118 protein-coding genes and 3 tRNA genes (2 of these 121 cut by a window edge) are annotated in these 112,981 nt (G+C 66.8%); 35 read left to right on the top strand and 86 right to left on the bottom strand.

The window, feature by feature from the left end:
* From ROP_RS20005 to ROP_RS40515, 8 genes are all read right to left on the bottom strand, one after another.
* Positions 1-63, bottom strand: partial view of a hypothetical protein gene (locus tag ROP_RS20005; RefSeq protein ID WP_043825029.1) — the 5' end (the start) only. 876 nt of this gene lie to the left of the window's left edge; only the first 63 of its 939 coding nucleotides appear in the window; it begins with the start codon at positions 61-63; the stop codon falls past the left edge of the window.
* A gap of 58 nt (positions 64-121) precedes the next feature.
* Positions 122-604 carry a hypothetical protein gene (locus ROP_RS20000; protein WP_012691228.1) on the bottom strand — a complete coding sequence of 161 codons (483 nt, stop codon included), beginning with the start codon at positions 602-604 and terminating at the stop codon, positions 122-124.
* Positions 597-947 (bottom strand): hypothetical protein, encoded by a 351-nt coding sequence (locus tag ROP_RS19995; protein WP_012691227.1) that lies wholly within the window; start codon positions 945-947, stop codon positions 597-599. Before ROP_RS19995 ends, ROP_RS20000 begins: the two co-directional genes overlap by 8 nt.
* Positions 947-1,249, bottom strand: coding sequence for a hypothetical protein (locus ROP_RS19990; RefSeq protein WP_043825027.1), 303 nt, complete (start codon positions 1,247-1,249; stop codon positions 947-949). The genes ROP_RS19995 and ROP_RS19990 overlap by 1 nt, the downstream gene beginning before the upstream one ends.
* 20 nt (positions 1,250-1,269) lie before the next feature.
* Positions 1,270-1,584 carry a hypothetical protein gene (locus tag ROP_RS42695; protein ID WP_148222499.1) on the bottom strand — a complete coding sequence of 105 codons (315 nt, stop codon included), beginning with the start codon at positions 1,582-1,584 and terminating at the stop codon, positions 1,270-1,272.
* A 198-nt stretch (positions 1,585-1,782) separates the two neighbouring features.
* On the bottom strand, positions 1,783-2,922 hold the full coding sequence (locus tag ROP_RS19980) for a P22 phage major capsid protein family protein (protein ID WP_012691224.1): 1,140 nt from the start codon (positions 2,920-2,922) through the stop codon (positions 1,783-1,785).
* Positions 2,923-2,987: 65 nt separating this feature from the next.
* The gene (locus tag ROP_RS44845) at positions 2,988-3,707 is read right to left on the bottom strand and encodes a hypothetical protein (RefSeq protein ID WP_148222498.1); all 720 of its coding nucleotides are present in this window, start codon (positions 3,705-3,707) and stop codon (positions 2,988-2,990) included.
* Positions 3,708-3,787: 80 nt separating this feature from the next.
* The gene (locus tag ROP_RS40515; protein WP_012691222.1) at positions 3,788-4,714 is read right to left on the bottom strand and encodes a hypothetical protein; all 927 of its coding nucleotides are present in this window, start codon (positions 4,712-4,714) and stop codon (positions 3,788-3,790) included.
* Between the two features lie 112 nt (positions 4,715-4,826).
* Here ROP_RS40515 and ROP_RS19965 point away from each other — a divergent pair, with 112 nt between their 5' ends.
* On the top strand, positions 4,827-6,149 hold the full coding sequence (locus tag ROP_RS19965) for a hypothetical protein (RefSeq protein ID WP_012691221.1): 1,323 nt from the start codon (positions 4,827-4,829) through the stop codon (positions 6,147-6,149).
* Here the strand turns inward: ROP_RS19965 and ROP_RS19960 are convergent.
* The 21 genes from ROP_RS19960 to ROP_RS19860 form a co-directional block, all read right to left on the bottom strand.
* Positions 6,066-8,450 (bottom strand): right-handed parallel beta-helix repeat-containing protein, encoded by a 2,385-nt coding sequence (locus ROP_RS19960; protein ID WP_043825025.1) that lies wholly within the window; start codon positions 8,448-8,450, stop codon positions 6,066-6,068. The two genes, ROP_RS19965 and ROP_RS19960, sit on opposite strands and share 84 nt — an antisense overlap.
* Positions 8,435-8,719, bottom strand: coding sequence for a hypothetical protein (locus ROP_RS19955; RefSeq protein ID WP_012691219.1), 285 nt, complete (start codon positions 8,717-8,719; stop codon positions 8,435-8,437). The genes ROP_RS19960 and ROP_RS19955 overlap by 16 nt, the downstream gene beginning before the upstream one ends.
* The gene (locus tag ROP_RS19950) at positions 8,709-9,935 is read right to left on the bottom strand and encodes a phage portal protein (protein ID WP_331458002.1); all 1,227 of its coding nucleotides are present in this window, start codon (positions 9,933-9,935) and stop codon (positions 8,709-8,711) included. The genes ROP_RS19955 and ROP_RS19950 overlap by 11 nt, the downstream gene beginning before the upstream one ends.
* A 112-nt stretch (positions 9,936-10,047) precedes the next feature.
* Positions 10,048-11,502: a hypothetical protein gene (locus ROP_RS19945; protein ID WP_063721423.1), complete on the bottom strand. Its 1,455-nt coding sequence runs from the start codon at positions 11,500-11,502 to the stop codon at positions 10,048-10,050.
* Positions 11,438-11,854 carry a hypothetical protein gene (locus tag ROP_RS40510; protein WP_012691216.1) on the bottom strand — a complete coding sequence of 139 codons (417 nt, stop codon included), beginning with the start codon at positions 11,852-11,854 and terminating at the stop codon, positions 11,438-11,440. The genes ROP_RS19945 and ROP_RS40510 overlap by 65 nt, the downstream gene beginning before the upstream one ends.
* Positions 11,851-12,132, bottom strand: a complete 282-nt coding sequence (locus tag ROP_RS43225; protein ID WP_158306514.1) for a hypothetical protein — start codon at positions 12,130-12,132, stop codon at positions 11,851-11,853. Before ROP_RS43225 ends, ROP_RS40510 begins: the two co-directional genes overlap by 4 nt.
* 189 nt (positions 12,133-12,321) lie before the next feature.
* The gene (locus ROP_RS45290; RefSeq protein WP_012691215.1) at positions 12,322-12,627 is read right to left on the bottom strand and encodes an HNH endonuclease; all 306 of its coding nucleotides are present in this window, start codon (positions 12,625-12,627) and stop codon (positions 12,322-12,324) included.
* A 696-nt stretch (positions 12,628-13,323) separates the two neighbouring features.
* Positions 13,324-13,524, bottom strand: a complete 201-nt coding sequence (locus tag ROP_RS19920; RefSeq protein ID WP_012691214.1) for a hypothetical protein — start codon at positions 13,522-13,524, stop codon at positions 13,324-13,326.
* Positions 13,521-14,273, bottom strand: coding sequence for a hypothetical protein (locus tag ROP_RS19915; RefSeq protein WP_043825022.1), 753 nt, complete (start codon positions 14,271-14,273; stop codon positions 13,521-13,523). The genes ROP_RS19920 and ROP_RS19915 overlap by 4 nt, the downstream gene beginning before the upstream one ends.
* Before the next feature lie 47 nt (positions 14,274-14,320).
* Entirely contained in the window at positions 14,321-15,154 is an 834-nt protein-coding gene (locus tag ROP_RS19910) for a hypothetical protein (RefSeq protein ID WP_012691212.1), read from the bottom strand.
* A 2-nt stretch (positions 15,155-15,156) separates the two neighbouring features.
* Entirely contained in the window at positions 15,157-15,525 is a 369-nt protein-coding gene (locus tag ROP_RS19905) for a hypothetical protein (protein ID WP_012691211.1), read from the bottom strand.
* A gap of 14 nt (positions 15,526-15,539) precedes the next feature.
* On the bottom strand, positions 15,540-15,881 hold the full coding sequence (locus ROP_RS40505; protein WP_012691210.1) for a hypothetical protein: 342 nt from the start codon (positions 15,879-15,881) through the stop codon (positions 15,540-15,542).
* Positions 15,881-16,090, bottom strand: coding sequence for a hypothetical protein (locus ROP_RS19900; RefSeq protein ID WP_012691209.1), 210 nt, complete (start codon positions 16,088-16,090; stop codon positions 15,881-15,883). The genes ROP_RS40505 and ROP_RS19900 overlap by 1 nt, the downstream gene beginning before the upstream one ends.
* 372 nt (positions 16,091-16,462) lie before the next feature.
* Entirely contained in the window at positions 16,463-19,174 is a 2,712-nt protein-coding gene (locus tag ROP_RS40500; RefSeq protein WP_148222497.1) for a bifunctional DNA primase/polymerase, read from the bottom strand.
* 5 nt (positions 19,175-19,179) lie between these two features.
* The gene (locus tag ROP_RS19885) at positions 19,180-19,497 is read right to left on the bottom strand and encodes a hypothetical protein (protein WP_012691207.1); all 318 of its coding nucleotides are present in this window, start codon (positions 19,495-19,497) and stop codon (positions 19,180-19,182) included.
* Positions 19,494-19,709 (bottom strand): hypothetical protein, encoded by a 216-nt coding sequence (locus ROP_RS19880; protein WP_012691206.1) that lies wholly within the window; start codon positions 19,707-19,709, stop codon positions 19,494-19,496. The genes ROP_RS19885 and ROP_RS19880 overlap by 4 nt, the downstream gene beginning before the upstream one ends.
* Positions 19,706-19,903, bottom strand: coding sequence for a hypothetical protein (locus tag ROP_RS19875; protein ID WP_012691205.1), 198 nt, complete (start codon positions 19,901-19,903; stop codon positions 19,706-19,708). The genes ROP_RS19880 and ROP_RS19875 overlap by 4 nt, the downstream gene beginning before the upstream one ends.
* Before the next feature lie 4 nt (positions 19,904-19,907).
* The gene (locus ROP_RS43220; protein WP_012691204.1) at positions 19,908-20,075 is read right to left on the bottom strand and encodes a hypothetical protein; all 168 of its coding nucleotides are present in this window, start codon (positions 20,073-20,075) and stop codon (positions 19,908-19,910) included.
* A gap of 83 nt (positions 20,076-20,158) precedes the next feature.
* The gene (locus ROP_RS40495) at positions 20,159-20,953 is read right to left on the bottom strand and encodes a hypothetical protein (RefSeq protein ID WP_012691203.1); all 795 of its coding nucleotides are present in this window, start codon (positions 20,951-20,953) and stop codon (positions 20,159-20,161) included.
* A 71-nt stretch (positions 20,954-21,024) separates the two neighbouring features.
* On the bottom strand, positions 21,025-21,312 hold the full coding sequence (locus tag ROP_RS19865) for a hypothetical protein (RefSeq protein WP_012691202.1): 288 nt from the start codon (positions 21,310-21,312) through the stop codon (positions 21,025-21,027).
* Positions 21,309-22,076, bottom strand: coding sequence for a hypothetical protein (locus ROP_RS19860; RefSeq protein ID WP_043825015.1), 768 nt, complete (start codon positions 22,074-22,076; stop codon positions 21,309-21,311). Before ROP_RS19860 ends, ROP_RS19865 begins: the two co-directional genes overlap by 4 nt.
* Here ROP_RS19860 and ROP_RS43215 point away from each other — a divergent pair.
* Entirely contained in the window at positions 22,075-22,218 is a 144-nt protein-coding gene (locus ROP_RS43215; protein WP_158306513.1) for a hypothetical protein, read from the top strand. The two genes, ROP_RS19860 and ROP_RS43215, sit on opposite strands and share 2 nt — an antisense overlap.
* 5 nt (positions 22,219-22,223) lie before the next feature.
* Here ROP_RS43215 and ROP_RS19855 read toward each other — a convergent pair whose 3' ends face one another.
* The 10 genes from ROP_RS19855 to ROP_RS45285 form a co-directional block, all read right to left on the bottom strand.
* Positions 22,224-22,802, bottom strand: coding sequence for a hypothetical protein (locus ROP_RS19855; protein WP_012691200.1), 579 nt, complete (start codon positions 22,800-22,802; stop codon positions 22,224-22,226).
* Positions 22,799-23,089: a hypothetical protein gene (locus ROP_RS19850; RefSeq protein WP_012691199.1), complete on the bottom strand. Its 291-nt coding sequence runs from the start codon at positions 23,087-23,089 to the stop codon at positions 22,799-22,801. The genes ROP_RS19855 and ROP_RS19850 overlap by 4 nt, the downstream gene beginning before the upstream one ends.
* Positions 23,086-23,373, bottom strand: coding sequence for a hypothetical protein (locus ROP_RS19845; protein ID WP_012691198.1), 288 nt, complete (start codon positions 23,371-23,373; stop codon positions 23,086-23,088). Before ROP_RS19845 ends, ROP_RS19850 begins: the two co-directional genes overlap by 4 nt.
* 38 nt (positions 23,374-23,411) lie before the next feature.
* A complete protein-coding gene (locus ROP_RS40490) occupies positions 23,412-24,134 on the bottom strand; it encodes a WhiB family transcriptional regulator (RefSeq protein WP_012691197.1) in 723 nt (240 codons plus the stop codon).
* 257 nt (positions 24,135-24,391) lie between these two features.
* Positions 24,392-24,628, bottom strand: coding sequence for a hypothetical protein (locus tag ROP_RS19835; RefSeq protein ID WP_012691195.1), 237 nt, complete (start codon positions 24,626-24,628; stop codon positions 24,392-24,394).
* Positions 24,621-24,809, bottom strand: coding sequence for a hypothetical protein (locus ROP_RS19830; protein WP_012691194.1), 189 nt, complete (start codon positions 24,807-24,809; stop codon positions 24,621-24,623). Before ROP_RS19830 ends, ROP_RS19835 begins: the two co-directional genes overlap by 8 nt.
* Positions 24,799-25,110 carry a hypothetical protein gene (locus tag ROP_RS19825; RefSeq protein WP_012691193.1) on the bottom strand — a complete coding sequence of 104 codons (312 nt, stop codon included), beginning with the start codon at positions 25,108-25,110 and terminating at the stop codon, positions 24,799-24,801. The genes ROP_RS19830 and ROP_RS19825 overlap by 11 nt, the downstream gene beginning before the upstream one ends.
* A 119-nt stretch (positions 25,111-25,229) precedes the next feature.
* A complete protein-coding gene (locus ROP_RS19820) occupies positions 25,230-25,775 on the bottom strand; it encodes a hypothetical protein (protein ID WP_012691192.1) in 546 nt (181 codons plus the stop codon).
* Positions 25,772-26,572 (bottom strand): phage antirepressor, encoded by an 801-nt coding sequence (locus ROP_RS40485; protein WP_012691191.1) that lies wholly within the window; start codon positions 26,570-26,572, stop codon positions 25,772-25,774. The genes ROP_RS19820 and ROP_RS40485 overlap by 4 nt, the downstream gene beginning before the upstream one ends.
* Before the next feature lie 68 nt (positions 26,573-26,640).
* Positions 26,641-26,871, bottom strand: coding sequence for a helix-turn-helix domain-containing protein (locus tag ROP_RS45285; RefSeq protein ID WP_080512504.1), 231 nt, complete (start codon positions 26,869-26,871; stop codon positions 26,641-26,643).
* Positions 26,872-27,005: 134 nt separating this feature from the next.
* Between ROP_RS45285 and ROP_RS41365 the strand changes: the two genes are divergently transcribed.
* The gene (locus ROP_RS41365) at positions 27,006-27,326 is read left to right on the top strand and encodes a helix-turn-helix domain-containing protein (RefSeq protein ID WP_012691189.1); all 321 of its coding nucleotides are present in this window, start codon (positions 27,006-27,008) and stop codon (positions 27,324-27,326) included.
* Here the strand turns inward: ROP_RS41365 and ROP_RS19810 are convergent.
* From ROP_RS19810 to ROP_RS19800, 3 genes are all read right to left on the bottom strand, one after another.
* Positions 27,289-27,364: transfer RNA gene (locus ROP_RS19810), tRNA-Arg, on the bottom strand. The genes ROP_RS41365 and ROP_RS19810 overlap by 38 nt on opposite strands.
* Positions 27,365-27,409: 45 nt before the next feature.
* Positions 27,410-27,501: transfer RNA gene (locus ROP_RS19805), tRNA-Ser, on the bottom strand.
* A 99-nt stretch (positions 27,502-27,600) separates the two neighbouring features.
* Complete coding sequence (locus ROP_RS19800; protein ID WP_012691188.1) at positions 27,601-28,323, bottom strand: dienelactone hydrolase family protein; 723 nt, start codon at positions 28,321-28,323, stop codon at positions 27,601-27,603.
* Positions 28,324-28,384: 61 nt separating this feature from the next.
* Between ROP_RS19800 and hisC the strand changes: the two genes are divergently transcribed.
* Positions 28,385-29,461, top strand: coding sequence for a histidinol-phosphate transaminase (hisC, locus tag ROP_RS19795; RefSeq protein WP_012691187.1), 1,077 nt, complete (start codon positions 28,385-28,387; stop codon positions 29,459-29,461).
* 6 nt (positions 29,462-29,467) lie between these two features.
* On the opposite strand, the gene ROP_RS19790 is transcribed toward hisC, so the two are convergent.
* Together ROP_RS19790 and ROP_RS19785 are read right to left on the bottom strand one after the other, a co-directional pair.
* The gene (locus tag ROP_RS19790) at positions 29,468-30,469 is read right to left on the bottom strand and encodes an alpha/beta hydrolase (RefSeq protein ID WP_012691186.1); all 1,002 of its coding nucleotides are present in this window, start codon (positions 30,467-30,469) and stop codon (positions 29,468-29,470) included.
* Positions 30,470-30,614: 145 nt separating this feature from the next.
* A complete protein-coding gene (locus ROP_RS19785) occupies positions 30,615-31,247 on the bottom strand; it encodes a maleylpyruvate isomerase family mycothiol-dependent enzyme (protein ID WP_012691185.1) in 633 nt (210 codons plus the stop codon).
* A gap of 95 nt (positions 31,248-31,342) precedes the next feature.
* Here ROP_RS19785 and ROP_RS45280 point away from each other — a divergent pair, with 95 nt between their 5' ends.
* From ROP_RS45280 to ROP_RS19765, 4 genes are read left to right on the top strand one after another with little or no spacing between them, the layout of a single operon-like run.
* Entirely contained in the window at positions 31,343-31,657 is a 315-nt protein-coding gene (locus ROP_RS45280; protein ID WP_012691184.1) for an ArsR/SmtB family transcription factor, read from the top strand.
* Positions 31,657-32,640: a TIGR03086 family metal-binding protein gene (locus tag ROP_RS19775; RefSeq protein ID WP_012691183.1), complete on the top strand. Its 984-nt coding sequence runs from the start codon at positions 31,657-31,659 to the stop codon at positions 32,638-32,640. Before ROP_RS45280 ends, ROP_RS19775 begins: the two co-directional genes overlap by 1 nt.
* Before the next feature lie 24 nt (positions 32,641-32,664).
* Entirely contained in the window at positions 32,665-33,456 is a 792-nt protein-coding gene (locus ROP_RS19770) for a VOC family protein (protein WP_012691182.1), read from the top strand.
* Positions 33,457-33,458: 2 nt separating this feature from the next.
* Positions 33,459-33,821, top strand: a complete 363-nt coding sequence (locus tag ROP_RS19765) for a TfoX/Sxy family protein (RefSeq protein WP_012691181.1) — start codon at positions 33,459-33,461, stop codon at positions 33,819-33,821.
* A 16-nt stretch (positions 33,822-33,837) separates the two neighbouring features.
* Here the strand turns inward: ROP_RS19765 and ROP_RS19760 are convergent, their stop codons facing one another.
* The 12 genes from ROP_RS19760 to ROP_RS19700 form a co-directional block, all read right to left on the bottom strand.
* Positions 33,838-34,056, bottom strand: a complete 219-nt coding sequence (locus ROP_RS19760) for a hypothetical protein (RefSeq protein WP_148222495.1) — start codon at positions 34,054-34,056, stop codon at positions 33,838-33,840.
* Between the two features lie 440 nt (positions 34,057-34,496).
* Positions 34,497-35,123: an NYN domain-containing protein gene (locus tag ROP_RS19755; RefSeq protein WP_012691179.1), complete on the bottom strand. Its 627-nt coding sequence runs from the start codon at positions 35,121-35,123 to the stop codon at positions 34,497-34,499.
* A gap of 748 nt (positions 35,124-35,871) precedes the next feature.
* The gene (locus ROP_RS19750) at positions 35,872-36,711 is read right to left on the bottom strand and encodes a phage major capsid protein (RefSeq protein ID WP_012691178.1); all 840 of its coding nucleotides are present in this window, start codon (positions 36,709-36,711) and stop codon (positions 35,872-35,874) included.
* Between the two features lie 161 nt (positions 36,712-36,872).
* Entirely contained in the window at positions 36,873-37,091 is a 219-nt protein-coding gene (locus ROP_RS19745; RefSeq protein ID WP_012691177.1) for a hypothetical protein, read from the bottom strand.
* A gap of 380 nt (positions 37,092-37,471) precedes the next feature.
* The gene (locus tag ROP_RS19735) at positions 37,472-37,717 is read right to left on the bottom strand and encodes a hypothetical protein (protein WP_012691175.1); all 246 of its coding nucleotides are present in this window, start codon (positions 37,715-37,717) and stop codon (positions 37,472-37,474) included.
* The gene (locus tag ROP_RS19730) at positions 37,714-37,968 is read right to left on the bottom strand and encodes a hypothetical protein (RefSeq protein ID WP_012691174.1); all 255 of its coding nucleotides are present in this window, start codon (positions 37,966-37,968) and stop codon (positions 37,714-37,716) included. Before ROP_RS19730 ends, ROP_RS19735 begins: the two co-directional genes overlap by 4 nt.
* Positions 37,965-38,177: a hypothetical protein gene (locus tag ROP_RS19725; protein ID WP_012691173.1), complete on the bottom strand. Its 213-nt coding sequence runs from the start codon at positions 38,175-38,177 to the stop codon at positions 37,965-37,967. The genes ROP_RS19730 and ROP_RS19725 overlap by 4 nt, the downstream gene beginning before the upstream one ends.
* Positions 38,174-40,174: an AAA family ATPase gene (locus ROP_RS41360; protein ID WP_012691172.1), complete on the bottom strand. Its 2,001-nt coding sequence runs from the start codon at positions 40,172-40,174 to the stop codon at positions 38,174-38,176. Before ROP_RS41360 ends, ROP_RS19725 begins: the two co-directional genes overlap by 4 nt.
* Positions 40,171-40,485 carry a hypothetical protein gene (locus ROP_RS19715; protein ID WP_148222494.1) on the bottom strand — a complete coding sequence of 105 codons (315 nt, stop codon included), beginning with the start codon at positions 40,483-40,485 and terminating at the stop codon, positions 40,171-40,173. The genes ROP_RS41360 and ROP_RS19715 overlap by 4 nt, the downstream gene beginning before the upstream one ends.
* A 210-nt stretch (positions 40,486-40,695) precedes the next feature.
* Positions 40,696-40,953, bottom strand: coding sequence for a hypothetical protein (locus ROP_RS19710; RefSeq protein ID WP_012691170.1), 258 nt, complete (start codon positions 40,951-40,953; stop codon positions 40,696-40,698).
* Entirely contained in the window at positions 40,953-41,213 is a 261-nt protein-coding gene (locus ROP_RS19705) for a hypothetical protein (protein ID WP_012691169.1), read from the bottom strand. Before ROP_RS19705 ends, ROP_RS19710 begins: the two co-directional genes overlap by 1 nt.
* Positions 41,214-41,432 (bottom strand): helix-turn-helix transcriptional regulator, encoded by a 219-nt coding sequence (locus ROP_RS19700; RefSeq protein WP_012691168.1) that lies wholly within the window; start codon positions 41,430-41,432, stop codon positions 41,214-41,216.
* A 105-nt stretch (positions 41,433-41,537) separates the two neighbouring features.
* On the opposite strand from ROP_RS19700, the gene ROP_RS42690 reads away from it, so the two are divergent.
* Together ROP_RS42690 and ROP_RS19690 are read left to right on the top strand one after the other, a co-directional pair.
* Positions 41,538-42,140: a helix-turn-helix domain-containing protein gene (locus tag ROP_RS42690; RefSeq protein WP_148222493.1), complete on the top strand. Its 603-nt coding sequence runs from the start codon at positions 41,538-41,540 to the stop codon at positions 42,138-42,140.
* Positions 42,124-43,230: a tyrosine-type recombinase/integrase gene (locus tag ROP_RS19690; protein ID WP_012691167.1), complete on the top strand. Its 1,107-nt coding sequence runs from the start codon at positions 42,124-42,126 to the stop codon at positions 43,228-43,230. The genes ROP_RS42690 and ROP_RS19690 overlap by 17 nt, the downstream gene beginning before the upstream one ends.
* A gap of 73 nt (positions 43,231-43,303) precedes the next feature.
* On the opposite strand, the gene ROP_RS19685 is transcribed toward ROP_RS19690, so the two are convergent.
* Together ROP_RS19685 and ROP_RS19680 are read right to left on the bottom strand one after the other, a co-directional pair.
* Positions 43,304-43,390: transfer RNA gene (locus tag ROP_RS19685), tRNA-Ser, on the bottom strand.
* 42 nt (positions 43,391-43,432) lie between these two features.
* Positions 43,433-43,915 carry a MarR family winged helix-turn-helix transcriptional regulator gene (locus ROP_RS19680; RefSeq protein ID WP_012691166.1) on the bottom strand — a complete coding sequence of 161 codons (483 nt, stop codon included), beginning with the start codon at positions 43,913-43,915 and terminating at the stop codon, positions 43,433-43,435.
* Positions 43,916-44,037: 122 nt separating this feature from the next.
* On the opposite strand from ROP_RS19680, the gene ROP_RS19675 reads away from it, so the two are divergent.
* Entirely contained in the window at positions 44,038-45,033 is a 996-nt protein-coding gene (locus ROP_RS19675) for an NAD(P)H-quinone oxidoreductase (protein WP_012691165.1), read from the top strand.
* A gap of 121 nt (positions 45,034-45,154) precedes the next feature.
* Here ROP_RS19675 and ROP_RS19670 read toward each other — a convergent pair whose 3' ends face one another.
* On the bottom strand, positions 45,155-46,357 hold the full coding sequence (locus tag ROP_RS19670; protein WP_012691164.1) for a cysteine desulfurase-like protein: 1,203 nt from the start codon (positions 46,355-46,357) through the stop codon (positions 45,155-45,157).
* 132 nt (positions 46,358-46,489) lie between these two features.
* Here ROP_RS19670 and ROP_RS19665 point away from each other — a divergent pair, with 132 nt between their 5' ends.
* The 6 genes from ROP_RS19665 to ROP_RS19640 all read left to right on the top strand — a co-directional run bounded on the left by ROP_RS19665 (position 46,490) and on the right by ROP_RS19640 (position 51,988).
* A complete protein-coding gene (locus tag ROP_RS19665; protein ID WP_012691163.1) occupies positions 46,490-47,074 on the top strand; it encodes a bacterial proteasome activator family protein in 585 nt (194 codons plus the stop codon).
* 48 nt (positions 47,075-47,122) lie between these two features.
* A complete protein-coding gene (locus tag ROP_RS19660; protein ID WP_012691162.1) occupies positions 47,123-47,995 on the top strand; it encodes a galactan export ABC transporter permease subunit Wzm/RfbD in 873 nt (290 codons plus the stop codon).
* A 12-nt stretch (positions 47,996-48,007) separates the two neighbouring features.
* Positions 48,008-48,904 carry a galactan export ABC transporter ATP-binding subunit Wzt/RfbE gene (locus ROP_RS19655; RefSeq protein ID WP_012691161.1) on the top strand — a complete coding sequence of 299 codons (897 nt, stop codon included), beginning with the start codon at positions 48,008-48,010 and terminating at the stop codon, positions 48,902-48,904.
* The gene (locus tag ROP_RS19650; protein ID WP_012691160.1) at positions 48,901-49,812 is read left to right on the top strand and encodes a galactofuranosyltransferase GlfT1; all 912 of its coding nucleotides are present in this window, start codon (positions 48,901-48,903) and stop codon (positions 49,810-49,812) included. The genes ROP_RS19655 and ROP_RS19650 overlap by 4 nt, the downstream gene beginning before the upstream one ends.
* Before the next feature lie 153 nt (positions 49,813-49,965).
* Entirely contained in the window at positions 49,966-51,048 is a 1,083-nt protein-coding gene (rsgA, locus tag ROP_RS19645) for a ribosome small subunit-dependent GTPase A (RefSeq protein WP_012691159.1), read from the top strand.
* Positions 51,049-51,112: 64 nt separating this feature from the next.
* Entirely contained in the window at positions 51,113-51,988 is an 876-nt protein-coding gene (locus ROP_RS19640) for a class I SAM-dependent methyltransferase (RefSeq protein WP_012691158.1), read from the top strand.
* Here ROP_RS19640 and ROP_RS19635 read toward each other — a convergent pair.
* The 3 genes from ROP_RS19635 to ROP_RS19625 all read right to left on the bottom strand — a co-directional run bounded on the left by ROP_RS19635 (position 51,960) and on the right by ROP_RS19625 (position 56,245).
* A complete protein-coding gene (locus ROP_RS19635; RefSeq protein WP_012691157.1) occupies positions 51,960-53,474 on the bottom strand; it encodes a glycosyltransferase family 39 protein in 1,515 nt (504 codons plus the stop codon). The two genes, ROP_RS19640 and ROP_RS19635, sit on opposite strands and share 29 nt — an antisense overlap.
* Positions 53,471-55,360, bottom strand: a complete 1,890-nt coding sequence (locus ROP_RS19630; RefSeq protein ID WP_043825008.1) for a glycosyltransferase — start codon at positions 55,358-55,360, stop codon at positions 53,471-53,473. Before ROP_RS19630 ends, ROP_RS19635 begins: the two co-directional genes overlap by 4 nt.
* Positions 55,361-55,441: 81 nt before the next feature.
* Entirely contained in the window at positions 55,442-56,245 is an 804-nt protein-coding gene (locus tag ROP_RS19625; protein WP_012691155.1) for a glycosyltransferase, read from the bottom strand.
* 148 nt (positions 56,246-56,393) lie between these two features.
* On the opposite strand from ROP_RS19625, the gene ROP_RS19620 reads away from it, so the two are divergent.
* On the top strand, positions 56,394-58,511 hold the full coding sequence (locus ROP_RS19620; RefSeq protein ID WP_419789315.1) for a hypothetical protein: 2,118 nt from the start codon (positions 56,394-56,396) through the stop codon (positions 58,509-58,511).
* On the opposite strand, the gene ROP_RS19615 is transcribed toward ROP_RS19620, so the two are convergent.
* Complete coding sequence (locus tag ROP_RS19615; protein WP_012691153.1) at positions 58,483-59,334, bottom strand: SGNH/GDSL hydrolase family protein; 852 nt, start codon at positions 59,332-59,334, stop codon at positions 58,483-58,485. The two genes, ROP_RS19620 and ROP_RS19615, sit on opposite strands and share 29 nt — an antisense overlap.
* A 61-nt stretch (positions 59,335-59,395) precedes the next feature.
* Complete coding sequence (locus ROP_RS19610; protein WP_043825005.1) at positions 59,396-60,019, bottom strand: helix-turn-helix domain-containing protein; 624 nt, start codon at positions 60,017-60,019, stop codon at positions 59,396-59,398.
* 86 nt (positions 60,020-60,105) lie between these two features.
* On the opposite strand from ROP_RS19610, the gene ROP_RS19605 reads away from it, so the two are divergent.
* Positions 60,106-61,065: an NAD(P)/FAD-dependent oxidoreductase gene (locus ROP_RS19605; protein WP_012691151.1), complete on the top strand. Its 960-nt coding sequence runs from the start codon at positions 60,106-60,108 to the stop codon at positions 61,063-61,065.
* Here ROP_RS19605 and ROP_RS19600 read toward each other — a convergent pair.
* Both ROP_RS19600 and ROP_RS19595 read right to left on the bottom strand, forming a co-directional pair.
* Entirely contained in the window at positions 61,055-62,014 is a 960-nt protein-coding gene (locus tag ROP_RS19600) for a Gfo/Idh/MocA family protein (RefSeq protein WP_012691150.1), read from the bottom strand. The two genes, ROP_RS19605 and ROP_RS19600, sit on opposite strands and share 11 nt — an antisense overlap.
* Positions 62,014-63,114, bottom strand: a complete 1,101-nt coding sequence (locus ROP_RS19595; RefSeq protein WP_012691149.1) for a DegT/DnrJ/EryC1/StrS family aminotransferase — start codon at positions 63,112-63,114, stop codon at positions 62,014-62,016. Before ROP_RS19595 ends, ROP_RS19600 begins: the two co-directional genes overlap by 1 nt.
* 105 nt (positions 63,115-63,219) lie before the next feature.
* Here ROP_RS19595 and ROP_RS19590 point away from each other — a divergent pair, with 105 nt between their 5' ends.
* The 3 genes from ROP_RS19590 (at position 63,220) to ROP_RS19580 (ending at position 65,803) form a co-directional block, all read left to right on the top strand.
* On the top strand, positions 63,220-63,939 hold the full coding sequence (locus tag ROP_RS19590) for an acyl-ACP--UDP-N- acetylglucosamine O-acyltransferase (RefSeq protein ID WP_043825003.1): 720 nt from the start codon (positions 63,220-63,222) through the stop codon (positions 63,937-63,939).
* Between the two features lie 69 nt (positions 63,940-64,008).
* Positions 64,009-65,001: a lysylphosphatidylglycerol synthase transmembrane domain-containing protein gene (locus ROP_RS19585; protein WP_043826690.1), complete on the top strand. Its 993-nt coding sequence runs from the start codon at positions 64,009-64,011 to the stop codon at positions 64,999-65,001.
* Between the two features lie 10 nt (positions 65,002-65,011).
* Positions 65,012-65,803 carry a class I SAM-dependent methyltransferase gene (locus ROP_RS19580; RefSeq protein WP_012691146.1) on the top strand — a complete coding sequence of 264 codons (792 nt, stop codon included), beginning with the start codon at positions 65,012-65,014 and terminating at the stop codon, positions 65,801-65,803.
* On the opposite strand, the gene rfbB is transcribed toward ROP_RS19580, so the two are convergent.
* Entirely contained in the window at positions 65,793-66,797 is a 1,005-nt protein-coding gene (gene rfbB, locus ROP_RS19575; RefSeq protein ID WP_012691145.1) for a dTDP-glucose 4,6-dehydratase, read from the bottom strand. The two genes, ROP_RS19580 and rfbB, sit on opposite strands and share 11 nt — an antisense overlap.
* 63 nt (positions 66,798-66,860) lie before the next feature.
* On the opposite strand from rfbB, the gene rfbA reads away from it, so the two are divergent.
* From rfbA to ROP_RS19555, 4 genes are all read left to right on the top strand, one after another.
* Positions 66,861-67,736: a glucose-1-phosphate thymidylyltransferase RfbA gene (gene rfbA / locus ROP_RS19570; protein ID WP_012691144.1), complete on the top strand. Its 876-nt coding sequence runs from the start codon at positions 66,861-66,863 to the stop codon at positions 67,734-67,736.
* A 1-nt stretch (position 67,737) separates the two neighbouring features.
* Entirely contained in the window at positions 67,738-68,319 is a 582-nt protein-coding gene (locus ROP_RS19565; RefSeq protein WP_012691143.1) for a dTDP-4-dehydrorhamnose 3,5-epimerase family protein, read from the top strand.
* A gap of 95 nt (positions 68,320-68,414) precedes the next feature.
* Positions 68,415-68,822, top strand: coding sequence for a pyridoxamine 5'-phosphate oxidase family protein (locus ROP_RS19560; RefSeq protein WP_012691142.1), 408 nt, complete (start codon positions 68,415-68,417; stop codon positions 68,820-68,822).
* A 27-nt stretch (positions 68,823-68,849) separates the two neighbouring features.
* Positions 68,850-69,926 carry a S1C family serine protease gene (locus tag ROP_RS19555; protein ID WP_012691141.1) on the top strand — a complete coding sequence of 359 codons (1,077 nt, stop codon included), beginning with the start codon at positions 68,850-68,852 and terminating at the stop codon, positions 69,924-69,926.
* Here ROP_RS19555 and ROP_RS19550 read toward each other — a convergent pair whose 3' ends face one another.
* The 3 genes from ROP_RS19550 to ROP_RS19540 all read right to left on the bottom strand — a co-directional run bounded on the left by ROP_RS19550 (position 69,927) and on the right by ROP_RS19540 (position 72,674).
* Positions 69,927-70,964, bottom strand: a complete 1,038-nt coding sequence (locus tag ROP_RS19550; RefSeq protein ID WP_012691140.1) for an alpha/beta hydrolase — start codon at positions 70,962-70,964, stop codon at positions 69,927-69,929. It lies immediately after the preceding gene.
* A gap of 167 nt (positions 70,965-71,131) precedes the next feature.
* Complete coding sequence (locus tag ROP_RS19545; RefSeq protein ID WP_043825001.1) at positions 71,132-72,073, bottom strand: PIN domain-containing protein; 942 nt, start codon at positions 72,071-72,073, stop codon at positions 71,132-71,134.
* 124 nt (positions 72,074-72,197) lie between these two features.
* The gene (locus ROP_RS19540; RefSeq protein ID WP_269454452.1) at positions 72,198-72,674 is read right to left on the bottom strand and encodes a GtrA family protein; all 477 of its coding nucleotides are present in this window, start codon (positions 72,672-72,674) and stop codon (positions 72,198-72,200) included.
* A gap of 80 nt (positions 72,675-72,754) precedes the next feature.
* Here ROP_RS19540 and ROP_RS19535 point away from each other — a divergent pair, with 80 nt between their 5' ends.
* The 4 genes from ROP_RS19535 to ROP_RS19520 all read left to right on the top strand — a co-directional run bounded on the left by ROP_RS19535 (position 72,755) and on the right by ROP_RS19520 (position 77,241).
* Positions 72,755-74,188 (top strand): FAD-binding oxidoreductase, encoded by a 1,434-nt coding sequence (locus tag ROP_RS19535; protein WP_012691137.1) that lies wholly within the window; start codon positions 72,755-72,757, stop codon positions 74,186-74,188.
* Entirely contained in the window at positions 74,188-74,949 is a 762-nt protein-coding gene (locus ROP_RS19530; protein WP_012691136.1) for a decaprenylphospho-beta-D-erythro-pentofuranosid-2-ulose 2-reductase, read from the top strand. Before ROP_RS19535 ends, ROP_RS19530 begins: the two co-directional genes overlap by 1 nt.
* Before the next feature lie 11 nt (positions 74,950-74,960).
* A complete protein-coding gene (locus ROP_RS19525; protein ID WP_012691135.1) occupies positions 74,961-76,853 on the top strand; it encodes a galactan 5-O-arabinofuranosyltransferase in 1,893 nt (630 codons plus the stop codon).
* A gap of 112 nt (positions 76,854-76,965) precedes the next feature.
* On the top strand, positions 76,966-77,241 hold the full coding sequence (locus tag ROP_RS19520) for a hypothetical protein (RefSeq protein WP_012691134.1): 276 nt from the start codon (positions 76,966-76,968) through the stop codon (positions 77,239-77,241).
* Here ROP_RS19520 and ROP_RS19515 read toward each other — a convergent pair.
* Entirely contained in the window at positions 77,238-77,939 is a 702-nt protein-coding gene (locus ROP_RS19515; RefSeq protein ID WP_012691133.1) for an MspA family porin, read from the bottom strand. The genes ROP_RS19520 and ROP_RS19515 overlap by 4 nt on opposite strands.
* Before the next feature lie 214 nt (positions 77,940-78,153).
* Here ROP_RS19515 and ROP_RS19510 point away from each other — a divergent pair, with 214 nt between their 5' ends.
* The 4 genes from ROP_RS19510 (at position 78,154) to ROP_RS19495 (ending at position 87,826) form a co-directional block, all read left to right on the top strand.
* Entirely contained in the window at positions 78,154-79,938 is a 1,785-nt protein-coding gene (locus tag ROP_RS19510) for a glycosyl transferase (protein ID WP_012691132.1), read from the top strand.
* Positions 79,939-79,993: 55 nt separating this feature from the next.
* Positions 79,994-83,227, top strand: a complete 3,234-nt coding sequence (locus ROP_RS19505) for an arabinosyltransferase domain-containing protein (RefSeq protein WP_012691131.1) — start codon at positions 79,994-79,996, stop codon at positions 83,225-83,227.
* Positions 83,228-83,293: 66 nt separating this feature from the next.
* Positions 83,294-86,617, top strand: coding sequence for an arabinosyltransferase domain-containing protein (locus ROP_RS19500; RefSeq protein ID WP_012691130.1), 3,324 nt, complete (start codon positions 83,294-83,296; stop codon positions 86,615-86,617).
* A gap of 234 nt (positions 86,618-86,851) precedes the next feature.
* On the top strand, positions 86,852-87,826 hold the full coding sequence (locus ROP_RS19495) for a hypothetical protein (RefSeq protein ID WP_043826688.1): 975 nt from the start codon (positions 86,852-86,854) through the stop codon (positions 87,824-87,826).
* Between the two features lie 77 nt (positions 87,827-87,903).
* Here the strand turns inward: ROP_RS19495 and ROP_RS19490 are convergent, their stop codons facing one another.
* From ROP_RS19490 to glf, 14 genes are all read right to left on the bottom strand, one after another.
* Entirely contained in the window at positions 87,904-89,448 is a 1,545-nt protein-coding gene (locus tag ROP_RS19490; RefSeq protein WP_012691128.1) for an acyl-CoA carboxylase subunit beta, read from the bottom strand.
* Positions 89,445-94,433, bottom strand: coding sequence for a polyketide synthase Pks13 (pks13, locus tag ROP_RS19485; RefSeq protein WP_012691127.1), 4,989 nt, complete (start codon positions 94,431-94,433; stop codon positions 89,445-89,447). The genes ROP_RS19490 and pks13 overlap by 4 nt, the downstream gene beginning before the upstream one ends.
* Before the next feature lie 70 nt (positions 94,434-94,503).
* On the bottom strand, positions 94,504-96,399 hold the full coding sequence (fadD32, locus tag ROP_RS19480) for a long-chain-fatty-acid--AMP ligase FadD32 (RefSeq protein WP_012691126.1): 1,896 nt from the start codon (positions 96,397-96,399) through the stop codon (positions 94,504-94,506).
* 186 nt (positions 96,400-96,585) lie between these two features.
* Positions 96,586-97,575 carry an LLM class F420-dependent oxidoreductase gene (locus ROP_RS19475; RefSeq protein WP_009477140.1) on the bottom strand — a complete coding sequence of 330 codons (990 nt, stop codon included), beginning with the start codon at positions 97,573-97,575 and terminating at the stop codon, positions 96,586-96,588.
* 192 nt (positions 97,576-97,767) lie between these two features.
* Entirely contained in the window at positions 97,768-98,748 is a 981-nt protein-coding gene (locus ROP_RS19470; protein WP_012691125.1) for a cutinase family protein, read from the bottom strand.
* A gap of 6 nt (positions 98,749-98,754) precedes the next feature.
* Positions 98,755-99,330, bottom strand: coding sequence for a DUF732 domain-containing protein (locus ROP_RS19465; protein ID WP_012691124.1), 576 nt, complete (start codon positions 99,328-99,330; stop codon positions 98,755-98,757).
* A 126-nt stretch (positions 99,331-99,456) separates the two neighbouring features.
* Positions 99,457-101,343, bottom strand: coding sequence for an alpha/beta hydrolase-fold protein (locus ROP_RS19460; RefSeq protein ID WP_043826687.1), 1,887 nt, complete (start codon positions 101,341-101,343; stop codon positions 99,457-99,459).
* A 131-nt stretch (positions 101,344-101,474) separates the two neighbouring features.
* Positions 101,475-102,470, bottom strand: a complete 996-nt coding sequence (locus ROP_RS19455) for an alpha/beta hydrolase (protein WP_012691122.1) — start codon at positions 102,468-102,470, stop codon at positions 101,475-101,477.
* Positions 102,471-102,764: 294 nt separating this feature from the next.
* Positions 102,765-103,775, bottom strand: a complete 1,011-nt coding sequence (locus tag ROP_RS19450; protein WP_012691121.1) for an alpha/beta hydrolase — start codon at positions 103,773-103,775, stop codon at positions 102,765-102,767.
* 338 nt (positions 103,776-104,113) lie between these two features.
* Positions 104,114-106,033, bottom strand: coding sequence for a flagellar motor control protein ZomB (zomB, locus tag ROP_RS19445; RefSeq protein ID WP_012691120.1), 1,920 nt, complete (start codon positions 106,031-106,033; stop codon positions 104,114-104,116).
* Between the two features lies 1 nt (position 106,034).
* Positions 106,035-106,940, bottom strand: a complete 906-nt coding sequence (locus tag ROP_RS19440; RefSeq protein ID WP_012691119.1) for a decaprenyl-phosphate phosphoribosyltransferase — start codon at positions 106,938-106,940, stop codon at positions 106,035-106,037.
* Positions 106,937-107,455, bottom strand: coding sequence for a phosphatase PAP2 family protein (locus ROP_RS19435; RefSeq protein WP_012691118.1), 519 nt, complete (start codon positions 107,453-107,455; stop codon positions 106,937-106,939). Before ROP_RS19435 ends, ROP_RS19440 begins: the two co-directional genes overlap by 4 nt.
* Complete coding sequence (locus tag ROP_RS19430; protein ID WP_012691117.1) at positions 107,436-109,352, bottom strand: glycosyltransferase; 1,917 nt, start codon at positions 109,350-109,352, stop codon at positions 107,436-107,438. Before ROP_RS19430 ends, ROP_RS19435 begins: the two co-directional genes overlap by 20 nt.
* Positions 109,349-110,566, bottom strand: a complete 1,218-nt coding sequence (gene glf / locus ROP_RS19425; protein ID WP_012691116.1) for a UDP-galactopyranose mutase — start codon at positions 110,564-110,566, stop codon at positions 109,349-109,351. The genes ROP_RS19430 and glf overlap by 4 nt, the downstream gene beginning before the upstream one ends.
* Positions 110,567-110,713: 147 nt before the next feature.
* Between glf and ROP_RS19420 the strand changes: the two genes are divergently transcribed.
* A complete protein-coding gene (locus ROP_RS19420) occupies positions 110,714-111,829 on the top strand; it encodes a glycosyltransferase (RefSeq protein ID WP_012691115.1) in 1,116 nt (371 codons plus the stop codon).
* Here the strand turns inward: ROP_RS19420 and ROP_RS19415 are convergent.
* Positions 111,826-112,981: the 3' portion of a SpoIID/LytB domain-containing protein gene (locus ROP_RS19415; protein WP_043824996.1), read on the bottom strand. Its footprint extends 425 nt past the window's final position; 1,156 of the gene's 1,581 nt are visible here — the last part of the coding sequence; its start codon lies off the right edge, out of view; its stop codon occupies positions 111,826-111,828. The genes ROP_RS19420 and ROP_RS19415 overlap by 4 nt on opposite strands.

Below are 112,981 nucleotides of genomic sequence, written 5' to 3'. Positions count from 1 at the left end.
GAGATCTCCGGGGATGACGACAAGGTCATCATTCTTGTCCTTCAGTGACAGAATGGAACTCATGTTCACTGTCCTTTCGTGAGTGCGCCCGATTGGGCATTACCGCAGCTTCGGGCGAAGCTCACGGAGTCTTCAGTACCCGTTCGTAGTCGGGCAGACCGCGCGGATACCGGGTCACGACCTCGAATGTTGCAGGCACTAAACGAAAGTCGGGGTTCAGTTCGGGTATCTGCTGCGGCCCGATCATTTCGTTGCAGCTGTGGATGTGCGTCTTGGTGACACCGTCTTCGCGCAGCACAGTGCCGCCGCGCTTATACGCGCGCAGAATCTCGCGGCAGAACCCGAGGACCGCCCACGACTCTTCACGGCTGCGACCGATGACACCCAACTGCACCTGCGCGGCGTCCATCATCTGGTCGTAGTCGAGCGACCCGCCCTGCCGGTACACCCGCACGATCGGCAGCACATCGCCGTAGTTGTCGGGCAACCAGGTGCATGCGGTGCCCTGCGGGGTGATGTCGTCAAGGTGCGGTTGCAGCAGATCCATCACCAACAGTTCGGCATCTTCGAAACTGCCCTGATACCAGTCCGGGAAATCAACCACCGCTGATCGCCCCCAACATATTCAGGACCGTGTTCAGATCGTCGGCTGCCTGCTGCTTTCCTGCGCGGCCGGCTTCGGTGGATCCGGGGTGGATGCCGCGACCGAATTCGTGCGGCAGCACCGCAGGCGATTCGACGATCAGCCGCCCGTACCAGCGATCCATGCGCCGGCCACCGATGAACGTTTCGACGCGTGCACCGCGGGCAGTACGACCGGTGCGCTTCGCGACGATGCCCTGATAGATCGCCTGCCCGATCTCCGCGCGCTCGCGCACCAGGGAACGCATCTTCTGCGACTTCAGGAACTGTCCGATGCCGGCATGGTCGACGCTGACGTTTTCCATCAGATCACCGCCTTGACGTTCACCGTGACGCCTGGTTCCCACCCGCTGAACGGGTTCCGCACCCGTGCGGGCTTGCCGTCGACCCGGTAGAAGTCGCCGTCGGGAAGTTCGACACGATCCGATGCGAGGATGTCGGCACCAGCGGGGCACGACAGGCGCACCGACGACAGCACCGTTTCACGTCCGTCGGTGTCTTCGGTCGTCGACGGCCATTCGATGCCGACGTTCTCGATGTCGTGCGAGTGCTCGAAATCGCCACCGTCACCCGTGCGGGTGCGGGGGGGTCGACGCCAGATCTTCACTGTCTCACCGTGAGCAAACATCAGTAGGGCCTACTTCCCCGATAGTGATCCCCGTACTGGTTGTAGTAATCGGATTCGCCGTACACCGGGAACGGGTCGTAATGCCCTTCGACGGGCACATACCCTGTGCCCTCGAGATCGTCGCCCCGTGTCGTCTCCAACGTCCACAACCCGCCGCGCTTCGACGTGCGGTGCCTGCGCAGGATCAGCAGTTCCCCGGCGGTGAATATCTGTGTCGCAAGCTGATCGGGCAGGCGAACACTGAATCCGCCTGCCTGCTGCCACACATACATGTCGGGGTTGTTGAACGTGCGCTGCGCGACCCGAAGGCACACCGCCACCACGTCGGCAGGGACCGAACCAGTGGCCCAGTCCCTGCCGCACTCTGAAACGATGAACGCCGAAGTGTCCTCGAGAATCGCTGAAGCGCGGGTTTCGTTGGCACCAGAGAACGAATCTTTCCCGACCCTGTTTGCCAGTTGCGTTGTGCTCGCGAATGCAGTCATCTGTCAGACCCTTCAGTGTTCGTCGGATCAGCTGACCGTGACAGCGACGGTGTCGGTGTGACCCTGGTAGGTGACGGTGATCGTCGACGTACCCGTCGCGACGGCGGTGATCAGACCCGATGCGCTGACGGTCGCCTTCGCGGGGGTACCCGACACGAAGGTCGCGTTCCGTGCGGGCACGGTGTCGCCGCCGTCGTCCTTGACGGTGATCTGCTGCGTTGCGCCCGGGGCCAGGGTGACCGTTGCCGGGGTGACATCGACGGTCGCGGACTTCAGCTGAAGCCGGACACCACGCACGAACCGATCGGAATCCTGCGCCTCGAGCACGTGCCCGAACCCTGCGTACGTGTCGACCAGGCTGCGGTCGGTGGTGGACACGAAGTCGTAGTCACGCAGCCACCGCATCGCGAGACCGTTGTACGACTGCGATGCACCGTACGGGGCACCGTCCGGAACGACAGGGGCGCGTGTGACCATGGTGAACGCGGTCTTGTGGAACGCGTACCCCTCGTCGTCGTCGAGGCTGTTCGACACGATCACGTCGAAGCCGGCGATGCGGCCGACGAACGCCTCACGCAGAGCAGCGTCGCTACCCGACTGGTCGGCGTGCACGAACTGCGGATCCTTCAGGATCGCCGCTTCGATACCGGAACCGACGACCAGCACGCGCTGACCGAACGGCACGTTCTCGTCGTTCAGCGCCTTACGCGCGTCGACGAAGCTGTCGTGCGTCTTCGCCGGGTCGACGACGATCGTGAAGGTGTACGGGGCGGAACGGAATTCGTTCGCAACCGCATCTTCCATACCCTCAGCCACAGCACGCACCTGCGGTGCGAGGATCTGCACACCGAAGTTGGCGATGTCGAGGGTCAACTCCTCGTCGGTGGTGGGCACCGCCGAGTAGATATCGGTCGTCAGGGTGACGTCGATCTTCTGCTCGGTCAGGGTGTCCATGATGATGTTGCGAGCGTTGCCCGTGGCGCGAAGCTCACGGGTGCGCGCGGTCAGCCGGCCAGGCACCCGAATGCTGATGGTGTCGTCCTTCGCACCAGCGAAGTCGCCGAACCCGTTCAGCCAGATCAGACGGGGCAGGATCAGTTCGCGCTCGAGCATGCCGAGGGTGAGGGCAGCGAACTGCTCTGCCTTCACGAATTCATTTACGGCCATGATGATTCCTTTCGATTGATGAACCCCGAAATGTCACGGCCGACATGCTCGAGGGTGTGGAACGGTCAGCTGCGGGGGATCATCGCAGCGAGTTTCTTCGGGTCGGTTTCGACAGGTTCGTCGTCGGGTGTGCCGCCGCCACGCAGGTTTTCGCGTGGACGACCCCGCTGAACCGCGGGACCCTTGCGCTGTTCCTGTTCCTGACCGCCCTGCTTCGTGCCGAAGGCTTCGGCGAAGTCGGCAGCGTCAGCTTCCAGTTCTTCCCGCGTCTTGCCTTCGAGCTTCTTCGCGTACTTCAGGGGAATGCCGGCCGCTTCGGCGACAGACTTCTTCAGGTCCAGGAAATCGCGCTGTTCACGATCGGCGCGCATCTCCTTCACCTCGTCAGCGAGCCGCTGCATTTCGGTGCGGGTGTCACCCGCCGCCGCAGCCTGCGCCTTCAGCTGGTCGTAGTCGCTGTACTTGTCACGTTCCCGCGCAAGACGTTCGTTCACGACCCGATCCAGATCTGCCTGCGTGAAGGTGCGTTCGCCCGCGCCACCGTTGTCACCGCCGCCCGAACCGCCTGCCACTGCGCCGCCACCGCCGCCGCCTGCACCCTTCAGTGCCTGGGGTCCGTTGTCGTTGCTGTTGCCGCCCTCGCCGCCGTCCCCGGTGCCAACACCGCCAGGGCCTGCGCCGACCAGAAACCGAAGATTCCCGTACTTCCCGCTCATCGCGTGTTCCTTCTTCCCGTATTCGCCCGTCGGCATTGACCGGTCACTTTGGATGCGCTGACCGTTCACGCATATCCCTGCAAAGCAGGTGCACCCCCACCAGGGATCGAACCTGCTGGCGCGCCAGTTACGCTGTGGGGGTTGACAAGTCAGAACTTGCCGGACTTCAACCGCTTGATCGTTTCCATGTGCCACCGCACCTGCGGCGACGACGGATCCAACAAATGCTCGAACAGCAGGTCACGAAGCGACGCTTCGAGTTCGGGCACGAACCCGCGCGGGTCACCGAGTTCGTCGAGCGGGTTCGGTGGTGGCGTGCGATCCTCGTACGCCTGCCGGAACGCCTTCAGCGCGTCAGCACCCGACTTGTTCTTCGTCGAGTCCTTCCACATCTCGTTCCACACCTTCTCCTGCTCCGACGGCTTCCAAGGGCTGTACAGCGCCTGAATGGTGCAGCCGCACCCGTCGTGCACCTTCGCGGTGCCGTCGCCCGTGAACCGCGGATCCGACCTGTCGAACGACGTGCCCTTGTACACCGGCCCCCTGGTGACGAGCATCGCGCAGAAGAAGCATGGTTCCCCGTCGGTCACCCTGATCCAGCCCGAAGCCTTCTCGTCGAGCCGAACCGCCCGGGCGACTGTCTGCCGGCCGCCGTCCGCGACGATCTTCTGCGCGACCCTGGTCGATGCTGCTTCCCCGGCCAGCATCGCTTCGGGTTCCCGCACCGACACGCGCGACTTCTTCTTCACCGTCCCCGGGCCCGTCGCCAGCAGTGACACCGCAACCCGGGGTCGGTCAATCTCCGTCGGCACCAAATCGCGTGCAGGTGTCGCGGTCGGCAACTCGATCGCACGCAGGTCCCGCACGTACCGGGCAGCCAACGCTTCCGACTCCTGGTTGCGGCGCTCAACGATCGGCAGCGCAGCCTGCACCCACCGTGTCTGTGTGCGATCCAGGTCCTGGTAGTCGAGCAGCGGCCACACCGCATGCAGGTCGGTGACCGTTTCCTGCACGATGCGCTGCTGCTGGACGCTGAACCACTTCGACAGCCAGCGGCCGAACCTGCTTCGTGCCATGCCGAACCACCCCCATTCACGTGCGTTGCAGGGGCATAGTGAGCAATTCTGGGCGGGGTGACGGTGTCATTCGATCGGCCTACCTGAGCGGGCCGAACGGTCGTATTGGAGAATGCTGCCCATGGTGAATACACAGGTCGGCACAGCGGTGCGCCGGAATCATGATCTCTGGTTTGTGCTGATCGTCGCCTGCATGGCGGTACCTGTCATGGCGAAGGGTTCGGTCACTGCACTGATCGGCGTGTTCGTCCTTCTGATCTGGGCCATCCTGACGACCGCACTCAAACTGCCCATGCTTCGCAACATGTGGATCGTGGCGCTCGCGTGGGCCGTTGGGCAGACGTTGAGCAACTACGACCACGGCCAGTACTTCATCACGTTCCTGATGTACGTCGGCCTCACCATCGCAATACTCGCGTCAGGCCTGTACTGGATTCATGAGACGGTCAAGATGTCCGTTGCCTCCATCTCCATCGCAGTCGGCCTGGGATGGTTGCTGCTCAAGCTTGCAACCGGCGTCCTCGACACCATCAATCCGTGGAAGTACGGGCTATCCACGCCGGTCGCCATCATCGTGATCGCGCTCGCATACCACAAGCAGGCGTCCCGCAAGACGATCGCCTTCCTATTCGTCGCGCTCGCCATCACGTCACGGATCTACGACAATCGAATCCAGACGGCACTCTTCGCGGTTGCCGCGATTGCCGTGCTGTTCGTGACCGACGACCCGGAACGACAGCGAACCCGGGCAAAGAAGACACTCGCCACCCTCGGCGCGATCGTCGCGTTCCTCTATCTCGCATACCCCGCCGCAGCAGACGAAGGAGTCTTCGGTGAGCGGGCCATGATCCAGCAGCAACGAGACGACCAGAACGACGCCAACTTCCTGGTGTCGATCCGCAAAGAACTGCCCATGACCGCATACTTGGCTGCACAAAACCCCGTGTTGGGTATCGGCTCGTATGCAAAGATCACCCGCCAGGAGTCGGCCGAAGCGATCCGCTTCGTTGAGGGGTTCACCGGGCCGATCTCCTACTCCGAGCGCGTCTACTTGACGGGCGGACTCGATGACCGGGCCGGGTACAAGGCTCACACCGAAGCCGTCAGCGCCGTCCTGTTCGCAGGATTCCTCGCGGCCCCGTTCTGGATCTGGTTGATGATCCAGAACGGGAAAGCGATGCTGTCGATTGCCCGCGGGCGTGCCGTACTTCCCGGACTGATGTTCTACATGATTGGCCTCGTGACGTGGGACCTACTGTTCTCCCCGATGAATAGCAACACGCACCTGACGACCGGGTTTCTGCTGTTCCTCATCGCGGTGAGCGTCAAGAAATTCAGCGCCGAGAAGCCGTCAGGCGGTACTGGAGAGGACGAGCTGAGCCAAGGGGCCAAGGTACTTCACAGTGACCGTGCCGCGAGCGGACGTCGCGCCTGACGCCGCATTAAGCCTGGCTTTGATGTAGATGGCACCCGGCACGTCGGTCGTGTTCCATTCAAAGTCGACTGCCACACCAGCGCTGGAGTCGCTATCCAGAACAGTCGCCGTCACCGAACCGCCAGTGGGCCGAACCAGCAGCCGCTTCGTTGTTACGACGAATGGACCCGGAGAGACCCCGCCCGAGGTGAATCCCGACAGCGTCGCTTGAACGACACCGCCGATACCGGAGGTCGGGGTGAAGCCGATCAGCGTGGAGTACGAGGCGCCCAACACGGGCAGGGCGTTGGTGTACTCGGTCTCGACCGTTCCCATAGGCGTGTTGCCGAGGTTTCCGATGCTCTGGTCGCGGAGGATGACGCCACGGCCATTCTGCCGACCGATCGTATATCTCGAGCAGTTCTGGTCAACGAATACTCCGGGAGCTGTGTTGATCAGGTTCGGCTCGATCAAGAACCTTGTGCAGTTCTTGAAGTAGATCGCACTGAGGGACACGCCACCCTCGATGTGGTTGCCGCCCACGAGCACGTTGCTGACATTCTCGAAGTAGCAGGCAGTGTGCGAACCGTTGAGGATGAGGTTGTCCTTCACCTCGATACGGTCAAGCGCATTAGCGGTGGTCGCAACCACGTAGACCGGGTCTGCGCACACGTCCGCCCCGAACTCATTGTCGCTGATGATGATGTTCGAGAGGGTTCCTGTGCCGCCCGCCGCCTGAGTGAATGAGACGCCCCTACTCGTGACGTTCTCGATGCTCGAACCGGTCACGAAGATATCCGATGTAGCGATCCCATCCGCGACCACGCAATCCAAGCCGATACCGAACCGGCCAGCATACTTCCGGTTTCCGTTCACCTTCGAGTTGGAGACACGGAGGCCACCGCCCGATATCCATCGGATCGCAGCAAGCGGATTGCGCGGAGTCGATACGACGGAGAACGTCACTCCCAAGATGACCTGGTCGCCCGTGTCCGGCTCTGCCGCGTTGCTGAATGTTAATCCGTATCGGACGGGGTCGAGGATGTGCGAGCTGGTGAAGGTGGGATAGGTGTTCGATTCCACTGCCACGCAATCGTAGAAGCCGCTCACCAGAGCCCTGTTCAGGTGTCCGTAATGGGCTCCTGCGTAGCGGATGCCCACGCCCGCGGTGGGTCCACCGTGCAGGTTCACCAAGGCGATGTCCTCGATGACGGTTCCTGCCGCCGAGATACTCAGACCGTCCGCCGTGGGCGAGAGTGAGACCAGGCGCGATGCCGGCGCAGATCCGGGCGGTTTGCTCCCACTCCCCGCGCCCCACAGCTTCACTGAACTGGCGAGCGTCAGCGCCGAGATCAGGTACGACGCACTCGGGAAGTAGATCAACCGTTGACCGGCGGCATCGATAGCAGCCTGGATCGCGGCGGTGTCGTCCGTTCCGTATCGCAGCGTCACCGTGTTGACAGCCCTTGTCGCCGCCACGGACAGTGTGGCCTGCGTGCCGGAACTCACCGCCGAAATCACTGCAATCAGCGGCGGTCCACTCAGGTCCACTGTGGGCGGGACGGGTGCGAACGCGCCAGAGGCCGGAACGCTGGAGCCGATGTCAGTGAATGCTGCACCGATCGTGGTGTCGAGATAGGTCTCGGTACCAGCAGCAGACGAGCGGTAGATCCGGTAAGAGATTGCACCGGCAACCGCACTCCACGACAAAGCCACTGAGCCAGTTGCCCCGGTCGTGACCGCCGATACCTCAGCGCTCGGCAAGGCGACACCGTAAACCGACTGCGGGCAAACCTTGTAGTAATACGTGCCAGCCGCAAGAGTGCCCCCGGTGGTCGAGGGGGTCGCAGTGACCGTGCCGATTGAGGGAAGAACGCTGCCTGCTCCCGCGCCGGGTACGAGGATCGACTTCCCGACATCTGCGGACGTGAACACGGGCGTGCCGCTCCCCGACAAGGTAGCCGAGCCCGCGGAGATTGAGCCGTAGTTCCGGCTGACGAAGTCACCCTTAGCGCCGAAGTCCTTGACGTTGAGCATCAACTCGGACTTGCCAACTGCCCGTGCGGACCCGTCCGGCTTGATCGCATCGTGGGCCGACTGCGATGCCTTCGCGGCCACATCTGCAACCACAGACTGCGGGGCATAAGTGGCATTACCGACAGCAGTCACCCGCGCATCCACGTCATCGACGGACAACGGTGTCACAGGAAGAATCGCCGGCGGACGGTTCACCGGCAGCCAACCCAACGCGACGAACGTAGCCAGTTCCGACCGGTTGATCCTCTGTTCGACACCATCCTTCGAGATCACGAGTTCCGCCATGACGCACCTTCCCTTGAGTCGACCACCGTCACACCGTCGACACCCGGGCCACCTTCGACCGGGGTACCGTCGTCGTGCCGCAGCAGCACATCAGCTGCGATCGCGTCACCGCCGCACTCGTCCCACGCGTCTGTCGACCACACCGTCAGGCACTCCCCCGACAGCCGATCGACCACCGCAACCGACGTGTCAACGCTGATCTCGTCACCACTGATCGGGCACCTGAACGCCTGCCGCCGCAGTCGGGCGACGATGCTGTCACGCTGCATTCCCGCCGCCCCCTACCGTGTCGAGCGATGCCAGATACATGGTCAGCGGGTCGGCATCCAGGATCATCTGCGACCACTCCTGAATGTCGTCCTTCGTGACGTTCGGGATCTTCGCCCACAAGGCCGGCGCAGGAATCTTCAGCTGCGTCGCACCCTTCCCGAGTGCGTCCATAGCCTGCGACAGCGACCTGATTTCCAGGTCCTGCCAAGTGACCCGCGCACCGAAGTCCTGCGCTGCATCATCGTCATTTCGGAACTGCGCATCCAGGCGCAGTGCCTGCGAATGCGACTTCGCGAACGACATCTGCCGTTCGAAGATCTTCTGCGTGAACGGTGCCCGGGCGGCGGTGATCGCTTCAGCCGACAGGTTCACCATCTGACCTGTCAGGTTGTGCGTCGGGGTCTGCGTCACCGCAGCCATGGTTTCGATGTCCGCTGTTGCAGCCTTCAGGAACCCTTCCATCGACGTTTCGTCGAGGGTCCCGAACTTCGTGTCCGGGTCTTCCGCAACCAGGAAATCCTGCTGCCGCAACCGCAGCTTCTTCAGGTTCGCCTCTTCCTCATTCGAAGCGAAATCGGCCATACCGGAAGCGGTTCGAACCTTCCAACTGTTGAAATGCTGCACCATCAGACGGTCATAGACTGTCTTGTTGATGCGGGCGGCCATGTCGATACCCGGCTCGACTTCACCGATGCAGTTGCCGTCCAGGTCCAGGATGTTGGTGTACCGCACGACCGGGCACACCCCAGCTTCGTGCCCCTTCGCGTCGATGAACCGCAGGTTGTCTTCGTCGCCGTGCAGTTCGTAGATGCATTCGTCGTCGTACAGTTTCACCCGCTTGCCCTGCACGTCGACCGCATACACAGGCCAATCATCTTCTGCGGGATCCTCATACGCGGCGAACATGCGGAACGGGGACTTACCCCGCATCACCGACAGCGCGTTGCCGTCGGCATCAGTACCCGGCAGGACCACGTTGAACGCATACCCGTACTGAATCGCCGCCCGGTGAATCGCGGACTGCCGCAACGGGAAATCGTTCGCGTTCCACGTCTTCCACGGGCCTTCGGTCAGTTCCTTGCCCTGCGGGGAACGGTACCCGTCGACGAACAGCGCCTGCGTCATCGTCGTCGTCACCAGCATCAGCCACGGGGTGCGCGACAGCTTCAGCAGTGCACGCAGTTCCCGGGTCGCACCGCGCGGCGCATCGGGCATGTTCTGCGACCACGACGACCAACGCTTGATCACTTCGAGTCGCTGGCATTCGAGCCTGCGGAACCGCAACAACTTCTGCGCTTCGTCGATCGCCTGCTGTGCGCTTAGCATGTCACCACACCTTCCCTGTTCGCTGCTTGGGCTGTTTTCCCGACAGCGTCATGAACGCGTAGGCAGCATTTGAAATCGCCTCGAGCGGGGTGATATCGACCGAAGTGTCGACCCGACCCCAACCCCACGACGAACCGATGTTGCGCTTCGTGGCACCAGCAACAGCCGCATTCAAAGCGGGCTGATTCCCTGTGTGCCGCAACCTATCTGCGTGCGTCTCGTCATAGACCAGACCAGCAGCAGCACACACTTCCCGTGCCGACATCATCACCGTGACCGCCTCAGCCTCACGGAACTTCGGCATCAGACCACCCGCCGGCGTCGACGGATCCAACCCGATACCCATCGCATCCGACCCCCGGTACGCCGACATCGCCATGTCGTACAACCAATCGGTGCCCGTCCGTGTCTCGAGCAGTTCCACATGCAACAGCCCGTCAGCGTTCCTGCCGGCCACCGCCAACGACACCTGCGTGCGATCCAAAGACACCGCCAACCCCAACGCAACCTGGTTGCCGTCGGGGACCGTCGACATCACATCGCCGCAGTCCTTCCACAACACCGCACCGATCGGCGCATCCCGCCGGCCAACATCAGCGATACCCAACCGTTCACGGGCAAAGTCGCCGTCGGTCATCGCTTCGCGTTCGGACTCGATGAACTCGTCGTCGATGCGGATCCCGTACCCGGGGTTCGCCAAACGCCACGCTTCGTGATCGTCCAGGTCAGCATCATCAGGTGCCGACCATTCGAAGTACGCCAGCCGGCGGCCGCCCTGCCGACCACGTTCCTGCACACGCCGCAACACAGCGCTGTGCGGCAGCGGGGCCGACGACGTGTACCAAAGCTGCGGGTTGTCCCGCGCCGACATCGTCGGCATCAGCGCGGCCAGCGCCTCATCAGGCAGTTCGTACGCTTCGTCGAGGATGTTCAGATCCCCGGAGAAACCGCGGCCCGACCCCTTCGACCGGGCGACGAACTTCAGACGGGCACCGACCGACCGACCCTTCTTCGGGTGCAGTTCGACCGACACATCTTCGTTGCTGAAGCGGAACTGCTTCGTCAGATCGTTCAGTTCCGGTGTCTGCTCGATCAGCTGCTTGATCCGCAGATACGCTTCCTTGGCTGTCTTGAATTCGTGCGCGCTGTGCAGCAGCGTCTGTTCCCCGATCAGGAACAGCCCGGCCAGTTCACGCGCTTCGATGACCGCGCCTTTACCGTTCTGCCGGGGAACCAGCAGCGCGACTTCGAACGACGACCACTTCGAATCCTTGCGCCGACCCAACGACTGGATCAGGACATGCTGCTGCCATTCGTCCAAATCCAAACCGGCAGCGGCGGATAGGTCGCACGCGTCTTCACCGAGTGTGGTGAAGAACGGGGGGAAGTTCTCAAGTCGCGGTTTCTGCGAGCCTAGCTGCGGCTTCTCGAGCAGCAGCCCGTTCGGCGAGTTCATTGATCAATCCCCCGCCCTTCTGCTGCCGGGGGGTGTCCAACTTGCCGACGCCCAATGTCTTCAGGATCTGGTTCAAAGCCAGCTGCTGTTGCCGCGCTTCGGACAGCGCGTTGTCGACGATCACGTCGATGCCGCTGCCGTCTTCCTTCGCTTCGAACGTGATCCATTCCTTCGAGCGGCCGCGCAGAATGCCGTTCATGCGCTCGAGGCGGTCCGCGATGCGGCACGCTTCAGCGGCCAGCACGGCGGTCGCGGCGTCGAGTTCGTACGTGTCGGTCAGCGCCTGCCACATCGCCTTGCCGCGGGCGAGTAGGCCGGCCGGCTCGAGCAGCTTCGGGGACAGGTCAGTCATCGCTGCTCGCCGTGTCGATCGTGGTGGATCGCGCCCGGGCAGCGCTTGCTACCGCACTCCGGGCACAGCCACATGCGCCACTCGCCGCCGACCGCAGTCAGGCACTCGCCGCACGGGCAGCCCGGATACAGGTCCGCAGGGTACCTCGGTGTGGGGCCGCCGCGCCGTAAACGTTTCCCCGCGCGCTCGGCACGGCGATCCGCCCACCGGCCGGCCAACACCGCACCGACGCCGACCAACCCGCCGACCACCAGGGCGGCGATCTCAAATGCGTTCACAGCAACCACCACCCGTCAAGTTCATTGAATTGATGCAGTTCAGGGGTTGACTTCGCCCCTGCGATGTGCTGGGGAGAGAGCGGGCGCTTTGGCGGTTGGTGTACCGCTGTGGCGGCGTGGGGGGCACCCCCCACCCTTGGGGGTTTGCACCCTGGTCGGACCTGTGTGTCACCGTGTTCGCCTGCGTGTTCAGGCGAACCAGTTGCGACTGTGCCTGACCTTGGGGAGTGCGTGGGCGTTGGTGCCGTTGCCTCGCCGACTGTTGCACCCGAGGTGGGCCGGCCGCAGGTTGGTGGGGTCGAGCAGCTTGGGGTCGTTGGCTTCGAGCCGGCTGACTGGTTCGACGTGGTCGACGCTGAACGACTTGGGGTCTGGCCATGCAACGTCGGGGTCGATGATGTCGCCGCAGATCCAGCAGATGTTGCTAGTCCTGCGAACCCGTTCGCGTGCCCTTCGATATGGTCTGCCTTCTCTGCCCCGTCCACGTGGTGGCATAGGTCGCTACCTTCCACTGGTCCAGTTGCCTGTCGAGCAGGACTGACAGCCTGCGTTCGACCATGAGGTCTGTGTCTAACCCGGTGTGTTCGGCGTGTTCACGTGCGGCGCGTACTCGCGTCAGGGTTTCGGTGATGCGTGCTTCGATGGGGGTCACGGCATTGACCCCTTACCCCACACACGCCCCCGCAGTGTTGTTGGCGCCGGGGTTGTTTCGTAGTGGTGGTGTACGTGGTTGTGTTGCACGGTCACTGGTGCTGCTGTGGTGGTGTCTGCCTGGTCAGTGCCGAGTGCTGCCATGCCGAGTCGTATGAGTACGTGGCCGGTGATGTGTACGACTGCGGTGATGGGGTCGACCATGGCGCACCTGCTTCACTGGTTGGGTGGGGGTTGTGGGTAGTGGTGCGCAGCGTGCGGCTCACCGCTTGCAGTTCGGGTCGTGCCCGTCGGTGGTCGTACTGGCCACGTCGGGTTGTCAGCTTCGGGTACAGGAGTCTTGCAGTTGACCCGTTGACGCACCGCTACCTACAGATATGGGCGTACGCACCGACACACAGCCCGTGATGCTTGTGCGTCGGTGCGTTCGCGGTGTGGCTGATGCGCTGCCAGCCCTTGTCGGTGATGGACCAGTGAGAACATCACCGTATCGGGGGCGCTGAAATCTGCCTACGGCTCGCAGCCTAGGTCCGATCGGTTTCAGTTCCTGGTTCGTTGTGCTCGGGTGTCATGCTGCCGCTTGGCTTCGGTCCATCCGTCCAGCCAGAGTCTCTGTTCGAACGATCCGTCGTGATGATCGTGACACCAGACGCCTTTGCCGTCCCAGAAGGCAGCCTTGCCCTGGTCGTAGATCAGTTCGTATGCCTGTTCGTCGTCGGCTTCCTGCTGTGTCTCATTCATGCTGCCGTGCTCCGCTCGATGCTGTGCGCGAGGTACTTGTCGAGGATGTCGCCCAACCTGAAGACGTTGTCGCCGCGGCGGTTCTGTCCCCGGATCAGTGAGGGGTCGCGCGATGCCCATACACGGATCCTGGTTGCCCGGACTTTGATGCCGTACAACTCCCCCAACGCTGCTTCGAGTTGCGCGGCTGTGTACAGGACTGCGCGCATGCGTTGCTGGTTGGTTCGCCGGCGGGTGTCTACGTCGGTGAGTGCGGTGCATGCGGGGCAGGTGACGGTGACTTGGTCGCCGGTGGCGTATAGGTCGCGGGTGCAGAATCCGCCGTCGTCGGGGTACATGGCCATGCAGGGGCCGAGGTATCGGCGGGTGTGGATGTCGACGGCGCGCAGGGTGAGTTCGGTGAGGGTGACGAGTTCGTCGTATGCGTCGTCGGCGTCTTCGAGTCGTGCGATGAGTAGTACGGATCGGGACAGCCAGCGTGCGCGTAGTGCGTCGTCGGCGGTGAGTAGTTGCCGCATTTCGGTGGGGTTCATGGCGGCCCGGAATGTCCAGTATTCGAGGGTGTGGGTCATGATCCAGGCGACTTCGGATGCTTCGGCGTTGAAGACTAGGGGTTTTTCGCCTGTTGGTGCACCGCCGCCCTGGTTGTCGTCGGGTCGTTTGTCTTGGCGGGTGACGGTGATTTGTAGGTCGGTGGCGAGTTCGGCTGTGAGGTTCAGTTTGTCGCGGAGCACTTTGACGCAGTGCATGCAGATCAGGTAGGGAGCGTATGCGATTGCGTTGCAGCATAGGCACTTCACAGCATGCTCCCATCGCAACGGTGAAGGGCGTAGGGGTTGATCACCTGCGAGCAGCGCCAGCACAGTTCGGATGGGATACGCGGTTGCGGCGGGGGGGTGTTCGTCCATGCCGATGCGTCGATCATGGGGTCGTCGGGCAGCTGCCACATTGATGCCTGTGCTTCGCGCGCCTGCCGCATCTGATCGAGGATCGCTGACGCTGTCTGTGACAGGGGTCGATCGATGAACTGTCGGGGTACCGCCGTCTTCGCTGCGAGGTCGCGTGACAACTGCCGCATGTGCGCCATGGTGCCTTCGCGTTCGGTCGGTCGGCGCAATCCCGTCCTGTGTGTCTTGTGGAGGATGACTGGTCGGTCACCGGGCAGCCAGCGTCTGACGATCACCGGCGGGTAGTCGGCGGCGATTGTCAGGGTGGGGTTGATGGTGATCCGGTGCCCTTTGTCGTCGCCCTTCGCGGACAGTGACCAGCGCGCGTTGGGGTCGACTTCGAGCCTGATCGGCACCCCTGTGTCGATCAGTCCGTCGTGAATGGTGCCGATGGACTTCGGTCGCTGGTACGCCAACGACGGGCAGTCGTTGTGGTGGTCGCCGGCGGGGGCGATGCAGTATTCACTGTTCGCGCAGGCGGGTCGGATCGTGCGGCCGATGCGGGTGTGTTCGCACAGCACGTCGGTGGCACCGCAGACGGTGCAGGGGTCGTCGACGACGGGGTCAATGATGACGGCGGGTTCGTCGAGTTCGCTCGAGCCTGGTTCGCAGGGGCAGTCGCGGCCGCAGCCGGTGCAGTATCGGTCGATTGCGCGCTGTCCCGGTGGGGTCAGGTGTGTCATGTTCATCGTTCCTGCGTCTGTCCGGTGATGAGCGCGACCAGGTCCCGCACGGTCATGTGCACCCACTGGTCGAGGGGGTCTGTGGTTCCGCGCCGTTTCGCGACGACGACACCGGCCAGTGCGTCATCGTTCCCGGCTTCCAGTTGCGCTTCACGTGTCCATTGGGGCAGGGACGTGGTGGCGCAGTCCTTGCATTCGATTACGAGGCGCTGGCCGTGAATGCGAACGCCTGCGATGTCGCCCCGGTCCTTCGCCCCGGTTTTGACGCGGCGGTCGATGCGGTCGTCGCCGAGTGCCAGGGCGAGTCCGTCTGCGATGAGTCGTTCGAAGCGCGAGCCTGCTGCTTTTGCTGATGCTCGGTTGCGTGCCATGTGGTGTCCTTCGGTCAGTACGGGCAGGTGTCTTGGGGGGTGTGGCGGTCGCGGGTGTTGCGCTGCTCTTCGGGTGGTGGGGGTTGGCAGTGGTGGGTTCGGTGGATGGTGCCGTGGTGGGGGTTGGGGTTGTTGGCGATGCTGACGGTGTTGCGTCGGTAGAGGTGGTCGTTGACGCGGTGGTAGGTGCGTGCCCCGGTGAGTAGCGCGGCGAGTTCTCCGAGTTGCGCGAGCGGTATGGGGTCCAGCGCGAGGTCGAAGCACTGGTGCAGCGCTGTCCAGATGTCGGTGCCGCATCGCCGGCAACGCGTTTTCTTGGGTGCGGTTTCTTGGAGGTGCGCGGGCCAGCGCGACATCAGTCGTCGGTCCAGGCGGCGCAGCACGGGCCGACTTCGACGAAGTGGGTGCGGCGGTAGGTCTCGCAGTTCATGTCGACCCGGTGGGAGCTACAGCACGGGGTGTGGGTGGTTGCGGTGGCGCGTTGCTGCTGTGCGTCTTCGCAGACGGCGATCAACCGGTCGCGCACTTCGCCCCACTTGGCGGGTCGCTTCTGGTGTTCGGGCATGGCAGTGGTGTCCCTTCGGTCTGGGGCTTCGTGCCTGTGTGGACATCGGTGTGGACATTTCGGGGTGGTGTGGACATCTGTGGACATGTCCACACCCCGGTTCGGTGTGGAAACTCGCACAGGGGGAAGTCAATATAGTTAGTTTATCTATTCATCTTTTTAACCAGCAGTAATGCTTATTGGGGATTATTTTCGTTTTAGGGGACCCTTACCGAATTGACCCATTTTTCGCGGTTCGGCATGTCCACACGTACACAGATGTCCACACTTCGCGGCTGCTCCCACTTTTGGTACGCCCGTACCACCTGTGTACTTCTGTCCACACATGTCCACACCCCGCCTGCTGCTGTGGACATGTGTGGACATTTGTCCTCACTCCGTCGGGGGCAGTGACTGATTGGGCAACCGCAGCACCCCCGCTTCGAGCACCACCACCCCCGCCGCAACCTGAATCTGCATCGCTTCTTCGACGTAGTCCCTGTCCCTCGAGGCGATGCGCCGGTACGCGTACCCGGGGGTCTCGGGTCCGTACTTTTCGAGGTTCGCCACGATCCGCCGGCCGATGCGCTGAACCCGTTCCGACCCGGCCGCGTCGTCGGACTCCGCGCGTCGCATCCCGTCGAGCCGACCCATCGCCCGCGCTGCTTCCACTTCCGCCTGCGACAGCGTCGTCGACACCGATGCGCGGGTGCGGTCGGACATGTCCATCAGGATTCCCGTCAGCGTCCAGTCGTTGTCGTTCACGTCGGTCCGCCCGTCGAGCAGTGCCAGCGCCACAGCAGCTTTCTCCCGCACGAACAGCGCGTGCCCGTCCAACGCATCCCCGTGCCCCTGCGAGCGCCGCACGTGGGCGTCGAGCACGGTGTCTTCGACGACTGCGGGAACGGCGATGCTGCGCGCGTACGACCCCCACACGGTGCCGCCTTCGGGGATTTTCAGTGGCGGCGGTTCGGTGGGTCGAACCCTGCTGATGTCGGGGTCGTTGGTGGGCAGCCACAGGAACCGCTGCGGTGTGCCGCCGCCCGCATCGGACAGCAACGCGCCGGCCCGTTCGGGCTGCACCCCGAGGCTGACGGTCAGTCGGTAGTTGTGTTTCCCGACCAGCAGCCGTTTCGATGCGTCGGCGTAGGAGAACCCGATTTCTTCCCCACTGAACGCGTTGCGCAGTTTCGGCATGATCGTGGATCCGGTGCGCCCCCCGATCGATGCGAGGGTGTCGACTTCTGCGATGGACAGCATCGCCCCGTTGCGGACCCGTTCGATGTCGTCGGGGTTCTTCCCCACCCTGCGGATGAACAGGTGCGCCAACCCTTCCCCGGATCCTTCGGGTGCGATGTAGCAATCACACGGCAGTGCGTCAGCTGCGCAGGATTCGCTGGTGCCTTTGCCGCCGCCGCTGTTGCCGACCAGGGCGACGAAGAAGTTCAGGGAACCCCGCCCCCCGATGATCGGTGGCAGGGTGATCCAGGGCGGGATGGTGGTCAGCGCGCGGCACATGATGACCCCGAGCACGGACCAGGGGGAGCACATGCGGGCCGCCGCCCACGTCTTCACCGCGGCGAGGGATGGGCGGGTGGTCCAGAACCAGTCGCAGTCCGCTTTCCATGCGGCGTCATCCCCGTCGGTCGAGGGTGCCGCAGGCGCAGACCCTGCTTCTGCTGAAGTCGTGTAGGTGCCCGTGGATGGTGCGTTTGTCGTCGCAGCGGCAGCAGCGGTCGGTGACTGCGCAGAAGGTGATGCCGATGCTGTTGCTGTGTTCGTGCCAGCAGCAGGGGTGACAGGACATTCAGCAGACACCCCCGCAGTCGGTGCACCGGTCGCCGATGTGTTCGCCGTCGAAGATGATGCGCCGTCGGTTGCGGTCGGGGTGGGCGCATCGGGGGTTGGGTCGGGGTGCGCACTGTTCCTGGTGTCCGCAGGCGAGGCAGCCGCGCCCGATGATGCTGCCGTCGGTGGGGTCGTGGATGTCGAACCAGGCGTGGAACCCCCCGGTGTGGGGTTCGGTGCAACGGGTGCCGTCGTCGGGTCGTGCGGTGCCGCACCCGCAGCATCCAGTGCCGTGCCAGCAGTGCTCGTGGAGCATGTGGTGTCCTTCGGTGTCGGTGCCAGACCGGCCAGCACCTCGAGTGAGATCGTGGGGGTGGCGGCGATCAAGGCGTGCCCGCGGGTGCCGGTGACCATGCGGTCGAATTCGTTGCGTGCGTCGTCGATGCTGTGCCGGCTGCCGTCCTGGATGACGACGAACGCGAACGCTTCCCGCAAGGTTTGCAGCGCGGCCGGCACCCCTGCGCATTCCTGCTCGGCGAGGCGGAGCAGCGCGAGCACGTGTTGGTTGGTGGTGTCATGCCTGCTGCCTGCCCCGGCTTGCAGGTCTGCGAGTGCGTGCCCGAGTCGGTCGGTGACGCGCAGATCCATTTGCCCACCGGGCATGTCCCGCAGTGCTGCTTGTACGTCGACGGGTTGCAGGGTGTCAACGATCGGTGCCTCGAGGGCGGTCAACCAGCGGTCGGGAAGGGTGGGCAGTTCGTGGGGTTCGGGGACCACCGTTTCGGGTGCATCAGTCCCGTCGGGCATCACCCACCTGTAGGTGCTCGAGGTGAGGGGGTGCACCGAGGGGGCGACGATCGCATAGCGGTGGAAGTACTGCACGATCTCGATGTCTTTGGTGCCGTCGAGTTCGATGATGGTGCGCAGCGCGGTGCCTTCGGGGATGGTGAAGAACCGGATGCCGCTGACACCGTCGTTCCGGGATGTGCTGATCCAGGTGTCGGGCAACGGTCCCCACAACTCGAGCGCCCGGGCGAACGTGACCGCGCCCTGCTTCTTGTCATAGGCGTCGACATCGATGCCGATGATGTTCTTCGGCATGCGCAGTGCGATGTTCGATGCGGGTTTGTCTTCGGTCCACGCCATGAGGTCGGCGTATGACGGGTACACCCCTTCGTACCCTGTGTAGCCCTCGGGGATAGGCCATTTCGTGCCGGGTCGTTTGGTGGGGAGCACACCGCGCCACCCTGCGTTCCACAGTTCGGTCGCACCGTCGGCGTACGGGGATGCTCTCGGTGTGTCGTCGGGTTCGGGCATCACGGTCAGTTCTCCTGTGCCGCGATGATCGCGTCTTCGTAGTCGTACCCCGCGGTGCGCACTGCCTTGCGTGCGTCGGCGTAGTTCTCGCCGTACTGGATCGTCGTCATGATGAACGTGATGACGCACAGGATTCCGGCGACGATGATCACCCCGCTGAATCCGACGTGCACCCACCAGGTCAGCGCTATCCCGGCGATGGTGGCGGCGAACAGCCCGGTGGTCGTGACGGCGTACGCGGTGAATAGGTTCTTCTCCACCTGCTGCTTTTCGCGAGCCTGGTCGAGTGCCCGCAGCGCTTTCAGTTCTTTCGTGGTGGTCACAGCGCGTCCATCCAATCCTGGTCGATGTCAGCGAATTCGCCGACGACGGTGATCGCGATCGACTGCCCGGTCAACCAGATCACGGTGCAGGGGTCACCGTTGTGGGGAATACCTTCGACGATCGCGGTGATGTGTCCGGGGTTCAAGCTGATCTGAAACGGTCCTTCGGCGGGTACGGTGTTGCCGATCTTCACCACGGTCAATGTCTTCACTTGATTTCCAACCCCTCCACTGCCTCGTTGAACGCCCGCACTGCGGGGGCGATCGCTTCGGCGACCCGCTCGAACGCGGCCTTGATTTCCGTCATGCCCCGCTTCAGTGACTGCGTCGCCACGTACCAGCGCACGTCGGGCAGACCGAGCAGTGCGCGCTGCTCGTCGTATGTCATTGCTTCCCAACTGTTCACGGTGTTAGTTCTCCTGTGCGTCGGTGTCGGGGATCAGCCAGGTGAGGGTGATCCCCTTCGATGTGCGGGTGCTGTCTGCGAGGATCGCGTCCGGGTGCGGTCGCTCGATGTCGAACTCCATGCCGTACTGGTCGGCGGCGGGGATGCGTTCGATCGAAACCTTGTGGTGCATGTGCTGCCCTTCTGATGTTGTTGCCGGGGGAAGTCGTTCACCCCCCTGCACCGGCAGTGGTGCCGGTGCAGGAGAGTCAGCGGCTACTGCTGCGCGTTGTTCTGCTGCATGTTCTGCAACAGTGCGAGCGCTTCGGGCGGCAGGTTGGAGGTGTCGAACCCGGCGGCCGGGTTCGGTGCCTGCTGCTGGGACGGCGGCTGGATGGGAGCCTGCTGCTGCTGGACCGGGGGTGCCTGCTGCTGCGGGGGCAGCTGGTATCCGCTGTTACCGGGTGCACCCTGTCCGCCGTATCCCTGCGGGATCTGCTGCGCCTGCGGGTACTGCTGCGGGGGTGCCTGCTGGTACCCGCCGCCCCCTGCCGGCCACTGCTGCTGAACGACCCCACCCTGCGCGAACTGCTGCGGCTGGAACCCCTGCGCGATCTGGTCGCCGGCGGCCGACAGGAACTGCGCCTGCGGGTTCGGCTTCACGTACTCCGCCGAATACAGCTTCGTCGGGTTCAGCCGCGGGTTCTTCGCGTTCGGTTCTTCCCCCGTGAACGTGAAGTACAGTTCCCCACCCTGCTCCACCTTGTTCGCACCCACCGCCTTCAGCGCGGCCGCCAGCGCGTACTGCTGCTTCCCGCGGACGTAGAAGCGGCGCTGCCCGTCATCATCGGGGTTGGCGGGGTCACGCAGATCGGTCTGGACGGTGACGATCATCTGCATGCGCGGCGACCCGTCCTTCCACGTCAACGGTTCGTCGGTGTCGAAGTCCGTCTGCTGCTTGATTTCGGGGTCCATCGAGACGACACCGCCGCGGCGGGTGCCGATCGGGTCGTCCTTCTGGAATGCTGCCGGGACGCTGCCGCCGAACAGGAATGATGCCTGGTCCGTCATGTTGCTGTGCTCCTTTGTTGCTGTGCTGCTTGGGTTTTCCTGATCCGGCACGTGCCGGGAGTCTATGAATGTCACGCCTTGCCGCGATCTGATCCGACAAGCACCAGGGTTCCCTGCTTGTCGAGCATCGACCGGACGTAGTCAAGGGCTTCGGGGAGTACCGCCACGTAGCACCCGAGTCGTGCCGCCAGCCATTCGGTGACGCTGTTTGTTGCCGCCGTCGACAGCACCAGGTCGGCTCTTACTGGGTCGTCAGACCTGTCACTGAACACGTCGATGGTGGTGCCCCGTGCTTCGAATTCATCGGTGATGATCTTCACGATCCGGGGCGTTGAGCTATGCAGTGCAATGCGTTTCACGACTTTGCGTTCCCTTCACACTGGTTGTAGGTAGTCGGGTTCGGGTGAAACCACGGGCAGAATGTGCAGTCATCACCCGGCGTGGGCGCGATCATCCGGAACCGGTCCGGGTGCTGGTCCAATCTGAGTTCGTCGCAGATTTCGACGATGCTGTTCATGCGCCGTTCAGCTGTGACCGGGATCTGCGGGTCATAGGGTTCGGACCACAGGTGCGCGTTCGACAACATCCCACCGCGGGGCAGGAAACAGATCGCCACCCGCTTCACGTCGAACCCGAGGTTGGCGTACCCGCGCCCGTAGGTGTGGGCCTGCACCCGGTACTGCGTGGATGGTCCCTTCCGTTTGTAGTAGCTGAACCTGGTGGTGCCGGGGAGTTTCCAGTCGATGACGGTGCCGGTGTCGAAGTCGAACACGTCGCAGGATCCGGTGCCGCCGGGGCCGGGGTGCGCGGTGACCCGCGCTTCGGGGATGTACCGAACCCGGCCGATGTGTGCGTTCCACTTCTCGATCGCCGCCTGCAACCAGGTGTGCGTCGCGGTGCCCACGATCGACGGCAGCGGGTCACCCTTCGGCACCCCGGGTGCCTGCATCAGCTGGAACGCCAGTTTGCGTGCGCATTCCTGCCCGTACTCCGACGGCCCGATCTCCACCTGCATGTGCCGGGGGGTGGTGTGATAGGCGTGCAGGATCACTTCCTTCAGGTCCGCCAGCAGTTCGACGGCCGGCAGTCCTTCGAGGTCCAGGAACGCAGCCTGATCAGTCATGGTCACCCCCCTCGTTAAACAGTTCTCGCAACACGTCTGCGAGTTCGTTGACCTCGGACATAACCTGCCCGTGCTGGTGGTCGGGGTACGGGTGAATGATGATTTCGACCTTGCCGCTGCCGCTCACCAATCGGCCGCCTGATTGATTCACCACGGGTTGCCGCCCATCTGATCCCAACTGTCGATCGCCTTCGACGCTGCTTCGCCGAGTGTCTGAATGCGGCGATTCGGGTCGACGTTCTTCGTGCGGGGGTCCCCGGTGCCGAGTCGCACGTCGGCGTCGGTGACAACTCGACCGACGTGCCCGATGCGAGACAGGGTGATGGGGTTGCCGTCGACGGCGATCTGCTGCTTCGCTTCATTGCCGATCAGATCGATCGCAGTTTCAGCAACCCTGATCCACGACTGCTTCTGCCCTGGGGTACGGCCCTGCCAGAACTGTTCGAGAGTGTAAGGCGATGCCCCCGGTACTGCGGTGTGCCGCACGTACGTCAACTGCATCGCCAGTTCCACCACCCGCGCTTCATCGTCAGCCTGCTTACGCGCCTGCTTCAGTTCGCGCTCGAGACGCTCGACGATGTGATCCAGCTTCGACAGTTCGCTGCGGATACTCGCCCCGCGGCTGGCCGGATACACCCCCAGTTTGTCGCGTTCGCTGATCAACCAGGTGCGGATGGACTTCGCCCCATCCAGGTGACGCTGCAACGCTTCGACGTTGTCGGTCATGACTGCTTCCACCCTTCGTCTTCGAGGATCGCCAGCAGAGCCTGCGCGATGCCAGTGCGGTCGGGGTAAGCCGGCCCCTGCACGTCGGTGTCGGACAGGAACTTCGCGACCCGGTCCACGGCATGCTGACGCTTCGCTTCACGGTCGCGGCGATCCTTCGCCCACGTGCGCAGCAGTTCCTGCGCGGTGCGCGACAACCCGAAGTCAGCGAGAAGTCCGGCCGCCGAATCCAAAGCGTCGGCACTGTACTTGTCGTCGAGGTTCTGCAACGGCGGGGTGATGCTCATGACTGCTTCACTTCCTTGAACGGTCGGGATTCACTGGTGCGCTTGTACTGTTCGAACAGATCGGGGTGATCCTTCGCGAACGCCGACTGGTCGAACTTCGACGACTTCACCGGGGTCCAGCTGATGACGGGTGCACCGTCGACGACCGCTTCGGCATCCCCGCCGATCTCCGTTTCCAGGGCGGCCCGGGCATTCGTCTCGATGGTCTTCAGTCGTGCCTGCTCTGCGCGCGCCCACTTCCACAGTTCGTAATGCGCGCGGCCAGCTTCGGACAGTTCAGTCATCCTGTGTATCTCCTGTGATGTGTTGGTGTGCTGATGGGTTACGAAGCCTGTGCGGTGTTCTCGCGATTCACACGCTCACGGTGGGCACGCACCATGCGTTGCGTGAACCCCGTCCGGGCGGCGATCTCATGATTCGAATGCCCCTTGCGGATCAGTTCCTGCACGATCCGACCCGGCTCCTTCGATGCCTGCCCATACGTGCGGCGGTCCTTGATCAACTTCCCCGACTGCTGCAACACCTTGCAGTCGCGCATCACCGACCGCACCGACGCACCAACCTTCGCGGCCACAGCGGCAACGGAATAGCCGTCGTTGATCAGTTCCTGCACCTTCACCCGACGATCGGACAGTTCCTGTTCGATCACCTTCTTCGGCTTCTGCGGGGTGTCCCGCTTCGGCCGGTAGTTGGCGTCCGCCGCACACAGTTTCAGCTGATGCATCAACGGGCCGGTGCGGGTACCAGACAGGTACACCCCCGCCCACACCCCGTAATACTCTTTGTTGTCCAACGCGGACTGCGCGCACTCACGTCGCACCGGGCAGTGGTTGCAGAACTTGCGTGCCTTCGTGATCGACGCATCCCGGGTGGGGTTCTCGCGGCCGGCGTTGCGCTTCGGGAAGAAGATGTCAGGCTGCCGGTTCCCTGCGCACGCGGCGCGCAGCTTCCAGTTGGGATCGCGGTCGTCTTCGTCGACCGGCTGTTCCCGGTCCGCGATGAACGATGCCAGTGCTTGGTGTGCGCCGTACCCGATTTCGGTCATCGTCGCCACATCCTGACCACACCCTGCAACGTCCACCAGGCGAGACGTAAGGTTCGCATCATCGTCGGTATTCCCTTCTGACCCGCCCGTCTTCGCGCCACGAATACCGAATCTCGTCAGCGTCGTCACACCAGTAGTGGTCGCGGCCATGGTTGTAATCTCCTGAGCAGTAAAGGATCTGTGTGTTGTCGTCGGGGTTCAGCGCGCACTGTGTGCACGTGAAGATCGAGTCCGGGATGTTGATCGCACCCATGTCGTCACCCCTTGCGCTCGCGGTGCATGCGCTCGAGGTCGTCGGCTGCCTCACGCAACAGTTGGGCTGCGGCGAGATCGCAGACGCTGCGCCCGTTGCCGCCGAAGATCTTCAGCCGCACCTTGTCGGGTCGGTCGGGGTCGTCGCCTGCCACGACCACCACGGCTGCGTAGCGCAGGGCGTCGGCCAGTGCCGGGGGCATGTCGACGCTGACCTTCTTCGGTGCCTGGTCGTCAGTCATGTGACATTTGTCCTGTCATGATCAGAATCGTTCGGATCGCAGCCAACCGTTCGACCGCCGCCGACCATCGCTTCGCGTTGAAGTTGGTCGGGCTCTGCCGGTACTGATGCTCGGTGGCGTCGGCATGCGCTTCGGCCGCGATGTACTGCGCCCACGTGGTGCGCGTCGGGTTAGTGGGCATCGTCGCTGCCCTTCGGGAACAGTGCGTCACGGACGGCGGGGGGAAGGTCGATGTCGTCGTCTTCGGTGATCGACTGCTTCAGTGCGTCGAAGCTGATCTGCTGCATGATGTCGTTCGCCACGTGGGCGATGGACTGCAACAGTCCGATGGTGTGCAGTTGCTCTTTGCCGGGGAGGGGGTGGGCGAACCCTTCACCCATCTCGAATGCGTGGCCGGCTTCGGTGACGCTGATGCGCCACACGACGGGGGCGCTGCTGATCTGGTCGAATTCGTGGACTGTCTTCGGGTCGTTCAGATTCACTGGTCTGACTCCTGTTGTGTGTTAGCGGAGTTCGAGGGTGTCGAGCAGTTCCCCTGCAACCCACATCTGCGCGAACGATGCGAGTTCCCATGCGGTGATCACGGCACCGAGCAGACGGGTCATGGGGTGCGACCTTCGGCCCGCGCGACGAGGTAGTCGACGCGGCGGTGCAGGTCCTCGAGGGTGTTGCTGCCGTGGAACAGCAGTCGGGCGTCCGCGATGCCCAACCCCAGGGCCTTCATCGCGTACTGCTCGACATGCACCAGGCCTTCGTCGGTCTCCACAACATGCGCGTTCTCGGCGGTGTCGTCGAAGTGCCCGGTGCCGTAGTCGTCGACCGACCCGGTGAACACTCCTTCGGCGTAGCCGGATGAGTCGGCGGGGTGTGCGAACTTCCCTCCGGTCAGTTCGACTGTCCAGCCCGCGAAGCACATCGCCGTACCGCAGGGCGAATCGCTGCCGTCAGCGTCGTTGTACAGGTAGGTGCGCGGGGCGCGCCAGTCACCCTGGTACCACTCGTCGGGGTTCGCTTTGATGTGCGCGAGGACCGTATTCAGCAGTGCCGCATTAGGTTTCGCGGTGTGCTGGACGTTGTCGGCGTACTCGCCGTACGTCACGTCGGCGTAGGCCGCGGGGACGATGGGGGTGTTGGCGTCAGTGCTCATGCGTACAGTTCCTTTGTGCTCGGCGCGGGTATGGACATCAGCTGCGGTTCGATCAGGCCCTTGTCGATCGCGAGCAGTCGGATCTGCTCGGCACCGAACGGGGTGACATAGGTCGTGTGCGACGCGTGACCGTTCGTCTTCTCCTGGTCGTGCGTCTTCACCGAGAACCAGCCGTCGAACTTTGTGTTCGCGTACGGCTGCCGACGACGTGACCCCTTCGAGATCAGAACCCGCTCGTCGTACAGCAGGGACCACAGCGCGCGGTGCTTCGCCCCGATCAGATTGGCCACGGTGTCGATCAGGTAGCAGCCCTTCCCGTTGAGGAAGGTGTCGAATGCATCAGCCTTGCGCTGGTTCTTCTCGGCGGAGTCGAGAGCCAACTGAAGGCCCTGGTTCATCTGCGCGAGGAATGCCCGCTCAGTCGGCCCCAGTGACGACAGATCCAGAGTGGGTACCCCGTAGCTACCCGTGCGCCTGATTGACGGCAGAACCTCTGTCGTGATCCATCGGCGGAACCGCTTCGCCTCCGGCTTGCGGCTCTGGAAGATCAGTTCGTAGAGACCGGACTCATTGACGACGGTGATCTGCTGTCGACCACCCGCCGTGAGGGTGTCGGTACTACCGACATCCTTTCGATCGAGCCGGCCGACCGCGTCACGCGAGTTGCGGATCTCGAGGATGGTGCACACATCTGCGAGTGCGAACTGCGGCGTATCGATGGACCCGAAGACGCGGAACTGGTTCCCATCCTCATAAGTGAGGAGGTCGAGAATGCCGGATGCCGTAGGATCGGTCATCAGATTCTTCCTTTCGAGGGGTATGGATCGAATAGACCGTCGGGTGGTGGGACACCTGGCGGTCTTTCTCATGCGGCCGCTGTGCTGTGATCAGCGAGCAGGTGTTCTGGCGCGATACCGAGGAGGTCGGCTACCTTCCCGAGGTCCTCGACGCTGAACTGGACTCGGCCGAGCATTCGGCGCGATGCCGCCTGCTGGGTGATGTCGAGGGCTTGTGCCAGATCGCGCTGCGTGAGGCCTCTCCGGGCTAGCTCTGCGCGGACGTTTGTGGTTACGCGCTCAGTGGTTGATTTGGTCACGAGTGAATTTGTAGTCGCTCAGCGCGTAACTTGCAAGCGTGTGATTCACGCTCGGCGTGTCGTGAACACGCTGCATATGAAGCTGATACGCGTGCACGCTGGCATGTACACGCTCAGCGTGTTAGCGTTTCCGCATGAGCACAGCACTGAATTCGATCGACGGAGACCGTGGCGAGTCGCTGAACGACGCAGTGGCTCGACGTTTGCGAGGCAAGATCGCAGAGTTGCGATTGAGCGCCTCAGAGATCGCGCGCGCGATCGGCATGACTCAGGCAGCTATGTCTCGGCGGACCCTCGGTAAGACCGAGTTCACGCTGAACGAGCTCGATTCCATCTGCCAGGCGACAGGTATCGACTTCGAGTACCTGGTGACGGGAAAACAAAACCCCCGCCAGGGAGGACCTGACGGGGGTGGTGTGGTGCGCCCGAAGGGATTCGAACCCCTAACCTCTTGATCCGTAGTCAAGTGCTCTATCCGTTGAGCTACGGGCGCATGTTCTTCAGTTGTCTATCTTGCACCGGCCGACTAGGCCCGGTGTGGCGGAGGCGAGAGGATTTGAACCTCCGGTCCCTCGTAAAAGGGACAACTCATTAGCAGTGAGTCCCATTCGGCCGCTCTGGCACGCCTCCCTGGGGTGGTTCCGATCCCTTCGGACCGCCGGTGCGAAAGATTACACACCTTTCCACCACAAAGGCAAAACGGCTGGTCAGCGCGTAGGAATGGCCGCTCTAACGCAGGTTGCTGTCGAACCAGTCGAAGATCCGCCGCTGCGCGTCGACGATGGCCTCGGCACCCGGGTCGTCGTCCCGGTCGGGCACCTGGGGCGGTTCGTCGGCCCGGTGCGCGAGCCCGGCATAACTCACGACGAGTCCCGCGACGTCGGACTTGGCGGTGGCGTCGCGCAGCATCTCGACCTGATCTGGCGGCGTGGACGGATCGTCCTCCCCGTACAGACCGAGCCACGGCGCCTTCAGCCCGGGCGCCGCGTGCACCAGCGCAGGCGCGTCTTCCGACAGCGGTTCGACGATCCCGCGGGCGGCGACACTCACGGCGGCGCCGACGGGACGCGTCGTGGCGACGAGCAGGGCGGCCGACCCGGCGTCGTCGAAACCCAGCACCCCCACGCAGTCGGCGTAGATCCCGCGCGCGATCAGCCAGTCGAAAGTGGCGTCGAAGTCGGCGAAGAGAGCGTCGCCGAACACCTCGGCGTCGCTGCCGGCCGGTTCCCGGTGGAAGAGGTGCGGCGCTACCGTCACCCACCCCTCCATCGCCAGCGACCGCATCAGATCGAGGAGGGCATCACTGAAGGTGCGCGACTCGTGCAGAATGACGATCCCGCCCCGCGCCGGACCGTCCGGTTCCACCGCGGTGAGCGGAACACGCCTCTGCGGGTCTACGGGCGCGTCTCCGGACGTCCGCAGGGCTGCACTGTCCCTGAAGAATCCCGACATGTCCCTACCTTGGCACGAAGGGGGCGTCGGCGCAGTGGATCGGGAGGCGCATAATCGCCTGGTGACTCCGCGAACCAGGACAGACCTCGACACGATTACGGCCTACGTTCCCGGCAAGAGCTATCCCGGTGCGATCAAGCTGGCCAGCAACGAAACGACGCTGGGCCCGCTGCCGAGTGTCCGGGACGCCATCGCGGACGCCGCCGCCAACGCCAACCGCTACCCCGACAACGGTCACGTCGCCCTGATCGCGGCCATCGCCGACCACTTCGGGGTGGCCACCGCGAACGTCGCCGTCGGAGCCGGGTCGGTGAGCCTGTGCCAGGAACTCGTCCACGCCACCTGCAACGACGGCGACGAGGTCATGTTCGCCTGGCGCTCCTTCGAGGCCTATCCGGTGGTCACCAGGGTGGCGGGCGCGGTTCCGGTCACGGTGCCCCTCACCGCCGACTACCGGCACGACCTCGATGCGATGGCGGCCGCCGTCACCGACCGCACGCGGCTGATCTTCGTCTGCACCCCCAACAATCCGACAGGGCCCGCCCTGAGCACGAGCGAACTCGAGCGGTTCCTCGACGCCGTGCCCGACCGCGTGGTCGTGGCCCTCGACGAGGCCTACTTCGAGTACAACCGGTCGGGCACCGACGGCCTCGACCTGTTCCGCCGGTACCCGAACGTGGTGGTGCTGCGCACGTTCTCCAAGGCCTACGGCCTGGCGGGCCTCCGCGTGGGATATGCGATCGCCGATGCGGCGATCGTCGCCGCGCTGAGCAAGGTCCACATCGCGTTCACGGTCAATGCCGTCGCGCAGGCCGCCGCCATCGCGTCGCTGGCCGCGTCGGGAGAACTGCTGGCACGCACGGACGGCGTCGTCGCCGAGCGCAACCGGGTGCGCGACGCCCTGCTCGCCGCCGGGTACGAGGTGCCCGAATCCGACGCCAACTTCGTCTACCTCCCGCTGGGCAGCCGCTCCGGGGCGTTCGGTGCGGCCAGCGCCGAGGCCGGTGTCCTGCTGCGCCCGTACGGCGACGACGGAGTGCGGATCACGATCGGTGATCCCGAGGAGAACGACGCGTTCCTCGCGTTCGCGACGAGCACCGAGGCGCGCTCGATCGCGAACGTCGCAGTCCGCGCGTAGCGCCCGTCAGACGCCGAGTGCGCTCTTCAGCACCGGCCACGACGTGCGCAGTTCGTCCTGCCAGTACGGCCACGAATGCGTGCCGACGTTCCGGTAGACGAACGTCGCCGGGATCGCGAGCTGAGACATCCGCTGCTGGAACGTCTGCGTGCACAGGTTCGCCGCCGCCTCGAGAGGACCACCCACCGCGATCGTCGACGCGATGTCTCCGCTGATCTCGTACGGTCCGGGAAGGCCGTTGCCGGTGGAGATGTAGATCTGCTTGCCGCGCAGCGCTTCGGCGTTCACCGACGGATCGTGAGCGGTCCAGGCGGGGTCGGTGTCAGGCCCCCACATGTTGGCCGGGTTTCCGCCCTTGAACGCCACCGTGCCGCGGACCGAGTCACGCGAGCTGGGGTTCGAGTTGTCGAGGCATCCGCTGTAGGCCGCGAGTCCGCGGTAGAGCTGCGGGTGCCGGGTGATGAGATTGGCGGCGCCCATCGCGCCCATCGACACACCCGCGACGGCGTTGACGCCGTTCCCGCTGAAGTTTCGGTCGATGATCGGCGGGAGTTCGTTGGCCAGGAACGTCTCCCACTTGTTGACCCCAAGCGTGGGGTCGGGGTGCAGCCAGTCGGTGTAGTAGCTGGCGGTGCCACCCACCGGGAGCACCACGTTGACCTTCTTGTCGGCGAAGAACTGGACGACGTCCGTCTTCTGCGTCCAGGTGCTCTCCTGGAAGTTCGACTCGGCGCCGGCGCTGACGCCGTCCAGCAGATACAGCGACGGCCGCGACCCACCCCCGGCGGGATGCAGGACCTGCACCTGCACCACCCGGCCCATGGCGGGGGAATTGATGAAGACGGCGCTACGGGTGTCGGTGAGCGGAACGATCCTGTCGACGCTCGCGACGCCGTTGCCCTGGGGCGCGACCGGAGCGGGCGCCGGATCGGCCACAGCAGTGAACGCCGGCCCCAGAAGGGTCAGTGACACTGCCAGACCGACAGCAGCCATTGCTTCGCGACGCATAAAGAAAACCCTCTTCCCCGGACTGTGTGGACCCCGATTGCACAGTACAAAATGCGTCCGGTCAACAAGAGCTTAGAGGTTTTGTGACAGCTGTGTGCTCCGCCGTGATCACGTTGTAGTCACCACGGTTCGCTGTGTGATTGCTCTACTTGGGCAGGGCTGACTTCAACTGGTCCAGACCGTCTCCGCTGAGTTCGTCGAGCGCGGCGCGGCGACCCGTCATCGCCAGCACGAGCGCCAGCATCGGGCCGGAGACCTCCGGTCCCGATCCGGTGGTCCAATCGGTGTCGGTGGCCCGCAGCGTCAGTCCGGCCACCCGCGACTTCGATCCGATCAGCAGGTTCGAATTCTTGTAGAAGTCGGCGACGCGGACGACGGCGTCCATCGGATACTCGTGTGCGATGCCGAGCGGCCGGCGGATGTCCTCACCGTGGACGATCATCTCGCCCAGCATGGCGTCGATCGGGCCCGGTGGGTGGGTGGAATCGGCCATGTGCGCCCGGAATTCGTCGAGCGACTGCGCGGGTGTTCCTTCCTCCTCGTGTGCGATGTCCTTCTCGAACATGGTGTTGATCCGGAATCCCGACCCGACGAGCTTTCCGACGAACTTCGGCGGCGTCATCTTCTCCGTCGCCGTCATGTGCGCGAACACGTCCCGCACTGTCCACCGCTCGCAGAGCGACGGCGTCGACCACTGAGTGTCGGTCAGCGGTTCGAGGTCGTCCACCAGGGCGCGGCGTTCTCGGTGAATCGTGGGCCAGGGGCTTGACGTTGCCATTTTTTCACTCCCTCGTCGCTACGAATTCTCCCACCTCGGGACGTCGGCGGCGAGACCCATTGCACAACGCGTTAGTCACGACTAACGTATTGATCGTGCTCGATCAGTTGGAAGTCGCAGCTGAGCCCACCCGGAGACGCCTCATGCAACTGCTGACCGCAGGTGAACAGACCGTCAACAATCTCGCCGCACACTTCCCTGCGAGCCGGTCGGCGATCTCGCAACATCTCCGGGTGCTCACCGAGGCCGGGCTGGTCACGGCACGCAAGGACGGACGCTTCAGGTACTACCGGCTCGATCCTCAGGGACTCGCACAGCTCCGTACGTTGTTCGACGCCTTCTGGATCGACGAACTCGACCGCCTCGTCGCGGACGCCACCGACGAAGCAGGATCCAAAGGAGACAGCTGATGCCATTCGACAAGACCGTCGTCGTCCCGCTGGACCCGGACGCCACGTTCGATCTCGTCACCAGACCGGACCGTTTGCGGCGGTGGCAGACCGTCGCCGCCCGCGTCGATCTGCAGGCCGGGGGCGAGTACCGGTGGACCGTCGTTCCCGGGCACTCGGCGGCGGGTACCTTCCGGGAGGTCGTGCCCGGCAAGCGGGTGGTGTTCACGTGGGGCTGGGAAGGCGACGAGGAACTCCCACCGGGATCGTCCACCGTGACGGTTACTCTCACCCCGGCCGCCGGAGGCACCGAGGTGCGCCTCGTGCACGACGGTCTGAACACCGAACAGGCCGCCCGCCACGCGGAGGGCTGGAACCATTACCTCGACCGGCTCGTCGGCGCCGCGCAGACCAGCGACGCCGGACCCGACGACTGGGCGGCCGCACCGGACCCGCTCGACGAACTGTCCAGCGCCGAGGCGACATTGGCGATCGTGCAACGCGTTCTGCGCGGCGTCACGGCGGACGACATGTCCCGGCAGACGGCGTGCACCGAGTTCACCGTCTCGCAGCTCGCCGATCATCTCGCCGGCTCGATCACGGCTCTCGGCGGCGCGGCGGGCGCGACGTTCGACGACGACCCCGGTAAACCCGTCGAGGCCAGAATCGCCGACCTCGCCCAGCCCGCGCTCGAGGCGTGGCGGAGTCGCGGCCTCGACGGCACCGTGACGATCGGACCGAACGACATCCCCGCCACTGTCGCCACCGGGATCCTCTCCATCGAATTCCTTGTTCACGCCTGGGATTTCGCGGCAGCGACCGGAGCCGAGGTGGCCGTATCCGAACCGCTCGCCGAATACGTGCTGGCACTGACACACAAGATCATCACGCCCGAAGGCAGGAAGGCCGTCGGATTCGACGACCCCGTCCCCGCCCCGCACACCAGCGATGCGGTGACCCGGCTCATCGCCTACACCGGCCGCCACCCCGTCCCGGCGGCCTGACACCTCACACGGAAAGGTCCAGTCATGCCCACGAAGTCGGAATACGCCCAGGGAACACCGAGCTGGGTAGACCTCCAAACCAGCGATCAGGACGCGGCCAAGAAGTTCTATGCGGAGCTGCTCGGCTGGGAGTACGACGACCGGCCGATGCCCGAGGGGCCCGTCTACTCGATGGCCACGGTGCGCGGCGAGAACGTCGCCGCCATCGCACCACTGCAACCCGACGCGGCCGCCGCCGGTGCGCCCGCGAATTGGAACACCTACATCGCGGTCGACGACGTCGACGCGACCGTCGCGAAGGTCCCCGGAGCCGGCGGCCAGGTGCTGATGCCGGCGTTCGACGTGGGGGAAGCGGGACGCATGACCTTCGTCACCGACCCCACCGGGGCGGCCGTCGGACTGTGGCAGGCGAACAAGCACATCGGCGCCTCACTTGTCGGCGACACCGGCGCGTGCCTCTGGAACGAACTGAACACCGGCGACGTCGAAAAGGCACTCGCGTTCTACGACAGCGTCTTCGGGATCACGTCGTCGATGATGCCCATGGGACCGGACCACACGTACCACCTGCTGGAGGTGGGCGACGATCAGGTCGGTGGATGCGGTCAGCCGATGACGCCCGGCACGCCGAACCACTGGCGCGTCTACTTCGCCGTCGACGACGTCGACGCCAGCGCCGCGAAGGTCGTGGCACTCGGCGGCACCATCGTCGAAGAGGCGATGGACATCCCCACCGTCGGTCGCATCGCCGGTGTCGCCGACCCGCAGGGCGCGACGTTCAGCATCATGACGCCCGAGGAACGTCAGGATCAGTAGCCGTGAAGATGCCGAAACCCTCCGAGGAGGACAAGCAGTTCTTCCGGTCGCTGATCCCCGACACCCCCGGCGTCGAGGTGAAGCCGATGTTCGGCAACCTCGGCGCCTTCGTGAACGGGAACATGTTCGCCGGACTCCTCGGGCCGAGCGTCGGGGTCCGGCTCCTCACCGAGCAGGCGAAGGACGAACTGGCATCCACCGACGGCGTCGGCGGTTTCGGTCCGGGTGAGAAGCCGATGCGCGAATACCTGGCCCTGCCCAACCATTGGCGGGACACCCCGGATCTCGCGGTCCCGTGGATCGAACGCGCGATCGCCGAGGTCGCCGAACTGCCGCCGAAACAGCCGAAGGCACGAAAGCGGTAGCGAACGACAGCGACAACTAGGAGTGCGACGCGCGCTCGGGATCGACGCGCCCGGTCTCGATCAGCCACATCATGACCTGCTTCGCGGCTGCAGGATCTTCGGACCGTGCAGCGATAGCGTAATCATCCTGTGATGTCATCAACTGTCCCACAGGGGTCTTTCGCCGATGCGCCGCGACAATGAAGATCGACGCTGACGGCTGTTCAACCCACAAGCGATACTCGTCCGCGGTCATACCGAGGTACCTTCCGAGCGAGATCGCTCGACCGTCCACCTCACCGGCAGCGTCGTGCCACGCATCGACCCACATCGCTGTCGCGCCGGCACCCGGGCGGATCACGATCGGCGAAGTCGCTCGTTACCTACGCGGACCTGTTCGACGACGACCTCGCGGCCGTGGGCAGCGCGCTCGATCAGGCCCGATCTGCGGGCGAGCGTGGGCGAAGTGTGGGCATCGGCCGAGTGACCGCGACGTCGACAGACAACGAAAAATGCCCTGACCTGGCAACTATCACCAGATCAGAGCCTTCTCACTCTGCGGAAGCGGAGGGATTTGAACCCTTTCTAGCCCTCTGGTCAGACCGGTGAAAGAGCGTTGACCTGCTGAAGAACATCACTGCGATTCACCGGTCATTAGCCGATCTCCCAGCCAAGTGTGTCCAGAGTGTGGCCAGCTCAGGTGTAATCCTTCGTATCTCGGGAAGCTTCGTAATGGTTGACCCCTAAGAAGGTGTGCCACATGCGCCGCCGTCCGCGTGCTTGCAGGCGCTTGCACTGGTACCAACCCGCGGTCTCGATCGCCACTTTCCGCGCTTGCGCCTGCGGGGTGTCGAGGGCCATCTCGAGGGCAGGCTCAAGGTCCGTGTCGTGAGCAGCGAGTATTACAACGTCATACTCGCCCGACACGACGGCCTGAACGAAGTTGAGTGCAACGAGGACGTCGACTCCCTTCTCTTGCGGAGTCAGGATGTTGTGGACATACCGATACCGCAGGGGCCGGTATGTAACCTCCACGCGCGAGTCTCGGGTCCATTCCGCGCGCTGTGCCTGCGAACGGCGATACGAAGTGGAATCGTGCTCGTTCGAGGGGAGACCTCGGTACACCTCCACCTTCGCAATATCCGCAGGAGGCGTGTCGGCACCTTTCGCGTTCGCTCGCGCCTTAAGAATCTGTTGAGCGAGAAGCAGTGGATGCAGAAGAGACTCATGGGTCGGAGTCCCCTCGGGGGTGAACTTCCCACGCGCCGTCAAATGCATGTTCTGGTAGTCGACCACGACCGCGACGCGCTGACTCAAGAGCACCCCCAGAAATAGAAAGCCCCACCAGTCCCGGAGGACGGTGGGGAGCTATGCCTCTAAATTAGGCAGGCCGTCATAGCCTGTCAACTCATCGATTTTGGACCTGACCTGGCAATACGCCCCGCAAGGGGTCTGAGTTGAGCTAAGACCGGACAGTATGGTGGTACTACCTTCGACCCCTCGGGTCCGACAAAAAGTCGCTCAAGAACGCAAGTAGGCGGCAAAGAAGGGGTCTGCAGCAACCAATCCGATGGCAGAAAAACATTGTCGCCAAAGTGTGATCTAAATCACACTCCTCGGAGAGGCGCAAGCTAGTTTCAAGGATACTCCCGGTTACCCACAACCTCGAACAACAGTGACGCCCCGCAAGACTTGGGCCTATCTATTGAGCATGGGAACCAGATGACCGGCCGCGCCGTCCAAGCAGACATGAGCCCAAACGACCCGGCTCGAGCGGAGACGCCGGCGCCAAGGTCAGCTTCCCTCCGACCCTGGCGCCGGTGAGGTGGAAGGTACCGCGGAGGACTGACAACATCGGTCCTCCGCAAACTTTGAACCCTCCGCGGACTTTATCCACCTCCCCCGCGGCGAAGGCGTCTCGGGCGTCTGAGGTCCCTCCCTACCCCCCTTCACGTGCACAGGGAGGGCCAGGGCACACAACAGTGCCCCCGCGTCTCACAAGGTCGGCGGGGGCACTGCCCGGTGCGGTGCGGTCGGTAACCTCCTCAGGAAACCCGACCGCTGCACTGGTCTACGGGGTGACGGTGATCTTGACGATGCGCTTCGGGTCGAGCACGTTCCAGCCGGTGCGCCAGGTGACGCGGATCGCAGTGGAGTCGGACTGGAAGAGCGGCTGATCGGAGATGGCCAGCGCCAGCCGGCTAGCTGCGGCGATGATCGTGGTGCGGTCGACTCCAAGGATGGCCGTGGTCGGTGCCTGAGGGGTCACGATGACCGGGACGCCTCCCAGGGAGCGGATAGGTGCACCCTCGGGGCTCGAGAGGTTCACTACGGTCTGTGCACTGCCCGTCGTGACCTTCAGCTTGGCAATGGCAGCCCACGTGGCAGGGTGCATGATGAACTGCGAGGCTCGGCCACCCTGCGTCTCGATGGTGGCGATCGCGTCGGTGAACACGTCGAGGTCGGCGTCGAGCATGCCGCCGTCACTGATGCCGGTGAGCTGCAGCAGGCCGGTGGGCCCGGGGTTGGCTGCGGCATTGGACAGGAACGCGGCGTCTGCCTTCTTCTGCACCGCGATGGCGAGACCGTTCGAGAGCAGGCTCGAGGTGGCGCTGCCGTTGTTGCGCATCTCGTTGGAGATGCTGGCGAACGCGGCAACCTTGCCGGTCTGTACGAGGATCTCGTCCAGGTCGGGGCCGCTGTCCGGGATCAGGTCACCCTCGGCGACGAAACCGACAGTGCCGGCGTCCTTCACGAACGGGACTCGGATGCTCGGGGCGTCACCTTCGATTGCACCGGCCACGGTCGCGGCCTGGTAGACGAGGGCGTCGGGGATGGTGTCGGCGGCGGCGATGTAGGTGACGTCAGGCGATAGTGCCCGCGGGCTGTTCGGGGTGGTGTTGATTGCCATGAGTGGCTCCAGTCAGGTGTGCGCATGAGGTGCGCGTGAGTGTGTGGGGTTAGGTTCAGCCGGTCGCGGTGCGCGGTATCGACGTTCACCTAGAGGGCCGTTGCGGCCAGGTGGTGGGGCAGCAATGAGGCATTGCGCCCTGTTGCTACCCCACCAGGGTATCAGGAGTTTTCGTCCGGTTCTGTTTCCCAGCGACCGACGACACCCTCGGCGAGGTAATGAGTCACTGTCTCCCCCTCGGCGACACCCAGTGGGTTACCGTCTGCGTCGGTGAGCAGCTCGGCCGGTCCGGTCACCGTTGCGGGCCCGGGCTTGGCGAGCAGCTCGGTCCATTCCTTCTCGGCCTTCTCGACCTTGTCCCAGTCGATGTTGTCGGTCATCGTGTGCTCCCAGCGAGTATGTCGGCGATTCGGTGTGCGAGTGCGAGTGCCTGTCCGGCGCCCAGTTCGGTTCCCAGAATCGAGATTCCGTTCCTGGTGCGCGTGACCTGGGGCGTGTCCTGGTGCTGGATACAGTGGCCGGTTGCCGAGCGTGTGAGGTTCGCGCAGGTCTTGGCGGCGCACTTGATGGGTGTGGTGCTACGGGTTCCCATGGGTGGGTCCTTTCTCGGTTGCGTCGACTAGCCGATCGGCCAGGACGAGGGCGTCGCGCGTAGTGAGCATCAGCGCTATTCCGGTGGCACCGAACTCGATGCGCACTCGGTTGCTCTTGGTTGCGGTGACCCACGGGGTGACCAGCTCGGCCGCTGTTAGCCGGCCTTTCACGTCGTCTCCCCCGGGAGTTGATGGTTGGCGTAGGCCTCGAGGTATGCCAGTCCTGCCTCTACGATCTCGTCGTACCGATCGGCCTGGATCTGCAGCCATGCGACGTAGGCGCTCGTCATCTCGACATCGAGCTGGGATAGCTCGAGGCACTGCTCGATCTCAGAAGGGCTTAGGGCAGCCCACGGTTTGCCGACGTACCGCAGTGCGCAGTCGTTGGCAGTGGTGATCTCTTCCGGGGTCATGATGCTTGGGCCTCCGTCATTGCTGTCGGTTGGTCAGTTCGTTCAGGGCATCGCCACGCCTCGGGGCAGCCGGCGCACAGCTTCTCGGCCACTGCCTGCCGGTGTCGGGCTTCGTCCTTGCTCTCGCCCTGGCCCTCGTCGAACAGGTCGTGACGACCGATGCACGCGGCCTCGGGCAGTGACGGAGTGTCGGCGAGGATGGATTCGAGCAGGGACACCCAATCCAGTTGCTCGCGCTTCCGCGGGGTCACTGGTCCACCTCGGGCAACAGTGCGCGGACGTCGCGGGCGAAGGACTCGGCCACCCGGTCGGCCGTTTCTCGATCGAAGTAGGTGCCGTCGATCTTGAGTACGACATCGAAGCAATCCTTCTCAACCTCCACAACACTCACCTCGAGCCACTCGCGGCGGGAGGCGAGGAAGTCCTCGGCGTCGAAGTCCCGGGCCTGACTGTCGGTCATGCTGACTCCTTGTTCAGTCCGGAGACGATGCAGGAAACACACTTTCCTGACCGCCCGATTGGCTTGTGACATGCGGGGCAGAAGGCGAATTCGTCGTCTTGCGTAGACGCGTGCTCCCTTGCTCCCTTACTCCCTTGGGGATCGGCGTCCCCTTGGTTACCCCCTGTGACCTGTAAGGGAGCAGAAGAGAGCAAGGGAGCAGCCCTCTCAGGTGTCGCGCACTCTTCTGCCGTTTCTGCTCCCTTGCAGTCGAGTCGCTGCCAGAACCACGGGCCGGGAATCTTCGGACGGAACGCGTCGATGGTCTCGGCGTCCTTGTTGATGCGAGACTTGGCGCGCTTCGCTTTGTCAGTGGAATATCCGGCGGCGTTCGCCGAGTCGTAGACGTCCTTCGCCAACATGGGGCCGGTGGCGAGAAGGTTCAACAACCATTCGTCGATCCCGTCGTGACCGCCGGACTCCCAGGGGGCTTTCGGCTGAGACCGGAGGACGTCCCCGACAATGCGGTCAGAGTCACCGATGATGACGAACCGACCGACGTCTGCTGACTTCCCCGAGTCGGTCGTAACACTCGCCGACTCGATCCGGTAGGTGAGCGCCAGGTCCTCCTCGCCAATGGAGTTCTTCTCCTGCGACATGATCCGATCGCCCTCATCGGACTCGGGGTCCTTCGCGAAGCCGAACACCGAGCGAGCAACTTCGCCGAACGCAGACGACCCGTTGATGCCGGCGACCACGTCACCGTTCCCGGACTTGTTCAGGTGGGCGATACCGAGAACGACACCGTCGATCTTCTCGGCCAGCTTCGCCCACGGTTCGACCAGTGACCGCACCTCGTTGTTCCGGTTGATGTCCGTCTTGGATCCAATCGTGGACATCAGCGGATCGACCACGACCAGCTTCACCTCGGCGGCCTTCAGCTGCTCGGTAAGGTCTTCCATGTCATGCGATGACAGGAACCGGACTTCTTCGCCGTTGATCTCGACCTTCGGCATGAACACCCGATTGAGATCGGCGCCGGCGGCCCTCAGTCCTGGCTTGACAACGTACTTCGCCGACTCCTCTGCTGCGATGTACGCGACGTTGACCGGCTTCCCCTCCCAGTGACCCGCAAGAGTCCCCGTACTTGCACTCGCGGCGAACCAGCGGCCCGCCGTGGACTTCCCGGCACCAGGGCGGCCCGCGAACAGCGCGAGTGCACCCAATGGCACTCGACCCTTGTCGCCGTATGTCCACGCCCACACCGGAACGTCGTCGCGTTCATTGGCAAACGGGGACAGGGTCACCGATCGGAATCCCAGGTTGTCGGCGCCGACAACCTGGCTGGTCACGGTCTCAACTACTTGAAACTCGTCGAGACCATGGCCCGCGGCGATGTGGTCGGCAGCGTCCTTGCCAGTCGTGGCCGTTACCACCACAACCGCCTCGGCGATCGGCTGGAGAATCTCGAGCACTTGCGCCGCGTGCTTCTCCCCCGGCTCATCCCTGTCGGCGACGATGACCACGGTGTGACCCGCGAGCGGCGACCAGTCGAACCGCTTTGCCTTCCCTGCACCCATCGCTGAGCAGACCGCAACAGCCCCCAGGGACTCGAGGGCGTGCACATCCTTCTCGCCCTCTGCGACGTATACCGGGGACCCAGTCTGATGGTCAGCGAGCTTCTCAGCGCGATACAACGCGGTGCCCGACGTGTTCCCCGACTGCCGAAACTTTTTCGCGGGCGTCCGAATCACCGTGCGCCCGTCGCTGTATCGGTACTCGGCACCCTTCGGGTCGTCGAACAGGTCCGCGGTGGTGAGACCGATCGCGGTCAGAACGGTGTCCTTGTCGTCGGCATGTGAGTTCATGAGCACCTGTCCGGCGATCTGCCGGAACGTAACCGAGCGGTCAGCGGACGAGTGCCCAGGTGCCTGCGCCGCCGACGTATCGGCGCCCTGGTCCTGCCAGACGAGACCCTGACTGTGCCAGTGGTCGCGTAGTCGGTCGAGTGCGGTCATGCTGCATCACCGAGCTGAAGTGCGGTGCGGCGCCAGACGCGTGCCGGGGCGTCCCAGTCGCCTTCTGCGGCCCGGGGTCCGTATCCGTGGAACTCGATCCAGCCCTTGCGGTTCAGTTCCCTGACGATCGCTCCGCGTCGGCAGGGCTTGTCGTCTGCGTATGGGGGAAGGACCTCGCCGAGTCGAGCTGCCGTGAACGTCGCACCCTCCGGGAGTCCGTAGACCCACTGTCGGGCAAGGAGCATTAGGTCGGGATGAGCGCCGGACAGGGCATCGGCGACGCCACTGTCGGCATCTTTGCTGGTGGACATCGTTTGTCCTTCTCTGTGTTCACCGAGGAGCTGGGGCCTGGCGGGCATTTCGGCTCCTCGGTTCGCTGTCAATGGGGTGCGGCTGGCGGCATTGACGTAGTGCAGTGTTCGTGTTCGATCAGTGGTGTTCGGTGAAGCGTTGGAACCCCGCGCAGATGATCACCAGGTTCTCGGCGATCAGGAGCGCCGCGAGCGCGAATGTTGTGGTGCTCACTGGAGCCCCTCCCGAATCTCGACCTCGGCCCGAACGCGGTCCTCGTCCCGAACCAACGGCTTGACCTCTTCGCCCTGTGCTTCTCCCAGGGCGGCTGCCAGCTCGGTGACGACGTGCGCGGCCTCGGCGAGCGTGAGGGACAGATGGCCATTCAGCCCGAACGTGATCCGAATCGTCTTGGTCTCGGCGATGTGCTTCACCGTGGGCAACTCGTCGGTGACGACGTCGGTGACGACGTCGGTGACGATGTACATCAGGCCACCTCGGCCCGGTTGCCGGTGGATGCTGCCGCGAGGTACCGAAGAAGACTGAGATTGATTCCTGCGCCGTCGAGCTCGTGCAGGCAGTCGCGCTCGAAGTCGGTGAGTTCGGTCCAGTCCTCGCCAATCTGCTCAGGGAGGGTTGCGGTCGCGGTAAGCTGGGCCATTGAATCTGTTCCTTCGTGAGTGTTGGTTCGGATCTCGTTGCCCTCGATGCCCTGGCCGGCGTCGGGGGCGTTCTCGTTGACGGGCATTCAGGCAGCGCCTGGCCGGTCGTCGGTGCGCTGCATTGTGTTGCCGTCGACCCAGGCGTAAACGTCCGCCCAGTCGTAGAAGACCTTTCGTCCGAGCTTCCGGAACTTCGGCCCGGTGCCCTTGTATCGCTCCTGGGCGAGGCTGGCCTCAGTGATCCGACGAAACTCGGCCACCTCGCTCGGTGTTGCGAGCGGAAGCCGCTTGTCTGCCTCTGTCATCTGCATCTCCTACCATTCTCAGTTCACTCGATTTCGAGCGACATGAGAATAGAAGCATTGAACTGGAGAGGTGTCAAGTCACCTCAAATCAAGTAGCCTGAGCGCATGGACTCACCGAAGCCGCTGACGCTCGTGATCGGCGCGAACGTCCGACGCATGAGAACCGACGCCGGCGCAACCCTCGACACGGTCGCGCAATACGCCCGAGAGGCTGGGCTCAAGTGGTCGACAGGGAAAGTTGGAGATCTGGAATCAGGGCGAGTAAGTCCTACTCTCCCAACACTTCTCAGCGTCTGTATTGCCTTGAGTGCGGCGACGAGGGCACCCGTTGCGCTGTCGGATCTCGTTCAGTGCGACGGCGCGGTACAGATCAACGAGCGCCTCGTGATGGACGGCTCGGATTTAGTCGGCGCGCTCCAGGGGAAGCCTGCGGACCAGGAACCTCCAGAGGGCGCGTCCGCTGCCGAACTAATGCTTGCAATGGCCATTCGGCAGGCGGGCGGCGAGGCTGAGCAGCGCGCAGCTCAATCACTCGGGATAACTGGGCGCCGGTTCGCGGAGCTTTCCCATGAACTGTGGGGCCGCTCATTCGCCGAGGAGCGCGACTCGCGAGCGGGTACCGGAGCGAATGCGCAGAAGCGCGGCCGGGTAGCCCGGGATCTGAAAGCTGAGCTGAAAGCGAGACTTCGGCATGGCAACGATCAGTAGCTACGACACCGCGGCCGGCAAGCGGTGGGAGGTCCGCTACCGAACGCCGGAACGGAAGTCGACCCGTCGGCGCGGCTTCACCAGTAAGCGTCAGGCGCAAGACTTCGCGGCCACGGTCGAAGTCGAGAAGATGCGCGGCGAGTATGTCCCACCGAAGCTCGGGCATATCACCATGGGCGAGGTCGGCCCAGCGTGGCTCGAGCGCAAAGAGTCCGATCTGAAGCCCTCTGCGTACCGTTCCCTCGAAACGTCGTGGCGTGTCCACGTGAAACCACGGTGGGGAACCGTGCGGCTGTCTGACGTCGACCTAGACGCCGTCGAACGCTGGATTGCGGACCTGAACCGCACCAAGGGCGCGACCGTCGTCATTCGGGCGTATGGCGTCCTGGCTGGGATCCTGGACAGCGCAGTCAAGGGCAAGCGTCTGGCGCGTAACCCTGCACGCGGCGTCGAGAACCTGCCTCGCAAGCAGCGGAAGCCGCGGGTCTACCTCACACACGACGAAGTAGCAGCGCTCGCAGACTCGGCCGGCGAGAAGCGGGCCCTGGTCCTGGTGCTGGCCTACTGCGGTTTGCGGTGGGGTGAGGCGATCGGCCTTCGGGTCAGGCACCTGGACCTACTGCGGAAGCGCGCCACCGTCGTCGAGAACGCCGTACAGGTGAACATGGAGATGCACGTCGGCACCCCGAAGTCGCACAAGTCGCGGTCGGTGCCGATACCGGGTTTCGTAGTCGAGGAGCTGGCGCGGCAGTGCGAGGGCAAGGGTCGCGACGACCTGGTGTTCCCTGGCCGCGACGGTGACTACCTGAAGCGCTCGGTGAGCTTCACGGGTTGGTTCACGAAGGCGGTCGAGAAGTCGGGTGTCCCTCGGCTCACCCCGCACGATCTACGGCACACATGCGCTTCCCTGTCGATCGCGGCTGGCGCGAACGTGAAGAGCCTCCAGCGGATGCTCGGGCACGCATCGGCGGCGATGACGCTCGACACGTACAGCGACCTGTTCGAGGACGATCTCGACGCCGTGGGAGACGCCCTAGATCAGGCTGTTTCTCGACCGAGTGTGGCCAAAGTGTGGCCAAAAGCCGACTGACCCTATTCGGTGACAGCAACGAAAAAGGCTCTGACCTGGTAACCATCAACCAGATCAGAGCCTTTTCACTCTGCGGAAGCGGAGGGATTTGAACCCCCGGTGGGTTTAACGCCACGCTCGCTTTCAAGGCGAGTGCATTCGGCCGCTCTGCCACGCTTCCGTGGGCGATCTTATCGGTACGGACGCAGCATCGGGCAACCGGTCAGCGGTCGCCGATGGCCTTGTCGACGCGTTCGAACACCTCGGCGAGAACCTTGAGCTGAGACTTGGTGAGCAGATCGACGAGGTTGCTGCGTACCCCGGCCACATGGGTGGGGGCCGCGTCCGCGAGCCGGGCGCGACCTTCGTCGGTGATGACGGCGAGCACTCCGCGGCCGTCCTCGAGGCAGGTGTCGCGGTTGACCATGCCCTGCGCCTCCATCCGCCGGATCTGGTGGGTGAGGCGGCTGCGGGAGGAGAGGACGCCGTCCGCGAGATCGCTCATGCGCAGCGAACCGTCCGGCGACTCGGACAGCAGCACCAGAATCCGGTAGTCCGCGAGGGAGAGGTCGTGTTTCTCCTGCAGATCCCGGTTGAGGACGTCCATCAGCCGCTGGTTGCCGTCCATGTAGCCGCGCCATGCGCGCATCTCGGCGGGCGTCAACCAGTTGGTCGCGGCCTCGGCGTCGGAGGTTTCTGCTGTCACAGGTTCACATTCTAGTAGTGCGACATTACTTTCCAGTAGCGTGCGGTACCCGAAGAGGCCGAGCGGTCGCTCGGATCGGTCGCGGGCACCGGACGGCGCCGCGTTTCGCTAGCGTCGTTCCCATGTATGCGATCACGATCGATCAGCCGGGCGGCCCCGAAGTCATGACGTGGGCCGAGCAGCCCGACCCGGAACTTCCCCCCGGTCACGTCCTCCTCGACGTCGCCGCGACCGCCGTGAACCGAGCCGACCTGCTGCAGCGCCAGGGGTTCTATCCCCCGCCGCCCGGAGCCAGCGACGTCCTCGGGCTCGAATGCTCCGGCACGATCGCCGAACTCGGCGAGGGAGTGTCCGGGTGGTCCGTCGGCGACCAGGTGTGTGCGCTGCTGGCCGGCGGCGGCTACGCGGAGAAGGTCGCCGTTCCCGCGTCGCAACTTCTCCCGCTGCCCGAAGGGGTGGATCTCCTCGTCGCCGCGTCGCTGCCGGAGGTCGCGTGCACGGTGTGGTCGAACGTCGTGATGGGCGCCGGACTGACCCGCGGCGACGTGCTGCTGGTGCACGGCGGTGGCGGCGGGATCGGCACACACGCCATTCAGGTGGGCGTCGCACTGGGGGCGCGGGTGGCCGTCACCGCCGGATCCGAGGAGAAGCTGGCGCGCTGCCGCGAACTCGGTGCCGACATCCTCGTCAACTACCGGGAAGCCGATTTCGTCGACGAGATCCGCAAGGCGACCGACGGTCACGGCGCCGACGTGATCCTCGACAACATGGGCGGCGCCTACCTCGACCGCAACGTCGACGTGCTCGCCGCGGACGGCCGGCTCGTCGTCATCGGTATGCAGGGCGGCCGCAAGGGCGAACTGGACCTGGGCAAGGTGCTGGCCAAACGCGCCCACGTGACGGCGGCCGGACTGCGGGGACGGCCCGAGTCGGGCCGCGAGGGCAAGGCCGACATCGTCGCCGACGTCCGCAAGCGGCTGTGGCCGCTGATCGCGGAGGGCGCGGTCCACCCCGTCGTCTCGGCCGAACTGCCCATCACCGAGGCTCCGCGCGGACACGAACTGCTCGACTCCGCGGAGACCGTCGGCAAGGTGATCCTGACGATCCCGCGGAACTGACCGTCCGCCTGCCGCCGTCGTCGCCCGATGTGACATTGGTCCGCTCCAACGGAACGAATGTCACATTGGGCGCGGCAGGCGGCCGGGGCGGCGGCGCGGCGAGGACCGGCGCCGGGACTGCTCAGCCGAGGGTAGCGAGCTCGTTGACGAGCTGGTCGATCTCGTAGCGGGTGGTGTACGGCGCGAGTCCGATGGTGACGGCGCCGCCCTCGTCGTTGACGCCGAGGGCGTCGAGCAGCCGAGAGCCGCCGTGGACGCCGCTGACGGTGGCGATGCGCTTGTCGGCGAGGTGCGACGCGACCTTGTCGGCCGAGACTCCGGCGACGGTGAAGCTGAGCGTCGGAACCCGGCTCGGCGAGCGCCCGATGACCATGACCTGCGGCAGCCGCTTCAGCGAGGACATGAGGTGGTCGAACAGGGTGTCCTGGTAGTTCTGCAGCGAGCTGATGGACGCCTCGAGCTTCTCGCGCCGGGAACCGGTGGCCGACTCGTCGAGGTTCGCGAGGAAGTCGATCGACGTGGTGAGGCCGGCGAGGAGCGCGAACTGGTGCACCCCGACCTCGAGACGTTCGACACCCCGCGCGTACGGGTTGAGCGACACCGCGGGGATGCGGTCGAGGAGGCTGGGGTCGCGGAACACGAGCGCCCCGACCTGCGGTCCGCCCCAGGAGGTGGCACCGACGGCGACGACGTCCGCGCCGAGTTCGTTGATGTCGACGTGCGCGTAGGGGGCGGCGCCGATCGCGTCGACGACCATCAGTCCGCCGACTTCGTGGACGCGGTCGGAGGCGACGCGGACGTCGGGCGCCGAGCCGACGATCGGGGAGGCGGCGGTGAGCGCGACGAGACGCGTCGTGGTGGTGATGAGGTCCTGGAACTGCCAGCTGGGGAGTTCGCAGGTCTCGATCTCGACCTCCGCCCACCGCACCTGGGCGCCGTACCGGCTGGCGACGCGCAGCCACGGCGCCACGTTCGCTTCCTCGTCGAGGCGGGAGAGCACGAGCCCGGTGCCGAGACCGAGTCGCGTGCTCAGCGACTCGGCCAGCCAGGCCAGGAGAACGGATCGGTCGGGTCCGAGCACGACCCCGGCGGGATCGCCTCCGACCAGGTCGGCGACGGCTGCTCGGGCCGCATCGAGAACCGCCGCACTGCGCCGGCTGGACACATGTCGTCCGGTCGACGAAGAGGCAGAAGCCCGGAAGGCCGTGGAGACAGTGCGCGACACCGCGTCCGGAATCTGCATGCCGGCCTGCGGATCGAGATGGATCCAACCGTCGCCGAGTGAGGGGATGAGTCCCCGAACGCGGGCAACGTCGTAAGCCATGCCCGACACTCTAAGACCCCAAGTCAATACGGTCGAAGCCAGCCATCGATTGTTGTTGAATGCAACAAAGTTGGAAAGGGCCAAATCGGACGCACTTTCGCACTGCCGCGCAGGAACAGCCAAGATGGAGGCATGACGAACTCGGAGAATGAACACGTAGTCGTGATCGGTCCCGACGGTCAGCCCATGGCGATTCCCGTCGCGGAGGCTGCGAGCAAGCCCGAGGGCTCCGACGCGGCCGCAGCCGAGAACGGGAACGGCACCGAGTCGATCGCCGACATGGTGGAGCAGCCGGCCAAGGTCATGCGCATCGGAACCATGATCAAGCAGCTGCTCGAGGAAGTGCGCGCGGCACCGCTCGACGACGCCAGCCGCAACCGGCTGAAGGAGATCCACAAGTCGTCGATCCACGAGCTCGAGCAGGGCCTGGCCCCCGAACTGCGCGACGAACTCGAACGCCTCACGCTGCCCTTCACCGACGACACCGTCCCCACCGACGCCGAACTCCGCATCGCGCAGGCGCAGCTGGTGGGCTGGCTCGAAGGGCTGTTCCACGGCATCCAGACGGCCCTGTTCGCCCAGCAGATGGCGGCCCGTTCCCAGCTCGAGCAGATGCGCCAGGGCGCCCTGCCTCCGGGCCTCAGCATGGGCAACCCGCACGGGCCGCACAACAACGACTCGGGGTCGCAGTCGAGCGGTACCGGCCAGTACCTGTAGCAACGGGCAAGAAAGCATGGAACTCGACTCCCGGTAGGCTCGGTGCCCGTGTCAGCATCCGCTATCGAAACCGAGGCCGCAGGCGGCCCGCTCCCGGCGTCCGATTCGCAGACCTTCCGTCGCGCGTTCAAGGACCTCAGGGACGGCTTCGCTCAGCGCGAGCTGTGGCTGAGCCTCGGCTGGCAGGACATCAAGCAGCGTTACCGCCGGTCGGTGATCGGCCCGTTCTGGATCACGATCGCCACCGGCGTGCAGGCCGCGGCGATGGGCATCCTGTACTCCGCCCTGCTGGACATCCCGCTGGACGAGTTCCTGCCGTACGTCACCGTGGGTCTGATCGTCTGGAACCTGATCAGCGCGAGCATCCTCGAGGGGTCCGAGGTGTTCATCGCCAACGAGGGGCTGATCAAACAGCTGCCGTCGGCGCTGAGTGTCCACGTGTACCGGCTGGTGTGGCGGCAATTGCTGCTGTTCGCCCACAACCTGGTGATCTACGTGATCATGCTGTTCGCGTTCGGGGTGTGGCGGCACCTGACCTGGATGTCGCTGGCGGCGATCCCGGCGATCGCGCTGATCGTCGTCAACGCGGCGTGGGTGTCGATCATGTTCGGCATCTTCTCCACCCGCTACCGGGACATCGCGCCGATTCTCGGCAGCATGACGCTGCTGCTGTTCGTGCTGACACCGATCATGTGGACCACGCAGAGCCTGGAGGCGCAGGGCGGGCAGGCCGCCGAGCGCGTCAAGCTCGCCGAGTTGAACCCGCTGTTCCACTACCTCGACATCGTGCGTGCGCCGATGATCGGCCAGGACCAGCAGGCGTACCACTGGTACATCGTGCTGGCCATCACCGTCGTCGGGTGGGCCGCCGCCATCCTCGCGCTTCGCAAGTACCGGGCCCGTGTGCCCTACTGGGTTTAGGGGTCTGAAGCAATGACAGAACATGTGAGTATCGAGACGCGGGATGCCTGCGTCGACTTCCCGATCTTCGACGCCAAATCCCGGTCGCTGAAGAAGGCGTTCCTCGGCAAGGCCGGTGGGTCGATCGGGCGCAACAACTCGGACGTCGTGGTGGTCGAGGCCCTGCGCGACATCAACCTGTCGCTGAAGGAAGGCGACCGGATCGGCCTGGTCGGCCACAACGGCGCCGGCAAGTCGACGCTGCTGCGACTGCTGTCCGGCATCTACGAGCCCACCCGCGGCAGCGCGAGCATCCGTGGCCGCGTGGCCCCGGTCTTCGACCTCGGTGTGGGCATGGACCCCGAGATCTCCGGCTACGAGAACATCATCATCCGCGGACTGTTCCTCGGGCAGACCCGTAAGCAGATGCTCGCGAAGATGGACGAGATCGCCGAGTTCACCGAACTGGGCGAGTACCTGTCGATGCCGCTGCGCACGTACTCCACCGGCATGCGGGTGCGCGTCGCAATGGGCGTGGTCACCAGCATCGACCCCGAGATCCTGCTGCTCGACGAGGGCATCGGCGCCGTCGACGCGGAGTTCATGAAGAAGGCGCGCGTGCGGTTGCAGGCGCTGGTGGAGCGGTCCGGCATCCTCGTGTTCGCCAGCCATTCCAACGAGTTCCTCGCCCAGCTCTGCGACCGGGCCATGTGGATCGACCACGGTCAGATCCGGCAGCAGGGCGGCATCGAGGAGGTCGTCCGAGCGTACGAGGGCGACGACGCCGCCGACCACGTCCGCCACGTCATCTACGAGATGGACCGGGAGAAGTCCGGGCTGAGCGCCTCGGCCGAACGGGACGCCCGTAGCGCTGGATCGAACGACCGTCCCGTTCGCACGGCATCGGAAGCCGAGGCGGAGTCCGCGTGAGCGCTGCGGCCGAGCGGATCGTCGGCGTCGTCGTCACCCACAAGCGCCGCGAACTGCTGGCGGAATCGCTGAAGGTCCTCGGCTCGCAGACGCGCCCGCTGGACCATCTGGTGGTCGTGGACAACGCCGCCGAGGACGACGTGCGCGCACTCGTCGAGTCGTGCGGGATCCCTACCAGCTACCTCGGGTCGCAGCACAATCTGGGTGGCGCGGGCGGCTTCGCGCTCGGGATTCTGTACGCCCTCTCGCTCGGCGCCGACTGGGTGTGGCTGGCCGACGACGACGGCCGCCCCGAGGGGCCGAAGGTCCTGGAGACGCTGCTCGACTGCGCGCAGCGGCACGGGCTCGCCGAGGTTTCGCCCGTGGTCTGCGACATCGACGACCCCGACCGTCTCGCGTTCCCGCTGCGCCGCGGCGTGGAGTGGCGTCGGCTGCGCTCCGAACTGTTCACCGACGGCGACGACTCGGCCGACCTGCTCCCGGGCATCGCGTCGCTGTTCAACGGCGCCCTGTTCCGCGCGTCGGCGATCGACACGGTCGGCGTCCCCGACCTGCGTCTGTTCGTCCGCGGCGACGAGGTGGAGGTGCATCGCCGGCTGGTGCGGTCGGGGCTGCCGTTCGGCACCTGCCTGCAGACGGCGTACGTGCACCCGAACGGCGCGGAGGAGTTCAAGCCGATCCTCGGCGGCCGGATGCACACGCAGTACCCGGACAACGAGACGAAGCGATTCTTCACCTACCGCAACCGCGGCTATCTGCTGTCGCAGCCGGGCATGCGGAAGCTGCTGCCGCAGGAATGGGTGCGGTTCGGGTGGTACTTCCTCGTCACGAGGCGTGATCCGCAGGGTCTGCGGGAGTGGATGCGACTGCGCAAGCTGGGCCGTCAGGAGCGGTTCGAGCGTCCGTAAATTCGGTTGCACCCGGCTTCCGCCGGGTGGGAGCATGGTTTCCGATCGAACGATCCTGAGGTGTGTGAAGGAGTGAGTGTCCGATGACTGTCTCGTCGGTCGACGCCGCGTGCGTCCACTCCCCCTTCCCCTTCGCCTGACCGAACCCGCGCAGTGGTCCGGTCGGCACTCATCGACCCGAGGATCACACCCATCATGTTCGATTCCGAACGCCTCCTGCCCTACGGCTGGAACGACACACTTTCCGACACCTTCGACAACTACCCGGCCGACGGTCGCGAGCCCGGGCGGGTGATCCGCGTGGACCGCGGTCGCTGCGACGTCGCCGCACCCGCCGGCATCGTCCGCGCGCTGGCCGGTGAGCACACGCTCTGCACCGGCGACTGGGTGACCATCCACCGGCACGGCGACGAGATCGCCGTCGCCGATCTGCTGCCCCGGCGCAGCGCGATCGTCCGGTCGTCCGCGTCCGGCCGGTCCGAGGGACAACTCCTCGCGGCCAACGTCGACACGGTCGTCATCGCCGCGGCACTGGACACCGCCCTCGACCTCGGGCGCATCGAACGCCTGCTCGCACTGTCGTGGGAGAGCGGCGCGCAGCCGGTCGTCGCGCTCACCAAATCCGATGTCGTGCAGGATGTTTCCCTCGCGACCGCGGAGGTGGCGGCGGTGTCGCCGGGCGCGGCCGTGGTCGCGGTGAGCGCCGACACCGGCGACGGCATCGACGTCCTCACCGCCGTGATCGACGGGACCGTCGCCCTCATCGGGCCGTCGGGCGCGGGCAAGTCGACGCTCGCGAACGCGTTGCTCGGCGAGGACGTGCTCACCACCGGACGCGTCCGCGAAGGCGACAACAAGGGGCGTCACACGACGGCGCACCGGGAACTGCTGCCGTTGCCGTCCGGCGGCGCCCTGATCGACACGCCGGGACTGCGGGGTGTCGGCATGTGGGAGGCGGCCGACGGCATCGACAAGACGTTCCCCGAGATCGAGGAACTCGCGGCGCAGTGCCGGTTCGCGGACTGCTCGCACGACGCCGAACCCGGCTGCGCGGTCCAGGGCGCCGTGGCGGCCGGCGACCTGCCCGAACGCAGACTCGCCAGCTACCGCAAGCTGATTCGCGAGAACGGGTGGATCGCGTCGCGCACCGACGCGCGGCTGCGGGCCGAGCGGGAACGCGAGTGGAAGACCATCGCCCGCTGGCAACGGCAGCTGTACCGCAGCCGCGGTCGCTGACCGGCGTCCGTCCCGCATCCCGGTTCATTCGCTGAGCCGGGATGCGGACTGGCAACATGGGGATATGTTCGATCTTCGGAGAAAGGCCCGTCTCAAGCTGCAACGTGCCATGTCCGAGGTGATCGCCGAATCCGACCGGCGGTCCCGCGAGCTCACCGAGAACCAGCACGACCAGACCCTCGCCGAGTTGAGCGCGACCAACCAGGAACTGGCGCGGGTGCTGTCCGAGCTCTCCGACGCCCGCATGGAGATCTCCGACGTCCAGCAGCGGCTCGGTGAACTCGAGCAGCAGGCCCGCCGCGACATCACCCAGGCGCTGGACATGCGGGCCACGAACGAGGCCGCGGAGTTCGTGCTCGAACACATGCCGAAGGCGCCGGTGTTCTGGAACCCGCAGGACACGCTGCGGTACGGACTGTCGCAGGTGGAGGTCGAGGGGATGGCCCTCGAGTTCGGGGTGGCGTCGGGCACCACGCTCCGGATCATCGTCGAGCAGTTGAAGGACGCCGAGCACGAGGTGTTCGGGTTCGACGTGTTCTCCGGTCTGCCGCAGACGTGGCGCACCGGGTTCCCGGCCGGGGAGTTCGCGCAGGAGAAACTGCCCAAGGTGCGGGGCGCGGAGTTGGTGCCCGGACTGTTCGAGGACACGCTGTCGGGCTTCCTCGGCAAGCACCCCGGACCGGTGTCGTTCGTGCATCTCGACGCCGACCTGTACTCGTCGACGAAATCGGTGCTCGACCGGCTCGAACGGCGGCTCGTCGCGGGCACGGTGATCGTGTTCGACGAGTTCTTCAACTTCCCCGGCTGGCAGGAGCACGAGTACCGGGCGTGGACGGAGTTCGTCGACCGCACCGGCGTCGGATTCGAGTACCTCAGCTACACCGCCAACCACGAGCAGGTGGTCGTGCGGATCACCGCACCAGCTTCACCGCCTGGGTGACGTTGAACGTCACCCGGTCGTCGATCCGCAGTCCCGACCTCGTGAGCGCGGCGAACGCCTCGGTGTCCTCGAAGTGGTACGGCGGCAGCGTCCACACCTCGTTGGACGTGTGCCGGATGATGCGCTCGCTGTCGCGTTCGTAGTCGGTGAAGAACCAGACCACCGAGCACGAGTCGAGCGCACCGGCGAGATCCGGGACGGCGACTTCGTCGTCCCACAGCGACCCCCGACTCGCGGCGGTGGTCCCGAGCCCGATGTCGCGGGTGCCGTCGAACGATTCCGGTCGCACGTCCTTCACGAGGCGCAGCGACGTGGGGTTCCAGGCCGGTTTGTCGAACAGCACGCAGTCCCCCGGCCGGAGATGCTGCCCGGCGAAGACGTTGGCGGTGCTGAAGTCCATGCCGCTGGGTTTCGCCCACTGCTCGCGCTGCGCGACGTAGGCCGGCGACGCGGCCACCGCGAACACGGCCAGCACCGCGGCGCACTGCCACCATGCGCGGGCCAGCGCGGCCAGGCAGAGTCCGCCGATCAGGGCCACCGCGGGTGTCGTGAACGTGAAGTACCGCGGGAGGTACACCGGGCTGCGGAGCAGCGAGTAGACGAGCAGCAGCGCCATCGGCACCGCGATCCACGGCAGCGCGATCGACAGCACCGCGGGCAGCCGGCGACCGCGCGCCAGCGCCACCGACCCCGCCACGACCAGCACCGCGAACAGCACGGCGAACCACGGTGCGCCGACGAACCACTGGTACTCGGCCACGGCCCGGGGCAGGTGGCCGTCGAGCGGCGGGATCCACGCCACCTGGACGGCTTCCCGGCGCACCAGCGCCACGAACGGCGCCGCGACCACCAGCCCCGCGGCCGTGGCCGCCGCCCATCCGAGCCAGGACCTTCGGGCCGCGCGGAGCAGCAGGAGCGTCAGCAGGTGCGCGGGCACCAGCGTGAGGAGGTAGACGAACAACACGATCGACACCGCCAGGCCTACGGCGTACAGCGCCCACAGCCACCACCGCCGGAGTCTCAGTGCCCCAAGGAGAATGACGGTCAGCCACACCGCGGCCGCCGCCGTGGCCGCGTATCCGCGGGCCTCCGCGGCCGCCCACGTGACGCTCGGCAGGATCACGAACAGAAGTCCGGACAGCACCGCCACCCGCCGGGTCGCGATCAGCGCACCGAGCACCACCACACCCGCACCCGCGGCGCCCACGGCCAGGGCGCTCGGGAACCGCGACGAGAACTCCGACGCCCCGAACACCGCGAACCAGTAGCGCATCGCGACGTAGTACAGGCCGTGCACGGCGTCGATGTGGCCGAGCAGATGCGACAGGTCCGGCCGGGACCGCTGGCTCGAATACAGCGTCGCGACCTCGTCGTACCAGAACGACGGACGCCAACTCCACGCCGCGCCGAGCAGCACACCGAGCGCGAAGACGAGGGACGAATCCCGGAGCAGCCCGCGGTCAGGCAGCTGCCCGGACACCGTCACTGGCCGTAGAGGCGGGCCCAGTTCTCTCGACTGGTGAGCTGCGGCAACGCATCCCGGTACTGACGCTGCGTCGATGCCGCATCCTCGCGGAACCGCTTCATCAGCTTCGCGGTCCGGGCCGTGAGTTCGCGCGCGGTCTCCTTGTCGCGGCGGCGCACCCGCACCCCGGACTGGGACGCGTCGGTGATGACGGCGGTGTCGAACAGCGACACGTGCCACCAGTGCGCCTCGGCCACAGGGATACTCGCGACACCGTGCTGGGTGCGGCCGAGCCACTGGTAGGCCGCGCGCTTGGCGAGGACGAGGTCGATCTTGCTCTTGTCCGGCTGGAAACCGGCGTGCCGGGTGACGAGGTCGGAGTTGCGGACACCGGGGATGTTCGTCGCGGGATGCTTGACGGTTTCCGGGAACCGCTTGCGCTCCTCCCGGATCGCCGCGAGCACGGCCTGGCCGCCGTCCTCGAGTACCTTCGGTCCCTCGAGGAAGTCCTCGATGCCGCGAATCATGGTGTACGCCAACCCGTACTGCATCGACACCAGGTACTGGGTGATCTCCCGCGTCATCAGCTTGCTCAGCGACTTGGCGTCGAAATCGCTGTGCAGCGCGGCCGCGATCAGCGAGTTGCGGATGCTGAAGTACTTGGCCCAGTCGTCGCGGTCCTTCCAGTGGAAATCCGCATGCCACACGCCGGCGTTGGGCAGCGTGACCGTGACGAATCCGGCCGCGCGGGCACGGATGCCGTACTCGATGTCGTCCCACTGGAAGAACATCGGCAGCGGGAGCCCGATCTGCGCGACCACCTCGGCGGGGATCAGGCACGACCACCACGCGTTGTATCCGGCGTCGACGCGCTTGTGCTGCTTCTTCTTCAGCAGGTTGATGTCGTGCCGCGACCCGGCCGCCCAGCGGCCCGCCTTCAGCTTCGACAGGTCTGCTTCCTCCGCGCTGACGTGCAGGTGCTCCGGGTTCATCAGGTACAGCATCTGCGCGCCGACGAGCGTCGGCTCCGAGGTGACGTTCGCGAACGCGTTCATCCGCAGGATCGACTCCGGCTCGCACAGGATGTCGTCGTCCATCAGGATCAGGTTGGCGTGCTCGTTGATGCCCGACACCTCGTACATGCCGCGGGTGAAGCCGCCGGCCCCGCCGAGGTTCGGCTGCCGCAGGTAGACGAGTTTGTCGCCCAGGATCCCGGCGACCTCGGTGAACTTCTCCCGGTCCGACACGTGGTCGCTGCCCTGGTCGACCACGTACACGGCGTCGATGCCGGACGCCATCGTCGGGTCGTTCGCGATGGCGGCGACGGTCTCGGCGCAGTCGTCGGCGCGGTTGAACGTGCAGATCGCGATCGCGGCGGGACGGATCACGGACGGCGCGGCGACGGTCCACTCCAGTTCGCTCACGGTCAGGGGGCCGTCGACGGCGGTGAACTCGACCCACAGGGAGCCGCCGTCGAGGTACGAGTCGAGCTTCGCGGACAGCGTGGCCGTGCCCGTGCCGTCGATCTCCGTCGTCGACAGGATGCGGGAGTTGCCGCCCGAATCGGAGCCGCGCAGGGCAACCACGGCGCGGCCGTCGGCCTCGTGGCGGAACGCGACGGTCACGTCGGTGACCGTGGTCCAGCGCTGGTAGTAGCTGGCCGCGAACCGGCCGAAGTAGGTGTCGGTGTCGACCGTCGCCCCCTTCTCGAGGTGCACCACGTACCGTTCGCGGTGGGCGCGGCCCTTGACGATCCGGGCGTACAGGTCGTCCTTCACCCGGGTGGTCGGTCCCGTGAACAGACCTCGCGCCACCACCAGGCGGTCGGGTGCGCGATGCTCGGTGAGAGCACTCCGTACCGCGGCCGTGCTCCCGTCCACAGGTGCTACCGACGCAGACTCGTTCATAGTGCTCCTACTGTTCCCCGCGAGAGGTGGGCTGGACCGCACCAACGCGACGGCACGATCCTCTTCTCGGTTCGCAGGGTATCAACCTCGCGCCGCGCTCCCCGACCATGCGAGGCGACCTCCGTCCCGGTGACGGGCCCGCAACCGGAACAGCCCCACCCCCATCGCAAGCACATCGGCCCTGGATATGCGGGTTTCGTGGCTGTCGTGGTCGGCGCTCAGACGCACCGGCACCTCGACCGGAACGAGGCCGGCCCGCTCCGCGAGGTAGACCAGTTCGGTGGTGAACAGGAAGCCGGGCTCGGACAGGTCGGGAACCAGTTCGCGGATCAGTTCGCCGTCCATCAGGACGGTGCCCTGCGGATCGCCGGTGCGCATCCCGAGGACCACCCGCCGCATGGCGGCGAAACCCCACGTCAGGGTTCCCCGCAGGGCGCCGCGCCGCACCTGTGAGTCGGGGTGGGCCTTGGACCCGATCACGACCTCGGGCAGCCGGCCGTCGTGGCGCTCGGCGAATTTCTCGGCGCCGTCGAGGTCGTCGAATCCGAACGGCAGGTCGTCGGCGGTGAGCAGCACGTGCGCGCCGCGGCTCGCCTCCGCGCCCGTCCGCAACGCGTTGCCCATGCCCTTCTCGCTCCGCAGGACGGTGAGGGACACGGGCCCGGGCGCCCAGTCCGCGGCGAGGCGGGTGCAGATGTCCGGAGTGTCGTCGGTCGATCCGTTCTCCACGACGATGATCTCGACGTCGTGTCCGGCCAGCCGTTCGGCCACCCGGCGGACGGTCTGCTCGATGACGGCGGCGGAGTTGTAGGCGGGGATGACGACGGAGAGCGCCTTCGGCGCCCGTGCGCCTTTCTGGTCGTGGGAACAACCGAAAAGGCGCACGGGCGCAGCCTAACTCGTAGGCTCGGAACCCGTGGCACCCTCCGCGTCCGTGTCCTCGACCGTCACCCGATCGATACGCGGCGTTCCCGAGTGGACGGTGGCACTGGCGGTCGCGGTGGTGGCCGCGGCCATCGCGACGATTCCGCGGATGGTCGACGACCGCTTCTACTACGGCGGCGACATGCTCGAATCGTTCGTGCCGTCCTGGCACCGGATCGGGACGGAACTGCTGGCCGGGCGGTGGCTCACCGTCAACCCCGACGCCTGGATCGGTGGCAACTACGCCGGTGAGGCGGCCTACGGCCTCTACAACCCCGTCAACCTGGCCAATTACGCGCTGGCCGCGAAGTTCGAGGACCTGTCGGTCGCGGCGTTCGTGATCATGACCGAGTTCCTCGCGTTGTTCGCCCTCGCAACGTACCTGCTGTGCCGCGAATACGGTGCCCGCCGCGGTCCCGCGATCCTCGCCGGGCTGACGATTCCATTCAGCGGTTTCACCCTGTTCTACGAGGCCGGCGGATGGCCGTCCGGGATGATGGCGGTCGCGTGGGTGACGCTGTTCTGGTGGTCCGCGCTGCGCCTGTCCCGCGGTCGCACGAACCCGCTGGTCACCTTCCTGATCGGCGCGCTGACGGTGAGCATGGGCAACCCGTACGCCGCGCTGGGTGCGGTGGTGGTCCTCCTGGGCCTCGGGGTCGAACTCCTCGTGCGACGGGAATTCTTCCGCCTGCTCGTGCTGGTGATCACCGGTGCGTGCGCGGGCACCGGCGCGCTCGTGACGTATCTGCCGCTGTTCCTCAGCGTCGACGTGACCACCCGCGCCGGCAGCACCGGCATCTTCAACGACACGTTCCTGCAGCCGCAGCTCGGCGGACTCGCGGCGATGAGCAGCCCGTCCTACCTCCCGGTGATCATGACGTTCGGCGGCCCCGTCGAGGTCATCCCGTCGCTCTACCTCGCCTGGTTCGTGCTGCCGCTGCTGCCGTGGCTGCCGTGGGGGCGGATCCGCGCCCTGTTCGCGTCGCCGGGGTTCCGCCGCACCCACGGGCGGCAGCTGATCAGCCTCGGGATGATCGCCGTCGTCTACTTCCTCTTCACGTTCGGACCGTCGAACGTCGGGATGTTCCGCTGGCCGATCCGGCTGGTCGAGTATCTGTACCTCTGCCTGCTGGTGGGTCTGTCGCTCGCGCTGTCGCTGGGCCTTGCCCGCGACCGGGTGCGTCGGCGGGCGACGGCTTCGGCGGTGCTGATCGTGCTGGGCTTCTACCTGGCGTTCGCGTCCTCGCCTGCCCTGACCGGCCGGCACGTGCTGTTCGCGCTACTCGTCGCGGCGCTGTGCGCGATCGCATACTTCGCCCGGCGCACCGGCGGCCCGAGCGGTCTCGTCGCCGCCCTCGTCCTCGGCACCCTGGTGGTGAGTGCCGCCCAGGTCTGGTCCCTCACCCACGACATCGAGCGCGGCAGCCGCGCCGACCCGGCGAGCACGGCCACCCTGTCCGGGCAGACGGACCGCTATCAGGGCACCGTCCTGCAGCTCGCCGCGCTGAACGACACCCCGAACGCCGACATCACGGCCGGCCGGATCCTGTTCGGCAACGAGATCATGGCGTCGTCCGTGGAAGGCAGCATCAACGCGTACACCGGCATCGGGTTCACCGAATTCCAGGAGGCCCTGTGCATGGATTACCGCGGCGCCGTCTGCCCCGGCGTCTACGGGGCGCTGTGGCAGCCGGTGAACGCGGACATCCCGGTCCCGCTGATCGACTACCTGCGTGTCTCGACCCTCGTGGTGCAGCACGCGCTGGTGCCCGAGGTGGCGACGACGCCGCCCCCGCCGGGCTGGCACGTCACGGAACGCAGCGATTCCCGGACGGTTCTGCAGCGCGACCGGCCGCTGCCCCTGCCCGGGCGGGTGTCGTTCGCCTCCGACGGCGTCCGGGTGCTCTCGTCCGAGTCGAGCGCGGCCACGGAGACCGTGCGGGTGACGGGCAGCGGCGGCACCGTCTCGTTCGCGCGACTGGCGTGGCCCGGTTACTCGGCCACCGTCGACGGTGAACCGGTGGCCGCGACCGCGGGATGGCACGGCCTGCTCGCGGTGACGGTGCCGCCGGGTGACCACGAACTGGTCGTGACGTTCCGCCCGCCGCGGCAGAACCTGTCCGTCGCGGTGTTCGGCGCCGCGACGGTCGTGGTGCTGATCCTGTCCGTCGTCGACCCGGTGATCCGCCGCCGGAAGGTCAGCGCGGCGACCACCCGGACGACGTGAACGCCGACACGTCGCTGGAGCCGGATCCCGCGACCGCCGCGGACGACAACGCGTCGGCGATCAGCTGGTGGCCGATCTGGTTCGGGTGGTCGCCGTCGTCGGCCAGCAGTCCGGTGGGGTCGCCGTCGCCCCACGTGCCCTTGAACGTGCTGAACAGGTCGACGTATGTGGCGCCCTCCTCGCCCGCGACCTCCGAGATGACGTCGTTGGCGCGCAACGTCAGCGCGGCACTGTCCCGGAGGAACTGCGGGCCGAACAACTCGCGGGCCACATCGCCGTCCGGGAAGACGTCCCAGTATCCGGTGACCAGCACCGCGGTCGGTTGTCCGGCGCGTAGTTCGGCGATGCGGTCGAGCACGGACGTCAACGTGGTCTTCAGCTGCGGAAGCACCGGCGCGAAACAGCCGAGCCCGTCGTCTCCGCCGCAGTCGCCGTCCAGGTAGCCGTCGAGTTCGGCGTAGAAGTCGTTGGCGCCGATGGTGACGGTGACGACGTCGGCGTCACGCACGGCGTCGGCGTCGTATGCGCCGGGTTCGAGGGAGTCCAGCAGGTCGGTGCTGGTCCAGCCGCCGACCCCCAGGTTGGCCACCTGTACGGGCTGGGCGTCGTCGCCGGACAGCTGGTCGCCGAACAGTTCCACGAACGGCGTGCATCCGGGGCATCCGTCACCGGCCGGGATCGAATCGCCCAGGCCGACGAGGGTCGCGACCGCGGGCGCCGACTCCGGCTGCGGTTGCGCCACCGGCGGGGTCGTCGACGTGGAGCAACCGGCGAGAAGCGGAATCAGAACCGCTCCGGGAACACCGAGAATCCAGCGTCGCACGGGGCCTCCCCATCACGTCCTGCGCCTCGGAGGGAGCGCTCGTTACCGGTCCGCACGAATTCTACCGACGGCCGGAGTCGGACGCCGGGCCCCGCGGGACGGTCCGCACGTGCGCCCGCTCGCCCTGGGGGCCGAACAGGCTGAGGATCTCCACCGGCTGCGGTCCGGGATTGCCGAACCAGTGCGGCACGTGGGTGTCGAACTCGGCGACCTCCCCCGGGGTCAGGATCACGTCGTGTTCGCCGAGCAGCAGCCGCAACCGGCCGGACAGGACGTACAGCCATTCGTAACCCTCGTGGACCTGCAGGTTCGGTACCGCGGTCGGATCGCCCGGCGGGATCACGTGCTTGAACGCCTGGATCCCGCCGGGTCTGCGGGTGAGCGGGATGATCGTCGTGCCGTTGCGGTCGAGGGGCCGCAGGTGCACGCGGGGGTCGCCGGTGGCGGGTGCGTCGACCAGTTCGTCCAGGGGTAGCTGGTGGGCGCGGGCCAGCAGGAGCATCAGTTCGAGGGTGGGTTTGCGCTGGCCGGCCTCGAGCCGCGACAGCGTGCTCACCGAGATCCCGGTGGATTCGGAGAGCTGGGCGAGGGTCGCGCCACGCTGCTGCCGGAGTGCTTTGAGTCGCGGTCCCACGGCGTCGAGGACGCCGTCCAGATCGGGTAGGTCGTCGTTCACACCCACCATATTGCCACAGTGGCAAACATCCTTGCCAGAATCGCGATCTCTCCGCACAGTGGACGACACGAGGTCGACGAACGAAGGAGAACGCGATGGAAATCAGTTACGACGTGGTGGTCATCGGCGGCGGCGCGGCCGGACTCGGCGGTGCGCTGGCGCTGGCACGGGCCCGCCGATCGGTGCTCGTGATCGACGCCGGCGAACCCCGCAACGCGCCGGCCGGACACATTCACAACTACCTGGGCCGAGCGGGCACCCCGCCCGGTGAACTACTGGCCATCGGACGCGAGGAGGTCACGGGCTACGGCGGGGAAATCGTGACCGGCACCGTCACGTCCGCCGACAAGGTCGGGGACGGGGAGTTTCGGGTGACGCTCGCCGACGGCCGGGCGGTCGGGGCACGACGCCTGCTCGTGACCACCGGTCTCGTCGACGTCCTCCCCCCCGACATCCCCGGCGTGGCCGAGCGATGGGGTCGCGACGTCCTGCACTGCCCGTACTGCCACGGCTGGGAGCTCCGGGACCAGCCGGTGGGCGTCCTGGCCTGCAGTCCGCTGGCGGTGCACCAGGCGCTGATGTGGGGCCAATGGACCGATCAGGTGACGTTGTTCCTGAACGACGCGAACGAGCCCACCGGCGAGGAGTACGAGCAACTCGCCGCCCGCGGCGTCGCCGTGATCGACGGCGCGGTGGCAGGCCTCGAGGTGCGGGACGACCGGCTGACCGGTGTCCGGCTGCGCACGGGCCGGGTCTTCCCCCTCGCCGCCGTGGTGGTCCCGCCGCTGTTCCGGGCCCGCGCCGACTTCCTCGCGACCCTCGGGCTGGCCACCACCGAGATGGAGATGGCCGGACACGTGATCGGCACCGCCGTCGCCGCCGACGCGATGGGCGCCACCGCGGTACCGGGGGTGTGGGTGGCAGGCAACGTCGCGGACCCGAAGGCGCAGGTGATCGTCGCCGCCGGAGCCGGTCTGACCGCCGCGGCTGCGCTCAACGCCGACCTCATCGCGGAAGACACCCGGCTGGCGGTCGCCGGAGCGCTCAGCCGGTAGCCGACACGGTCGCCTCGTGGACCACGCGGTGCGCGGGCAGGATCGACTCGCGCTCCGCGTCGGCGTCCCCCTCGCCGCCGATCAGCCCGACGTAATGCGCGAGCTGGGCGGCGAGGGGTTCGTCGCTGTACCGGATGGTGGGGATCTCGATCACCGTCTGCTGCTTGTACCCGTCGGCGGGCAGGTCGTCGTCGATGTGCCGGTAGATGGTGATGTCGCGGCGCAGGAGGTCGATCTCGATCAGCCGGTCCGGCTCCAGCAGCGACAACTGCCGGACCTTCCGCTGGCTCACCCGGCTGGCCGAGATGGTGGCCACCGCACCGGATCCGAACCGCAGCACCGCCTCGGCGCAGTCCTCGGCCTCGTTGCGCCGCGAACTGTCGTGGAAGTACCCGAATTCGGCCTTCACCCCGACCGGCGGCGATCCGACGAATCCGATCGCCAGGTCCACGTCGTGGATCAGCAGGTCCGTCGCGACCCCGGTGGGGATGCGGGAGACGAACGGCGAGTGCCGGATTCCGTTGACCTGCCACACGTCGCCGGCGAATTCGCGGGCCGTGCGGACCGCCGGGTTGAAACGCTCGAGCAGACCGCACATCAGCGGGACGCCCGTCGCGGCGGCGCGTTTCACCAGATCGGTGCTCTCCTCGTACGTTGCGGCGAGCGGCTTTTCGACGAGCAGCGGCTTCCCGAGGTCCAGGACGCGGCCCGCCAGCTCGTAGTGCGCGGGTGTCGCCGCCGCGACGACGACGGCGTCGATGTCGTCCAGGCCGTCGAAATCCGGTGCCCACTCGGCGCCGAACCGTGCTGCGATCTGTCGTCCGTGGTCCTCCCGCGGCTCCACCAGCAGCGCCAGGTCGCACAGCGGCGACTGCGCGAGGACGCGGGCGTGCAGCGAACCCATCTTGCCGGATCCGACGAGCGCGATCCGCGGTCGCGTGGACGTCATCACGCCTCCATCGCCTCGCGCACCGCGGCGACGATCCGGTCGACGTCGTCGGTGGAGAGCGCGGCGTGGACGGGAATGCTGAGGCACCGGCGGGCAACGGATGTCGCGACCGGCGTGGGCGAGAGGATCACCCGGGGGTGCTCGCGGTAGCAGTCGTAGTCGTAGACGGTTCTCGGGTAGTAGACGCCGCTGCCGACGCCCCGATCGCCGAGTCGCTGCGCGAGGGTGTCGCGGTCGATCGGCGCGTCCGGCGCGAGGATCACGGTGAACTGGTGCCACACGTGCCCGCGGCCCGCGAGTTCCGAAGGCAGCACGAGTCCTTCGACGTCCTTCAGCCCGGTCCGCAGCGCCTCCGCGTTGCGGCGGCGCGACTCCACCTGCTGCAGATACGAACCCAGTTGCGGCAGTCCGAGACTGGCCTGCAGGTCCGTCATCCGGAAATTCTGCCCCGCCATCTCGTACTCGTAGCGCCTGCGCATGCCCTGATTCCGCAGCACCCGCAGCCGGTCGGCCACCGCGTCGTCGTCCGTGGTGACCATGCCGCCCTCGGCGGTGGTCAGATTCTTGGTGGCGTAGAACGAGAAGCAGCCGAGCCCGAAACTGCCCGCGCCCCTGCCGTCGAACGTGGCACCGTGCGCCTGCGCGGCGTCCTCGACCACGGCGAGCCCTTCGGACTCGGCCAGCGGCATCAGCGCACCCATGTCGGCGGTCTGCCCGTACAGGTGCACCGGCATCAGCACCCGGGTGCGGTCGTTCACGCAGTCCGCCACGACGTCGGGGTCGAGCGCGAAATCGGACTCACCGATGTCGGCGAACCGGGCTGTCCCGCCGGCGTCGAGGATCGCGTTGAGCGTGGCCACGAACGTGAACGGCGTGGTGAGCACCTCGTCTCCGGGCTGGAGGTCCAGCACCCGCAGCGCCGCGATCAGCGCGGTGGTGCCGCTGTTGACGGCCACCGCGTGCCGGGTGCCGACGAGTTCGGCGAACCCCTCCTCGAACCTCGCGACCTTCGGTCCCTGCGCGACCATCCCGGATCGCAGGGTGTCGAGAACCTCGCGCTCGACATCCTCTCCGAAGGAGATACTCGAGATCGCGATCACGGTTCCTCCGATAGATTGACGTGCAGTTCACACCGTCTTCACAGATTGCAACCACTTGAAGGTTCCCACGGTCTGCACGGCTCCTGGAAGGAATCGGCAACTTTCATGACCATCGGTGAAAACTGCGAAATCCATCCGACCGTCGTGATAGGCGACGGCGTCACCGTCGGCGACCGGGTCGGCATCGGCCCGTATGCCGTCCTCACCGGGCCCCTCGATCTCGGCGACGACTGCTGGATCGGCGCCCACGCGACGCTCGGGGCGCCGCCCGAGTGGATCGGGAAGACGCATCCCCGCACGTGGACGGAGGTCAGCCCGCATCAGGGGGTCGTGATCGGCGCGGGCACCGTGATCCGGGAGATGAGCGCCGTCCAGCAGGGTGCCGAGCGGCCGACGACCATCGGCCGCGGCGGATTCGTCATGAACCACACGTCCGTCGAGCACGACGTCCGGATCGGCGAAGACTGCGTCCTCTCGCCGTCCTGCACCCTCGGCGGTCACGTGACCCTCGGCGACGGCGTCAATGTCGGCATGAGCGCGGTGGTGCATCAACGCCGGGTGATCGGGGCGCGCGCGATGGTCGGCATGGGATCGGTCGTCGCCAAGGACATTCCGCCGTTCGCCACCGTGTTCGGCAACCCCGCCGCACTGCGCGGCACCAACCGGGTGGGCATGAGCCGCGCCGGGATTCCCGACGAGGACATCGCCGCCGTCGAGGCGCTGTACGCGTCGGGACGGCTGGGAGCCGACGCGGAACTCCCGCGGTCGCTCGCCGACGCGTTCGCCCGGTGGCGGGAGCTGGCGGTGAAACCGCTCGTTTCCTGATCCTGCGCGCTCCGATTGCTATCGTCGGAACCGAACGCTGCACTGCTGCAGCGCACTGCCGGTGAGGGGGTGGTTCTCGTGGACACCGATCCCGAGATCGTCCCGGACCGCGGCGGCCGCGCCGTCCTGATGAACGCGCTGCGGATCCTCGTCACCCTCGCGATCGTGGTGGCCGTCGTGTTCGCCGTGAAATCGCAGTGGGCCGAGGTCCGGGACACGATCATCCAGCTGGACTGGTGGGCGCTCGCCGTCTCCGCGGTGTTCGTCTTCCTCGGCATGGGTGCGGCGGTGCGCGCGTGGCAGCACGCGCTCGGCGCCCTCGAGCATCCGATTCCCGCGTTCGACGCCGCCCGCTGCTACCTCGTGGGTCAGCTCGGCAAGTATCTCCCGGGCAGTGTGTGGGCGTTCGTCCTGCAGACCGAACTCGTCCGCCGGGCCGGGGTGTCGCGGGCCAACGGATTCGTCGCCGTCCTCGTCACCGTGGGGCTGAGCATCACGTCCGCGCTGGTCGTCGGGCTGCTGGCGCTACCCGCCCTGTTCCACATCAGCACCGTCGCGGCGGTCGCGGTGATCGTTCTCGTCCCGATCGCCCTCGTCTGCTGTTACCCGCCGATCCTCACCCGGCTGGTGAACCTGGCCCTGCGGATCCTGCGCCGCGCCCCGCTGCACCGGCAGCTGACGATGCACAAGATCGGACGGGCCCTCGGCTGGTGTGCGGTCAGCTGGGTCCTCTACGGCGTGCACCTCTGGTTCCTCGCCTCGAGCACGGCGGGTTTCGAGGCGGGCACCCTGGTGCAGTGCATCGGCGCGATCGCGCTCGGCATGTGCGCGGGGGTGCTCGTGGTCGTCGCGCCGTCCGGCATCGGGGTCCGCGAGGCCGTCGTCGTCGCGGCGTTGTCGCCGTTCATGGACAGCGGGGTCGCGCTCGGGCTGGCCCTCGCGTCGCGCCTCGTGTTCACGCTGTGCGAGGTGCTCGCCGGTTTCGTCGCCGCGATCGCGGGTTCGCGGTCGCTGCGCAACGCCCTCGTGCACGAGGATGCGCGGGTACCGCAACCGTCCTGAGGAGACCGCGATGACGGACGCCTGGGAGGTCGATCCCGCGTACGAGAACTACATCGGTCGCTGGAGCAGGCTGGTCGCGCCGCGGTTCCTGCGGTGGCTGGCCGCGGATCCGGGCGGCGCCTGGTGCGACGTGGGATGCGGCACCGGCGCCCTCGCCCACACTGTTCTGCGGACAGCGGACCCGGCCCGGGTGGTCGGAGTCGAGCCTTCGGCGTCGTTCGCGGCGGCGGCCCGGGCCGGCGCGGACGATCTCCGCTTCGACGTGCGGCCGGGCACCGCCGAATCCCTCCCCGCCGAGGACGGCGAGTTCGACCGGGTGGTCTCCGGGCTGGTCCTCAACTTCGTGCCCGATCCGGCCGAGGGGCTCGCCGAGATGCGCCGAGTGACGCGGGCGGGCGGGACGGTCGCCGGGTACGTGTGGGACTACGCGGAGGGCATGCAGTTGATTCGCGCGTTCTGGGACGCCGCGCGCGAGCTCGACGAGGCGGCAGCCAAGCTCGACGAGAGCGTCCGCTTCCCGCTCTGCCGGCCGCGTCCCCTGCACGACCTCCTGTCCACCGCCGGGTTCACCGGGGTGGCCGTGCACCCGCTCGACGTGCCCACCGTGTTCGCCGACTTCGACGACTACTGGCGGCCGTTCCTGGGCGGTCAGGGGCCCGCGCCCGGGTACTGCACGTCGCTGTCCGACGGAAGCCGAACCGAGCTTCGCGACCTGCTCGACGCCCGGTTGCGGCGCGACGAGACGGGCCGCATCGCCTTGACGGCGCGGGCGTGGGCGTTCCGCGGAACCGTCAGCCGATGACGGACTCGGTGGCCGCGTACGCCTTCTCCGCGGATGCCTTCTGCGGGCGCCACCACGACTCGTTGTCGCGGTACCACCGCACGGTCGCCTCGAGGCCGCTGCGGAAATCCTCGTACTGCGGCGTCCAGCCCAGTTCGGTGCGCAGCCGCGTCGAATCGATCGCGTAGCGCAGGTCGTGGCCGGGACGGTCGGTGACGAAGTCCAGGTCGTTCGTGTCGCGGCCGAATACCTCGAGCAGCGTTCCGACGACGGTCCGGTTGTCGACCTCGCCGTCCGCGCCGATCAGGTACGTCTGCCCGAGCGTCCCCTTCTCCAGGATCGTCCACACGGCGGCGTTGTGGTCGTCGACGTGGATCCAGTCGCGCACGTTCTTTCCGCTGCCGTACAGGCGGGGACGCACCCCGTCGATCAGGTTGGTGATCTGCCGTGGAATGAACTTCTCGACGTGCTGGTACGGACCGTAATTGTTGGAACAGTTCGACAGGGTGGCCCGCACCCCGAACGAGCGGGCCCACGCCCGCACGAGCAGGTCGCTGGACGCCTTCGTCGCCGAGTACGGGCTCGACGGGTTGTACGGGGTCGACTCGGTGAAGCGCTCGGGGTCGTCCAGCTCGAGGTCGCCGTACACCTCGTCGGTGGAGATGTGGTGGTAGCGGACGTCGTGGGCGCGGACCGCCTGCAGCAGCGAGAACGTGCCGATCACGTTCGTCTGCACGAACGGCGTCGGATCGGCCAGCGAATTGTCGTTGTGCGATTCCGCGGCGAAGTGGACCACCGCGTCCGACGCCGCGACCAGGCGATCCACCAGCGCGAAATCCGCCACATCGCCGTGCACGAACTCGATGCGGTCGGCCACCGCGTCGAGCGAGCGCCGGTTGCCGGCGTACGTCAGGGCGTCGAGCACCGTCACCTGCACGTCCGGCCGCTCGGCGACCGTCTGGTGCACGAAATTCGCGCCGATGAACCCGGCGCCGCCGGTCACGAGAAGCCTCATGTGCACCCACCCTAGTGGCGAGCCCGAGTTTCTATCCGGCGCGAACACTGGAACACTGCGCACATGCGCGGAATCATCCTGGCAGGCGGCACCGGGTCCCGGTTGCACCCGATCACCCTCGGAGTGAGCAAGCAACTGGTCCCGGTCTACGACAAGCCGATGATCTACTACCCGCTCTCCACCCTGATGCTCGCGAACATCCGCGACATCCTCGTCATCACCACCCCGCACGACGCCGAGCAGTTCCGCCGGCTCCTCGGCGACGGCGCCCAGTTCGGGGTGAACCTCACATACAAGGTGCAGGAGGAACCGAACGGCCTCGCGCAGGCGTTCGTCCTCGGCGCCGACCACATCGGCAACGAGTCCGTCTCCCTCGTGCTCGGCGACAACATCTTCTACGGCCCCGGCCTCGGTTCCCGGCTGAACCGCTTCGAGAACATCGACGGCGGCGCCGTGTTCGCCTACTGGGTGTCCGACCCCAGCTCCTACGGTGTGGTCGAGTTCGACGACACCGGCCGCGCCATGTCGATCGAGGAGAAGCCCGCCACCCCGAAGTCGAACTTCTCGATCCCCGGGCTGTACTTCTACGACAACGACGTCGTCTCCATCGCGCGCAACCTGAAGCCGTCGGACCGCGGCGAATACGAGATCACCGACGTCAACCAGGCGTACCTGCAGGCCGGACGGTTGCAGGTCGAGGTGCTGCCCCGCGGAACCGCGTGGCTCGACACCGGCACCGTCGATTCGCTGCTCGAGGCGGCGAACTTCGTGCGCACGCTCGAGCACCGGCAGGGGCTGAAGATCGGCGTCCCGGAAGAGGTCGCGTGGCGCCGCGGGTTCATCACCGACGACGAATTGTCGGCCCGCGCCGAGACTCTCGGCAAGTCCGGGTACGGCGACTATCTCCTCGAACTTCTCGACCGCGGCAAGGACTGGTGACGTGGAGTATCGCGAACTGAAGGTCCCGGGCGCCTGGGAGATCACCCCGCGACAGTTCGGCGACGACCGCGGCGTGTTCCTCGAATGGTTCAAGGGCTCGGAGTTCGAGGCCGCCGTCGGGCACCCCCTCGACCTCGCCCAGGCCAACTGCTCGGTGTCCGCCGCCGGCGTCCTGCGCGGGATCCACTACACCGACAACCCGCCCGGGCAGGCGAAATACGTCACCTGCGTCAAGGGCGCGTTCCTCGACGTCATCGTCGACCTGCGGGTGGGGTCGCCGATGTTCGGGCAGTGGGATTCGGTGCTCATCGACGACGTCGACCGCCGCGCCGTGTACCTGCCCGCCGGGGTCGGCCACGCGATCCTGTCGCTCGAGGACGCGTCGACGGTGATGTACCTGTGCTCGATCGAGTACACCCCGGCCCTCGATCACGACCTCCATCCGCTCGACCCCGACCTGGGCATCGACTGGCCTACGGTCGGCCGGGACGGCAGCCCGCTGACGTTCCAGCTGTCCGAGAAGGATTCGGCCGCGCCGTCGCTGCAGCAGGCCATCGACGCCGGAGCCCTCCCCCCCATGTGAGTGTTTTCGTGTGCCCGGGTACACGAAAACACTCACCTGGGGGTGGGCGCGCGAACCGCAGTTCCGGGACCGGCGCCAGGGAGTATCTTTCGGACATGTCGAAGCCACCTCTGACACCGAAGGCCGCCGAGATGTTCGCCCGGCCCAATTACGCCACCATCGCCTGCGTCCGGCACGACGGGCAGCCCGTGTCCGTGGCCACCTGGTATCTGTACGAGGACGGCAGGGTGCTGGTCAACATGGACGCCGAGCGCAGGCGACTGGACTACCTGCGGACCGATCCCCGGGTCAGCCTCACGGCGATGGATCCGGGCGACTGGATCACCCACGTCAGCGTCCAGGGCCGGGTGACGGAGTTCGTCGACGACGAAGACCTCGCCGACATCGACCGCCTCGCGACCCATTACAGCGGCAAGCCGTACCCCGTCCGCGACCGGAAGCGGGTCAGCGCCTGGATCGAGATCGACACGTGGCACGGCTGGGGGTCGCTGAAACAGTCCTGACCGAATCCGCGCCGACGACACCCGGGCATGACCACGCCCCGCGCCGCAACGGTCCTCGCCGTGGCCACGGCGGTGATCGGCAGCCTGCTGCTGAGCGCACCGCCGGTCCGCGAACCGGGACCGCCCGCGGCGACGGTGGCCCAGCCCGCGCCGCCTCCGCCACCGCCGCCCGTCGTCCTGACCCCGGAGGAGGTCGAGGCCCGGGTGATCCCGGCGATCGTCACCCTCGTCGCCGATTCGGGGCTCGTCGAAACCGCGGGAACGGGGATCGTGCTCACCCCCGACGGCGTCGTCCTCACCAATCATCACGTGATCGACGGTGCAATCGACATCAGCGCGGTGAGCCTCGGCAACGGTGCGGAGTACGTCGCGGACGTACTCGGGTACGACAGTTCGCGCGACATCGCGGTCCTCCGGCTCCAGGGCGCGGGCGACCTCCCCGCCGCGACCCTCGCGAAGGACACCACCGTCGCCGTCGGCGACCCGGTGACCGCGGTGGGGAACGCCGAAGGAGGCGGAGTCCCGGTGGCGGCGCGGGGTTTCGTCACCGATCTCGGGCAGGCGATCACCGCCCGCAGCTCCACCGACGGCTCCCGGAACCGGCTGAACGGCTTGATCCAGATCGACGCGGCAGTCCGGCCCGGCGACTCCGGCGGCCCGCTCGTCGACGCCACCGCCGCCGTCATCGGCGTCAACACCGCGGGCAACGCCGACTCCGATCCCACCAAACCCGCTCCCGCCCAGCCGAGATCGTATGCGGTCCCCATCGACACCGCGATGACGATCGTCGATCAGGTCCGCGCCGGTGCGGCGTCCGCCACCGTGCACATCGGCGATACGCCCCTCCTCGGGATCAGCGTCACCGACGACGCCCGCGGCGCCGAGGTGCTCTGGGTCAGCATCGGCACCCCCGCCGACGACGCGGGCATCGAAATCGGGGACGTCGTCACCGAATTCGACGGAATCCCCATCCGGTCCTCGGACGACCTCAGCGGACTCATGATCTCCCGGCACCCCGGTGACGCCGTCGACATGCGCTGGCTCGACGAGACCGGAAGACAGCGGTCGACGACGATCGTGCTGGAGAAGGGCCCGCCGCGGTAGTCAGGCGGTCTTGTCCCGGGCGACACCGTCGTCCGGCCGCACCCGCGTCGTGACGAACCGCGCGATACGCCGAAGCACCACACGGCTTTCCGGCAGACCGGGCCACAACGCCGGAAACGCGTGCACCTGGCCGTCCCAGATCTGCAGCATCGTCGGCACACCCGCGGCGCTCAGCCGGTGCGCCATCAGCTCCGAATCCGACCGCAGCACCTCACCTTCCGCGGCGAACAGCAACGACGGCGGCAGACCCTCGAGAGCGCCGTTCACGGGTGAGAGCGCGGGGTCGAGCACACCGTCCACCTCGCCGCCCAGCTTGCCGATGGTGACGAGCGCCTCCACCGGCGCGAACACGTCGCGGGCGGCGTTGGCGTGCACCAGTTTGTCGGCACAGTCCAGGTCCAGCAGCGGCGACAACCCGACCAGTCCGGCGGGCAGATCCACGCCCTCCTCGCGCGCCTTCAGCGCCGTCGCGAACACGAGGAACCCACCCGCGGAATCGCCGGCGAACACCGTCCCCCCTGCGCGGGCCCCGTTCTCCAGCAACCACTTGTACGCCGTCAGGCAGTCGTCGACGGAGCCGCTGATGTTCGTGTCGGGCAGTTGCCGGTAGCCGACATGCATCACCGGCAGTCCGGTCAGCTTCGCGATGGTCGCGACCACCGGCCGGTGCGTGTTCAGCCCGCAGCACAGGAATCCGCCACCATGGAGATAGAGGACGACGCCGTCGCTCAGATCCGGTGAGACTCCCGGGGAGCGGACGATCTCCGCGTCGAACCCGGGCAGCCGCACCTTCTGGCGGCGGATACCAGACGCGGGACGGATCCCCGCCGCGAGGTCCAGCAGCGCGGCCCTGCGGATGGCCGACTCGTTGATCGGCGCCATCCGCACCACGGGCCGGAGGAACCATCTGCATGCCTGGTAGAGAACCTGGGATTCGATACTCGGACCCGCCAGCCTCGCCCCCGAACGGTATTGGACGGTCGGTGTCCCTTTCCGCTGCTGCGCAGACGGTTTGCGGTCGTTCGGCACAGGTTTCATGCCTTCTCCCCTGGTCGCCGGTACCCGTCGCCGTTGACGGATACGTAAGTTCAACCTTGGAGTACCCGCGACGCCCGTGTGTCGCTGATGGTGGCTTCGGCCCCAAGTCGTTATGACCGTTGCCCGAATCGTTACCGCGGCCTGCAGGACGGGAAGCTATGTGCGGATCACCCGAAATCGAGGTCGTCCAGCTCCTCGACCACGGTGACCTTGCGCTTGCGGCCACCCCTCATCCGGCCGATGCCGCGGCGCCCACCGGTGTCCGCATTGCCGGAGGGCAGGATCCGCTGCGGCGCCACCCGGGGACGCGTCACCTGCGCGGGCGGCGGCGCGACCGGGGGTACCACGGGCTCGGACACCACGAGCGGCGCCCGGGGCGGCGGGGCCGCGACCACGGGCCGCGGTGCCGCGCCAAAGGGGGGCGGGGCGGGGACCGCGGAAGGCGGGGCAGGGACACTGGCGGGCGGGGCGGGGACCGGCTCGAAGACCCGCTCGCGGCGAGGCACGCCGGTGTCCCCCAGATCCACGTCGTCGAGCCCGGTCACCCACCGCAGCCGGTGGTCGAGGCCGCGGTCCTGCAGCTCGGCCCAGATCTCACCGTGCCACGCCCCGGGCTCGCCGCTACCGAACGCCCGGGAGTTCGCGCTGACCCACACGACGTCCTCGGACGGCCGGCGGTCCGCGATGTCCAGGACCGTCAGCCAGTTCACCGTGGCCGTGTATCCGCGCCGCTTCCGGTCGACATACGGGCGGCGACGCCGCAGTTCACGGGCCGCGATCTCGAGGTGCGAGGTGTACGCCGGCTCGATCACGTCGCAGCCCATCGCCTCCAGCTGCCGGGCCAGCGAGTCGACGTAGCCGTCGGCCTTCGCCCGCGCGGCGTCGACGAACAACGACAGGTCGTCGCGGAGTCCGAGCCGGTCGTACATCCGGGCCTGGACGGTGAGGGCCTCGATCATCGCGACCGACTCCCGCTGGTACCGGTGGGCGACCTCGACGAGGACGAGGCGGGGGACGAGCACTCGGCGGCCCCGGTCGAGGGCGTCGCGGACGAACGTCTCGAAGCGCGCGTCTCGCGTGACGGCCGAGGTATCGAGAACAATCAGCATTGATCGATTCTCACCGAACACGTCGGCAGCGCCAGAGAAGTTGCTGAGTCGTTACCGAAACACCCGACCAGTCGGTATCACCGCACCCGTCGGGGCATTGCCGTCCGGTTGCCCGGCGGCCGCCTCAGTGGATCTTGAAGATCACCGCGCGCTGCACCACGAAGTTGATGACCGTGGCCGTGCCCTGCGCGATGACGAACGCGAGCGGCAGACGCCACCATTCGTCGGGGAATGCGTGGTACATCACCCAGTTCAGGCCCACCTGCACCGCAAACGTGACCGCGTAGAGGATCACCACGGCGACGAAACGGGCGCGACTCGGTTCCGCCTTGAACGTCCACCGGCGGTTGATCAGGTACGCGGTGGTGGTCCCCGCGATGAAGCTGATCGACTTCGCCACGTTGACGGGCAGCCCGACCACCTCGAACAGCAGGAAGTACAGGCCGAAGTCGACAATCGCCGACAGTCCACCGGTCAGGACGAAACGGACGATCTGCGTCTTCAGGTCCAGTGCGTCGTCGGCGATGTTCTCGGTGACGGGGATCTCCACCGGCAACGGCACATGCGGTTCCTGCTGAGAACGCGAGGGGGTATCAGACACGTCGACGAGACTAACCGCCTGTGAGTACTTCTTAACCGCCCGCGGTTGACAAGTACTCACAGGCGGTAGCCTCTATGCCGATGTCCACGACAGCAGAAGAGCAGCCCGCCCAGGCGCTCCCCACACAGACCCGCACCCTCACCGGCTGGGGGCGCACCGCGCCCACCACCGCGCAGGTGCTGTCCACTCCCGACGTGGAGGTGATCGCGCGAGCGGTCGCCCAGGTCGCGGAGCAGAACGAGTCGAAGCCCGCTCACCTGCAGCGTGGGGTGATCGCCCGTGGCCTCGGCCGCTCCTACGGCGACCCGGCGCAGAACGCCGGTGGCCTGGTCATCGACATGAATGCGCTGAGCAAGATCCACCGCATCGACCGCGACACCCACCTCGTGGAGGTCGACGCCGGCGTCAACCTGGATCAGCTGATGAAGGCGGCGCTCCCGTTCGGGCTGTGGGTTCCGGTGCTGCCGGGCACCCGGCAGGTCACCATCGGCGGTGCCATCGGCTCCGACATCCACGGCAAGAATCATCACAGCGCCGGCAGCTTCGGCAACCATGTGGTGTCGCTGGACCTGCTCACCGCCGACGGCAAGGTGCGGACGCTGACGCCGAAGGGCGGCCGCAACGACCCCAAGGGCGCCCTGTTCTGGGCGACGATCGGCGGCATGGGCCTGACAGGCATCATCCTCAAGGCGACCATCAAGATGACGCCGACCGAGACGGCGTATTTCATCGCCGACGGCGACGTCACCCAGACCCTCGACGAGACCATCGCGCTGCACAGCGACGGCAGCGAGGCCAATTACGAGTACTCGAGCGCCTGGTTCGACGCCATCGCCGCGCCCCCGAAGCTGGGCCGGGCCGCGATCTCCCGTGGCTCGCTGGCGAAGCTCGACCAGTTGCCGGCGAAGCTGCAGAAGAATCCGCTCGCGTTCGACGCGCCGCAGCTGCTGACGTTCCCGGACGTGTTCCCGAACGGCCTGGCCAACAAGTTCAACTTCTCGATGATCGGCGAGCTGTGGTTCCGGAAGTCCGGCACCTACCGCGACAAGGTTCAGAACTTGACGCAGTTCTACCACCCGCTCGACATGTTCGGAGAGTGGAACCGCGCCTACGGATCGAACGGATTCCTGCAGTACCAGTTCGTGGTGCCGACCACCGCGGTCGAGGAGTTCAAGGCGATCATCCGCGACATCCAGAAGTCGGGGCACTACTCGTTCCTCAACGTCTTCAAACTGTTCGGCGAGGGCAACCAGGCGCCGCTGAGCTTCCCGATCCCGGGCTGGAACATCTGCGTCGACTTCCGCATCAAGCCCGGCCTGAACGAATTCGTCACCGAACTCGACAAGCGGGTCCTGAAGTTCGGCGGCCGTCTCTACACGGCCAAGGATTCGCGGACCACCGCCGAGACGTTCCACGCGATGTACCCGCGGATCGACGAGTGGATCGCCACCCGCCGCAAGTACGACCCCACCAATGTCTTCGCCTCCGATATGTCCAGAAGGTTGGAACTGTAGTGATCAACGCTGTCGGGAACCCCCAGACCCTCCTGCTGCTCGGGGGCACCTCCGAGATCGGTCTCGCGATCTGCGAGGAGTACCTGAAGAAGGCGCCGATGCGGGTGATCCTCGCCGCGCTGCCGGGCGACCCCGGGCGCGACGGCGCCGTCGCCCAGCTGAAGGCGGCCGGCGCCAACGCCGTCGACGTCATCGACTTCGACGCCGTCGACACCGAGAGCCATCCCAAGGTCATCGAGGACGCCTGGGCGAAGGGCGACGTCGACGTCGCCATCGTCGCGTTCGGCCTGCTCGGCGACGCCGAGGAACTGTGGCAGAACCAGCGCAAGGCCGTCCAGATCGCCGAGGTCAACTACACCGCGGCCGTGTCCGTCGGCGTGCTCGTCGGCGAGAAGATGAAGGCGCAGGGCTTCGGCCAGATCATCGCGATGTCGTCCGCCGCGGGTGAGCGGGTGCGCCGCTCCAACTTCGTGTACGGCTCCACCAAGGCCGGCCTCGACGGCTTCTACCTCGGACTCGGTGAGGCGCTGCGCGAGTTCGGTCCCCGCGTTCTGGTCATCCGTCCCGGCCAGGTCCGCACCCGCATGTCCGCGGACGTGAAGGAAGCCCCGCTGACGGTGAACAAGGAAGACGTGGCCAAGCTCGCCGTCACGTCGGCGGAGAAGGGCAAGGATCTCGTCTGGGCGCCCGGCGCGTTCCGGTACGTGATGATGATCCTGCGGCACATCCCGCGACCGATCTTCAAGAAGCTGCCCATCTAAGCTTCGCCCTCGTGACGGAAGCAGACGTAGCACCGGCCCGACGGTCCCTGTCGACAGCTGTCGAAATGCTGCTGGGGGCCGTCGTGGCCGCGGTGGTGGCGGCGGTCGGACTGTTCGCGTTCGGGCGGGTGCAGTGGCCGGCGTTCAACTCGTCCAACGTGACCCAGGCCGTCACGACGGTCGGCCAGGTCGTGGCCGTCGCGGGGATCGCGGTGTCCGTCCTGCTCGTGCGACAGCACCGGGCCCCGCGGTTCGCACGACTGCTGTCGTGGGCGAGCCTGTCCGGGTTCGTCACCGTCACCCTCGGCCTCCCACTGGCCGCGACCAAGCTGTATCTGCACGGCGTGTCCGTCGACCAGGAGTTCCGCACCGAATACCTCACGCGGCTGACCGACTCGGCCGCACTGCGCGACATGACGTACGCCGACCTGCCGCCGTACTACCCGGCCGGCTGGTTCTGGGCAGGTGGGCGCGTCGCCAACCTCCTCGGCATGGACGGCTGGGAAGCGTTCAAGCCGTACGCCATCGGATCTCTCGCCGTCGCCGCCGTCGTGGCACTGGTGTTGTGGAGCAACCTGATCCGCCACGACCTCGCCATCGTGGTGTCGCTCGCGACGACGGCCCTCGTCCTGGCCTACGGTTCACCCGAACCGTACGGCGCCGTCATCACGCTGCTGATCGGTCCCGCGCTCGTCCTCGCCTGGGGCGGCCTGAATCGGGTCGACGGCCGCGGCGGCTGGGGTGCCGTGATCGGCACCGGCCTGTTCCTCGGTCTCGCCGCCACGTTCTACACGCTGTATCTCGGACTCGCCGCCTTCGCGATCACCCTGCTCGCGCTGCTGGCGGCGGCGCTGCGCGTGCGCGCCCGGAAGTCCTGGCGGGCGGCGATCGACCCGCTGGTCCGGCTGATCGTGATCGCCGCCGTGTCCGGCCTTCTCGCACTGACGGTATGGCTGCCGTATCTACTGAAGGTCGTGGGCGGTTCGCCCGCCGCGTCGGGAACCGCGCTGCACTACCTGCCCGAGGCAGGCGCACAGCTTCCGCTGCCGATGATCCACTTCTCCCTCACCGGGGCGCTGTGCCTGCTCGGCACCGTCTGGCTCGTCGCCCGTGCGTCGACGTCTCGGCGCGCGCAGGCGCTCGGCGTCGGAGTGGTGGCCGTCTACCTGTGGTCGCTGCTGTCGATGGCGTTCACGGTGCTCGGCAGCACCCTGCTCTCGTTCCGGCTCGAGCCCGTGCTGATCGTCCTGCTCGGCGCCGCAGGCGTCTTCGGATTCGTCGAATTCTCCGGGTGGCTCGTGCTCGCGACCAGCGACAACCCGCGGGTCAAGGGGGCGGTCCTGGTGATCGGCGTGCTGGGTGCGCTGTCGTTCGTCCAGAACATCCCGAAATTCCTCGACTCCGACATCGCCGTCGCCTACACCGACACCGACGGCAACGGCGAACGCGCCGACCAGCGGCCACCGGGCGCCGCCGCTCACTACGCGGCGGTCGACGAGCTGATCCGGGAGCAGGTCCCCCGCGACCGCGACGACACGGTGGTCCTCACCGCCGACACCAGCTTCCTCAGCTTCTACCCCTACCTCGGGTTTCAGGCGCTGACGTCGCATTACTCGAATCCCTTGGCGGACTTCGCCGGACGCGCCCGGACCATCGCGGAGTGGAGCGAGCTCGAGACACCCGACCAGCTGGTGTCCGCGCTCGACGCGGCGCCGTGGCGGGAACCGGACGCGTTCGTGTTCCGGCAGGGCCCCGATGGGTACACGCTGCGGCTCGCCGAGGACGTGTATCCCAACGACCCCAACGTGCGCCGCTACACCGTCACGTTCCCGAAGGAACTGTTCGACGACCCGCGCTTCACCGTGTCGGAGACCGGACCGTTCGTCGTCGTCACAAGAAACTGATCGGTCTGCTCGCGTTTATTCGGCCCTGCCCGCGGGAACACCGCAGCCAATCAGGGCAGCGGGTATTTTCCGCGCCCCGAGGGGAATTGTCGGGACGTCGCGAGGAGCGGTCATGCCGGATGCAGTGGAGCCTCGACGTGCCGGCAGCGGTGCCGAAGACTATCTTCTCGGCACCGCCGGCGGTGAGGTGATCGTGCATTCCGCACTAGCCACGACGATCGGAGCGATCGTCGGTGTCTACGCCGGACACTGGGCGCTTTTCGTGATCGCACTGCTGGGCGCCGCCGTGTTCGTCGCCGGCGACATCGTCGTCCATGTGAGTCGACAAAGGTCGCCGGACATCAGTCCGGCGACCCCTATCAGGCACCCTGTCGGACGGGCTGCCTAGTTGAGCTTCTGCGGCACACCGTAAGTCATCACGGTGTCACCGTTCTCCGTCACTGCCATCGCGTACGGACGGATGGTGACCGGCCCGATAGCACCGGAGATGGAGCCGTGAACTCCCTGCATCCTGACCACAGCCGCCGATCCGTCGAACTCCTGGCCCTCGAGAATCGGAACCGTGGTGATTCCACCTGGCTCCAGGTCGATGTCGAGTTCCTGCGACGGAATGATGTCACCCGCGAGTTCGACGTTGGTTCCCGCGTTCAGACCCAGCGAGAGCTCTGGGAGGAGACCCAGGTCGATTCCGTTACTCGACCCGATTGCGAAACCGAGACCCGGCGTGTTCAGGACGATCGTCGCGCCTGCCAGTGCGACCGGGTAACCGATCTGGTATCCGACGGTGAGCTGAGTTCCCTCGAACTCCTCCGCGTTCGGGCCGGTGATGGCGACCCCCGCGTAACCGTTGTGGAAGAACTCCACGCTGGTGGGAACACCGTCGAGCGGCGGTACCGTCTGGTACTGCGTGTCGCCCTGGACGACTTCGATGCGATTACCTCGTGCATCGATCACGGAGCTGGAATTGTCCACGCCGGCCGACGCCGAGCCGTTGCCCATTACCATGGCGAGCGCTGCGATGCCTGCGACTGCAACCGTCCGTGTGAAGCGTTTGTACCCAAATCGAGATGTGCTGATGTCCGTCATGCCGACCCCATTCAGAATGCACTGCAACCGATACGGAAAAGCATGCTGAGCGTAACCAGTGGGGCAGAAGAATATCCCTGTATTGATCAGAAGTTCACAAATCAACTTGATGTGATACATGCAACAATTACCCGATCGCAACCCGGGAAGCTCACAGCGGCCTCCGGTACCCTCGACCGATTGACATCGACCCGAGAACCGGAGGCGCTGCTGCGTGACTGAGATACTCACCCAGGTCGAGACGACTCGGCCCGCCGAGAGCACCAGCACCACCGCTCGCCCCGTCCGCTCCCGTTTCCGGCCGCACCCGGCCGATGTCGCGGCGATCGGGTTCTACGTCGGGCTTGCCGCATTCGTGTTGGCCCGCCAGTGGAAACACCTCGGAACCGGCTATCTGGTGCGCAGCGGCCAAGACCAGACCATGTGGGAATGGTTCTTCGCGGTCGCCGCACGCTCGCTGGTCCATCTGGAGAACCCGCTGTCCAGCGACCTGCAGAATTACCCGCTGGGCGTCAACCTCATGGGCAACACGGCGATGTTCGGCATCAGCATTCCGCTGGCGCCGGTCACACTGTTGTTCGGGCCGAACGTCACATTCACCCTGGCACTCACACTTGGCTTGTCCGGCACCGCAATTGCCTGGTACTGGGTCTTCTCGCGGCACGTCGTGGCCTCGCGACTCGCGGCCGCCGTCGGCGGCGGCCTGTGCGGCTTCGCACCCGCCCTGATCTCGCACACCAACGGGCATCCCAACTTCGTCGCCCTGTTCCTGCTGCCCTTCATCGCGCTCGCCGTGATCCGGCTGGGCAGCGGCGCGCGACCCGTCCGTAACGGCATCGTGCTGGGACTCCTGATCGCCTATCAGATCTTCCTCGGCGAGGAACCCCTGCTGATCTACGCGCTGGCGTTCACGGTGTTCGGGGTCGCCTTCGCGGCTTCGCGCCCGCGGACGGCGTTCGCGGGAGTCAGGCGCAGCGTCAAGGGTTTTGCGATCGCGGGCGGCGTCGCGCTGGCCATCGCCGCAGTTCCCCTGTGGTGGCAGTTCTTCGGGCCCGACAGCTACCGGGCGATCGAGCACGGTCCGGTGGGCAACGACACCGAATCGTTCACCAGCTTCCCGACGTCCTCCCTGGCAGGCGAACCAGGGTCCGCCGAGTTCAGCATGAACGCGACCGAGGAGAACGCGTATTTCGGCTGGCCACTGCTGATTCTCCTCGGCCTGTCCGCCCTGTGGCTGTGGCGGACGCCGCTCGCGCGCGCCGCTGCCGCGACCGTCGCAGTGATGAGCATCCTGTCGCTCGGGACGTCGCTCACGATCAGCGGCTGGGACACCGGAATTCCCTTGCCGTGGAAGCTGATCTCCCATCTGCCGCTCCTCGAATCCGTCCTCGAATCGCGCTTCGCGATGGGCTGCCTGCCCGCCGCCGCCCTGCTGCTCGCGCTGGGCACCGACCGCGCCCTGGCGTCCGCCCGCGAGGGCCAGCGGACCACCACGCTGCTGTGGGTCGGGTGGCTCGCGGTGGCGCTGCTGCCGCTGACACCGACACCGCTCGCCGTCGTGCAGCGTGACACCGCACCGGATTTCTTCGCCGACGGCACGTGGCGGGAGTACGTCACCGACGGTTCCGTCGTCACGGTGCCGCTGCCCTCCCCGGAGAATGCCCGGATGCTGCGCTGGCAGACCGAGCAGGATCTCGCATTCCCCATTGCCGGTGGATATTTCGTCGGCCCGGCGGGCAGCGAGCAGCGGGGCAAATACGGGCCCGACGACCGTCCGACCGCATTGCTGCTCGCGTCGGCGCAGTCGTCCGGCCAGGTGCCGGTCATCGACGACGCGACGCGGGCTCAGGCGCTGGCCGACCTGAAGTTCTGGAACGCCGACGTCCTGGTGCTGCCGCACACCCAGAACGATCGCGTTCTCCGCGAGACGGTCCGGCAACTCGTCGGGACGCCCGGGAAACCCGTCGACGGCGTGTGGGTGTGGCCCCTGGCCCCGTGAGTACTTATTAACCGCCGGACGTTAACAAGTACTCACGGGTGATTAACATCAGTCTGTGCCACAACCGCCGCTGCCCGACGTTCGGAGCATCCGCACTTCCCGGCTCATCGCGATCGTCACCGGCCTGATCGGTTTCGTTCTCGCGCTGGCCACCCCGTTCCTGCCGGTGAAGCAGGACGCCGCGTCGATCGACTGGCCGCAGGGCGGCACCCTCGGCAGCGTCGAGGCGCCGCTCGTCTCGTACACGCCGCTGGCCATGCAGGTGAACGTTCCCTGCTCGGTGTTCACGCAACTCGGGCCCGACGGCGGCACCGTCGTCTCGACCCTTCCGAACCGGGCGCCCGACTTCGAGAAGAACGGCCTCGTCGTGAAGGCGGGCGCCGACGGCACGGTCGACGTCACCCTTCGCGGAGCGTCCCTGATCTCGGCGGGTGCCGCGGACCTGCAGGACTGCACCGGACTCACCGTCACGTCCGACTATCAGCGGACGTCGGCCGAGGTCACCGGCACCGCCGAACCGCTCACCGGTTCCGTCGAGGGCGACCAGCGACCGCAGATGGTCGGCCTGTTCACCGACCTACAGGGGGCGGCGCCCGCGGGCCTGAACGTGCACGTCGACCTCGACTCCCGGTTCTCGTCCAGCCCGACGCTGCTCAAACTGCTGGCGATGATCGTGTGCGTCCTCGCGACGCTGACGTCGCTGTACGCATTGCACCGGGTGGACGGCATCGACGGCCGGCGGGCCCGCCGCTTCCTGCCCGCGCACTGGTGGAAGTTCACCGGCGTCGACGCCGTGGTGATCGGGACGCTGCTGTTGTGGCACGTGGTCGGCGCGAACACGTCCGACGACGGCTACCTCCTGGGCATGGCGCGGGTGTCGGAGCATTCCGGCTACATGGCCAACTACTTCCGCTGGTTCGGCGTCCCCGAGGCGCCGTTCGGCTGGTCGTACGAACTGCTCGCGGCGCTGGCGAAGGTGAGCACGGCGAGCATGTGGATGCGACTGCCGACGCTGCTCGCGGCGCTGCTCTGCTGGATGGTGATCAGCCGGGAGGTCATTCCCCGCCTCGGTGTGGCTGTGCGCCGCAACCGGACCGCGCTGTGGACCGGCGGACTGGTCTTCCTGGCGTTCTGGCTGCCGTACGACAACGGGTTGCGTCCCGAACCGGTCATCGCGCTCGGCGCCCTGCTCACGTGGTGTTCCATCGAGCGGGCCATCGCGACCGGCCGACTGCTTCCCGGCGCCGTCGCCGTGCTGATCGCCGCGTTCTCCCTCGCCGCCGGACCGTCCGGGCTGATCTGCATCGCGGCCCTGATCGCGGGGGCGAGGCCGATCCTGCAGATCATCATCGCGCGTGGTCACCGGGTGGGATTCGCGTCCCAGATCCTGCCGATCCTCGCCGCGGGAACCGTCGTGATGGTGGCCGTCTTCGCGGATCAGACACTCGCGACGGTGCTCGAGTCGACGCGCGTCCGCACCGCACTCGGCCCCAACGTGGCCTGGTTCGACGAGCGGCTGCGCTGGGACTCGCTGATGGGGATCTCCCCGGACGGATCGCTGGCCCGACGGTTCGGTGTGTTCGTGATGCTGCTGTGCGTCGTGGTCTGCGTGATGCTGATCCTGCGCAAGGGGAAGGTGCCCGGGACCGCGATCGGACCGTCGCGCCGCATCCTCGGCATCGTGTTCGCTTCGCTGCTGCTGATGATGTTCACGCCCACCAAATGGACCCACCACTTCGGGGTGTACGCGGGGCTCGCCGGCTCGGTCGCGGTGCTCGCCGCGGTCGGGGTGGGGGCGGCGAGTATCCGCTCGAAACGGAACCGCACACTGTTCGCCGCGGGGGTCCTGTTCATCCTCGCCGTCGCGTTCACCAGTTCCAACGGCTGGTGGTACGTCTCCAGCTACGGCGTCCCGTGGTGGGACAAGCCGCCGATGATCGCGGGCAAGGGCTTCTCCACGCTGTTCCTGGGACTCACGGTGCTCACGCTGCTCCTCGCCGCCTGGTACCACGTCCGCGAACCGTACGAGTCGGGCAAGAAGCCCAACGGAAAACGCGCCCGGATGCTCGCGCCGTCGCCGCTGACGGTCGCGGCCGGTGCCGTCGTCCTGTTCGAGGTGCTGTCGCTGCTGAAGGGTGCCGTCGCGCAGTACCCCGGGTACTCCATCGCCAAGGCCAACATCGAGTCGGTCACCGGCGGCACGTGTGCGCTCGCGGACGAGGTCCTCGTCGAGACCGACCCGACCGCCGCACTGCTGCAGCCGCTCACACCGGTCACCGACCCCAACGGCGCGGGCGCGTTCGGCGCGACGTCCGCGGAGGGCTTCACCCCCAACGGCATCGCCGACGACCTCACCGCCGACTCCGAGAAGATCGCCACCGGCGGCGCCAACACCGTCGACACCGAAACCGACGAGACGACCACCGGCACCAGTTCCGGCACCGGTGGCGGCACCGAGGCCACCGCCGGAGTCAACGGCAGCACCGTGACGCTGCCGTTCGGTCTCGACCCCGCCCGTACCCCCGTCCTCGGCAGCTACCAGCCGGGCGGGGAACAGAAACCCGCCTCGCTCACCACCGGCTGGTACGGACTGCCCGAGCGCAGCGACGACGCACCGATCCTCACCGTCTCGGCCGCCGGCCGCATCCGCTCGGTCGACGCGGACGGCGTCGTCACCCCCGGTCAAAGCCTGAAGGTCGAGTACGGGGTGAGCGGTCCCGACGAGTCCGTCACCGCGCTCGGCACCGTCGATCCGATCGACATCGGACCGTCCCCGTCGTGGCGCAACCTGCGGGTGCCGCTCGATCAGCTCCCCGCCGAGGCGAACACGGTCCGGCTGGTGGCGGACGACCCGGACACCGACCCCGGCCAGTGGCTGGCGGTCACCCCGCCCCGGGTACCGAAGATGCAGACGCTGCAGACCGTCGTCGGGTCCAGCGACCCCGTGCTCCTCGACTGGGCCGTCGGGCTGGCGTTCCCCTGCCAGCGCCCGTTCGACCACCGGTACGGTGTCGCCGAGGTCCCGCAGTGGCGTGTCCTGCCCGACCGCATCGGCGCCGAGTCCACCAACGCCTGGCAGGACAAGTTCGGCGGCGGCCCGCTGGGCTGGACCGACCAATTGCTGTCGGCGAGCACCCTGGCCACGTACCTGTCGAACGACTGGGACCGCGACTGGGGCTCGCTCGAGCGGTACACACCGCTGGACGAGTCGGCGACACCCGCCGAGGTCGAATCCGAACAGGTGACCAGGTCGGGTACCTGGTCGGCCGGACCGGTGCGTTACTTCTAGAACCGCTCCTACCGTCTGGTAGGCGGCAATATGCCTACTCAGGTTCCTGACATACCATCGACAACCGTGCCCGACGCTCTGACAACCTCCGTCTCCGATCCCGAAGCCACTTCGCCGCCCGCTCGCCGGGACCGGCGGAGTGAGTACCGGACCGCTCGTCTGATCGCCATCGTCACCGGCCTCATCGGGTTCGTGCTGGCGGTGGCCACGCCGTTCATGCCGGTGCAGCAGACCGCCGCAGCGGTGAACTGGCCGGAGAACGGCATCGTCGGCGACCTCGAGGCACCGCTGATGTCGCAGGTCCCGATCGACCTGTCGGCGGCGATCCCGTGTTCCGCGGTGGCGGGGCTGCCACCGCAGGGCGGGATCCTGCTGGCCACGGCCCCCGCGCAGGGCGAGGGTGCGGCGCTGAACGCGATGTTCGTGCGGGTGTCGGACAAGTCCGTGGACGTGCTCGACCGCAATGTCACCATCGCGACGGCACCCCGTGAACAGGTGCAGTCGGGCGCCTGCAGCGAGATCCGCATCACATCGAACATCGACGCGACGTCCGCCGAGTTCGTGGGCCTGACCACCCCGACCGGTGATCCGATCGCCGGTTCCCTCACCGGCGACCTCCGCCCGCAGGTGGTGGGCGTGTTCAGCGACCTCCGTGACGGGGCGGCGCCGGCCGGTCTGTCGTTCACGATGAACGTGGACTCCCGGTTCTCGTCGAGCCCCACGCTGATCAAGCTGGTCGCGATGATCGTGGCCCTCCTCGCCACGGCGATCGCCCTGGTCGCCCTCGGCCGCCTCGACGGCACGGACGGGCGCGGGCACCGCAACTTCCTGCCGTCGCACTGGTGGAAGTTCACCGGACTCGACACGATCGTCGTGGGCACGCTGGTGCTGTGGCACTTCATCGGCGCGAACACCTCCGACGACGGCTACCTGCTCACCATGGCCCGGGTCTCCGACCACGCCGGCTACATGGCCAACTACTTCCGCTGGTTCGGCGTCCCCGAGGCGCCGTTCGGCTGGTATTACGACGTCCTCGCCGCGATGGCCAAGATCTCGACGGCCAGCCCGTTCATGCGACTGCCCGCCCTGATCGCCGGGATCCTGTGCTGGATGGTGATCAGCCGGGAGGTCGCTCCGCGCCTCGGCCGGTCGGTCCGGCGCAACAAGGTGGCGTTGTGGACCGGCGGACTCGTCTTCCTCGCGTTCTGGCTGCCCTACAACAACGGTCTGCGGCCCGAGCCCATCGTGGCACTCGGCGCCCTGCTCACGTGGTGCTCCATCGAGCGTTCCATCGCGACCGGACGCCTCCTCCCCGCGGCCGCCGCCGTCCTGATCGGCGCGTTCACCCTCGCGGCCGCCCCGACGGGGCTGATGTGTGTGGCCGCCCTGCTCGCCGGCGCCCGTCCGCTCGTCCGGATCGTCGTCAAACGTCACCGCCAGGTGGGGACGCTGCCGCTGCTGGCGCCGATCGCGGCGGCGGGCACGATCGTCCTCGTGGTCGTGTTCGCCGACCAGACCATCGCCGCGGTGATGGAGGCCACCCGGGTCCGCACCCTGATCGGCCCGAACCTCGAGTGGTACAAGGACTTCCTGCGCTACTACTACCTGTTCGTCCCGACCGTCGACGGTTCCGTGGCGCGCCGCTTCGCGTTCCTGACGATGATCCTGTGCCTGCTGACGACGCTGTTCATCCTGTTGCGCCGCAAGCGGATTCCCGGCGCCGCCACCGGACCGTCGTGGCGCCTGCTCGGTGTCGTGTTCGGCACGATCTTCTTCATGATGTTCAACCCCACCAAGTGGACCCACCACTTCGGGGCATACGCGGGCATCGCCGGTTCACTCGCCGCACTCACCGCCGTCGCGGTGTCGGCGTCCGCGCTGCGCTCGCGGCGCAACCGGACGATCTTCCTGGCCGGACTGCTGCTCATGCTGGCCCTGACGTTCGCTGGCATCAACGGCTACTGGTACGTCTCGAGCTACGGCGTGCCGTGGTTCGACAAGACCGTCTCCATCGGCGGCCGCCAGTCCAACACGTTCTTCCTCGTCCTGTTCGGGCTGGCCGTCGCACTGGCCGCCTGGCAGTACCTGCGTGAGGGATTCGCCGCGCCGCCCGCCCGCGCCAACACCGAGAAGGGCAGGCGGATCAGAAAATTCGCGGCCGCCCCGCTCACCGTGGTCGCCGGCATCATGGTGCTGTTCGAAGTCCTGTCCCTCCTCAAGGGCGCCGTCTCCCAGTACCCGGCGTACTCGCTGGCCCGCTCCAACTTCGACTCGCTCACCGGGCAGACGTGCGGGCTCGCCGAGGACGTCCTCGTCGAAGGCGACACCAACGGCGGGAACCTCACTCCCATCAACGATCCCGCGCAGCCGCTGGCGAACCCCGCCGACCCGCTCGGCGGAGCGAGCCCCGTCGGCTTCTCCCCCAACGGGGTGCCGTCCGACCTGACCGCCGACTACGTCGAGGTCAAGCAGGGCATGGGCAACACCGACAACCAGAGCGTCGGACCCAGCTTCGAGACCGGATCGAGCGCCGGAACCTCCGGCGGCACCGGAAACGTCGGCGTCAACGGCAGCACCGCCAAGCTGCCGTTCGGGCTCAACCCGGCCACGACACCCGTCATGGGCAGCTACCAGGAAGGCGTGCAGGAACCGGCGACGCTGTCGTCCAGCTGGTACGCCCTCCCCGAACGCAGCGACGACACCCCGCTGATCGTCATGTCGGCCGCGGGCCGCATCTGGTCGGTCGACTCGACCGGCGCCCTCACGTACGGCCAGTCGCTGCTCCTCGAATACGGCAAGCGCCAGCCCGACGGCACCGTCCAGGCCCAGGGCACCTACCTGCCCAAGGACATCGGCCCCGCGCCGTCGTGGCGCAACCTGCGCGTGCCGATCAGCGAACTGTCGCCCGACGCCGACTCCGTGCGGATCGTCGCCAACGACCCCAACCTCACCGGCGACCAGTGGCTGGCGTTCACCCCGCCGCGGGTTCCGAAGCTCGAGACCCTCAACTCGACGATCGGCAGCTCACAGCCGGTGCTGCTGGACTGGGCCGTCGGACTGCAGTTCCCGTGCCAGCGTCCGTTCGACCACCAGTACGGTGTCGCGGAGATGCCGAACTACCGCATCCTCCCCGACCGTCCGCTGGCCGTCAGCTCCACCGACACCTGGCAGTCCGCGGAGAACGGCGGCCCGCTCGGCTTCACCGAACTGCTCGCCAGCGCCACCGCCATCCCCACCTACATGCGGGACGACTGGGGACGCGACTGGGGCTCCCTCGAGCGCTTCGACCGGTACTACCCGGACGCCACCGCGGCCACCGTCGACACCGAGACCGCCACCCGGTCCGGGCTGTGGAAGCCGGGCACCCTGCGGGTGTACCCCACCCCGTAGCGGTCGCCGCTCGGCTCCGCTTACGTCGCCCGCTCCTGCTTGCGTCGGCCAATGTGACATTCGTTCCGTCTGACTGAACGAATGTCACATCGGGGCGCCGGGGCGGGCTGTCCGATACGACGGACACGCACCTGTCGCGGTGACGTTATCCACAACGTCCCACTCATCCACAGGGCAATTTCCGACGTGGGATTCTCGGCGACGCACCGATTCGCCCACGGCATGCTCGGACCCATGCGCAGAGGACGTTGGGCCGAAGACCTGTCAGCGATAACCGCCGTCAGCCGGGACGGGGTGATCCGCGCCGCCACCTTGGAGCGACTCGGCGTCGCGAAGGGCACCATCTCCTCGCGCTGCAACGACGGCGGCCCGTGGCAGCGGATCCTCCCCGGCGTGGTCCTACTGCACAACGGGCCACCGACGACGCTGCAACGCAATCTCGCGGCCCTCGAATACGGCGGCCCGGACGCCCTGCTGTCGGGGCATGCGGCCCTCGCGGCCTTGGGCTACACCGGGTCTGCGTCCAGGAACGACGTCCTGCTGCTCATCCCGTCGACGCGTCATCGCCGGGATTGGTCCTACGTGAAGGTCGAGCGCACCTGGCGCATGCCGGAACCGATCCACCGGGGGCTGCTGCGACTCGCACCACCAGCCCGCAGCCTCCTCGACGCCGGGCGTCGCACCGCCCAGGCAGACAGCTGCCGGGCGCTCCTTGCCGGCGGCATCCAGCGCGGTGACGTGACGGTCGACGAACTGGCGCGCGAACTGTCGCAGGGCAGCGACCGCGGCAGCCGCCTGCCCCGGGCGGTGCTGCGGGATCTGAGCGAAGACGCGCATTCCGTCGCCGAGGTTCATGCGCAGAAGCTGTATGCGAAGAGCGGGCTTCCGCCGATGCGGCACAACGCGGACGTGCTGTCGGCCGCCGGACTGTGGATCGCGCGCCCCGACGGCTGGCTGGACGACGTCGCCGTCGCCTGGGAGATCGACTCACTGAAGTACCATTTCTCGCCCGAACTGCACGAGGCGACGGTCCGGCGGCGGGCGCGGATGCAGCGCGAGGGAATCATCGTCGTGACCCACCTGCCGAAGCAGATTTCGGCAGATCCGTCGACGGTCCTCGCGGACCTGCGTGCCGCGTACTCGCTCGCGGCATCACGACCCCGGCCTGCGGTGTTCGTGCACACGGAACCGAACCTCAGGTCGGCATGAGTCATCGCAGCGCCCGATGCGACATCGGTGCAATCAGAGTGCACCAATGCGACATCGGGCGAGCGGGTGTGGACGAATCAGAGAGGCATCAGGTCGTGCTTGCGCGGGTTGCGCTGCACCGTCTTGTCGCGCAGCATCGTCAGCGCCTTGCGGATCTCGAGCCGGGTGGTGGCGGGCTCGATGACGGCGTCGATGTAGCCGCGCTCGGCGGCGATGTACGGCGTCGCGATGTTCTCGTTGTAGAAGTTGATCAGCTGCCGGCGGACGGCGGGCGCGTTCTCGCCCGCGGCCTCGATCTGCCTGCGACCGATGAGGTCGACGGCGCCCTCGGCGCCCATCACCGCGATGCGGGCGGTCGGCCACGCGAAGTTGATGTCGGCGCCCAGTTGCTTCGAGCCCATGACGGCGTAGGCGCCGCCGTAGGCCTTGCGGATCACGACGGTCACCTTCGGCACGGTCGCCGTCACGAACGCGAAGATGAACCGGCCACCGCGCTTGATGACCCCGATCCGCTCCTGCTCGAGCCCGGGCAGGAACCCCGGGGTGTCGACCGCGAACACCAGCGGAATGTCGAAGGCGTCACAGATGCGGATGAAATGCGCGGCCTTGTCCGAGGCCTGCGCGTCCAGCGCACCCGCCGCGACCAGCGGCTGGTTCGCGATCACCCCGACAGTGCGGCCGTCGACGCGGGCGAAGCCGGTGATGATGTTCAGCGCCACCTGCCCGCCGATCTCGTGGAACTCGCCGTCGTCGAAGATCCGCAGCAGGATGTCGTGCATGTCGTAGCCGGCGTTGTCGGCGTCCGGGATGAACGCGTCCAACTCGCGGTCGGAGTCCGTGATCTCCGGCTCGAGGCCCGGATTGACGACCGGTGGCTTCTCCATGCAACTCGACGGCAGGAAGCTCAAGTAGTCGCGCACCCACTGGAACGCGGCCTTCTCGTCGGGCGCAACATGGTGCAGGTTGCCGTACTGGGCCTGGTTCCGGGCGCCACCGAGTTCGTCGAGGCTGACGTCCTCGCCGGTGATCTTCCGGACCACCTCGGGACCGGTGACGAACATGTACGACTCCTCGGTGGCCACCAGGACGTCGGTGTTGATCGGCGCGTACACCGCACCGCCGGCGCACTTGCCGAGGATCATCGAGATCTGCGGGCACATCCCGGACAGCGGCTCCTGCCGGCGGCCGAGTTCGGCGTACCAGGCCAGCGACGTCACGGCGTCCTGCACCCGGGCCCCGCCGGAGTCGTTGATGCCGACGCAGGGGCAGCCGATCTTCGCGGCGAACTCCATGATCGCGGCCACCTTGCGGCCGAACATCTCACCGACCGAACCACCGAACACGGTCTGATCGTGCGAGAACACCGCGACCGGGCGGCCGTCGACGGTCCCGTGACCGGTGACGACGCCGTCGCTGTACAGCGCGTTCGGATCACCGGGCTGGCGCATGAGACCGCCGACCTCGATGAAACTTCCCGGGTCGAGCAGCATGTCGATGCGCTCGCGCGCGCTCGGAATGCCCTTCTTCGCGCGTTTGGCTATAGCCTGCTCGCCCGCGGGTTCCTTTGCCGTTTCCAGCTTTTCGCGCAGTTCGGCAAGCTTCTCTGCGGTCGTGGTGGTCACTGATGCGCTCCGGTTCCGGCGGCCTGGATCGCCGCCAGCTTCTTGGTGAGGTCGGCACCGACCTTCGCGATGTACGGCTCGTCGACGATCTGGATGTGATCGCCGCCCACGTGGATGATCTCCAGGTTCTTCACCGCGTCACCCCAGCCGCCGTCCGGCTTGCGGGTCTTGAACGCGGGCTCGAGGTTCATCACGTCGTCGTGATAGCGGTCGGCCATGTACAGGACGACGTCGCCGTCGTACTGCTCGAGTTCGGCGGTCTGGATGGCCCGGTTGTCGAGCCACGACGTGCGCTGGTGCTCGATGATTCCGCCCGGAATCTTGGTGCCACTCAGCTTGAGCAGTTCCGTCAGGATCTTGATCTGCTCTTCGTCGCTCTCCGCCGCCGCGAGCTTGTCGTACGGCAGCGGGTAGTCCACGTTGTACGTCTTCTTCGCGAACGCCGCGTACCGCTGCCAGCGCTTCCGGATCTCGTCGGGGGTGTCCTCGACCTTCTCCCCTGCCATGACCGTGTCGATCAGGCCGACGATCCGGACGTCGGCACCCGACTCGCGCAGCAGCTTCGCCACCGCGTAGGCCAGCACGCCGCCCAGCGACCAGCCGTACAGCACGTACGGTCCGTCGCCCTGGATCTCGCGGATGAGCGGCAGGTACTCCGCCGCCCGGACGTCGATCGGACCCTCGGTGCGCTCGAACCCGTACATCGGCGTGCCCTCGGGCAGACGCTTCAGCAGCGGCTCGTACGCGACCGTCGACCCACCGGCCGGGTGGAACACGAACACGGGGACGGCGTCGGATCCCTCCGGGCGAGGCCGCAGTGCGCGGACCAGCCCGTCGATCTTGCCGGAATCCTCGAGGAAGCCGCGCACCACATTGGCCAGTTCCTCGATGGTGGTGGAGTCGAGGACGTCGTCGAACGTGATCTCACCGTTCGCGCGTTCCGACAACCGGGCCGCCAGCTTCTCCGCCGTCTCGTCGTTCAGGATCGGCAGCGTGTTGAAGATGCCCTTCGCGGACTCACCGGTGACGACGGCCCACGTCGCGAACGTCAGGCGCTCGGCGGCGTCGCGCGGCGGCACGTCGCCGTCCGCCACGGGCGTCTCCGGGGTCTCAGCCACCGGGGTGGCCGCGATGATCGCCTCGGCCTCCGCCTCCACCGACGTGTCCTCGGCGTCGAGAACCGACTCGGCCTCCGCACCACGGTCGGCCTCCGCAGCCTCCGCATCACGGTCGGCCTCCGCGGCCTCCGCATCACGGTCGGCCTCCGCGGCCTCCGCATCACGGTCGGCCTCCGCGGCCTCCGCCGCCTCCTTCTCGGCCTTCTGCTGATCGGCGAGCGCCTGCACCTCTTCGCGGTTCTCGACCGCGTAACGCAGGTACTTGCCGACCTCCATCAGGTTGGCGTCCTTGACCGCCTGCAGCTGCAGTTGCGGGATGTCGAACTCGTACTCGACGCGGTTCTTGATGCGGACGGCCATCAGCGAATCGAGGCCCAGCTCGATGAGCGGGATCTCGGCGGGCAGGTCCTCGGGGGCATACCCCATGGACTCGGCGACGATCAGCGCGAGCCGGTCTTCGAGCGTCTGCGAGCCGTTCGGGTCCCACTTCTCGCCGATGTCCTCGACGACCTCGGGCAGCTCCTCCACCGGCGACGTCTCCTGTACCGGCGCGACGACAGGCTCGGGCAGCGCGTCCCCGGACGTGACGGCGGCGTCGAACAGCAGCGTGAAGCTCGGACCACTCTTCGCGTGCACCTGCAGCGACGCGCCACCCGGATGCGGGTTGAGCGTGGTGGTGAGCGTGCCCTCCGCGGGCGCGTGGGCGTGCAGGACGGACGCGGCGAGCGTGACGTCCGACAGCACCTGCGACGCGGCGGCGGTGACCAGTGCGGGCAGGTCGGTGACCGCGCCGGCCTGGACCTCCCACACGTGGCGGCCGTCGGGAAGCGACACGTGCGCGCCCGGAACGCGGGTGTTGCCGCTGGAATCGATCCGGGTCTCCACCCAGTACGGCTTGCGGATCCACGCGGTGCGCGGAACAGCCGCGAAGTCGCCGTCGGGGAGCAGCGACGACAGGTCGACGGCGTGCCCGTGCACGTACAGCTGCGCGAGCGCGGCGAGGACACCGAGCGGCTCGTCCTCCTTGCGCTTGAGCGTCTGGATGAGCTGCATGTCGTGCAGGCCGGCGTCGAACGCGGTGGCGGCCACGGACATCAGGGCCACCGGGTTGGGAGCCAGCTCCACGAACGTGGTGTGCCCGCTGCCGACGGCGAGGCGGACGGCGTTGGTGAAGTACACGCTGTGGCGCAGACCCTTGGTCCAGTACTCCTCGCGGTGGATCGGCTCGTGGCCGGCGCGGTAGTAGGTGTCCTGGTCGACGGACGAGTACACGCCCAGCTTCAGCTTGGTCGGCTCGATGCCCGCCAGTTCCGCAGCCAGCTCACCCAGCAGCGGGTCGACCTGCGAAGTGTGGCTGGCGCCCTTCGTCTTGAGGACGCGGGCCATCTTCTCCTCGCCCTCGGCCCGCGCGACGATGGCGTTGACCTCGGGCTCGGGGCCGCCGATGACGGTGTGCGTCGGGGCCGCGTACACGCAGACCTCGAGGTGCGGGAAGTCGGTGAGGACGGTCTCGATCTCGGAGGCGCTGTACTCGACGAGCGCCATCAGACGGATGTCGTCGCCCTCGAGCGTGGCCTCGGCCTCGCCCATGAGGCGGGACCGGGCGCAGATCACGCGGACGGCGTCCTCGAGCGGCAGACCGCCCGAGATGTACGCGGCGGCAGCCTCGCCCATCGAGTGGCCGACGACGGCTTCCGGCTCGGCGCCGTGGTGACGCAACAGCGCCGCCAGACCGATCTGGATGGCGAAGATGCCGACCTGCGAAGTCTCGACGTCGTAGTCGATCGCGTCGTCGAGGAACTTCTCCTTCATGGAGTAGCCGGCCTCGTCCTCGATCAGCGCGTCGACCTCGTCGATGGCCGCGGCGAACACCGGGTTCTCCAGGTACAGCTGCTTGGCCATCTTGCGGTGCTGCGAACCGAAGCCCGACAGAACCCAGACGGCGCCCTTCGACGACGGCGAATCCGCGGTGAACACGCCCTGCCCGGGCTTGCCCGCGGCGACGGCGCGCAGACCGGTGACGGCCTCGGAGCGGGTCTTCGCCAGGACGACGCCCCGCGAGCGACCGTGGTTGCGGCGTGCGAGAGCGCGGGCGACGTCGGCGAGCGGGGTGGTGCTGCCCTCTTCCGTCTCCAGCCAGTCGGCCAGATCGGCTGCCGCCCGGCGACGACGCGACGGCAGCGCACCGGACACCGCGAGGACGACCGTCGGCTCGACAGCCTCGGCCACGACCGCGTCCTCGGCGGGAACGGCGGGCTCGGTGACCTCGGTCTCGTCGTCGACGGCAGGTCCGGTGTACTCGCGCACGACCACGTGCGCGTTGGTGCCACCGAAACCGAATCCGGACACACCGGCGACCGCCGCGCCCGTGTAGCGCGGCCACGCCGCACCCTCGGGAATGACCTGCAGATGCGCCTTGTCGAACGCGATGTACGGGTTGGGTCCGGCGAAGTTCAGCGTGGGGGGAAGCGTGTCCTCCCGCATCGACAGCACGACCTTGATCAGACCCGCGGCGCCCGCGGCGGCCTCGAGGTGACCGAAGTTGGTCTTGGCCGAACCGAGCAGCGCGGGCTTGTCGTCGGCGCGTCCACGACCGACGACGCGTCCGAGCGCGTCCGCCTCGATGGGATCGCCGAGGATGGTGCCGGTGCCGTGCGCCTCGATGTAGTCGACGCCGGCCGGGTTGATGCCCGCGTCCCGGTAGGCGTGCCGCAGGACGTCGGCCTGCGCGTCGGGGTTCGGGGCCGCGAGACCGTTGGAGCGGCCGTCCTGGTTGACCGCGCTACCGGCGATGACGGCGAAGATCTCGTCGCCGTCGCGCTCGGCGTCCTCGAGACGCTTGAGAACGACGAGACCGCCGCCCTCGGCACGGATCATGCCGTCGGCGTCGGAGGAGAACGCCTTGATGCGGCCGTTGGGGGCCATCACACCCAGCTGGTCGAAGCCCAGCGTGGCGGGCGGTGCAACGAGCATGTTGACGCCGCCGGCGAGCGCGAGATCCGATTCACCGGACCGCAGCGAGCGCACCGCCTGGTGCACCGCGACGAGCGAAGACGAGCACGCCGTGTCGAGGGCGATGGACGGTCCGCGGAAATCGTAGAAATACGAGACCCGGTTCGCGACGATGGACGTCGACGTGCCGGTCAGCGCGTACGGATGCGCGTGGACCGGGTCGCTGACCGCGAGCAACTGGTAGTCGTTGGCCGAGCTGCCGATGAACACACCGACCTGCTCACCCTTGAGGTCGCTGGCCGGGATGCGGGCGTGCTCGAGTGCCTCCCACGTCAGTTCCATCGCGAGACGCTGCTGCGGGTCGACGTTCGCGACCTCCAGCGGGGACATCGCGAAGAACTCCGCGTCGAACGTCTTCACGTCGTCGAGGTAGCCGCCCTGCGTGTTGGCCTTCTCGACGGCGGCCTTGATCTGCGGGTCGGAGGTGAACTCCTCCCAGCGGCCCTCGGGCAGGTCGGAGATGCCGTCGCGGCCCTCCGCCAGCATCCGCCACATCTCGGCGGGAGTGGTGCCTGCACCCGGGAAGCGTGAGGCCAGGCCCACGATCGCGATGTCGTGCGCATCCGACGTCGGCGCCGACGCATAGTAGGCGGCGTCGGCCGAGTCGTCGGGCTGCTCGGGTTCGCCCTCGATGATGCGAGTCGCCAGCGACGCGATGGTGGGGTGCTGGTACGCGACCGTCGCCGTGAGCGTGACGCCGACCAGTTCCTCGATCTCACCGCTGAGTGCGACGGCGTCGCGGGACGACAGACCGAACTCTTCCATCGGGCGGTCGTCGGTGATCTGACCGACCGGTTGCCCGGTTGCGTCGGCAATCCAGTTGCGCAGCCAGTCACGCAACTGCGCAACCGTCATGTCACCTGTGCTGGTCCGGTCATCATCTTTTTCAGCCATCAACTCACCAAGCTACCCGTCAGGAAGTGGACTATTCGGAAACGCTATCGGGGAAGGCCGTCTGCGTGTATCCGCCGCGCAGGGTGCCCTCGATGTAGCTCGCCTTGCACGCGCGGCGGGCGATCTTGCCGCTCGACGTACGGGGAATCGAGCCCGCGGGCACCAGCAGGATGTCGCGCGCCGTGACCCCGTGCCTGGTCGACAGCGCGGCCCGCACCGTGTCTGCGACAGGCTGCGGATCGGCCTTACCTGCACCCGGTGCGCGCTCGGCGACGATCACGAGCTGCTCGGAGGAATCGTCCGCGTCGTAGTTCAGGCCCGAGTGCGTGTTCTCGAACACGACGGCGGGCAGCTGGTTGGCCGGGACCGCGAACGCGGCCACGAAGCCGGGACGCAGCGCGGTGCTGGCCTCCTGCGCCGAGAACTCGAGGTCCTGCGGGTAATGGTTGCGGCCGTCGACGATCACGAGGTCTTTGACGCGGCCCGTGATGAACAGCTCGCCGTCGATGTACACGCCGTAGTCGCCGGTGCGCATCCAGTTGGCGTCCTCGGGAGTGCCCTCCGCGTGGCTGCCCTCGGCGAGCCGGTTGGTGAGCTTGTTGTGGAACGTCTCGGCGGTCTCGTCGGTGCGACCCCAGTAGCCGATGCCGATGTTCTCGCCGTGCAGCCAGATCTCACCGACCCGGTCGTCGGGCTGCTCGATGCGCGATTCCGGGTCGACGATGGCGGCCCACTGGCTGCGCGCGACGTAGCCGCAGGACACCTGCGGGATGGCGTTCTCGGCGTCCTGGTCCACCTTCACGACGCGACCGGCGTTGAGTTCGTCGCGATCGACGTAGATGACGCGGGCCTCGTCCGAGTGCCGGGTGGAGGACACGAACAGCGTGGCCTCGGCCATGCCGTACGAGGGCTTGATCGCCGTCTTCGGCAGGCCGTACGGCGCGAACGCCTCGTTGAACTTGCGCATCGACGACGTCGTGACCGGCTCGCTGCCGTTGATGAGGCCGATCACGTTGCTCAGGTCGAGGCTCTCACCACTCTTCGGCAGGCCGCGGGCGGCCGCGTGCTCGAACGCGAAGTTGGGTGCGGCCGCGAACGTGCCCGCACCGTCCGACACCGCGGCCAGTTCCTTGATCCACCGGTACGGCCGCTGCACGAACGCGCGCGGGCTCATGATGGTGATGTACTTGCCGCCGAGGGCGGGCAGGATGACCGTGAGCAGACCCATGTCGTGGAACAGCGGCAGCCAGGTGACGCCACGCGAGTTCTCGTTGAGTTCGATGGAGTCGACCATCTGCAGCGCGTTGGTGCCGACGGCGCGGTGCGTGATCTCCACACCGGCGGGCACGCGGGTCGAGCCGGACGTGTACTGCAGGTACGCGATGTCGTCGAGATCGATCTCGGGGCGCACCCAGGACTCGCCGACGCTGTCGGGGATGGCGTCGACGGCGATGATCCGGGGGCGCTCGGCGGCGGGGAGGGACCGGAAGAACTGTCGAACACCCGCGGCGGAGGAGGTGGCCGTGAGGATGGCGGCAGGCTTGCAGTCACCGAGGACGGCGTGCAGACGGTCGGTGTGGCCGGGTTCGTCGGGGTCGAACAGCGGCACCGAGATCGCTCCGGCATGGATGGCGGCGAAGAAGGAGATGACGTAGTCGAGACCCTGCGGCGCGAGGACCGCGACGCGGTCGCCGGGCTTGGTGACCTGCTGGAGGCGAGCCGCGACGGCGCGCAACCGGTGGCCGAACTGTTCCCAGGTCAGCTCCTGCGCTTCGCCGTCTCTGTCCCGCGAATAGTCGATGTAGCGGTATGCCAGCTCGTCCGAGTTCTCCCGGGTGTGCCGCTGGACGTAATCGACCAGCGTGCTTCCCGAGTCGAGCCTGATGTGGCCCGTCTCGTCGATAAAATCATCGAACTTCGCGTTCATTCCATCTCCTCCGAAGCGATCACACAGGCATGCCCCAGCATGACTGCGCCCCAGACTTCCTTCGCCGAATCGGATCTTGTAAAACTCGTGGGAAACGACGTAACACGCCACTCACCCGAATAAGTTCATCGATTTCAAACCATCGATATGTTACAGATTGGCATCGCCGCCCTCGGTCCGCTGCGTCTACTCGCCCTTCAGCTGCGAGATGATCGGCGCGAACGCATCCATCTGTGTGGGGAACACACCGACGTAGGACATTGTCGTCTTTTCTCGCACCATACGGATCTGATCGGCGATCTCCTCGAAGCTCCCGATCGCGAGATACGGCGAGCTCAGGATGTCTTCGACGGACAGCTTGGTATCGACCTCGATGTTGGGCGGGAAGCCCTGGTCGAGTGCGGCGAGCGCCATCTCGGCGGTCTGCTCACGGTCGTCGGTGATGACGATGGTGGTGATCGTCCAGTTCAGTTCGATGTCGTCGAACCGGTCGCCGGCAGCCTCCCGGATCCGGTCGACGCGCTCCATCGTCTTCTCGAGCGTGACACCCGACAGGAGGAGCTTGCCTTCCTTGCTCGTCGGCGTCGCCACGGAGATGATGTCGGCGTACTTGGCGGCGAGCGCCAGCATCTTGGGGCCGCCACCGCCGACGGCGATCGGGGGACGCGGACCCTGCCGCGGCCGCGGGCTGCCCGTCAGGCCCTTGATCTGGTAGTACTTGCCGTCGAAGTTGCACTCCTGGCCGCGCAGCAGCACGTCGAGAATCTGCAGGGTCTCCTCGAGCTTCGCGATCCGGACACCCGGGCGCTCGTAGTCGATGCCACCCTTGTCGAACTCTTCCTTCATCCAGCCTGCGCCGATGCCGAGTTCGAGGCGGCCACCCGACAGCACGTCGATGGTGGCGGCGTCCTTGGCGAGGATCGCCGGATGCCGGAAGCCGTTGGCGAGGACTGCGGTGCCGAGCCGGATCTTGTCCGTGGCGATCGCGAGCGCGCCGAGCGCGGCGATCGGTCCCACCTGGTTACCCAGGTGGTCGGGGATCATGAAGCTGTCGAACCCGAGTTCCTCGGCCTTCTGCGCAAGCTTGACGAACCGACGCGCGCCGCCCTCGTCCGCGTTGCCCTCTCCGCCTGCCGCGAATCGGAACTTACGCAACGAGCTGGCGTCGGAACTCATGAATAGCTTCTCCTGTGGTGAAACGCCCCCGTTCAGGACGTGAACATCGGTGGGTCGGGCACGGGTGGTGCAGCAACAGTGCAGCACTCTACCGGTGCCGGGAAACGCACACTACCGGCGAGTACGCGTCGCGCCTATCTGTTTGGGACGTTTCACGACTCACCGACCACGGTGAACCCACCCGCCACAAAATCAACTGTGAGCCGGGGTCGGGGCGGCCTCTATCTTCTCGGCTGCCCATCCGGCGATCCACTGCGTGGCCGTCGTCCCGGAGTCGTCGACGACATACGAGTTGTACATCGCGTGAACCGGGTTGTTGTTGTACTCGAGCAGACGCAGCCCGCTGCCGATCCAGTTGCTCGGCTTCAGCGCTTGCGCGGGCGCGTCGCAGATTCCGTCGGACGGGGCGCAGATCTCGACCGCCCGGTCGGTGAGATCACCGAAACCACCGGGCCGGGGACCGGTCATCGTGATGCCGGGGATCTGCAGCCCTGCCAGCGACAGTTCGGCGCCCACACCCGCGACGGGCTGACCGACGTTCGTGGCGGCGGCCGGGTCGCGACGACCGTCGGCGATGAGCCCGACGCCGAGCACAAGATCCGCCGGAACGGGCCCGTCACCTGCACCGATACTGGAAGCGACGTCGCCGGCGATGACCGCGCCCTGGGAGAAGCCGGTAAGCAGGAAGCTGGTCAGCGGGCACTCGGCGTGCCGGCGGATCAGGATGTCGTTGGTGGCGGCGGTGCCGGCGCCGCGGCTGTTGTTGTACGACTGCTGCCCGTCCGGCGGGAAGGCGACGGGATTGGAGAACTGCGCGACGTACGGAACCGTGTACACGTCGGCGCGCGAGGGCTCGAACTGTTCCTGCAGCGGCCGCGACACGTTGAGCATCAGCGACGCCGGGTTGGCCGTCGGGTTGTACGGGTCGTCGGTGGCGCTGGACTCCCAGGTGCCCGGGACGACGACCACCTGGACGTCGGGACAGCTCGCCGGCTGGGCGTTGGGACGCTCGGGACCGGGCGGGGTCGGGATCGGTTTGGGCAGCCGCCCTGCGAGCAGGTACCAGAGCGCGATCACTGCGACGAGAATCACCAGCAGGATCACGATCAGCACCAGCAGTTTGCGCAGGAGGCTGCTCTTCTTCTTCCGCGTGCCGCGCCCGGTCACCGACATCGGCGTCTACTTGCAGTAGGTCGCGTGGGCGACGTCCATGTACGTCTGGGCGTTGGCCGTCGCCTGCTCCTGGGTCAGTTCCTGACCCGCGGCGGACGCCTCGGTGCCGACCATCGCTGTGACGAACACCATCGTCTCGGGGTCGCTCTTGCCTTCGGCCTTGGCCTGGCAGATGAAGTCGGCGGTGCTCACGGCCATGGTGCCGTCGGCGGCGGGTTCGATGCCCTTGCTCTTCAGCGCGTCGAGGAACTTCTGGCCGTCGGTGCTGACCGGGACCTCGCTGGGGCCGGGGAAGTCGTTCGGCACTTCCTCGGGCTGCGCCGGCGGCGCCGTCGCAGCCTCGCCGGGGCTCGTCACCGGTGCGGAAGCAGACGCGGACGCGCTCGCGCTGGGCGCGGCGGACGCCGAACTCTCGGCGGAAGTGGACTCCGCAGCCGACGTCGTGGCGCTGGTGGACGGGTTGGACGTCGCCGTGGAGTCGTCGCTACCGCACCCGACCAACAATCCGCTTGCTGCGACGGCGAGCGCGCCTACTGCGATCGACCGTCGGAAGGTGGTGCTGATACGTGAGTGCTGCGGCATCTATTTCCGTCCTTGCTTTCCAAGTCGTTGTCTCTCGACAGGGTACAGACGCAGATCGGGCGGAAGCCTGGTCCGCTGGACCCGGCCCCGCCCGATGCGCGTGAGATTTCTAGTGCGGTCCGGCCATCAGTGAATCTCGGCCTTGTTGTCGATCACTGTGACGTAGCCGGTCTGGAAGTTCTGCTGGACGCCACCGGGAATGGCGAATTTGTCGCTGATCGGGAACCCGAGCCGGCCACCCTCGTAGCCTGCGCTCTTCCAGGCGTCGAAGATCGGCCCGTTCTCGACGGCCCAGGCGCCCGACAGCGGACTCCAGTAGATGTTGCCGCCCTCGAACTGGTTGAACCGGCCGCCGTCCTTGACGGCGATCTCGCTGGTCTTCGGGAACCCGAGCCAGCCGCCCTCGTACCCGAGTTCCGCGTACTTGCCCATGATCATTCCCTGCACGCGGTGGGTGCCGTTCGCGGGACTGAAGTACATGGCGCCGATCTCGAAACCCTGCACGGCGCCGTTCTTGCCGGGGGTCGGAACTTCCTCGGCCACCGGGTACCCGAGCGGTCCGGCCTCCCAGCCCTGCCGTGCCCACTCGTCGCGGATCGCGCCGCGGACGGCGTGCGCCCCGGTCTGCGGCGACCAGTAGACGGACCCGTGCTCGAAGTGGTTGAAGCGACCGCGCCCGTCGGGGGTGGCCAGTTCGGGTGTCGTCGGGTAGCCGAGCGGCGCGCCGGGACCACCGGTCGCCTGGTAGACGCCGCCGATGGCACCGGCCACCGGCTGCGCGCCGGTGTCGGACTTGGCGAAGATCCGGCCGTTGCGGAAGTCCTGGACCGTTCCGCCCGCGAGACTGTATTCGGGGGTCAGGCAGTCGCCGATCCACGGGTTCGCGCCTGCGACCCCGGCAATGGAGCCCCCGGTGGTGCACACCGGCTTCTCGGGCTCGACGTCGACGGCGCTGGCGAGCTGCGGCCACAGCTGATGCAGTTCGAACTGCCAGTACGGCCACGAATGTGTGCCGGACGGCCGGTAGTTGACCTGGGCGGGGATTCCCAGCTTGTTCAGCTTGGTCGCGAACGTCTGCGAGGTGAGGCGAGAGAGGATTTCGAGGCCCATGCCCGCGTAATTGGTGCTGACGCCCGGGATTCCGGACGGCTGGTCGTACGGGCCCGTGGTGCCGCTGCCGCTGGAGATGTACAGGCTGACGCCCTTGAGCTTGTCGGCCAGCAGGTACGGGTCGTGTTCCTCCCACGCGGAACTGGTCGGGGGACCCCACATCGCGTTCGCGTCGAATCCGCCGGCATCGCTCATCGCGTAGGCCACGGCCTGCGGCATGCCGAGCGCCGTGGTGGTGAGCATGCCCGACAGCGACGCGGCGAACTTGAAGAATCCCTGGTTGCGGGCCGCGAGGAACATCGCGGACGTGCCGCCCATCGACAGTCCGACGACGCCGCGTGTCTTTGTGGTGCGCCAGTCGCTTTCGAGGATCGGGGGCAGTTCCTTCGTGAGGAACGTCTCCCACTGGTAGTTCTGGCCGTTGTCCTGGGCCACCCAGTCGGAGTAGAAGCTGGACTGGCCGCCGACCGGGAGGACGACGTTGATGTTCTTGTCCGCGAAGAACGATTCGGCGTCGGTCTCGAGGGTCCAGCCGTTCTCGTTGTCCTGCGCGCGGAGGCCGTCGAGCATGTAGACGGACGGGAATTTCTCCGTCGGCTTCGAGTTCCAGTCCCGGGCGAGCAGCATCTGCACCTGGATCGGCACCCCCATCGACGGAGAGTTGATCCAGATCGCCACGCGACGGTCGGTGAGCCAGTCGACGTGGTGGATCGTCGCGCCGCTCGGGGCCTGGGTGGCCACCGGAGCGTGCGCGGCGGCGGGCGCAGCGGAGACGGTGGCGGTCTGGGTGAACCCGACCGCCACCGGCACCACGAGCACAGCGGCAAGCGAGGCGAGCGCGCGCCTTCGAACGTTTCCGGTCGACGAACGCTGACGTTCTGCCCTGAACAGGCCTACTCGCATGACGTTCACTCTCTCTCTGCGCGTCGAGGCCAACACGGAGCACGGCCTCGCGTTCCGGTTCTTTCTACACGCAAACAACAGACGAGTGGGAGTGCCGCGCTGTTACAGCTGGTGCAATTGTTACGTCCGAGCTATCCGATCGTGTTGCCGAGGTCGCCGGCCAGATCGTGGATCTGCTGCTGCCAGTAGCGCCACGTGTGGATGCCGCGGGGCGGGAAGCTGTAGGTGACGTTCTTCGCGCCGAGGGTCGCCATCTTGACCTGGAAGGCACGGGTGTTCGCCAGCGACAGCGCCTCGAGGCTCGCGCCGGTGCTCGCGTTGAACACGTCCATGAATCCGGTCGGTGCGGCTCCGCCGGGGGCGGGGATGCCGTTGGCGGCCGACACCCACAGGCGGGTGTTGTTGTCGCGGAGCTTGTTCGCGAAGACGAACGGGTCGTTGCGCAGCCACGCCGGGTTCCACGGCGGGCCCCACATGGCGTCGACGTTGTAGCGGCCGGCGTCGAGCATCGCGATGCGGATCGCCTCACGCATGCCGGGAGCCGAGATGTTCAGGTACCCGGACAGCGAGCCCGCGTAGTTGAACTGGTCCGGGTGGTAGGCGGCGAGCGTCAGGGCGGCGCTGCCACCCATGGACAGGCCGATGACGCCGTTGCGGGTGGACTGGAAGCCGAGACGGTTCGCCAGTGCGTCGCGCAGTTCCTCGGTGAGGAACGTCTCCCACTTGTACGGGGTCTTCTGCCCGTTGAGGTTCGAGTTCGACAACCAGTCGGAGTAGAAGCTGGACTGCCCGCCGACCGGCTGGACGACGTTGATGTTCTGCGAGGCGAGGAACGGGCCCGCGTCGGTGTTGATCTCCCAGCCGCTCAGGTCGTCCTGCGCGCGCAGACCGTCGAGCAGGTAGACGACACGGTTGGTGTTGCCGTCAGCCGCGCGCCAGATGCGGCTCTTGATCGGACCCATCGCGGAGTCGACCCAGAAGTCCTGCGCTGCGGGGTCGAAGGCTGCGGATGCGGTTGCGCCGCCGCCCACCATGGTCACGCCCAGTGGCAGTGCGACCGCCAGAGCAATTGCGGCGGCGGTACGCCTGGCCCATCCGCTTGTTCTCGTCGAACCCCCAACTCGCATGAACTCGTCTTCCCTCCGCTTGATGCGTCTCGCGCCGCGGCCGCGGCAACCTCTCGATAACTCTCGTGAAAATCTCACGTACAGACGCCACCCGCGCAGCGCTCGCTGCGCGGGTGGCGTCTCGACGGGATCACCTTACTGACAAAAGGACCCGATGTGCACTCCCGGGGGGGAACCGATTCCGAGGTTTTCCTCTCACCCGTCCGGTCCGGGACGCTGCACTTCGAGAACGCGCGAACGCCGCCCCGCCGGTGAGGCGGGGCGGCATTCGCCACGAACGTGGTGGCGTCTAGATCACCAGGCGCCGAGCGTGTCCAGGATCTGGCCGCGGGCCTTCCACAGCTCCGAACCCCAGTACGGCCACGAGTGCGTGCCGTTGGCCGGGAAGTCGAAGGTGGCCGGCACACCGAGGCTGGCCAGACGCACCTGGAAAGCGCGGGTGTTGGCCAGGGCGAGGGCCTCGAGCCCCATGCCGTTCGCGGTGTTGTAGTAGTCGATCGGCGCGCGCGGGTGGTCGAATTCACCGGGCAGACCGCTGGCGGCCGAGATGAACATCGACAGCCCGTTCAGGCGCGGGGCGAACACGAACGGGTCGTTGCGCAGCCACGCCGGGTTCCACGGCGGGCCCCACATGGCGTCGACGTTGAAGCGGCCGGCGTCGAGCATCGCGACGCGGATCGCCTCACGCATGCCGGGAGCCGAGATGTTCAGGTACCCGGACAGCGAACCGGCGAACTTGAACTGGTCGCGGTGGTACGCGGCGAGCGTCAGGGCGGCGCTGCCACCCATCGACAGGCCGAGGACGGCGTTGTTGGTGCGCGAGACACCGTAATTGGCCAGGAAGTCGGGCAGTTCCTGGGTCAGGAACGTCTCCCACTTGTAGGTGACGGGCTGCCCGTTGAAGTTGCTCGCCGAGTACCAGTCCGAGTAGAAGCTGGACTCGCCGCCGACGGGCATGACCAGCGTCACGTTGTCGTTGCGGTACTGGTCGAACGCGTTGGTCTCGAAGCTCCATGCGTTGCGGTCGTTGCGGGCGCGCAGTCCGTCGAGCAGGTACAGCGCGGCGCTACCGCCGCGAGCCGCCCACTGGACCTGGACCTTGATCGGTCCCATCGAAGAGGGCACCCACAGTTCCTCGTAGCCACCGGCCGGTGCGGTCTTGGCGGGCCCCGCATGCGTCGGTGCTGCTGCAGCAACGGCTCCACCAGCGATTCCTGCGCCCACAGGCAGTACCAGTGCGACGGCGCCGATGGCCATCGCACGCTGCTTGAGGCGCTGAGACAACCTCGGTCTGGCAAAACGCATGAATACTGCTCTCTCTCTTCGTCTGCGGACTCCGCCAACTGGGCGGCTCCGGCGGATTCCGTCGGGGAACAGGCGACCTGCCGGCCGCGGCGTGAAGCCGGGTCGGCAGCGGACCTCTTCCGAGTCACACTGCGCTGCGTGGACTGTATGTCACACAAAGTTCCCTGACAAACGCTCGCGGAGCGTTTTCCGGGGAACTTCCAGACCACCGTCACCGATGACTCATCATCGACGTACATCGTCGCCGGCGGTTCCAGCGTTACACAAACGAGATCTGATGTTCCGACATCGAGATCTGCCCGGGACGCCGCGGTGACACACGGATCGCCCGGTTCGACCTATTTGGCCGGATCCGGGAACGGCGGTTCGAGATTGCACCGCTGGATTTCGTATGCGGGAACGCGCTCGAATCGGTAACTCGCTAAATGCAGCGCATCCTTGAAATTCTGTTTGAAACGCGGCCACGTCAGTTCCGAGCGGTACGACGTCAGCAGTTCCTGCGTTTCGGGGCACGTGAGCGCGACCCGCGCCTCGGTCACCCAGTCCTCGTCGAGGAATCCGGGCATCCACGGATGCTTGTCGATCATTCCCGTGTCCACGACGACCCAGTCGGGGTACAGGGCCTTGTCGTGCCCGATGCGGCCGTCGTCCAATCGTTCGGTGTGCGCCGCGAGAGGGTATGCGAGACCCATCTGGTCCAGCACCCGCACGTCGAGGCCGACGTTCATGCTCGTCATGCCGAGGTTCAGGAAGTAGACGGTGTGGCCTGCGCCGTCCTCCGGTATCGGAAGGGGCGGTGGAACGACGAACCAGTACGTGTAGTCGGCGGACGGGATGAGCAGACCGCCGTCGGGGGTGTCCGCGATGGTCTGGACCATGGCGCGCATGCGCGGGTAGTCCAGGTAGTCGTCGGCGCGGATCGGGTGCGCATGACCGGTGTTGAGAACGTAGAACGCACGTTCGTCGACAATTCCGGACCGTCCGATAACGACACCTTCGGGCATTCCCGTGGTGTTGGACGCGAAAAACGCCCACACCACGGTGCCGATCCACAGGAATGCCATTGCCAGGAAAGTCGAGAATTCCTTGTTACGCCCCCAGGCCGCGCGGTCCGGAATTCGCACCGGAATTACCGCGACGGGGACGATGAAACAGAACAGAACGGGAAGAAGCACGCGGCCGTGCATGAAGTCGCCACCGACGCGCAACGAGTACAGACCGAGGATCAGGCCGCTCGCGAGAACGAAGACGACGACGGCGTTCTGCGTGCGCAGCCATCCGCGCAGGCGGGTCAGCCGATTCCCCTCGGTGTGACGAACACCATGCTCGATGTCCTTGTCCCGGCCGCGCCAGGCGATCACGGCGCCGGCGAACAGGAAGATCAGCGGCAGCCACAGCAGGTACGGACCGAGCAGGTTCCAGAGGTAGGCGAAACCCTGCGACCACTTCGCGCCGCCTGCGTCCTTCGACACCGCGGTGTTGGGGTACGGGAGGGCGTAGTAGCCCATGCGCCAGATCTGGTAACCCACCGGGACGATGCCGGCGACGAACACCATCGCCACCCGCACCACCCACGTGAGGCCGGGCGCCAGGAAGATCATGGCCAGCGACAGCACACCCAGGATCGCCAGTTCGGGGCGCACGAGCGGGCCCATGCCGGCGACGAACGCGAGCGTCAGCACCGAGGTGGTGGACGGGGTGGCCGCCTGGCTCCACCGGACCAGCAGCAGCCAGAGCAGCGCGATCCAGAAGATGACGAGGCAGCTTTCGAGGCCCGACGTCGCGAAGTCGCGGGCCGGGGGCACCGCGATGTAGACGAGCACACCGGCGGGCATCAGGAACAGCGTGCCGCCGCCGGCGAAGGGGCCACCGCGGTACAGGCGCGCGGTTCCGAACATGGCGAGCACGATTGCCGCCGTGGACAGGATCAGCGCGATCGTCAGAACGACGTATTCGAGCCGGGCCTGGGACAGCCAGCTGAACGCGTAGACGATGTACGTCCACGCGGTGCTGGTGTTGGCCTCGACCCGCTCGCCCGAGTTGAAGACCGGACCGTTGCCCGCGAGCAGGTTCCGGACCGTGCGCAGCACGATCAGACCGTCGTCGGCAATCCATCGCCGTTCCCAGGCGCCCCAGAACATCAGGAGAGCCGAGACGGCCACACCCCCGAGGAAGACCACCCTCGAGAGGATGGCCTTCCGGTGGCGTTCGGTGGTCCGCTCCGCGGCGGCGCCCGACTCCTCGGCGCCGCCTACCAAGTCAGACGAGGTAGACAGCGACACCCACCACTCCGATCCAGGCAATCGCGAGAAGTTGGAGCACGCGGTCGCCCAGCGCGATCTCCTCGGGCTCCCCCGCCTCGCCGCCGTCGACGTCGACGGCGTACCGCAGGATCGCGATCGTGAACGGCACCATGGAGATGGCGTACCAGTTGGTGGCCTTCAGGTCGTCCTGCTGGAACGCCCACAGCCCGTAGCAGAGCACGACCGCGGTGGCGCTCAGCGTCCAGACGAACCGCAGGTAGGTCGTGGTGTAGTTCTCGAGGGACTTGCGGATCTTCGCGCCGGTGCGCTCGGCGAGCTGCAGTTCGGCGTACCGTTTGCCGGCCGCCATGAACAGCGAACCGAACGCCATCACCAGCAGGAACCACTGCGACAGTGCGATCTCGGCGGCCACACCACCGGCGATGGCGCGCAGCAGGAATCCGGACGAGACGATGCAGATGTCGAGGACGGCCTGGTGTTTGAGGCCGAAGCAGTACGCCAGCTGGATGCCGATGTAGACGGCCATCACGACCGCCAGCTGCCAGTTGGCGAGGAACGACAGGGCGATCGAGCCGCCGAGCAGCACGACCGCCATCGCGAACGCCAGGTTGACGGGCAGCACACCGGCCGCGATGGGGCGGAATCGCTTGGTGGGGTGCGCACGGTCCGCTTCGACGTCCATCGCGTCGTTGACGAGGTAGATGCCGGACGCCGCCATGCAGAACACCACGAAGGCGAGCGCGACGGGAAGCAGGACGGCGGATTCCGTCGCCGTGCCCGCGGCGACGGGAGCTGCGAGGACCAGGACGTTCTTGACCCACTGACGCGGGCGGACGGCCTTGACGATGCCAGCCGCCAGGGATGTCGGGGGTCCGGTGACGACGGCCGGTTCCTCGCTCATTTTTCTCCAAACTTCTGCTCGGCCTTCAGCACCGCGACCGCGGAGGCGGCCCCCAGAGCAGATCCGGCGAGCACATCGGTCGGGTAGTGCACTCCCAGGACGAGCCGGGAAAGCAGCATCGGCGGTACCAACAACGCAGGCAAGGGTAGCCCGGTGAGCCGGCCGAGCAGCACGGCAGCCGCTGTGGTGGATGTCGCATGCGAGGACGGGAAGCTCAATTTGCTGGGCGTCGACACGTTGACCTGGATCGACGGGTCGTTCGGCCGGGGGCGGCGGACGATGCGTTTGATCACGATCGAAGCCGCGTGGGCGCCGACGGCACCCACCGCGACACCCGCCCACTGCCGGCGGCGGGGCTTGTCGAGCGCCGCGCCGATTCCGGCGACGGCCACCCATCCGAGGGCGTGCTCACCGAAGTGGGACATACCCCGTGCGGTCGAGACGACGCCGGGACGGCTCGCGATTGTCGACTGGACGGTCTGCAGGATCTGGATCTCACTGGATGCCGAAGACACGTTCCCACCTCTCCTTGCTGGTCAGGGCGGGAACTGCGTTCTTGTACTCGCGCTTGAGTTCGGGGAACCGCTGGGCCAGTTCGCGGCGCAGCCGGATCGCTTCCTTCAGCAGCGCGAGCGCGAGCTTGGGGTTGCGCTTGCGGTAGACGACGCCCCGGCCGTCCGCGGTGGTGACGGTGACACCGTCCACCTGGGACAGCAGGAACCACCGCGCGTCGAGGGTCGGCACGTTGAGCTGGGGAGTTTCGTGGTGCTCCTCGTGCGCCGGCTTGACGTTGTGGACGAGGCCCTTGCCGAGTCGCACGATCTTCGCGAGCGGGTTCGTCGGCAGGCCGACCGCGCCGACCTCGGCGCCCGAGGGCAGCGGCAGGCTCGTCGACGACGGTAGGACCACGGCGTCCGGGTACTCCTTGCGCATTCTGTGAACGTTGCCGAGCGCGGTGGGGAGCAGTTCGAAGATGTGCTCGGGCCCCTGCAGGAAGTCGGCGATGGCCTGGTTCTGGATCGCGACCGTCGAGTATTCGAGGCACAGCAGGTGCTTGATCGTGGCCTTGACGGTGTTGATCACTAGGCCGCGGCCGTTGCCGGGCATGTGCAGGGACGCGACGACGAGCCGGTTCCGCAGGTGGAAGTACGCCTGCCAGTCGATGGCGTCGTCCTTGTCGCTCCACGCCATGTGCCAGATCGCGGCGCCGGGCATGGTGACGGTCGGGTAGCCGGCGGCGCGGGCCCGCAGGCCGTACTCGGCGTCGTCCCATTTGATGAACAGCGGCAGCGGCTGACCGAGTTCCTCGGCGGCCTGCCGGGGGATCATGCACATCCACCAGCCGTTGTAGTCGACGTCGATGCGCCGGTGCAGCAGCCGGGAGTTCTCGCGGTCGCTCAGCGGGTAGCGGGAGAAGTCGTGGTCGTACTCGACGTTCGGGGCGGCCGTCCACATGAAGATGCTGCGGTCGACGACCTCGCCCATCGAGTGCAGGTGGCTGCGCTCCTGGAGGTTCAGCATCTGTCCGCCGACGAGCATCGGCGACTTCGCGAACCGGGACATGGCCAGCGCGCGGAGGATCGAGTCGGGCTCGATCTCGATGTCGTCGTCCATGAACAGGATGTGCTGGCAGTCGGTGGTCTTCAGCGCCTCGTACATGATCCGGCTGTAGCCGCCGGACCCGCCGAGGTTCGCCTGGTCGTGGATCGCCAGCCGGTCGCCGAGCGCCTCCGCGGCCTCCGTGAAGCCGGGCTCGTCCCTGACCTTGCGGGTGCCCTGGTCCGGGATGATGACAGCCTTGACGACGTCCATGACGAGTTCGTCGGACGCCAGCGCCGCCAGCGCCTTGACGCAGTCGGTGGGCCGGTTGAACGTGGGGATGCCGACGGCGACGGTGGCCTCGCCAGGAGCGTCGACCGGTGCGTACCAGCCGGCGCTCTCCAGCACGACCTCGGTGTCGGTGGTGATGTCGAACCAGATCCAGCCGCCGTCCTCGAACGGCGCCAGCTCGATCTCGAATTCGAGGGCGGCGTCGCCGTCCTGGAACTCGCGGCCCTCGACGTGGATGCGGGACGAGTCGGCCTTCGATCGGTACACGTCGATGCGGCAGTGCCCCGACAGCTCGAGCCGCAGCACCACGGAGTTCAGCGTGCTCCACCGTCGCCAGTAGCTGGCCGGGAACGCGTTGAAGTACGTGCAGAACGACGCCTCGGACTCGGCGCCGACCGACAGCGACGTCCGCGACAGCGAGTGCGCGCGACGGCTGTTGGTCTTCGCTTCCTCCAGGTAGAGGGTGCGGACGTCGAGCGGCTCACCGGCGCGCGGCAGGATCACCCGCTGCAGCAGCGACTTGCCGAGAAGCGGCGCGTCCTCGGTGACCTTCTCCGATTCGAGCAGATGCCGGGCGCTCATTCGGCCTCCCCCACGAGGTCCGCACCGGATTCGAAGTGCGGACGCAGGGAGTTGTCGAACATCGCCAGCGCGCTGGCGATCGCCATGTGCATGTCCAGGTACTGGTAGGTGCCGAGCCGGCCGCCGAACAGGACCTTGTTCGTGGACATCTCCTCCTTCGCGCGGTCGCGGTAGGCGGCGAGCATCGCACGGTCGTCCGGGGTGTTGATCGGGTAGTACGGCTCGTCCTTGCTCTCGGCGAACCGGGAGAACTCCCGCATGATGACCGTCTTGTCCTTCGGGTAGTCCCGCTCCGGGTGGAAGTGGCGGAACTCGTGGATCCGGGTGAAGGGCACGTCGGCGTCGTTGTAGTTCATGACCGGCGTTCCCTGGAAGTCACCGGTCTCCAGCACCTCGGTCTCGAAGTCGAGGGTGCGCCAGCCCAGCTCGCCCTCGGAGTAGTCGAAGTAGCGGTCGAGGGGGCCCGTGTAGACGACGGGGGCGTCGGGGCTCTCGGCGCGCAGGTCGTCGCGGACGTCGAACCAGTCGGTCTCGAGCCGGACCTCGATCTTCGGGTCCTTCGCCATGTTCTCGAGCCACGCGGTGTAGCCGTCGACGGGCAGGCCCTCGTACGTGTCGTTGAAGTAGCGGTTGTCGAACGTGTACCGCACCGGCAGGCGGGTGATGTTGCCCGCGGGCAGATTCTTCGGATCCGTCTGCCACTGCTTGGCGGTGTAGTCGCGCACGAACGCCTCGTACAGCGGCCGTCCGATCAGGGAGATCGCCTTCTCCTCCAGGTTCGACGCCTCCTTGGAGTCGATCTCGGAGGATTGCTCGGCGATCAGCTTCCGCGCCTCGTCCGGGGTGAAGTAGCGCCCGAAGAACTGCGACACCAGACCCAGGCCCATCGGGAACTGGTACGCCTGGCCCTTGTGCAACGCGAACACGCGGTGCTGGTAGTTCGTGAATTCGGTGAACTGGGTGACGTAGTCCCACACCCTCTTGTTCGAGGTGTGGAACAGGTGCGCTCCGTACTTGTGGATCTCGATGCCGGTCTCGGGCTCGGCCTCCGAATAGGCGTTTCCGCCCAGGTGATGACGACGGTCGAGCACCAGCACACGCTTACCCAGCTGTGTTGCTGCACGCTCGGCGACGGTCAGTCCGAAAAATCCGGAGCCGACGACGATGAGGTCGTACCGGCCAGGGGCGGTTGTCTCTGGGGTTGCAGCGGTCACGATGAACCAGGGTAAGCGACTCCGCGACCTGTGCGCGGCCAAGGGGGGCACGGACCCCTTCCGCACACACGAGGAGTTCTCCCTGTATTCACCGGTTCTGCAGACCTCGTTGTTCGCGCCGACGCGGCGGTCGCGCTTCATGGGCGGGTGCGCATCGTCCAGCTGGCGAACTTCTACGGACCGCGGTCGGGTGGGCTCCGCACCGCCCTCCACAACTGGGGTCAGGGGTACGTGGGACGCGGGCACGAGGTTGTCCTCGTCGTCCCAGGTCAGAGGGACGGTGAGGAGCTGCTGCCGAGCGGGGTCCTGCGCATCACCCGGTCTGCGCCGACCATTCCCTGGACCGGGGGTTATCGCGTCGTCGATCCGCGCCGGGTGGCCGACATCGTCACCGGTCTCCGACCCGACGTCCTGGAGGTGTCCGACCGGCTGACGCTCCGCGGTTTCGGTGGCTGGGCCCGCACCCGCGGGGTGCGCAGTGTCGTGGTGTCACACGAGCGCCTCGACCGGCTGCTCGGACAGTTCGCTCCCCGGCGCGTGGCCCGCGGCTGGGCCGATGTCGCGAACCGCCGGATGGCGCGCAATTACGACGCCGTCGTCTGCACGACGGACTTCGCGAGCGAGGAGTTCACGCGGATCGGTGCCCCGAACCTGCACCGGGTCCCGCTCGGCGTCGACCTCGCGATGTTCCACCCGGGCAAACACGACCAGGAGATGCGCGACTCCTTCGCCGATCCGGCGCAGCGCTTCCTCCTGCACTGCGGCCGGTTGTCGGTGGAGAAGCAGGTGGAACGGAGCATCGACGCGGTTCGGTTGCTGCGGCGGGAGGGGCACGACGCCCGGCTCGTCATCGCCGGCGACGGGCCACGGCGTTCGGCGCTGCAGTACCGGGCCCGGGGGCTGCCCGTGCACTTCACCGGGTTCATCAGCGACAAGGGCCGCCTGGCGTCGCTGTTCGCGTCGGCCGACGTGTCGCTGGCGCCCGGACCGCACGAGACGTTCTGCCTGTCGGCGCTCGAGTCGCTCGCGGCGGGCACCCCGGTGGTCGCGTCACAGTCGTCGGCTCTCGCCGAGATCATCACACCCGGCTGCGGCGCCCTGGCCCGGGACCGGGGGCCGGCGTTCGCCGAAGCGGTGAGCGGCCTCCTCGAGATCCCCTCGCACACCCGGCGGGCGTCGGCCCGGCGGCGGGCCGAGGACTTCGGCTGGGCCGAGTCCGTCGACGGGATGCTCGCGGTGCTCGAGGGATCCGGTTCGGCCTAGCTTCCGCCGGACGGCAGCCACTCGCGGAGCACACTGGCGTCGATCACCTGCGCGCCCAGCTTCTTCGTCCAGATGATGGTTCCGTTGGTGAACATCCGGAACTTCCCCGCCTCGGACGGCAGCATCATCTCCGGACCGACGGGCGCTCCCAGCGTGCTGTTGACGCCGCCGAGTTCCTTGTACTTCTCGGCGATCGGCGAACCCTCGGTGGTTCCGAAAGTGTCCTCGTCCTCGCCCGCGGAGGCGAGGACCGAGGGGTCGGGTTCACCGGGGGCTGCCGGCGGTGCGGGCACCGCGAGTCCGTCACCGAGGGTGAACCAGTCGGACTTGAGCTTCAGCTTCGCCCTCGCCTCGGCGCCGGTCGCCTCGACGGTCCCCGACGTTCCGACGACCTTCACACCGGTGACGCGTCCGCCGTCGACTCCGAAGTTGTTGCGGGTGACCACTTCGAACGATTCGAGCTCGCCGACGTTGAACGCCGACGCGATGTCGCCCGCGGTGAGGGTCACCATCCAGTCGTGGTTCGGCGACACGGTGTCACCCTGGTCCTCGACGGCCGGGAACTCGCCACCGGCGGTGTATCCGCCTGTGGACGAGGAGAATTCGGCAGCAACGGGCTTGTTGTCCTTCGTCAGGATCATTCCCTTGGTGGAACGGACGGCGTCCGTTGTCCGCGGATCCTCCTTCGCGGAACCGCCGTAGACCTGGCAGCTCTGGGTGTCGCAGGTCTTTGCGTACTCCTCCCGGTTCTCGGCGGCGGCGTAGGAGCGGGCCGCGACGGCCTGCGCCCGAAGCGCCTCGGCCCCACCGGTGTCGGCCCAGCCGGCCTTCGCCTCGGCGGGCACCACGCCCAGCAGGTAGTCGTCCATGTCGACGACGTTGACGGTGCGCATGGCGGCACCGTCGAGCGCGACCCCGAGGGCGCCGCGGTAGGGGGTGTCGCCGGCGCACAGCTTCAGGTGTTCGTTCGCGGGACGGTCCGGGGCCAGGTCGACCGGGTCGACCCACGGGTGGTCGGTGGAGTCCTGCCACAGGACGTCGCCGGCACATCCGCGGGTGACGACGACGTTGGCGCCGCCGTCCGCGGTCGGCGTCAGGTGGACGGCCTCGCCCGGTCCGACGGGCTTGCCGGCGACGACGGCGCCTGCGTCG

Source organism: Rhodococcus opacus B4 (assembly GCF_000010805.1).
Taxonomy (GTDB): domain Bacteria; phylum Actinomycetota; class Actinomycetes; order Mycobacteriales; family Mycobacteriaceae; genus Rhodococcus_F; species Rhodococcus_F opacus_C.
Note: the sequence above shows the minus strand (reverse complement) of the source record. Positions and strands in the feature narration are given on the sequence as shown.

Excerpts from the sequence above, each read along its gene's own strand:
- ROP_RS19995 (WP_012691227.1), bottom strand. The coding sequence starts at position 947 with ATGGAAAACGTCAGCGTCGACCATGCCGGCATCGGACAGTTCCTGAAG.
- ROP_RS19980 (WP_012691224.1), bottom strand. The coding sequence starts at position 2,922 with ATGGCCGTAAATGAATTCGTGAAGGCAGAGCAGTTCGCTGCCCTCACC.
- ROP_RS40515 (WP_012691222.1), bottom strand. The coding sequence starts at position 4,714 with ATGGCACGAAGCAGGTTCGGCCGCTGGCTGTCGAAGTGGTTCAGCGTC.
- ROP_RS19965 (WP_012691221.1), top strand. The coding sequence starts at position 4,827 with ATGCTGCCCATGGTGAATACACAGGTCGGCACAGCGGTGCGCCGGAAT.
- ROP_RS19960 (WP_043825025.1), bottom strand. The coding sequence starts at position 8,450 with ATGGCGGAACTCGTGATCTCGAAGGATGGTGTCGAACAGAGGATCAAC.
- ROP_RS19955 (WP_012691219.1), bottom strand. The coding sequence starts at position 8,719 with ATGCAGCGTGACAGCATCGTCGCCCGACTGCGGCGGCAGGCGTTCAGG.
- ROP_RS19950 (WP_331458002.1), bottom strand. The coding sequence starts at position 9,935 with ATGCCCGATGCGCCGCGCGGTGCGACCCGGGAACTGCGTGCACTGCTG.
- ROP_RS19945 (WP_063721423.1), bottom strand. The coding sequence starts at position 11,502 with ATGAACTCGCCGAACGGGCTGCTGCTCGAGAAGCCGCAGCTAGGCTCG.
- ROP_RS40510 (WP_012691216.1), bottom strand. The coding sequence starts at position 11,854 with ATGACTGACCTGTCCCCGAAGCTGCTCGAGCCGGCCGGCCTACTCGCC.
- ROP_RS45290 (WP_012691215.1), bottom strand. The coding sequence starts at position 12,627 with ATGCCACCACGTGGACGGGGCAGAGAAGGCAGACCATATCGAAGGGCA.
- ROP_RS19920 (WP_012691214.1), bottom strand. The coding sequence starts at position 13,524 with ATGAATGAGACACAGCAGGAAGCCGACGACGAACAGGCATACGAACTG.
- ROP_RS19915 (WP_043825022.1), bottom strand. The coding sequence starts at position 14,273 with ATGCACTGCGTCAAAGTGCTCCGCGACAAACTGAACCTCACAGCCGAA.
- ROP_RS19910 (WP_012691212.1), bottom strand. The coding sequence starts at position 15,154 with ATGACACACCTGACCCCACCGGGACAGCGCGCAATCGACCGATACTGC.
- ROP_RS19905 (WP_012691211.1), bottom strand. The coding sequence starts at position 15,525 with ATGGCACGCAACCGAGCATCAGCAAAAGCAGCAGGCTCGCGCTTCGAA.
- ROP_RS40505 (WP_012691210.1), bottom strand. The coding sequence starts at position 15,881 with ATGTCGCGCTGGCCCGCGCACCTCCAAGAAACCGCACCCAAGAAAACG.
- ROP_RS19900 (WP_012691209.1), bottom strand. The coding sequence starts at position 16,090 with ATGCCCGAACACCAGAAGCGACCCGCCAAGTGGGGCGAAGTGCGCGAC.
- ROP_RS40500 (WP_148222497.1), bottom strand. The coding sequence starts at position 19,174 with ATGCCCGAACCCGACGACACACCGAGAGCATCCCCGTACGCCGACGGT.
- ROP_RS43220 (WP_012691204.1), bottom strand. The coding sequence starts at position 20,075 with ATGCACCACAAGGTTTCGATCGAACGCATCCCCGCCGCCGACCAGTAC.
- ROP_RS40495 (WP_012691203.1), bottom strand. The coding sequence starts at position 20,953 with ATGACGGACCAGGCATCATTCCTGTTCGGCGGCAGCGTCCCGGCAGCA.
- ROP_RS43215 (WP_158306513.1), top strand. The coding sequence starts at position 22,075 with ATGGTCACCCCCCTCGTTAAACAGTTCTCGCAACACGTCTGCGAGTTC.
- ROP_RS19860 (WP_043825015.1), bottom strand. The coding sequence starts at position 22,076 with ATGACTGATCAGGCTGCGTTCCTGGACCTCGAAGGACTGCCGGCCGTC.
- ROP_RS19855 (WP_012691200.1), bottom strand. The coding sequence starts at position 22,802 with ATGACCGACAACGTCGAAGCGTTGCAGCGTCACCTGGATGGGGCGAAG.
- ROP_RS19850 (WP_012691199.1), bottom strand. The coding sequence starts at position 23,089 with ATGAGCATCACCCCGCCGTTGCAGAACCTCGACGACAAGTACAGTGCC.
- ROP_RS19845 (WP_012691198.1), bottom strand. The coding sequence starts at position 23,373 with ATGACTGAACTGTCCGAAGCTGGCCGCGCGCATTACGAACTGTGGAAG.
- ROP_RS40490 (WP_012691197.1), bottom strand. The coding sequence starts at position 24,134 with ATGACCGAAATCGGGTACGGCGCACACCAAGCACTGGCATCGTTCATC.
- ROP_RS19835 (WP_012691195.1), bottom strand. The coding sequence starts at position 24,628 with ATGACTGACGACCAGGCACCGAAGAAGGTCAGCGTCGACATGCCCCCG.
- ROP_RS19830 (WP_012691194.1), bottom strand. The coding sequence starts at position 24,809 with ATGCCCACTAACCCGACGCGCACCACGTGGGCGCAGTACATCGCGGCC.
- ROP_RS19820 (WP_012691192.1), bottom strand. The coding sequence starts at position 25,775 with ATGAGCACTGACGCCAACACCCCCATCGTCCCCGCGGCCTACGCCGAC.
- ROP_RS40485 (WP_012691191.1), bottom strand. The coding sequence starts at position 26,572 with ATGACCGATCCTACGGCATCCGGCATTCTCGACCTCCTCACTTATGAG.
- ROP_RS41365 (WP_012691189.1), top strand. The coding sequence starts at position 27,006 with ATGAGCACAGCACTGAATTCGATCGACGGAGACCGTGGCGAGTCGCTG.
- ROP_RS19800 (WP_012691188.1), bottom strand. The coding sequence starts at position 28,323 with ATGTCGGGATTCTTCAGGGACAGTGCAGCCCTGCGGACGTCCGGAGAC.
- ROP_RS19790 (WP_012691186.1), bottom strand. The coding sequence starts at position 30,469 with ATGCGTCGCGAAGCAATGGCTGCTGTCGGTCTGGCAGTGTCACTGACC.
- ROP_RS19785 (WP_012691185.1), bottom strand. The coding sequence starts at position 31,247 with ATGGCAACGTCAAGCCCCTGGCCCACGATTCACCGAGAACGCCGCGCC.
- ROP_RS19775 (WP_012691183.1), top strand. The coding sequence starts at position 31,657 with ATGCCATTCGACAAGACCGTCGTCGTCCCGCTGGACCCGGACGCCACG.
- ROP_RS19770 (WP_012691182.1), top strand. The coding sequence starts at position 32,665 with ATGCCCACGAAGTCGGAATACGCCCAGGGAACACCGAGCTGGGTAGAC.
- ROP_RS19760 (WP_148222495.1), bottom strand. The coding sequence starts at position 34,056 with ATGACCGCGGACGAGTATCGCTTGTGGGTTGAACAGCCGTCAGCGTCG.
- ROP_RS19750 (WP_012691178.1), bottom strand. The coding sequence starts at position 36,711 with ATGGCAATCAACACCACCCCGAACAGCCCGCGGGCACTATCGCCTGAC.
- ROP_RS19745 (WP_012691177.1), bottom strand. The coding sequence starts at position 37,091 with ATGACCGACAACATCGACTGGGACAAGGTCGAGAAGGCCGAGAAGGAA.
- ROP_RS19735 (WP_012691175.1), bottom strand. The coding sequence starts at position 37,717 with ATGACCCCGGAAGAGATCACCACTGCCAACGACTGCGCACTGCGGTAC.
- ROP_RS19725 (WP_012691173.1), bottom strand. The coding sequence starts at position 38,177 with ATGACCGACAGTCAGGCCCGGGACTTCGACGCCGAGGACTTCCTCGCC.
- ROP_RS41360 (WP_012691172.1), bottom strand. The coding sequence starts at position 40,174 with ATGACCGCACTCGACCGACTACGCGACCACTGGCACAGTCAGGGTCTC.
- ROP_RS19715 (WP_148222494.1), bottom strand. The coding sequence starts at position 40,485 with ATGTCCACCAGCAAAGATGCCGACAGTGGCGTCGCCGATGCCCTGTCC.
- ROP_RS19710 (WP_012691170.1), bottom strand. The coding sequence starts at position 40,953 with ATGTACATCGTCACCGACGTCGTCACCGACGTCGTCACCGACGAGTTG.
- ROP_RS19705 (WP_012691169.1), bottom strand. The coding sequence starts at position 41,213 with ATGCCCGTCAACGAGAACGCCCCCGACGCCGGCCAGGGCATCGAGGGC.
- ROP_RS19700 (WP_012691168.1), bottom strand. The coding sequence starts at position 41,432 with ATGACAGAGGCAGACAAGCGGCTTCCGCTCGCAACACCGAGCGAGGTG.
- ROP_RS42690 (WP_148222493.1), top strand. The coding sequence starts at position 41,538 with ATGGACTCACCGAAGCCGCTGACGCTCGTGATCGGCGCGAACGTCCGA.
- ROP_RS19690 (WP_012691167.1), top strand. The coding sequence starts at position 42,124 with ATGGCAACGATCAGTAGCTACGACACCGCGGCCGGCAAGCGGTGGGAG.
- ROP_RS19675 (WP_012691165.1), top strand. The coding sequence starts at position 44,038 with ATGTATGCGATCACGATCGATCAGCCGGGCGGCCCCGAAGTCATGACG.
- ROP_RS19670 (WP_012691164.1), bottom strand. The coding sequence starts at position 46,357 with ATGGCTTACGACGTTGCCCGCGTTCGGGGACTCATCCCCTCACTCGGC.
- ROP_RS19665 (WP_012691163.1), top strand. The coding sequence starts at position 46,490 with ATGACGAACTCGGAGAATGAACACGTAGTCGTGATCGGTCCCGACGGT.
- ROP_RS19655 (WP_012691161.1), top strand. The coding sequence starts at position 48,008 with ATGACAGAACATGTGAGTATCGAGACGCGGGATGCCTGCGTCGACTTC.
- ROP_RS19640 (WP_012691158.1), top strand. The coding sequence starts at position 51,113 with ATGTTCGATCTTCGGAGAAAGGCCCGTCTCAAGCTGCAACGTGCCATG.
- ROP_RS19630 (WP_043825008.1), bottom strand. The coding sequence starts at position 55,360 with ATGAACGAGTCTGCGTCGGTAGCACCTGTGGACGGGAGCACGGCCGCG.
- ROP_RS19620 (WP_419789315.1), top strand. The coding sequence starts at position 56,394 with ATGGTCGACGACCGCTTCTACTACGGCGGCGACATGCTCGAATCGTTC.
- ROP_RS19610 (WP_043825005.1), bottom strand. The coding sequence starts at position 60,019 with ATGGTGGGTGTGAACGACGACCTACCCGATCTGGACGGCGTCCTCGAC.
- ROP_RS19605 (WP_012691151.1), top strand. The coding sequence starts at position 60,106 with ATGGAAATCAGTTACGACGTGGTGGTCATCGGCGGCGGCGCGGCCGGA.
- ROP_RS19600 (WP_012691150.1), bottom strand. The coding sequence starts at position 62,014 with ATGACGTCCACGCGACCGCGGATCGCGCTCGTCGGATCCGGCAAGATG.
- ROP_RS19590 (WP_043825003.1), top strand. The coding sequence starts at position 63,220 with ATGACCATCGGTGAAAACTGCGAAATCCATCCGACCGTCGTGATAGGC.
- ROP_RS19580 (WP_012691146.1), top strand. The coding sequence starts at position 65,012 with ATGACGGACGCCTGGGAGGTCGATCCCGCGTACGAGAACTACATCGGT.
- rfbB (WP_012691145.1), bottom strand. The coding sequence starts at position 66,797 with ATGAGGCTTCTCGTGACCGGCGGCGCCGGGTTCATCGGCGCGAATTTC.
- rfbA (WP_012691144.1), top strand. The coding sequence starts at position 66,861 with ATGCGCGGAATCATCCTGGCAGGCGGCACCGGGTCCCGGTTGCACCCG.
- ROP_RS19560 (WP_012691142.1), top strand. The coding sequence starts at position 68,415 with ATGTCGAAGCCACCTCTGACACCGAAGGCCGCCGAGATGTTCGCCCGG.
- ROP_RS19555 (WP_012691141.1), top strand. The coding sequence starts at position 68,850 with ATGACCACGCCCCGCGCCGCAACGGTCCTCGCCGTGGCCACGGCGGTG.
- ROP_RS19550 (WP_012691140.1), bottom strand. The coding sequence starts at position 70,964 with ATGAAACCTGTGCCGAACGACCGCAAACCGTCTGCGCAGCAGCGGAAA.
- ROP_RS19545 (WP_043825001.1), bottom strand. The coding sequence starts at position 72,073 with ATGCTGATTGTTCTCGATACCTCGGCCGTCACGCGAGACGCGCGCTTC.
- ROP_RS19535 (WP_012691137.1), top strand. The coding sequence starts at position 72,755 with ATGTCCACGACAGCAGAAGAGCAGCCCGCCCAGGCGCTCCCCACACAG.
- ROP_RS19520 (WP_012691134.1), top strand. The coding sequence starts at position 76,966 with ATGCCGGATGCAGTGGAGCCTCGACGTGCCGGCAGCGGTGCCGAAGAC.
- ROP_RS19515 (WP_012691133.1), bottom strand. The coding sequence starts at position 77,939 with ATGACGGACATCAGCACATCTCGATTTGGGTACAAACGCTTCACACGG.
- ROP_RS19495 (WP_043826688.1), top strand. The coding sequence starts at position 86,852 with ATGCGCAGAGGACGTTGGGCCGAAGACCTGTCAGCGATAACCGCCGTC.
- pks13 (WP_012691127.1), bottom strand. The coding sequence starts at position 94,433 with ATGACGGTTGCGCAGTTGCGTGACTGGCTGCGCAACTGGATTGCCGAC.
- fadD32 (WP_012691126.1), bottom strand. The coding sequence starts at position 96,399 with ATGAACGCGAAGTTCGATGATTTTATCGACGAGACGGGCCACATCAGG.
- ROP_RS19475 (WP_009477140.1), bottom strand. The coding sequence starts at position 97,575 with ATGAGTTCCGACGCCAGCTCGTTGCGTAAGTTCCGATTCGCGGCAGGC.
- ROP_RS19470 (WP_012691125.1), bottom strand. The coding sequence starts at position 98,748 with ATGTCGGTGACCGGGCGCGGCACGCGGAAGAAGAAGAGCAGCCTCCTG.
- ROP_RS19465 (WP_012691124.1), bottom strand. The coding sequence starts at position 99,330 with ATGCCGCAGCACTCACGTATCAGCACCACCTTCCGACGGTCGATCGCA.
- ROP_RS19460 (WP_043826687.1), bottom strand. The coding sequence starts at position 101,343 with ATGCGAGTAGGCCTGTTCAGGGCAGAACGTCAGCGTTCGTCGACCGGA.
- ROP_RS19455 (WP_012691122.1), bottom strand. The coding sequence starts at position 102,470 with ATGCGAGTTGGGGGTTCGACGAGAACAAGCGGATGGGCCAGGCGTACC.
- ROP_RS19450 (WP_012691121.1), bottom strand. The coding sequence starts at position 103,775 with ATGCGTTTTGCCAGACCGAGGTTGTCTCAGCGCCTCAAGCAGCGTGCG.
- ROP_RS19440 (WP_012691119.1), bottom strand. The coding sequence starts at position 106,940 with ATGAGCGAGGAACCGGCCGTCGTCACCGGACCCCCGACATCCCTGGCG.
- ROP_RS19430 (WP_012691117.1), bottom strand. The coding sequence starts at position 109,352 with ATGAGCGCCCGGCATCTGCTCGAATCGGAGAAGGTCACCGAGGACGCG.